The organism is Halorubrum miltondacostae (assembly GCF_041379815.1).
Classification (GTDB): Archaea; Halobacteriota; Halobacteria; order Halobacteriales; family Haloferacaceae; genus Halorubrum; species Halorubrum miltondacostae.
Genome location: NZ_JBEDNY010000001.1, coordinates 863,055 through 972,249, shown reverse-complemented (window position 1 = coordinate 972,249; position 109,195 = coordinate 863,055). Strand labels below are relative to the sequence as shown.

The window sequence follows — 109,195 nt, the reverse complement described above, 5'->3', positions numbered from 1 at the left end:
GACCGACCGGTCTCGGTGGTCGTCGGCGAGGACGCGCCGACGATAGCCGCCGCGGTCGAAGCGGCGCCGCCGAACACGACCGTCGTGGTCCCTCCCGGAACATACGAGGAGACGGTGACCGTGAACCGGTCCGTGACGATCGCCGGCAGCGCGGCCCGGGGAGCGGGGACCGGACCGGCCCGCGTCCGCGGGAACGGAAACGGCTCGGTGATCACGGTCCGCGCGCCGGACGTGGCGCTCACCGGGCTCCGGATCGGGGGGACCGGGAACCGGACGCGGGACCCGGACGCCGCCCGCGAGTCGCGCGACTCCGAGGGCGGCACGTGGGACACGAACATCCAGCTGGGGTACGGCTACGGCGACGCGGGGATCAAGGCGGTCGGCGCGCCGGGGTTGGTCGTCGACGACGTCGTCGTCGACACGAACGCGAGCGGCCTGCTGCTGCGCGAGGGGTCCGACGCGACCGTCACGGAGCTCCGCGTCGACGGGACCGACGAGTGGCAGGACGGGTTCATGGGCATCACTGGGATGGAGTCCCGCGTCACCGTCGCCGACAGCCGGTTCGAGGGCGGTCGCGACGGGATCTACCTCCACCGCGCGGACGGCTCCGTCGTGCGGAACTCGACGTTCGCGGACAACCGGTACGGGACGCACCTCATGTACACCGGCGACGCGCTGGTAGCCGACAACGCGTACCGGAACGAGCTGTTCGCCGGCATCACCGTGATGACCAGACCCGCCGGCAACGTGATCGTCGGCAACGACGTCCGGGACTCGAGCGCGGGGATCCAGGCGTCAGGGACGAAGACGTACCTCGGCTACAACACGCTGGTCGGCAACGAGCTGGGCTTCTCCACGAGCGCCCGCGGGTCGCTGTACGAGCACAACGTCGTCGTCGACAACGAGCTCGGCGCGCGCGCGACGACCGTGGTCCCGTCGAGCCGGGTCGTCGCGAACGACTTCGTCAGCAACGGGGACCACGCCGCCGCCGGTGCCGGCGCGCTGCGGGTGTGGGCCGACGGCGACCGCGGGAACTACTGGGAGGGCGCGAACGTCGAACCGCGCGACGCCGGGAGCCGCGCGTACCGCCCGACGTCGCCGGTCGACGCGGCGCTCCACCGCGAGGCGAGCGCGGTCACGGTGCGCGAGTCGCCCGCCGCCCGGCTCCTTGACCGCCTCCGCGGGACCGTCCCCGGCGCGCGGTCGGGGAGCATCGTCGACCCGGCGCCGGCGTCCGCCCCGTACCACCCCGAGCGAGTCGACGCCGCGACGGCCGACGGCGACGCGGACCGACCGATCCCGACAGATTGGCGGGCCGCACTCGGGGAGTCGGCGAACGCCACGGCGCTCCGCGGCCCGACGCCGCGGCCCCCTTCCGACCGGCTCGCGGCCGTGGGAGGCCGGCGATGACCGACGAGCCGTCCGCGACGCTCGACGGGGTCGCGCGCACGTACGGCGGCGTCCCCGTCCTCACCGACGTGTCGCTGTCCGTGGGAACGGGCGTCACCGCGGTCGTCGGCCCCAACGGCTCCGGCAAGTCGACGCTCCTCGGCGTCCTCGCCGGTGCCGTCGAGCCGACGGCCGGAACGGTCCGGTACCGGCACGGTGGCCCTCGCGAGGGCGGGGACAAGCGCGTCGGCTACCTCCCGCAGCGGGTCCCGTTCCGCGACGGCCTCACCGCCCGCGAGACGCTCGGGTTCTACGCGGCGCTCGTCGACGGCGACCCGGACGCCGCGCTGGCGGGAGTCGGGCTCGCCGACGCGGCCAGAAAGCGCATCGAGACGCTTTCGGGCGGGATGCGCCGGTTGCTCGGGATCGCGCAGGCGACGCTCGGCGACCCGGCGGTCGTCGTCCTCGACGAGCCGACCAGCGGGCTCGACCCCGAGATGCGCGAGCGGGCGTTCCGGGCGGCGGCTCGCGCGGGCGACGACGCGGCCGTCGTCGTCAGTTCGCACGACCTCGACCTCGTCGACGCGCACGCGGACGCCGTCGTCGTCCTCCGCCGCGGGTCCGTCGCCGCGGGGGGACCCCGAGAGCGACTGCTCGCCGAGCACGACGCCGCCGACGTCCGCGAGCTGTACCGCGCCGTGGTCGGGGGCTCGCCGGACGGACCGGGATCCGGCGATGAGGCGAGCGACGGCGACGCCGATGGTGAGCGCGACGCCGAGTCAGTTCACGTCGCGGGGGTGTCGGACCGATGACGAGCGCGGTCGCGGGCGTCTGGCTCGTCTTCCGCCGCGAGCTGGCGACGGTGCGCCGAACCCCGGGCTACGCCGTCCTCGCCGTCGGGCTGCTAGTCGTGCTCGGCGGGCTCGTCGCGGTCGGCGGCGGCGGCGCGACCGGGTTCGTCCCCGCGGTCGTCGACCTGCTGTTGCCGACCGAGGTGTTGGTGCCGCTGCTCGCGGTCGTGCTGGGCTACCGCGCGCTGTTCGCCGACGCCGCGAGCGGCGAGCTTGCCGTGATCCGGACGTATCCGGTGAGCGCGGCCGAGTACGCCCTCGGGGTACTGCTGGCGCGGACGACCGCGCTCGTGGCGATCGTCGGCGGGCCGTTCGCGCTCGTCGGCGCGTACGTCTGGTTCACCGCCGCCCCGGACACGGGCATCTTCGCCACCCACGCCGGCGTCGACTCGCCGGTGCTCTTCGTCCGGTTCCTCGCGTTCGTCGTTCTGTTCGGCGCAGCGTACCTGTCGCTGTCCGCGGCGGTGTCGGTGGTCGCGACGAGCCGGCGGAGCGCGGTGGCGCTCGCCGTCCTCGCGCTGCTCGCGGGGGTCGTAGGCGGCGACCTCGCGGTCCTCCGGTCGCTGTCGGCCGGCGGCTCGGCGAGCGGGGTCGCGGGGTCGATCGCGCTCACACCCAACGGGGCGTTCAGGGGGCTCGTCTTCGAGCACGTGATCGGCGTCGCCTTCGCGCCGGAGGGCGGGTTCGTCGCGAGCGGGCGGGCGGTCGCATCCCTCGTCGGCTGGACCGTCGGCGGGGGCGTCGCGGCCGCGTCGATCCTCGCGTTCCGGTCGCACGTCGACGTGGCGCTCGAGCGGACCCGAGAGCGGTTCCGGCAGTGAGCCGGCGGGAGTGGGGGACTCTCTCCGGGACATCCGACGCGCCCGCAGCGGCGCGTCACTCGGTCGCCGCGTCGTCGCCGACCGCCCCCGGCGCGTGCGCGTACACCGCGTAGAGGACGATGGCGGCGATCAGGAAGTCGAAGCTGTGCGCGAGGAGGTGGTGGACCGGCATCGGCACGACCCCGAGAACGGTCCCCGCGCCGACGACCGACCGGGCCAGGAGCGCGCCGACGGCGAGGGAGATCAGTCGGTACTGCGCCCGTCGACGCCGTCGGTACGCGGCGAGACTGACGGTGAAGAGAAGACCGGTCCCGAGTCCGGCGGCGACCACGACCGCCAGAATCGGGAGCGACCCCTCTACCGACCACCCGGCGAGCGCCGACACCGATCTCGATAGCGACCCCGTCATGCTCCCCCGTTCGACGGCGACAAATAAGAAGACACTCCCGGTCGCCGTTCTCAGACGAGGGGACCGCGCGAGCCCCTTTTATCCAGTCCGACGGTAGCGCGAACAGTCAGAAATGTCGGACACCAGAGCCCGGATCCGACGTCACGTCCGCGGCACGCCCGGCGTCCACTTCAACCGGATCAGCCGCGAGCTCGACATCGCGACGGGGCAGACCCAGTACCACCTCCGACGGCTCGTCCGCGACGGCGAGCTGGCTGTCGAGCGGATCGGCGGGCGTGCGCACTACTTCGACCCGGACACGGACGCGTGGGACCGACGGACGCTCGCGTTCCTCAGGCGCGAGACCGCGCGGGAGATCGTCGTCCGGCTCCACGCGTCGGGGCCGACCCGGCCGGTGGCGCTCGCGGACGACCTCGACCTCGCGAAGAGCACGGTGTCGTGGCACGTTTCGACGCTCGCCGACCACGGGATCGTCGAGAAGTCGCCCGACCGCCCGATGACGATCTCGCTGGCCCGCCCCGACCGGACGGCGGCGCTGCTCGACGAGGTGTCGCCCTCGCTGCCCGACCGGCTCGTCGACCGCTTCGTCCGGACCGTCGACTCCCTCCTCGACGCAGAGGGCTGACCCGTTCGCCGTTCGCACCGGATCGGTTAGCGCCACGGGACGCGTTCGTCCGACATGGGCATCCTCACTGGGACCGAGACACTCCGGGCGCTCGTCGCGGGCGTCGGGACGGCGACCTGCGAACCGAGCGGGTCCCTCTACGCGACCGACTCGCTCGGCCTCGGCGTCTTCCTCTTCGTCGGACTGTTCGGCGGCGCGCACTGTCTCGGGATGTGCGGGCCGCTCGTCACCACCTACGCCGACCGGATGCGGGCCGGCGAGGGGGGCGGCGAGCGCGACGACGACCTCACCGTGCGGCAGGTCCGTCAGCACGCGCTGTTCAACCTCGGTCGGACGGCGAGCTACGCGGTCCTCGGCGGCCTCTTCGGGCTCGCCGGGAGCCTCGCGTTCGTCACGGGGCGGACGGTCACCGCCGTCGCCGACGATGTCCACGCGCTCACCGGCATTCTCGTCGGCGCGGCGATCATCGCCGTCGGTGCGCGGTACGCGCTCCGACTGAAGCTGGAGTCAGTCCCAATACCGGGATTCGACCGGGCCGCGAGCGCGGTGAGCGACCGGATCGTCGCCCGCGTCGACGCGTGGGTCGGCGACTGGCGGATCGCCGGGCTTGGGGCAGCCCACGGATTTCTGCCGTGCCCGCTCCTCTACCCGGCCTTCCTGTACGCGTTCGTCCAGGGGAGCGCGCTCGGCGGGGTCGCGGCGCTGGGACTCCTCGGCCTCGGGACGGTGCCGTCGATGCTGCTGTTCGGCACCGTGTTCGGGTCGATCCGCCTCGAGACGCGGCTCCGGATCCACCGCGTGCTCGGCGTCGCGTTCGTCGCGCTCGGGTACGTCCCGCTCCAGCACGGGCTTGCGACGCTCGGCGTCCCGCTCCCGCACCCGCCGATCCCGTACTACGCGCCCTTCTGAGCGGTTCGGCGGTGGAGCGGGGCGGCGCCCCCTCGCCGCCGCGGGGTCGGCGGGTGCGCCGGCCGAGCGCGTTCGTCGATCGCACCAGACGCGTTATGCGCCGCTCGCCTGATCCGTCGAACATGAAGCGCCGAACGCTGCTCGCCGGCGTCGGGACGGCGACCGCCGGGTCCGTCGCGGGCTGTACCTCGCGCCTGTTCGGCGGGAGCCCGGACGGCGTCGTGCTCGACCCGCAGGAGGACCAGCTCGCGGACAGCGAGGACCTCGCGTACCCGGCGTACGGCCAGCCGCTCCCGTCGTTCGAGCTGCCGGCCCCGCTCGCGAACGAGACGTTCGACAGCGACGCGCTCGACCGCACCGCCCTCGTGACCGGCGTGTTCACCTTCTGTCCCGTCGAGTGTTCGATCCTGCTCCGCCAGTGGGTGATGGTCCAGCGCCGCGTCGCGGAGGCGGGACTGACCGACGACGTGTACTTCCTCCCGATCACCTTCGACCCCGAGCGCGACGACGCGGCGGCGCTCCGCGAGAACGCCGAGACGATCGGCGTCGACCGCGACGCGGGCAACTGGCGCTACCTCCGCCCCGAGACGCCGGCCCGCGCGAAGACCGTGGTCGAGGACCGGCTGGGGATCGGGTTCGAGCGGACGACGGAGAGCGACCGCCTCCCGGGGTACGACTTCACGCACCTTGTCGTCACGCTGCTCGTCAACCCGGACGGCGTCGTCGAGCGAGCCTACCGCGGCGAGCGCGTCGACCCGGAGCGCGTCGCCGCGGACGTCGAACGAGTCGTGGCCGCGTTCGCGGACCAGTGACGCGGCGCGGCGACTGGCTCGCGGGGTCGTGTCTCGGCGTCGCTTCGCGTCGCGCCTCGACGTTTCGGCGGGGACGCCTCCGCCGGAGGGGAACGCACAAGCCGCCCGCCGCCTTTCAGACCGGTGTGAACGTCGACGTTCTGGTGTACGACGGGTTCGACGAACTGGACGGGATCGGCCCGTACGAGGTGTTCGACTACGCGCTCGGCTTCGCCGCTGAGGGCGACGAGCGCGACGACGCCGAGAGTATGGGGCGCGTCCGGTACGTCACCCTCGACGACCGCGACCGAGTGACCGCGAGCCACGGGACCCGCGTCGGAGTCGACGGGACGCTCCCGGAGGCGGACGCCGACGACGCCCCCGACCTGCTCGTGGTCCCTGGCGGGGGCTGGAGCGCGCGCAACGAGGAGGCGAGCGCGTGGGCCGAGGCGCAGAAGGGCGACGTGCCGCGCGCGCTCGCCGCGCACCACGCGGTGGGCACCCGGATCGCCTCGGTGTGTACCGGGTCGATGCTGCTCGCGGAAGCGGGCGTCACCGACGGTCGCCGGGCCGTCACGCACGCCGCCGCGGTCGATGAGCTCCGGGAGTCCGGCGCGGAGGTCGTCGACGCGCGCGTCGTCGACGACGGCGACCTCCTCTCGGCGGGCGGGGTCACCTCCGGCATCGACCTTGCGCTGTACGTCGTCGAGCGCGAGTTCGGGGGCGACGTCGCCGACCGCGTGGCGACGGTCATCGAGTACGAGCGGCAGTACGAGGTCGCGGAGTAGGCCGACGGCGTCAGTCGTCGCCGTCGTTCGGGAGGGGAACGTCGTCGTCGCCGTCTCCCCCCTCGCCCGTGGTCTCGCCGTCGGCATCGACAGTGATCACGGTACAGTCGAGCTGGCTGCGGAGGAACTCGTCGATGTCGGGGTCGGAGAGCAGCTTCTGGACCATCCGGCGCCAGCGTCCGGCCTGCTTCGAGCCGATGACGACGACGTCGGCCCCCTCTGCCACGATCTCCTCGAGGATCGTCTCCTCGACGAGGAACCCGCGGCGGACGACGTAGCGGGCGCGGTCGAGCCGGCCGATCCGTTCCTCGACCGCGCGCTTGAGGTCGCTGCGGGAGACGCCGCCGGAACGCTGGAACAGGTCGACGTGGAGCACCGTGAGGTCGGCGTCGCGCTCCTCGGCGACGCGGACCGCTTCTCGGAGCGTCGCCGCCGAGTGCGACGAGGGAGGGAATCGAACCGGGACCACGACGAGGGTCATGTCGAATCGGTCGCGCTCGTAAGGTAAATACACTGTCGGTGTGGCGGCTCCCCGGGGTCTGCGACGCGCGCGAGTCACTCCGCGATCGGCGCGTTCCATCCCGAGTTTGGCGGCCGACGAACCACTGGTTGCCCACCACTACGGGGGTCAGTCGTGGCCGTCGATCGGGACCGGCTCGTACGGCTCGGCCAGCCAGTCGAGGTCGGAGTCGGAGAGATCGATGTCGAGCGCCTCGACCGCGTCGACGACGTACTCGGGCTTCCGCGCGCCGACGATCGGCGCGTCGACCGCGTCCTGGTGGAGCAGCCACGCCAGCGCGATCTGCGCCATCTTCACCCCCTTCTCGGCCGCGAGCTCCTCGACGCGCTCGTTGATCTCCCGCCCGCCGCCGACCGCGTACGTCTCCAGTCGCTCGTGGAGGTACTGGTCCGTCTCGCCCCGGACGGTCGTCTCCAGCTCGTCGTGCGGGCGCGTCAGGAACCCGCGGGCGAGCGGGCTCCACGGGATCAGCCCGACGCCGCGCTTCTCGCAGAGCGGGACCATCTCGCGCTCCTCCTCGCGGTAGGCGAGGTTGTAGTGGTTCTGCATCGTGACGAACGGCTCCTGGCCGCCCCGCTCGGCCGCGTGGAGCGCCGCCGCGAACTGGTGGGCCCACATCGACGACGCCCCGAGGTGTCTGATGTCGCCGCGCCGGACGGCGTCGGTGAGCGTCCGCAGCGTCTCCTCGATCGGCGTGTCGTCGTCCCAGCGGTGGATCTGGTAGAGGTCGATCGCGTCCATTCCGAGCCGCTCCAGGGAGTTCGACAGCTCCTGTTCGATCGCCTTCCGCGAGAGCCCGCCCGAGTTCGGGTCGTCGTCCATCTGGAAATACACCTTCGTCGCGATCACCTGGCGGTCGCGGTCGTAGCCCTCCAGCGCCTCGCCTAACACGCGCTCGCTCTCGCCGGTGTTGTACGCGTTCGCGGTGTCGAAGAAGTTGACTCCGTGTTCGATCGCGGTGTCGACGACTTCCTGGGCCTCGTCGGCCGAGAGGTGCCATTCGGCGTCGCCGCCGAAGGTGTTTGTCCCGATCCCGATCCGGCTCACCTTCGTCCCCGAACGCCCGAGCGTGGTGTACTCCATACGACGGCCACGCGCGGCGGGTACGAATGCGTTCGGTTCGTGCTCATCGCCGCCGTCTTTTTGCCTGTGCCGCCGAAGCGGAACATGATGAGTCGGGTCAAAACGACGCGCTCGCGGGGGCGATAGCCGTGGACCAACTCCCTACCGACCGTCTCTCGCCGCTGGCGAGCCGCGTCGACGACGTCCTCGCCCTGTACGGCTACGAGATGCGACCGGCGATCGACGCCATCGACGACGCCGTCACCGGCTACGGCGGCCTGTTCGACCCGACGACGACCGACGCCGAGATCCGGACCGCGGTCGAGGCGGTCCTCGCCGCCGACCCGCCGCTGACGGGCGACGACCGGCGCGGGTCCGCCGACGAGGTCGTCCTCTACGTCGACGGGAGTTCGCGCGGCAACCCGGGGCCGGCCGGCGCGGGGGCCGTGCTGCTGGTCGACGACGACCCCCTCGGACAGCTGGGCCGACCCGTCGGGGGGCGCGCCGAGAACAACACCGCGGAGTACGCGGCCCTCCACCTCGGGCTGGAGGCGCTGGCCGCGCGCTGTCACCCGACCGCCGTCGAGGTCCGGATCGACTCGCGGACCGTCATCGACGACATCTGGGGCGACGGCGATGGGGTCGCGTCGGCCGCGCCGTACCGCCCCGCGATCCGGGACCGCATCGCCGCGCTGCCCGCCTGCGAGTGGACGCACCTGGTCGACAGTGACCCGAACCCGGCCGACGCCCGTGCCGCCGTCGGCGCGGACATCGCCGCGCTTGGTCCGTGACGAAGAGGCAGGAAGCGGGAGGTTTGCCAGCGCGCTACGATCGGTCCGCGTCGTCTCCGGGCGAGACGACCTCTGAGTCTCCCGACGGGGGTTCGAGGCGGACGGCGTGGCGCGTGTGTCGCGCGTGCGTCTCCGCCCAGCGACGGGCGGGCCGCTCCGCGAGGAACCGCTCGCCGGCCGGGCAGCGCTCGCAGCGGGCGGTCCACGGGCTCACGTCGTCCGGGTAGTGGCCGGTGTGTCGCTCGTGGTCGAGCGCGAACTGCTCGACCGCGTGGCCCCCGGGCGGGATCTCCTCGACCTCGCGGTCGAGGCGCCACTCGCGGCCGCACCGCTCGCAGGAGACGGTCGGTGCCTCCCGTTCGTCGTCGGGGAACGCGTCGTCGGTCACGGGGGCGCTTCGGTCCCCGGACACTTGAACGCCGACGCCGCGGCGTCCCGTCCCCGCCTCACAGCGCCGGCGGCTCGCCCCGCCCGATCACGATCTCCTGGCCCTCGACGTCCTCGAGGGCGGCGACACGGCCGCCGATCTCGACGCGGCCGTTCTCCGTCTCGACGACAAGCGACGCCACCTCCTCGGTCTCGACGATCGCGACGTCAACGACCTTCCCGCGGACCGTCACCTCCTCACCGGTCTCGATGTCGCGGCCCTCGACCGTCGCGTAGAACTCCTCGCCGTCGAACTCGCGGACATCCTTCACGGCGCGACGGATGGAGGCGTAGCGGCGCGGGAAGGGCCGCTCTTCCCCGTCGGCGGCGAGCGTCTCGGCGGTCGTCCACAGGACCGTCCCGAAGAAGCCCGAGACGAGGAAGCCGAGCGCGGAGCGGTTGAAGATGACGCCGTAGCGCTCGCGGTCGTCCCGGAGCGCGTCCTGGGTGGCGTACACCGAGTACTCGCCGTCGCCGACGGCGAGGACCGGCGTGGTGATGCCGCGGCGGGCGCGGGCGATGGTCGCGACTTCAAGGTAATCGAACTCCGCCGGGTCGGGCGCGTTCGACGCCGGGGTGACGAGCAGTTCGACGCTGACGCCGGCGGCGACCTTCGCGGCGAGCTCGTCGCGGAACCGTCGGAGGAGCCCGGGCGTGAGCGACAGCGCAAGCTCGTACTCCGCGTTCGCGATGACCTCTTCGAGGTACCGGAGGATCGTCGAGCGCGACTTGACCAGCGACACCGCCTCCGTCTCCCGGGTCGGCGCGGTGTACCGGGCCTCCAGCTCGTCGACCATCTCGGTGAACGACGAGCGCAGTTCGCCGAAGGCGTCCTCGGGGTCGACGGCGACGATCTTCATCGGCCGCGACTCGCGCAGCTCGACGAGCCCACGGTCGGAGAGGCTCCGGACGGTGTCGTACACCCGCGGCTGCGGGATGTCGGTCCGGTCCGCGATGTCGCTCGCCGTCAGTTCCCCGTGTTCCAACACCGCGAGGTAGGCGTCGATCTCGTACTCGCCGAGATTGAACCGGTCCCCGACGCGATCGAGCGTGTCCCGGAGATCGTCTGTCATACCGTGAAAAGGGGGGCGGGGATTATAACTTCTTACTATGAGCCGAGTTGTACGCGTTTTCGGAGCCTCCTCCTCCGCGCGGCGCGTCCCGTTCCCAGTCGTCGGTTCTTCCGCCCACGGTCGTTCGCGTGGAGAAATGCTTTTTCGGGTGGCCCACGCCGAATCGGCATGGTCTTTCGGGACGGGACGGCAGTTGTGGCGGTCATCTCGCGGGCCGCCGAGGTCGCGGCTCGGCTCGCGGACCTCCCGGGAGCCGACCTGCTGACCGTCGTCGCGTCGCTCGCGGTCGGCGTCGTCCTCGCCAACTTCCTCGTCCGGCTGATCGGTCGGCCGGTGGCGCGCCGCGTGTCGCGGCAGAGCGTCGCGCAGACCATCGTCCGCGGCGTCCGGGCGGGGACGATCGGGGCCGCGCTCCTCGTCGGTCTCGGGGCCGCCGGCTTCCGGTTCTCCGACCTCCTCCTCGGGACGGCGGTGTTCTCGGCGGTCATCGGTATCATCCTCGCCCCGATCGTCGGGAACTTCATCAACGGCGTGTTCGTCCTCGCCGACCAGCCGTTCGAGATCGGCGACATGATCGAGTTAGAGGACGGGACCGCGGGGTTCGTCGAGGACATCACGATCCGGTACACGAAGATATTCACGGTCGACAACACCTTCCTCGTCGTTCCGAACGGGACGATGCGCGAGCGCGACGTGACGAACCTCTCCGCCGAGGACGAGCGGACGCGGCGGTCGATCGACGTCCTCGTCACCTACGAGAGCGACGTCCCCGAGGCGCGTCGGACCATCGAGCGCGCCGCGCGGGACTGCGACGCCGTCATCGGCGGCGGACCCGACATCCGGATCGGTGTGGCGCGGTACATGGCCGGCCCCGACTGTCGCCTCCACGAGTTCGGCGACGACGGGATCCTCCTCCGGCTCCGCTACTGGGTGAAGAAGCCATACAAGCTGTCGAAAGTCCAGTCGGACGTCAACACCCGGATCCGGGAGCGACTGGCCGACGCTGACGTGGAGATGGCGTACCCGCACCGCCACCTCGTCTTCGACGACACCTCGGGCGTCGCCCGGGTCAACGCCGAGGCCGACGCCCGGACCGGTCCGGACTCCGACGCGCTGCGCCAGCATGGGGACCTCGACGGCGACGCCGCGGGGGACGGTGGCACCGCCGTCGACGAGGTCTCCGCCGACGCCAAGGGCGACGAGCGCGGCGACGGCGGAGCGGGCCTGTGACCGGATCGGAAGCCTGATAGAGAGCGCCCGTCGTTCTAACCCAGTGAGCGACGAGCCCGCTGCTGACCCGGACGACCCCTCCGACGGTGCGGCCGGCGACCCCGACGACGGCCCCCTCGACGGCGGGTCGATCACCGAGGGGAGCCTCCTCCGACCGCTGTTCCGCCTGGCGTGGCCGATCGTCGTCATCCAACTGTTACAGGTCACGTACAACATCGTCGACACCCTCTACCTCGGCCGCTTCTCGGCGGAGGCCGTCGGCGCGATCAGCCTCGCGTTCCCCCTGATCTTCCTGCTGATCGCGGTCGCCGGCGGCTTCACAACGGCGGGCGCGATCCTCGTCGCGCAGTACACCGGAGCCGACGGCGACGGCTCCGCGGGGCTCGTGGCGGGACAGACGATATTCACCGTCTCCGTGCTCTCCGTGCTGATCGGGATCGGCGGTTACTTCTACACCCGGCCCGCCCTCAGGATCCTCCCGAGCGACGCGGAGACCGCGGTGACGGTGATCCCGCTCGCGGCCGACTACATGGAGGTCATCTTCGCCGGCATCCCGCTGATGTTCGGGTTCTTCGTCTTCTCGGCGCTGATGCGCGGCTACGGCGACACGCGGACGCCGATGGCGGTCATGTTCGTCTCCGTCCTGCTGAACGTCCTCCTCGACCCGTTCTTCATCTTCGGCTTCGAGGGGAACCCGCTGTTCGCGTGGCTCGCCGCGGTGCCCGGCCTCGCGGCGCTCGACCCGGTCGCGCTGGAGGCGACCCTGCTCTCGATGACGGGGATCACCGGTATCGGGATCCGGGGGGCCGCGCTCGCGACGATCCTCTCGCGCGGCGTGGCGACCGCCATCGGGCTCTGGGTCCTGTTCGGGACCGGGTACGGGCCCGACGTGACGCTCGGGCACCTCGTCCCCGACCTCGACTTCATCCGCGACATCTTCCGGCTCGGGCTCCCCTCCAGCGTCGAGCAGACGACGAGCGCGCTCGCGATGATCACGCTCACCGCGATGATCGTCACGTTCTCGCCGCCGGTCGTCGCCGCCTACGGGCTCGGCAACCGGCTCATCTCGCTCGTCTTCCTGCCCGCGATGGGGCTCGGCCGCGCCATCGACACGATGGTCGGGCAGAACCTCGGCGCGAACCGCGCCGACCGCGCGGGCAAGGCGGTGAAGTTCGCCGCCACGACCGGCGCGGGCGTGATGTTCCTCGTCGCGGTCGTCGCCGTGACGTTCACCGAGCCCATCGTCGGGGCCTTCCTCGGCGACGTGCCGGACGCGCCGGCGACGATCGGCTACGCGGTCGAGTACGTACAGATCCGCTCGGTGGAGTTCGCCTTCATCGGCGTCTCGCAGGTGATCCTCGGCGCGTTCCGCGGGGCCGGCAACACGAAGACGGCGATGGTGATCTCGATCGTCACGCTCTGGGTCGGGCGGGTCGCGAGCGTGGCCTACCTCGTGTTCGTGGCCGGCTGGGGCGAGACCGGGGTCTGGGTCGGCATGGCCCTCGGGAACGTCCTCGGGGCCATCCTCGGCGTCGCGTGGTTCTCGCGCGGCACGTGGACCGAGCGGTACATCGACGATCCCGAGCCCGGCGTCGACCCCGTCGGAGACGACTGAGTCCCCCTCGAACTCAGTGCCGGAAGAGGTACACCGCGTCCTCGTCGCGGAGGAGACAGAACCGCGCGCCGTCGTTCTCCGGAAACGTCGTCCCCGTCTGCCTCGTGACGAATAGCCGCGAGAAGACACCCTCGCACACCGGACAGGCCATCTCCTCGCGGTTCTCCCAGAGGCTCGTCGCGCCGGAGTCGCGGAGCTGTTTCAGTTCGTGGCGGTGGTCATGGACGTCGAAGCCGCTCATGTGCGGGAGTTCGTCGGCGGGGTGTTGAACGTGTCCTCGCGAGTCTCAGTTCGGAGAACGCGGCCTCAGTTCTCCAGCCGCATCGGCTGGGCCTCTCCGTAAGTGAGCGTCCGCCACACCCACTCGACGGGGCCGAACCGGAAGTACCGCAGCCAGAGCACCGAGAGCGGGACTTGGACCGCCCAGATCGCCACGACGATCGCCATCGCCTCAACGCGGCTGACGGAGCCGAACAGTCCGAGCCCGTGGCCGTAGAATATCGTCGTCGCGACGACCGTCTGGAGGAGGTAGTTCGTGAACGCGGTGCGGCCGACCGCGGCGAGCGCGCGGGTCGCGAGTCCCTCCCCGCGCCACCGGACGAACAGGGTGACGAGGCCGACGTAGCCGCCGGCGACGAGGAGGCTCCCGACGTAGTTGAACTGCCGCCAGTAGAGGGCGGCCCCGGCGCTCCAGTCGTTCGCCTCGACGTACGCGACGCCCGCGACGACGATGCCGACGCCGACGACCCCGGCGGCGACGAGCCGGCGGTAGAACGCCGTCGAGCGCTCGCCGGTCAGCACGCCCTCCTTGTACAGCGCCATCCCGAGCAGCATCACGCCGCCGACGCGCCAGAAGCTCTGTCCGATGAACCCGGACGTCTGTCGCTGGAACGACGAGGAGACGCGGTGGCTCATCTGGTCGATCCAGCCGCCGCGGTAGGCGGCCACCTGCTCTCGGATCGCGGCCTCCGCGGGCTGCCACTGGGCGGCGATCGCCTCGCCACCGACCGACACCGCGGCGAACAGTTCGATGGCGGGGACGAACAGCAGGAACACCCCAGCGAGCGTGGTGAGCCGGCGCGCGTCGAGGTCGCGGACGAACAGCAGGAAGATGCCGGTGAGCCCGTAGGTGACGAGGATGTCGCCGTACCACAGCAGGTACGCGTGGAGAAGCCCGATGGCGATCAACACCGCGGTCCGGCGGAGGTGGAGGCGGGCGGCGTCTTGGCCCTTCTCCTCCTTACTCTCGACGAACAGCAGGACGCCGGCGCCGAACAGCGCCGAGAACACCGTGATGAACTTCGACTGCGCGAACACGTGGCCGGCGAACCAGGTCCAGTAGTTGAGCCCGGTGAAGTCGCCGTAGACGGTGGGGTTGAGCAGGGTCTGCTCCGGCATCGAGAAGACGCGGATGTTGATGACGAGGATGCCGAGCAGCGCGAAGCCGCGGAGCGCGTCGAGGCTGGTGATCCGTTCGGAGGGCGGCGTCGGGCCGGGATCGCGGGTCACGAGTTGTCACCGGAAACGCCGCCCAGCATCGAATAGGTTCCCATCGCTGCTGGCTCAGTCCAGCCGGACCGCCGCGCCGGTCTCCGCCGAGCGATAGATCGCGTTGACGACCCGCTGGACGCGCAGCCCTTCCTCGACGGTGTTGATCGACGGCGGCTCGTCCGCGGCGGCCGCCTCGAGGAACGTCGCCTGTTCGGCGGCGTGCGCGTCGCCGTCGCGCGTCTCCACGGTCGCGTCCGCGAGGTGGTGGCCGCCGCCGACGCCGGCCTCGTGGACGGTGAGGTCGTCGCTGCCGCGGTCGAACGTCGCGCCCGCCTCGGTGCCGCGGACGACGAACTCGTCGGTCGTCGGCCGGTTCGTCGCCCACGCGACCTCCAGGGAGACGGTGCTGCCGTCGGCGGCGCGGATGAACGCCGACGCAGAGTCGTCGACGTCGAACCCCTCCGGCCCGACGTCGTCACCCCACATGTGGACGTACGCGTAATCGTCGCGGCCGCCGAACTCCGACCGCGTCTCCCCAGTGACCTCGACGACCTCCGGGTGATCGAGGAAGTAGAGCGCCAGGTCGATCGCGTGGACGCCGATGTCGATGAGCGCGCCGCCGCCGGCGACGTCCGCCGACGTGAACCACGAACCTCGTCCGGGCACGCCGCGCCGCCGGACGTAGTTCGCCTCGACGTGAGTGGTCTCGCCGAACCGCCCCTCGTCTTGGTAGTGTTTGATCACCTGGACCGGCTCCGCGAACCGGTTGTTGAACCCGACCATACAGAACCCGTCGGCGTCGCGGGCGGCCTGAGCGATACGCTCGGCGCTGTCGAGCGTGTGTGCCAGCGGCTTCTCTAGGAGAACGTCGAGGCCGGCGGACAGCGCCGACGTCGCGTACTCCTCGTGGAACCGGTTCGGTGTGGTGACGAACACAGCGTCGCAGTCCTCGTAGAGGTCGCCCTCGTCCTCGTAGGCGGGGACGCTGAACTCCTCGTGGAACCGAGTGCGGGCGTCGGCGTCGACGTCCATCCCGCCGACGAGGTTCGCGCCGCGCTCGGCGAGCTTCGTCGCGTGGTGGGACCCGATGCCGCCGAGGCCGACGATGCCGACCGCGACGTCGTCCGGACGTGTCATAGGCGGCGTTCACCACGAGCGTTGTTAAGGCTCACGTCCAGGCGAACGCGAGGAGGAATGACGCGGGCGAGCGCCGACGATCGGGACGCCTCGGGGAGTCGTCGCGGTCACGCGACGGCGACGAGCAGCGCTAGCGCGACGTCGACCGCCGAGAGAGCGCTCCCGACTACCGCTGCCGCGCCGTCGGCCACCGCTGCGGCGTCGACCGTCGCTGGCGACATCGAGTCGACAACGTCGAGGAGCTCGCCGATCGACCCCGCGTTCCCGGCGAGTGCGTCGCGCGCGTCGAGGAGGGCGCGGAACCGCTCCGGCTCGCGGGCGACGACGAACCGACCGACGGTCCCGCCCGTCGCGAGGAACGCGACCGCTGCGAGTACCCGCGATATCGAGATCAGCTTCAACAGGAGCGGGAGCGCGAGCGCTAGGGCCAGCGCGGCGACGACGCCCGTGACGACCTCGCCAAGCGACCCGCCGGCCGCGAGGTCGACGACGCCCGCGCCGGACAGCAGGACGAATCCGCCGACCGAGAGGGCCAGCGTCCCCCACATGAACGCCGCGAGGAGACGGACCGGTCCGTCGTATCCGCTCCCGGCGTCGTCCGGGACGTCGTCGTGGACCCAGGGATTGCGCATATCCGAGGTCGCGGGGCGACGAACATATAGATCGCTTCAGATCTCAGAAACGCTCGGCCTGAAACCGAGCGGGCGGCAAAATCGGCCGGACACCGGTCTCGCGCGGGCCGCCGAGACCGGATCAGTCGCTCGGATGCGGCCCGGTCATCCACTCGCTCGCCTGCGGTTCGTCCGGATCGGTGACGACCTCGACGAGCGCCGGACCGTCACGGGCGCGGGCGCGCTCGACGGCGTCGCCGACCGCGTCGCGCTCGCGGACGCGCTCCGCGGGCAGGCCCATCCCGGACGCGACCGCGACGAGGTCGAGGCCGGTCTCCGCCCAGCCGTAGCTCTGGTCCGGGAAGTCGTACGACCGCGACGCCTCCTCGCTGATGATCGCGTAGTCGTCGTTGTTGAGCGCGACGACCGTGACGTCGATCCCCTCGCTCGCGAGCGTGTGGAGCTCGTGGACGCACATCATGAGCCCGCCGTCGCCGGTGAGCGCGACGACGTCGCGGTCCGGGTTCGCCAGCTTGGCGCCGAGCGCCGACGGGAGCCCGGTGCCCATCGTCGCCCACGAGCCGGGGTTGACGTACGACTGCGGCCCCGAGGCCGGGAACGAGACGAGCGTCCACAGCCGGAACCCGCCCGCGTCGGCGGCGACGACCGCGTCTTTCGGGACCGCGTCGCGCACGGCCGAGAGCACGTCGACGGAGCGGAGGGGCCGGTTGTCGGCCGACTGCTCGCCCACATCGTTCTCCGTCGACTCCGACAGCGCCGCGAAGCGTCCGCGGTCGGCCGCGCGGACCGACTCGGCGCGTTCGGCGCCGTCGTCGCCGCGCGTCGACGCCGCTCCCTCGTCGAGACGATCGCCGAGCGCGCGGAGGAATCGGTCCGCGTCGGCGACGACGCCGAGGTCCGCGTCGTAGCCGAAGCCGACGTCGTCGCCGTCGAGCGTGACGTGGATCAGCGTCTCCGGCATCGCGACGGACCATGAGGCGGTCGCGACCGCGTCGAGGTCGGACCCGACGACGAGGCCGACGTCCGCGTCCGCGAGGAGGCCCCGGAGCTCCGTGCTGGCCCCCCCGCAGAGCACCCCCGCCGACAGCGGGTGCGTCTCGGGAAGCGTCCCCTTCCCCTTGTACGTCGTCACGACCGGCGCGTCGAGCCCCTTGGCCACCGACCGGAGCGCGTCGGTCGCGTCCGCGCGCCTGACGCCGCCGCCGGCGAGCACGACGGGCGCTGTGGCGTCACAGAGTCGGTCTACAGCCTCGCGCACCGCCACCGCGGGCGGTGCCGGCGGCGGCGAGGGGTCGCGCTCGCCGACCGCGGGCTGTGGGGTCCGCCCCGCGAGGAAGTCCTTCGGGATCCCCACGCGGACCGGTCCCTGCGGGTGTTCGCGGGCGGTCCGGATCGCCTCGACGACGGCCGGCACCGCGCCCGCGGGCGAGTCGACGAGGACGTTGTCCTTGACGACGGTGTCGTACGTCTCCGGCGGCGTCTCGTGGATCCCGTCGCCGCCGCGGACCGACCGCTCGGTCTCGACAGCGAGGTGGAGCATGGGGACGCAGTCGTTCAGCGCGTTCTTCAGCCCGTTCATCGCGTTGGTGTCGCCCGGGCCGGGGACGACGCAGGTGGCCGCCATCGCGCCCGGCTCGCTCGTCTCGGCGTACCCCCACGCCTGGTGCGGCACGGCGGTCTCGTGGCGGGCGACGACGAAGCGCGCGTCGCGGTCGGCGAGCGCGCGGTTCAGCGGGAGGGTCTGCTTCCCGGGGATTCCGAAGACGGTGTCGACACCGCGGTCCAGCATGGCGTCGACGACCGCCTCGGCGACGGTTGGCGAGTCGTCGTCCCTGTCGGCGGCGGGCGAGGGCTGGTCAGCGTCCATGTCGCGAAGTCGCCGGAGCGTGTGTTGAAAGCTTCGCCCGCCGACAGACCCGCGGGCGGGAATTGGACGCAGCGTGGCGGGGGCGAGGAACGCGTCGGAGAGGCGGCGACGCCACGCGTTACACACGTACACTTATCCTCGCGTGCGCTGTCATGTGGAACGTATGCGCTTACCAGAGACGCGCGACCTGTTCGCGAGGAAACTGCAGTTTCCGGCGGCCCGAACCGAGGTGCTGGAGACGGTCGGCGACACGGAACTGTCGCCGCCGGACGGCGAGTCCACGACGATCCGAGCGGTCATCGAGCGGTCTGACGTCGAGACGTTCGACTCGGCCGACGACCTCTACGACACGCTGATGATGCTCGTCGGCGCGCAGTTCATCGGCCGCCGGTACTACGACGACCGCGGCGGAATGCCTGGGGACGAGGAGAACGAGGTGAGCTTCTGATGTCCGTCACGCTCGTGTCGGGGGTCAACGGCGTCGGCCTCTCCAGCGTCTGTCAGGCGGTCAGACGTGGACTCGGAGAGGGGTACAAGCTGATCAACTTCGGCGACGTGATGCTCGAACAGGCGGCGGCGATGGGGCTCGCGACCGAGCGGGCCAAGCTCGGCACGCTCTCGCAGCCCGAGACGCGTCGGCTCCAGCGCCGCGCGGGCGAGTTCGTCGCGAAGGAGGCGGAGACGACGAACGTGATCCTCTCGACGCACCTCGCGGTCGAGACGCTGACCGGCTACGTCCAGGGGCTCCCCGTCGAAGTGCTCGAAGACGTCTCGCCGGACGCGTTCGTCCTCGTAGAGGCGGAACCCGCGACGATCCTCGAGCGCAGGCGGGCGAGCGACCGCGATCTCGACGGGGTCACCGAACGCCAGATCGACTTCGAGCAGGACCTCAACCGGTCCGCGGCGCTCCAGTACGCTCGCGACCAGAACGCGCCCGTCCGGTTCGTCGAGAACGAGGGAGAGATCGAGGAGGCGGCAGAGCGCCTGGCGGACGCGATCTGAGCGGGCGACCCGATTCGACCCGCGTGCGGTAAGACGGCGTCGGGCGCGGGCTACTCCGCGACGTTCGTCTCGCGGACGCGGACGCCCTTCCGCCCGAGGTGCCGCATCTGCCGCTGCGCGAACTCCTCCTCGCTCGACCCGCGCGTCGCGAGGACGTAGACGAGCGCGGAGCCGGTCGGGCGCATCGTCCGCCCCGCGCGCTGTGACCCCTGTCGTCGGGAACCGCCGAGCCCGCTCGCGACGACCGCGAGTTCGGCGTTCGGGAGGTCGATCCCCTCGTCGCCCACGCGAGAGACGACGAGGACGTCGAGGTCGTCGTCGGTCGCACTGCCGTCGCCCGAACTCCCCGCTTCGCCGTCCGCCCGGAACCGGCGGAACAGCTCTGCGCGCTCGTGGTGCGGCGTCTCGCCGCTGATGAAGGGGACGCCGAGCGCGTCGGCGATCGCCGCCCCCTGGTCGAGATACTCGACGAAGACGAGCGCCTTCTTGTCGCGGTGGGCCGCGAGCAGGTACCGGATCTCCTCGACCTTCGCGGGGTTCTCGGCCGCGAGCCGTCTGCGCTCCCGGCCGTCCGCGGCGGCGTACTCGTTGCGCGCCATCTCCTCGCGCCACGGGACGTACCGGATCTCGACCTCGGGCTCTTGGACGAAGCCGGCCTCGAACAGCGCGTCCCAGTCCGCGCCGATGGGCTGGCCGATCAGGGTGTAGATCTCCTCTTCGCTGCCGGTCTCGCTGACCGGGGTCGCCGAGAGACCCAGCCGGTGTTTCGCCTGTAGCTCCGCCGATCTGGAGAAGACCGGGGCGGTGATGTGGTGACAGTTGTGCGTTAAGTAGCCGTCTGCGACGAACGTATGATCCCGTGTCTCAAAGTCATATACGGTCTCGACACCCTCCTTTGTGACCGAAGTGACCTCGACGATCTGTAAGTTTTCAAGCTGCTCTAGCCGGTCTGCGTGCTGAGACGCTTTTGTACGACGGTTCTGTTCGCGCTCAGTAATCACTTGTTGTGTGCGTTCATCTCCCCGGGACGCCAAGGTATACGCATGACTGGTTGAGACGTCCAGTTCGTCCCCGATCTCTGCGTATGTGACTCCGCTATCCTCACGCATCGAATTAACTGAGATCAGATCTGTTCGTGCGTACTTTCGAAGCTCCTCGGCGAGAGAACTCAGATGGCGCTGGCCCAGACGATTCTCTCCACGAATAACATCACCGACTGTCTGTCGAGCGACACCGATCATATCCGCGATCTGCTCGTTCGACAGTTCCACGTCGTCTTTGATCTGTTCGAGGTATGTGCCAACAGGGACTCCCGTCGCTGGAGTCTTGCCGAGCGAGATTCGCCCTGATTTGTGTCCTAGCCTGAATCCGACTTTCTCAGCGAACAGCACACCATATCGCGACGGTATCAATACCCGGTACAGATCACTATGAGTACCTTCTCTGTCTATCTGAAGATGACTCGACGGGATTCCAAGGTGCTGTAGAAGCAGGACAACGTCTTTTGTGAGACGCTCTGAGACCGTGTTGAGTTGTATTCGTCCCTCCTTATCAACGGAGCCCTCAGCGTCAAACAACCCCCTCAACAACGCACCGATTTGGTCCGGACGCCATCCGTATGCTTCCGGAGGGACAGTCACTCTCCGTGCCTTACTCCCGGACAGGAGATCCCAAGGGAGCCGGTCCGCAAAGCCTTCCGACCACAATGTGAGGTCCCCCCTTCCGTTCTCGAAGACCGAGTAGTCGAGTTCGACCCGTTCACACAGATCTTCGAGAATGTCTATCTGTTCCCGCTTATTCCGTGCGAACGAGAATTTCACGTGTCCGTGACGATCCCTGTGGCCGTCCCCGATAAACCAGCCGAGCAGTTCAGCCGGTGCGGAACTGGATTCATGGGTACCGGTATAACTCCTCGGCTCCGTTTGCGGTCTAACAAGGAATTCACCCTCTGAGACGCCTTTTTGTTCCGCGATCTCCCCAGTCTCGGGGTCGAAGACGAGGTGAGTGTGTCCCTCCGTCGCCGTTATCGGGTATCCCTGGCGTGTTTCGATCCGTTCGACCGGTGCCGAGGATTTGTAAATGCCCGTAACGGTAGTGAATCGGTAGCTCCCCCGTTCGCGATCGAACGTGCGGACCGAGAGATCGATATCCGTCGTCCACCCGTCTTCCAGCCCGTATCTCTCATCAAGCTCGTGGAATGTCGTGCTTCCGGAAGGTGTTTCGACGATAGTGTCTCCGGTCAGACACTCGTCGAAACAGATCAGCCCCCACTCGCGGGAGTCGAAGAGGCTCCGGTGGCGGTCCATCCCGGCGATCTGGTAGGTCGCGATCGTGACGGGGCGGATCTCCTTGGTCCCCCCGTGGTACAGCCCGATATCGGCGGGGTTGACCGTGGAGTGCTCCAGCAGCTCCTCGCGCCACTGGTCGGCGAGTTCACGGGAGGGGACCAGGATCAGCGTCTCGCCGCCGACCGCGGCGATCGTCGCGATCCCGGCGACGGTCTTACCGGATCCGGGCGGGCCGACGTACACGCCCGACTTGCGGTCGAGGAACGTCTCGACCCACGTCTCCTGGTAGTCGCGGAGGTCGGTTGTGAGGTCGATCTCGACCGGATCGCCGGTCTCGAGGTCGCGGTCGTCCTCGACCGGGTAGCCGGCGTCGTAGAGCGCGCGCTTGACCGCGGCGACCGCCGTCTCGTTCACCCACGCCTCGGTGTCCGAGATTGGCGCGCGGAGGTGATCGTCGTCGAGGTGCTGGTCGGCGACGTTCCCCATGAGGTTCTCGGAGGCGGCCTCGAGGACGACGTACCCGTCCGCGTGGGTGTACAGGCGGAAGCGGTGGGCCCGGCGCCACTGGTCGCGCACCCACGCTTCGAGGTGTTCGTACCGGCGCGGCAGGACCGACCGAAGCGCGCCCACGAGCGCGTCGGCGTCGTCGAACGGCGCGGCCCACACGTCTTCCCGCCGGATCCGGTAGAGGTACCCGCGGGTCCCGGGCTCGGTGCCGGTGGTGTCGACGAGGTTCGCGAACTGCGAGAGCCGCGCCCGGGTGTACTGCGTGGGGCGGTCGACGACGATCTCGCGGCGCTTCGGGAAGGTCACCACGCGCTCGCGGCTCGCTAACGCACCCCAGTCGCGCGGGTAGAAGACGATGGGATCGGCCTCGACGTCGAGCCGGTCCACGTCGCCGCGGTCGACGAGCGCTTCAAGTGCGTCGCGCGCGGCCGCCTGCGACGTTCCGATCCGGCGGGCGACCTCGCTCGCGGTCGCGACCGGGCGCTCCTCGGCTTCGAGCGCCTCGTGGAAGCGGTCCACGGAGAGGTCCTCGACTGCGGTGGCGTCGTCGCTGGGATCGCCGCCGGCGTCGTCGCCGGTGTCGTCGGTCATCACCGCCGCTTCGGCCGCGACGCTGAAATGGATAGCGTCAGCGGACGGGACGCGTCGGTGACATTACGCAGGCCACACCGGATCGGTGCCGAGCGATCGACCGCCAACACCTCCAAATCCCCAGTCGCGAGGCGGGCGCACGCTCGTTGCGCTCCTCGTCACTCGCTGCGCTTGTTCCTGCGGTGCTTACGTCTCCTGCGCCCGCCTCGCGACTGCCCCTTTGAGTCCCGCCCCACCCCGCACCGCAGCCTCACGCCTCCCCAGCCTCGTCAGTCGACCGCCGCTACGCTCTGGCCGACTGACTCCCTCGCACGCGCTCCTCGCGGCCGCTGGTGCGGCCGCTCGGAGGCGCGCGCCACCGCACGGCTAGGCAGTGGTGATTCGCAGGAATACGGAGGGTTCGCCCGGAGGGAAACGTCGCCGACTAGCGGCCCGGCGACCGCTGCCGACACCGCCGCGAGGTGATTCCCTCCTTCGAGCGGAACCGACAGCCGCAGTCGGTACAGCGCACGAACGGCTCGCCCGGCTCGGTCTCGAGGCGGTGTTCGCCCACCTCGAACGGGCGGGTTACGGTCCGAGGTCGGATCCGGTCGGGGATCGGCGTGGAAGCGGACTCGCTCAGCGCGGCCCGCACGGCGATGGTGTCGACGTCGACGCCGTCCCACCGCGGGGCCTCCAGCGCGTCTTCGCGGTCCGCGACCTCGGTCCAGCCGGTGACGACGACCGGGGAGTTCGTCTCCGTGTCGCTCACGACCACGACGAACCGGACGCCGCCCTCGACGAGGGCGAACCGCCAGCCGTCGGTGTTGTTCCACCGGAGCTGTCCCTCGCGGATCGCGTCGCTCACCGTGCGCGTGGACACGTAGCGACCGGGCTGTTCCAGCCGTTCGCGGAAGTGATCGGTGAGCGCGTACAGAGTCGGATCGCGCACCGGCGGGTCCTCCGGCGTTCGGGCGGCGGCCGTCCCGCCGTGGGGCGACTCGACCGACCGATACTCGCCGGTTCGACCGGTTGAGTCAGCGCGACCGGCTCGAGCGCGGCGGCGCGCGGGCGACTCCGGCGGCGACCGGGGCCGTCCGTCTGCCCGCCGGCTCGCGGCGGCGGTCGTGGAAGCGGTCCGACGCTCCGTCGATCCGGGCCCGAGGGGCTCCGCGTCCCCCGACCCGCCCTGTCGGGATGCCACTACGGTATCGTTCCGAGCGCGCTCTTAAGTGTGTTACGCCGACACAGGGGCGGACCGCGTCGCGAGCCGCCGTGAACCCCGGAATCCATTTCTCCGACCGGCCCGTTCGGAGCGGTATGACGCGCGCAGCCGCGCGGGCCGGGTTCGAGACGTTCCTGGGCGACGCCGTGAGCGCGACGCGACGCGAGTTCAGCGTCGAGCGTGCCCTCCGAGACGTCGGTCTGGGACCGGCGGGCGCGGTCGTCGACCGGCTCCGCGAGAACGCCGACGCGCTGGAGCGGCGAGTCGTCGAGCCGGAGCTCGCCGCCTACCGGGACGACGCGCTCGCGCAGTTCGACGTCGTCCTCGAATACGCGAGCGGCGACGACCCGATCGACGCCTACGCCGACGAGCTGGTGGCGCGGGACGGGTTTCACGACGCGCTCGCCGCCGACGCCGAGGACCGCACCGCAGCCGCGGTCGAGGCGGCGATCGTCGAGCGGTCGCGGCGGCTCGGCGACGGGGTCCGCCCGATCGTCGAACGGCCCGAGGAGGCGTTCTGGCCGGCGACCACCGCCGCCTTCGACCGGGAGGCGGCGACGGCGCTGGTCGAGGAGGCGTTCCCATTCACGGGCGTGTTGCGCGAGTTCCCGTCCGCGTTCGTCTTCGAGGCGCGGATCGATCCCGAGGAGGTCGTGGGCGGTCCGTTCGCCGCTGCGCTGCCGAGCGTCTCCGTCGAGTACACCGACGAGGCGACGCGGGCGATGCGGCGCGCGGAGCGGCGGATCATCGAGGAGACGAAACGCGAGGTCGCGACCCGGTTCGACGCGAACTGAGGTGTCGTCGCTCGCGCGGCCGTGCTTACAGACGGGGCTCGACCGCGGCGGCCTCGTCGAAGCCCCAGAGCCCGACACCGCGCTCCCGCGCGTCGGCCTCGGCCGCGGCGTACGCGTCGCGCTTCGCGAACTCGGTGTCGTACAGCCGGGCGTACCCCCCGCTCAGCAGGCGCTCGTTGAACTCCTCGCCGTCGACGTACAGCACCGCCAGCAGCCGCCCGTAGCCGCCGCGGCGGTCGCCGCCGGTCACGACGGTCACCTCCTCGCCGGCGAGTTCAGACTCGGCGAACGCCGAGGCCTCGATGCCCCACGCCCGGAGATGGACTCGTCCGGCATCCGTCTCCGGGATGCCCTCGAACTCGGCAGGCGATGTCGACTCAACGTTCGTCTCGGGCGCGTCGACGCCGAGGAGTCTGACCGTGTCCACCTCGCCGTTCGGGAACTCGACCTCCATCGTGTCGCCGTCGACGACGCGCACGACAGTGCCGGTCCACGCCGTGTCGGCCGGGTCGTTCGGGTCGACACCGTCGGGGTCGTCGGGCGGCGAGTCGAGGTCGCCGGTCGGCGGGCCACTGTCGGTGACGGGGACCCCGGCGCAGCCGGCCAGCACGAGGAGCGCGACGACGGCGAGGACCGGGAGATATCTCCGGCGGGAGCGCATGAGGGTCGTGTTACGGCGACTTCGTTATAACTACGCAGGGGTTGACTCGTCCGAGCGACCGCCAGTCGTCTTCGCCGACCGCCTTCCAGAAGCTCCGCGGCGGGCGGGAGAGCGTCTCCCGGACCCCGTCGTAGCTGAGGAGGTTCTCGCCGTCGAGCACGAGTTCGAACCGCTCGTGGTCCGTCTCGGGGTCCTCGCGGTACATCCGCCGCGTGTATCGGTTGGGGTAATTGAATATCAGGCGGCCGCCCGGCTCGACGCGGTCGTACAGCGCGCGGAGCGCCGCCCGCGGTTCCGCGACGTAATGGAGCGTCGCGAGACAGGTGACGCACTCGAAGCGCCGATTGACCTCGAACATCGGGAGCCACGCCGTCTCGAACGTCAGCGCGTCCAGCCCGCGCTCAGCGGCGAGCGAGCGGTTCCGCCGGACGACCGAGTCGGCGGCGTCGTACCCGTATAGGTCGACTTCGGGATGTCGGCGGGCGAACTCGAACAGCATGAACGCCGGGCCGCACCCCACGTCGGCGAGCGACGCCGGAAGCGACTCGTAAAGCCGCTCCAGTCGGTCGATCGTCCGCTCGCCGGCGGCGCGCATCTCGCTCAGTTCCTCTCGGTCCGTCGTCTTCCAGTGGTCGTCCCAGTCGATCGTCGACGGAAACGACATCGGAACGATCTACGGAGCGTCAAAGGAAATGCGTTTACGAGGCATGCGAGTAGGTACCACGCGTTCGACGGTGCGACCACTCCGGCACCGCAAAGGGAAGGTCGTCGCCTCCCTCGCGGGGAGGCGGCCGCGCCGGATCTGGCCTCGAACGACCAGACATCGGATCGGATGCGAGAGACGCCAGAGCACCTCTCGGCACGAAAAACATATCAGCCGCGCCTCGAAGATGCCGAGGCATGGACCCCGCGCTCGCCTTCCTCCTCCTCGTGTTCGGGATTCCGTTAGCTGTCTGGCCGTACAGAGTCGCCCTGTTCGGAGAACAGGCGGACTCTATCGGGAGCAAGCGGTCGTGGTCCGAGGTCGAACCCACGGAGTCGAAGGTGAAACTCACCCGAATAATGGGTGTCGTGATGACGGTCGTCGGAGCCGTCTTGCTGCTCACTGTCTGACCCGTCCCGTTCGATGTACTCGTCACACGGAGTGGTTCGACGCAATCTTCCCCGAACTGATTTCTCTCAGAGGTGAAGCTCTCGGCCACTGGCTGTGGCTCACGAGTGTAGAAATCTAGTCCGCCCTCCCCGAATTGAACGGGGGACAAGTCGATCTACAGTCGACTGCTCTACCAGGCTGAGCTAAGGGCGGTTATGGTATTCTAGCCGCCGGATTCAACTTAAGCGTTCCCTTTCAAATCCGGTGTGATCCGCCGTACCGCAGCGAGGGGCGGCCGCCTCGCGACCCACCCCGACCGCGCTCGCCGCGGGGCTGTTAAGTCGCTCGCGGCGGGAGCGGAGATATGGCCGACGGCGACGACAGACAGGCGACGTTCGGGGCCGACGGGAGCCTCGAAACCGAGACGACGCCGGACGCGACGGGCGAGAACGACTTCGGCGAGGAGAAGGACGCCAATGAGACGGACGGCGGGTACAGCCGCTACGTCGTCTCCAGCCTCCTCCAGAAGGCGGTCCGGCGCTCCGACGAGGAGGTCGCCGCGTGGGCCGCGTGGGAGCTCGCGCGCTCCGGGTACGCGTGGAACCTCTGGGACCGGCTCAACCTCTACGTCGTCGAGGATCTCCGCGCGGGCGACGAGGTCGCGCTCACCGTCGAGCGATACGAGGAACTCGCCACCGAGCGCTGGGAGCCCGACGCGTGGAAGGGCCGACTCTGCGCGATCCACGCCGCACTCGCGGCCGCCCGAGCCCACTCGACGCGCGAGGCGTCGAACGCGGACGCCTACTTCGGCGCGGTCGCCGATATCCGGGCCGAGGCCCGCGAGCGCGGCGAGGAGCCGGCGCACGACTTCCCGGTCGGCGACCTCGAACCGGACGGCGAGTTCGACGCCGTCTTCGACGGGCACACCGGCGAAGGGTCCAAGCGCGGGCGCGGCACCCGATTCTTCAAGACACACGGGGCGCGCGTCGGCCCGGAAGGCGAAGACGAACAGAGCGCGCGGTGGCAGCGGCTCGCGATGTTGCTCGACGAGGAGATCGAGTACGACGAAGCCGAACTCGACCGCGCCGTCGAACCGGTCGACGCGGACCACCCGTGGAGCGACTCGGACGCGAACACCGGCGCTGACGGGAGCGGTTCGGGGTCGACCGACGCCGCCGCCAACGACGACGACGCGGACGACGAGACCGGATCGCTCACCGACTTCACGGAGTAACGCGCCGCTCTAATCGGCGCTGCGGCGGCCCCCGCTCCGATCCCCGCTTCCGTCAACGCTTATCAGCGGGGCGCGAGTATTGCGACCATGACACACGTTGCGATCGTCGGCGGTGGACCGGCGGGACTGAGCGCGGGACTGTTCGCGGGCAAGAACGGACTCGACACCGTCCTCTTCGACACCGACGACACGTGGATGCACAAGGCGCACCTGTTCAACTACCTCGGCGTGGGCTCGGTCGGCGGGAGCGAGTTCCTCTCGACCGCGCGCCAGCAGGTCGACGACTTCGGCGTCGATCGCCACCAGGGCGAGGCGGTCACCGGCGTCGAATCGGTCGACGACGGGTTCAGCGTGACGACCGAGGACGGTGAGTACGACGCCGACTACGTCGTGCTCGCGACGGGCGCGAACCGCGACCTCGCGGAGGAGCTCGGCTGCGAGTTCGGCGGCGACGACACCGTCAGCGTCGACGTCTCGATGGAAACTAGCGTCGAGGGCGTCTACGCCACCGGCGCGATGGCCCGCGCCGAGGAGTGGCAGGCGGTCATCTCCGCCGGGGACGGGGCCGCGGCGGCGCTGAACATCCTCTCGAACGAGAAGGGCGAGCACTACCACGACTTCGACGTCCCCGACACCGCGACGTCGGTGTTCGGCGACCTGATCGACGACGGGGACTGACTCCTCCCTCGGCGCGGTCGGTCGCGCGTTCTCGACTCACTCGCTCGTTCAGCGGCGCGACAAGCGACGGCGGACCGCGTCGACGCCCCGGCGCGCCCGTCGGCCGACGCGCATCGCGGCGAAGGCGCCCCGGACGAACCAGTCGGTTGGGATCCGGTCCGGGAACGTCAGCGGGCCGACCCGCGAGACGCCGACGGTCCGGGTCTCCGTGTACCGCCGGATCCCCTCCGACCCGTGTCGCCGACCCAGGCCGGAGTCGCCGAACCCCCCCATCGGCGCGTCGACCGCGCCCCACGTCGCGAGGAAGGCGTCGTTGACGTTCACCGTGCCGCAGTCGATCCCTCTGGCGAGTTCCGCACCGCGCTCGTGGTCGCCGGTCCAGACGCTCGCGTTGAGGCCGTACGACGAGTCGTTCGCGGCCGCGACCGCCGCCGCCGCGTCCGGCACGGGCGTCACCGCGGCGACGGGCCCGAACGTCTCCTCGCAGGCGACCGTCGAGTCGGGTTCGACTCCGGTCAGCACGGTCGGCTCGTAGCAGTACGGCGCGACGTCCGGACGGGCGCGCCCCCCGGTCTCGACCGTCGCGCCCCGCTCGCGCGCGTCGTCGACGTGCGACTCGACGCGGGTCAGCTGGTCGGCGTCGACGAGCGAGCCGAGGTCGGCGTCGTAGTCGTAGCCGGTCCCGAGCGTCAGCGATTCCGTCTCGCGGACGAACGCGTCGAGGAACTCGTCGTAGACGGACTCGACGACGTACACCCGCTCGGCGGAGAGACAGAGCTGGCCGACGTTCGAGAAGCAGGCCTGGACCGCGCCGCGGGCGGCCTCGTCGACGTCGACGTCATCACAGACGACGAGAGGATTGTTGCCACCGAGCTCCAGCGAGCAGCCGATCAGGTTCCGGCCCGCGCGCTCCGCGATGGTCCGGCCGGTCGCCGTGCTGCCGGTGAACGCCACGTAGTCGACCGCGTCTATCAGCGGCGGCCCGATCGTCGGCCCCTCACCGGTGACGACCTGGAAGAGGTCATCCGGGAGCCCGGCGACCTCCAGCAGCTCGGCGAGGAGTAGCGCCCCGTACGGCGTCTTCTCGTCCGGTTTGATCACGACCGCGTTGCCCGCGGCCAGCGCGGGGATCGCGTCGGCCATCGACAGGGTGAGCGGGTAGTTCCACGGCGAGATGACGCCGACGACGCCGACCGGCTCCCGCGTGACCGTCGCGGTCGTGACGCCGGGCGCGACCCCGCGCCGGCGCTCTTCGGCGAGCTCGCCGGGGGCCTCGCTCGCGACGTACGAACAGCCGGTCGGCACGTCGAACAGCTCCTCGACCGCGGTGCGTCGGGACTTGCCGGTCTCCAGCTGAAGGACGTCCAGCAGCTCCTCGCGGTTCTTCGAGACGAGGTCGCCGAACCGGTCGACGACCCGGGCGCGCTCCGTCGCCGGCGTCTCGGCCCACGCCGCCTGTGCGTCCCGAGCGCGCTCGACTGCGGCCGCCACGTCGTCGGCGTCGCAGGCCGGGACGCTCCCGATACGTTCGTCGGTCGCCGGGGCGAACACGTCGAGAGCCGGCGAGTCGTCGCCGTCGACCGCGGGCCGCGAGCGGAAGGCGCGGTCGCCGAGCCCGTCCAGACGCCGCGCCGTGAGGGTCGGGGCGTCGCCGACCGCAGTCGGTGGATCCGTCGAGGACATCAACTATCGAACAGAGGGTCGCCCGATGGAAAGCCGTGCCGGTGGCGTTCGGGGACGAGGGTCACCGCGTCGAGTCCGCGTCGCCGTCGAGCGAGTCCGTCGAGTCGCCGCCGGCTGTGCTCGTCGAGTCGCCGGCAGTCGCGTCCGTCGGGCCGCCGTGCTCGGAGAGCAGGTCGATCGACTCGAGCAGCAGCGAGACCGCGAGCGGGCCGACGATCACGCCGACGGCCCCGAGCGTGAGGATGCCGCCAACGAACCCGACGAAGTAGAGTCCGGGCGAGATCTTCCCGGTCCACCCGGCGAGTCGGGTACGGATCACCGCGTCGGGCACGAAGGCGACGACGACGAGGCCGAGCACCAGCACGGCGACCGCCCGCCCCGTCTCGCCGACGAGGAAGTCCATGGCGCCGAGCGCGACGACGAGGACGCTCGGGCCGACGACCGGGATGAACTGGAGGATGCCCGCGATGACGGCGAGGAGGATCGGCGAGCCGTAACCCAGGGTCCAGAACACCGCGACCGCGAGGACGAACGTCGCGGCGGCCGTCGCGGCCTGGAGGACGTAGATCGAGTACAGCGTCTGTCGCGTCCGCTCGTGGAGCCGGGTGGGGATGTCGTGGTACTCGGGCGGTACGACGCCGAGGACGGCGGTCTCGACCGCGTCGGGGCGATAGAGGATCCCGTATACGAGAAACGTGAACACGACGACCTCCAAGACGAGCACCGGCGCCGCGCTCGCGACCGCGATCGCGACGCCGCGGATCCACGTCTCCGCGGCCGCGACGTACGGCGCGACCTCGACGACCGTCTCGAACCCACCGACGCTGATCGGAACGAAGTCGGGGATCCCCCCGAGGAGCGCGATCAGGTCCGACCGCCGCCGGTACAGCGCGTACAGCAGCGGCGCCACAAGGAGCGTCGCCCCGACGAACGCGACCCCGGTCGCGACGGCGCACGAGAGCCGCCGCGAGAGGCCGTGGCCGACGAGCCGCCGACGGAGGGGGTACAGGACGTACGCGACGGTGACCGCGAACACGACGGTCCGCAGCACCTCCGCCAGCGCGACAGCCGTGAGCGCCGCCAGCGCGACGAACAGCGCGCCCAACAGCCGCTGCCGGTTGAGAACCATGGCGACCTCTCGCGATCCCCGACGAAAGGCGTTGCGGTGGTGACGGGCGATGCGGGCGGTGCGGCCGCGCCGGCCGTCGGACGCCGTCGATCCGGCCAGAGACGCCGCCCACAACCACAGCACATAACCTCGCGCCCGCCCGAATACGGGTATGCGCATCGACCCGTTCGGCCTCGAACGCTGGTTCGCGGAGTACGAACACGAGGCCGACATCATGCTGGCCGAAAGCGGCATCCGGTCGCTCGACGCGAGTCGGTTCGACCTCGACCCGGGGACGCTCGGCTACGTCATCCCGACGAACGGCGACCCCGAGTTCCGGGCGGCCGTCGGCGACCGCTACGACCGGTCCGCCGACGAAGTGCTGTTCACCTGCGGGACCCAAGAGGCGAACTTCCTCACCTTCCTCTCGCTGCTCGGCGACGAGGCCGCCGTCGACGGCGGCGGAGGCGCCGCGTCGCCCGAGGGCGTCGGCTCCGGCACGCACGCCGTCGTCGTCACCCCGACGTACCAAGCGCTCCACGCCGTCCCGGACGCGTTCGGCGACGTGACCCGCGTCGAGCTGGAGCCGCCCGAGTGGGAGCTGGACCCCGAAGCCGTCGCCGACGCGGTCCGCGACGACACGGCTGTCATCGTCGTGAACAACCCGAACAACCCCACCGGGCAGTACCACGACGAGGCCGCGATGCGCGCGGTGTACGAGGTCGCCGTCGAGCGCGACGCCTACCTGCTCTGCGACGAGGTGTACCGGCTGCTGGCCGAGGAGCCGCAGCCGCCCGTGGCGAGCTACGGCGCGCACGGTATCTCGACGACCAGCCTTACGAAGGCGTACGGGCTCGCCGGGCTCCGGTTCGGCTGGATCGCCGGGCCGGAGCCGGTCGTCGAGCGCGCGTGGCGCTGGAAGGACTACACGACCATCTCGCCGAGCCTGTTCGGCCAGCACGTCGCGAAGCAGGCGCTGGGCCCGCAGGAGGACGATATCCTGACGGCGAACCGCGAGCTGGCGGCCGCCCACCGCGAGACGGTCGCGGAGTGGGTCGACGACCACGACCTCGACTGGCTCGACCCGGTCGGCGTCAACGCGTTCGTGACGGTCCCCGACGGCTTCGCCGACGCGGAAGCGTTCTGCCGGACGGTCGTCGAGGAGGCGAGCGTCGTCCTCGCCCCCGGCCACCTGTTCGGCTTCCCGGACCGCTTCCGGATCGGCTTCGGGCTGCCGACCGACGAGCTGGAGGAGGGGCTCGACCGCGTCAGCGGCGTGATCGCCGAGCACGCGCCGCCGACCGACTCGGCCGCGACGACCGGAGGTGACGCCTGATGGGGTTCTTCGGCGATCTCAAGGACGATGTGGTCGAGTTCGTCCGCAACCCGACGGACGAGCAGAAGATACTGGTCGTCGCGGCGCTCGCCATCGCGGTCGCGGACCGCGGGCTCTACTTCGTCGACTTCCCGTTCGTCGTGCGGACGACGGCCGCGGTCGGGGTCGGCTTCATCGTCATGTTCGTCGTCAGCTACCTGTACACGGGGCAGCTCGTCCCGCCGGACGGGAACGTCGGCAACGACGACGAGCCGGAAGAGTACGTCGACGAGCTCGACCCGTAGGAAGTTTCTCCGGACGCTACGTCGCCGCGGTCGTCGCCGCCGCGCCGGCCGCCGCCGAGCCGTCGCCGGTCCCGTAGTTCAGCGCCTCTCCCCAGTCGACGGGCGGCACGCCGGGGTCGCCGTCGTCGCCGGCCGCCACGTCGGCGCGGAGGTCGCGGTGGTCGTAACCGGGGTCGCGGAGGCGCTCGGCGAGTTCCGGCGTGACCGCGACACGTTTCACCGTCCGGCCCACGCCGCCGAGCGAGCTGTCGTCGAGGCCGAACTCCACGTCGTACCCGCGGACGTGCGCGTCGTCGAACTCCTCGTGGAGCGCCGCGGCCGCGTCGGCGGTGTGGCGGTACACGCCGTCGATCCCGGGGTCGTCTGTCGCGAGCGGAACCCGGATTACCGGAACGTAGACCGGGTCGCCGTCCGCGTCCGTCGCGACCTCGTGGAGGTGCGCGGCGGTCGGAACGTCGGCGTCCTCGCGTATCGGCGCGTCGGTGGGGGCTGGGAGTTCGCCACCGAGCGCGTCGGCGACGCGGTCGACCCGTTCGTCCGACGAGCGATAGACGTACGCGACGATGCCGCCGAGGATCGCGAGGCCGGCTCCCGTGACCGCGACGACGACCGCGAACTCGCCGGCGGTCAGGGGTGCTCCGGCCGCGCCGGACTGCGACGGGATGGCGGCGACGGTCCGAATCGTTTCGTCGATCGGAGTGGGAACGGTCGGGGACACGCCCGGCGATCCTCACGGGTCTCAATTGAGCGTTTCTCATCGCCGCGGTCGGTGCCGACCGACCGCGCCGCGGGCCGTCCACGCGGTTGGACGCCGTCTCGGGCCGGATAGCGGCGGCGTTCCAAACCGTTTATACACGCGCCGGCGGAATTAGCGCCTATGCCGCGAGAGCAGAAGCAGGTTCGCGAACTCCAGGAGGGAAGCTACGTGATGATGGACGACGCGCCCTGTAAGATCAACCATTACAGCACCGCCAAACCCGGCAAACACGGCAGCGCGAAGGCCCGCGTCGAGGGGAAGGGCGTCTTCGACGACAAGAAGCGCTCGCTCTCGCAGCCGGTCGACGCGAAGGTGTGGGTCCCAATTATCCAGCGCAAGCAGGGACAGGTCGTCAACGTCAGCGGCGACGAGGTCCAGGTGATGGACTTGGACACCTACGACACGTTCACCATGCGCATCCCCGAGGGCGAGGACTTCGCCTCGGACGACAACATCGAGTACCTCGACTACGAGGGCCAGCGGAAGATCATCGGGTAATCGGCGATGTTCCCCGGGGCGACGACCGACCGCGAAGCTGCTTCCTACGTGGTCGTCGGCGCTCCGCTCGACGCCACGACCACGTTTCAACCGGGCACCCGGTTCGGACCGGACCGGGTCCGGCGATTCGCCGAGACGTACGACGACTACGACCATCGCACCGAGAGCGACTTCTCCGCGCTAGGCGTCCACGACGCCGGTGACGTGCGCCCGTGGGACGACGTGCCGGCGTACCTCGACCACCTCGCCGCCGAGCTGCGGAGCGTCGTCTACGACGGCGCGGTCCCCGCGCTCGTCGGCGGCGAGCACACGGTCACATACGCCGGCGCGAAGGCGGTCGACCCCGATACGCTCGTCGTCTGTGACGCGCACCTCGACCTCAGAGACGAGTACGACGGCAACCCGTGGAACCACGCCTGCGTCACCCGCCGGTGCCTCGACGACCTCGGGGTCGACCGCGCCGTGATCGTCGGCGCGCGGACCGGATCCGAGGCCGAGTGGGACCGAGCGGCCGACGCCGGCGTCGAGGTCATCGCGCCGGAGGACGCCCGCGAGTGGATCGACGCCCTCGACGCGGACGATGCGTTCGCGGGGCAGTCCGTCTACTGTTCCGTCGACATCGACGGGCTCGACCCCGCGTACGCCCCCGGGACGGGGACGATGGAACCGTTCGGACTGGAGCCGCGGACGGTCCGCGACCTCGTCCGCGCGGTCGCGCCGCGCGCCGACGGGTTCGACGTCGTCGAGGTGAACGACCGCGACGACGGGCAGGCGGCGGCGCTGGCCGCGAAGCTCCTGCGGGAGTTCGCGTACTCGCACGCGGCCGCGGCGACCGAGTAGCCGCGCTCGACGGCCGGTTACGACACCTCGGAGAGCCGCCGCCGCGCCGCGGTCACCGCCTCCATCGAGTCGATCCACTCGCGGGGGTCGGTACACCAGATGCGGTCGCCCTCGACACTGACGCAGAAGACGGAGTCGGTGGAGGGCGACAGCGTGACGCGGTCGACGTCGGGCCGGTCGCCGAGGTACGCGTCGATGAGCCGTCGGGCGGTCTCTGCCTCGGAACGGAGGCGGTTCCCCGCGGCGTACTCGATGGCTATCTCTGCCATGCGCCCTGCTTAGAACTACACAATTAATAGTTATCGTTTTCTGGCAGCGATTGCGGATATCGGCGTCGCGGCTCGTCCCCGTTCCGCGCGTTATCGTTCCGCCGGTGCCGTCGCCTACCGCCCGTCGAACACGACGTCGCCGTCGACGACCGTCAGCGCGACATCGATCTCGTCGATTGCGTCGGATCGCTCCCACGGCGACACGTCGAGAGCGACGAGGTCGGCGCGCTTCCCGACCTCGACCGTCCCAAGCCGGTCCTCGTCGAAGCCCGCGTACGCAGCGCCGCTCGTGTACGCGCGCAGCGCCTCGGTGACGGTGAGCCACTGGGCCTCGGCCGGCGCGTTGACCGCGTGGTGAACGCCGAACAGCGGGTCCATCGGCATCCCGTCGGAGCCGAACGCGAGCCGGACGCCCGCGTCGAGCATGTCGCGGTACCGGTTCGTCTCGGCCGTGCGCTCGGGGCCCAGTCGCTCCTCGTAGAGTCCGCCCGCCTGCGCCCACTTCAGGAAGTTCGGCTGGACGCTCGCGACCGCGCCCGTCTCCGCGAACCGCTCGATCGCCTCGTCGTCGGCCAGCTCGGCGTGCTCGACGCGGTGGCGCGCCTCGCCGGCGTCGGTCCGCGAGGCGTCCTCGTAGGCGTCCAACACGGCGTCGACCGCCTCGTCGCCGATGGCGTGGGCGGTGAACTGGAACCCCGCCTCGGTCGCGGCCGCCACCGTCTCGTTCAGCTCGTCGGGGTCGACGACCCACTGGCCCGTCTCGTCGGGCGCGTCCGCGTACGACTCCGAGAGGCGCGCGGTCCGACCGCCGAAGCTCCCGTCCGTGTACGACTTGATCGCGCCGGTCTCGACCATCTCGCTCCCGGAGTTCGTCGCGAGACCGACCTCGCTGGCCGCGTCGAGGTGGTCGCTCCAGTAGTTGATCCGGACGCGGGCGGTGAGCTCCCCCGCGGCGTCAAGGTCGCGGTACACCCGGGGGGCGTGCGAGTCGCGGACCATGTCGTGGAACCCGGTGATCCCGCGGGCGGCGCAGCCGTCGAGCGCGGCCTCGACGACCACGCGCGTCTCGCTCGGTCCCGGTTCGACTGCCCGGTAGACCGGGTCGATCGCGGCTTCGAGCAGGACGCCGGTCGGCTCGCCGTCGTCGTCCGTCGGCACGGTCTCGTCGGGCGCGTCGGCGAGCGCGTCCGCGAACCGGTCGAGCGCGACGCCGTTGACCGCCGCGACATGCATGTCCTCGCGGAACGCCGCCACCGGGCGCTCGGTCGAGACGTGGTCGAGGTCCGCGCGGGTCAGGTAGCGCGACTCCGCCCACGTCGACTCGTCGTAGCCGTAGCCGAGCACCCAGTCGCCGGATTCAGCGTCGTCGTCAGCGCCCGCGTCGCCGTCGCTCTCGGCGCGTTCCACTTCCGCCGCGCGCTCGGCGAGCAGGTCGACGGCCTCGCCCGGCGCGTCGGCCGCGGAGAGGTCTGCGTGGACGAGGTAGCGCCCCACGGTTGTCAGGTGGGTGTGCGCGTCGACGAACCCGGGGAGGAGCACGCGTCCGTCGAGGTCGATCACGTCCGTGTCGACGCCCGCGAGCAGTTCCACGTCGTGCGTGCGTCCGGTCCGGACGATCTCGCCGTCCCGCACGGCGACGGCCTCACGGACCGCGTCGCCGCCGTCGTCCGGGTCCGCGAGCGTGTGTACCTCCCCGTTCACGAAGATCCGGTCCGCAGCCTCGGTCATGGAGGTTCGGCGGGCGCACAGCGTGTTAACCGTTCGGGAAACGGCGACCGATTTATTCGGACTCCCGGCGAACCGTCGCGTATGTATGACAACGTCCTCCTACCCACCGACGGAAGCGTCGGCGTCGACCGCGCGACAGACCACGCGATTGACGCCGCCGACCGGTACGACGCGACGCTCCACGTCCTCTACGTCGTCGACAGCGACGTGATAAACGCCTACTCCGGCGACGAGTTCGTCGACGGCGCGGAGGGGGCCGAGGAGACGCTCGAAGAGACCGGCCGCGAGGCGCTCGACGCCGTGGCACAGCGCGCCCGCGACGCCGGCGTGGAGACGGTCACCGCCCTCCGCTACGGCGTCCCGCACGAGGAGATCCTCCGGTACGTCGACGAGGAGGACGTGGACCTCACGGTGATGGGGTCGAAGACGCGTTCCGGGGACTACCGCCGGATGCTCGGCTCGGTCACCGAGCGCGTCTCGCGGCAGTCGACTGGCCCGGTGAGCATCGTCAAGACGACCGTCGAAGCCTGAGTCTCAGCGGCCTCACCCCTCCAGTTCGGCGCCGCACTCCGGACACTCGAGGTCGAACCCGTCGTCGCTTGGGACGGCGCGCATGTCCTCGTGTCCGCACTCCGGACACTCCTGCGGGATCCGCACGTCCTCGCTGTCGCGGGGCGCGCCCAGCGCGAACGCGACGACCGCCTCGTCGCCGTCGTTCTTGCCCGACTGGAACTCGCCGGGCGCGAACCGGATCGCCTCGCCCGCGCCGACGCGCACGTCCCCGTCCAGCGTCTCGAAGGTCGCCTCGCCGTCGACGACGACGAATATCTCCTCCTGGTCCATGTGGGCGTGGAGCCCGCCGGAGAACCGCTCCCCCGGATCGAGTCGATAGCGGTTGAGCGCCACGTCGGTCGCCCCGAGCGGGTCCGACAGCCCGCGGCGGTCGACGTCGCTTCCGAGGGCGCTCGGCTCGACCTCGTCGATGGAGATCCGTTCCATACGCGTCGGGTCGGCCTCGCGGGGCTTATAGCTTCGACCTCACCGCACGCAGCGGTCTCCGCCCGGCGAGCGCGTCACCGTTGAGTGGGTGTTTCGCGCGCCGCTCACAGCCGCTCTCGCGCGTCGGCCGCGACGGCGGCCAGCGCGGTCTCCGCGGTCGCCACCCTGTCCGCGAGGCTACAGAATCCGTGCGCCATCGCCGGGTAGTGGCGGTGCTCGACCGGAGTCCCCTCGCGCTCGAACCGGTCCGCGAGCGCGACGCCATCGTCCCGCAGGGGGTCGAAGCCAGCGGTGACGACCGTCGCGGGCGGGAGGCCACCCAGGTCCGCCGCCTCTAGCGGGACCGCGTACGGGTTCGCTCCGTCGACCGGGCTCCGCAGGTACCGCTCGTAGAACCAGCGCATGTCCTCGCGCGTGAGCAGCGGGCCGTCCGCGTTCTCCCGGTACGAGTCCGTCTCGAAATCGCGACCGGCGATCGGGTAGAGCAGGAACTGCCCGGCGGGCGTCGGCGGATCGCCGAACTCCCGGGCGCGGAGCGACGCCGCGACCGCGAGCGCCCCACCGGCGCTGGTGCCCGAGACGCCGATCCGGTCGGGGTCGACGCCGAGCGCGCCCGCCGTCTCGGCGACCCACTCCAGCGTCGCGGCCGCCTCGTCGACCGCGACTGGGAACGGGTGTTCCGGCGCGAGCCGGTAATCGACGGAAACGACGACCGCGTCCGCGCGGACCGCGAGCTCGCGGCAGATCCCGTCGACCGAGTCGAGCGTGCCGAGCGTCCAGCCGCCGCCGTGGAGGTGGACGAGGGCGCGGGCCGCCTGGTCGCCTTCTCCGCCCGTCGCTTCCGTCGCTCCTCCCGGGCGGTGCACCCGGACCGGCACCTCGCCGTGCGGGCCGTTGAACGCGAGGTCGCGCACGTCGTCGACGGGCGGTTCGGACGGGCCCGAGAACAGGTCGTCTTCGAGGCGGCGGGCGGCGTCGACCGAGAGGTCGCTCCACGCCGGCAGCCCCAGCGACTCGATCTCGGCGATCGCCGCGGCGAGGTCCGGATCGAGTTCGTCCGCGCGCATGGGGGACCGAGGCGGTGGGCCTTTGTAAGTCGGTCGGCAACTCCGGGCGATGGACGTCCGGCTGACCTACGAGGACGGGACGGTCCGGGTCGACGCGGACGCCGACCTCGGGCCCGACGCGCTGCCGCCGCTCCCCGGCGTCGAGACCGACCCGCGGACGGGGACGGGCCGCGCCCCGGCGCATCGGTACGCCGAGCTTCGGCGCGCGCTCCGAGTGGCGGGCGTCTCCGTCGGCGATCGGGTCCTCGACGCGAGCGAGCGCGCCGCGAGCGAGGCCGGACTGCCGGACGCGCTCGCCACCGACTACGACCTCCGCGAGTATCAGCGAGCGGCGCTCGACGCCTGGCACGACGCGGGCGACCGCGGCGTGCTCGAGCTCCCGACCGGGGCCGGCAAGACCGTGATCGCGATCCGCGCGATGGTCGACCTCGGCGTCCCGACGCTCGTCGTGGTCCCCACGGTCGACCTGCTCGACCAGTGGCAGCGCGAGATGGAGCGCGAGTTCGACGCCCCGATCGGCCGGTTCGGCGGCGGCGAGCAGCGACGGGAGGCGATCACGGTGTCGACGTACGACTCCGCGTACCTGAAGGCGGACGGCGTCGGCGACGCCTTCGAGTTCGTCGTCTTCGACGAGGTCCACCACCTCGGCGGCGAGGGGTTCCGCGACGCCGCGCGCCTCCTCACCGCGCCCGCGCGGCTCGGCCTCACGGCCACCTTCGAGCGTCCGGACGGCGCGCACGAGGCGGTCGCGGCGCTGGTCGGCGACCGCGTCTACGCGCTCGACGTCGACGACCTCGCTGGCGACCACCTCGCACCCTACGACATCCGCCGGATCGAGGTCGAACTCACCGACGCGGAGCGCGAGCGCTACGAGGCGAAGCAGGGCACCTTCGTCGAGTACGTCCGCGACGCCGGGATCACGTTCACCAGCGGGAGCGACTACCAAGAGCTCGTCAAGCGCTCCGGCAACGACCCGGCCGCCCGCGAGGCGCTCCTCGCGAAGCAGGACGCCCGCGAGATCATGATGAACGCCGAGCGGAAGGTCGAGCGGCTCGGCGAGATCCTCGACCGCCACCGCGACGACCGCGTCATCGTGTTCACCGCCCACACCGACCTCGTCTACCGGCTCTCCGAGCGCTTCCTGCTCCCCGCGATCACCGCCGAGACCGGGGCGAAAGAGCGCCGCGAAATCCTGGAGCGGTTCCGCGACGGCACTTACGCGCGGGTCGTCGCCGCCAACGTCTTAGACGAGGGGGTCGACGTGCCCGACGCCAACGTCGCGGTCCTGCTCTCCGGCTCGGGCAGCGAACGGGAGTTCACCCAGCGGCTCGGTCGCGTCCTCCGGCCGAAGGAGGACGGCGGTCGGGCGACGCTGTACGAACTCGTGAGCGCCGAGACTGCCGAGGAGCGCGTGGCGAGCCGGCGCCGGTAGCCGACCGTCGCCGACGAGTCACTCCGTGTCGCGGTCCCGCCGGAGCTCCCTGACGCCCAACAGTGCGTACGCCGCGCTGACGAGCCGGAGGAACGTATCGAACCCCGGTTTCCACTCGACCGCGTCTGGGTCCTCGTAGAGGATCCGCCCCGCGATCGCACGGTACGCCGGCGGAACGACGAGGAGGACGGTTCCGAAGGCGCCGGTGACGTACATCGCCAGGGCGTAGACCCGCCCGCCGATCAGGGCGAGCGCGACGACGGCCGCGCCTTCGGCCCGAAGCGTTGGGCGCGTCCCCCGTCTCGGTTCGACGTCGTCTAGATTCTCGACGGCGACGCGTTCGAAGGCGGCGACGATGCGGTCCGGGGCCAGCACTGTGAGCTCGCCGAGCGCGCCGACAACTGCTCGGATCATAGTCGGAAATACGCGACGGGGCTAATTAGTCGCCCCCGCGGTTCTCTCGCTTTGAGAAGGTCGGCTCAGTCGTCGCCGTCCATGTCGAGCGAGCGCTTCTCGCCCAGCTCCGATTCGAGGCTGCCGCGCTCCCAGCTCCTGACCGCGTCGCCCTCGACTTCGGCTCGCAGCTTCTCTTCGAGGAGGTTCACCGCGACGCTGTTAGCGCCCTCCGGGATGATCACGTCGGCGTGTTTCTTCGATGGCTCGATGAACTGCTCGTGCATCGGCTTCACCGTCGAGAGGTACTGGTCGATGACGCCCTCCAGGTCGCGGCCGCGGTCGATCACGTCCCGGCGGATCCGGCGCAGGATCCGCACGTCGGCGTCGGTCTCGACGAAGAGCCGCAGGTCCATCATGTCGTTTATCTCCTCGTCGTACAGCGCCAAGATTCCCTCCAAGACGATGACGTCGGTCGGCTCGACGGTGACGCGCTCCTCTTTCCGGTTGTGGATCTCGAAGTCGTACTGGGGCATCTCGACGGACTGGCCCTCCAGGAGGGCCTCGAGGTGTTCCCGGAGGAGCTCCCACTCGAACGCCGAGGGGTGGTCGTAGTTGACCTCTTGGCGCTCCTCGAACGCGAGGTGCGAGAGGTCCTCGTAGTAGTTGTCCAGCGGGATCCGGGTGACGCTGTCGCCGAGGTCGCGGGTGACGAGCCGGGAGACCGTCGTCTTCCCCGCGCCCGTCCCCCCCGCGATCCCGATCACGAACGAGGGAATAGCCATATTGGCGTTCGAACGCCGGAGGGTTTGAACACTCTCCTTTCATCCTCGCGTGCGGCCGCCGATCGCGCCGTACGCGCCTCTGACGCCGGATGACATGCGAACCGATCGCATACGTACGAGCGGCGCGGATAAAACGCTACCGGGGGCATCTTTTAGCCGATAAGAGCGGATCCGAGTCGTATGCGAACAGATACCACGGTCCGAGACGTGATGCATCGCGAGTTCCTCGGCGTCAGCGAGTCGGACTCGCTCCCGGAGGCGGCCGCGCTGCTGGTCGACGAGGAGACGAACTGCTTGGTCGTCGTGCGCGGCGGCGAGCCGGTGGGGCGGTTGGAGTCTCGTGACGCGCTCGACGCGCTGCTCGACGCGACCGGCGTCGCCGCCGCGTCGGAGGCAGAGACGGATCCCGCCGACCTCACTGTCGGAGACGCCATGGGCCCGCCGCTGCCGGCGGTGTCGCCGGACGACTCGCTGGCGGCGGTCGAAGAGCGCCTCGTCGCGGAGGGCGCGGACCGGGTAGTCGCGGTCGACGACGGTGCGGCGGTCGGGATCGTGACGGACGGCGACGCGCTCGCCGCGGGCGCGCCGCGAACCGGGGCCGGCGCCGACGGGATCGGCGGCGAGGCGGCCCCGGGCGAGCCGCGAGCGGACGGGGCGGCCCTGTCCCCCGCGGCGGATTCCGGCGCGGAGCGCGGCGCGGCCGCGACGATGGACCCGGAGGCGACGACGGACCGCGGCGCGGCCGGTTCTGGAGACGGCCCGGCCGGGAGCGACGGCAGCGGCGATCCGGTCGCAGAGGCCGCGAGCGGGACCTCGACGCAGGGGGTCTGCGAGAACTGCGGCGCGCTGGTCCCCGACCTCGTCACCGCGAACGGGCAGGCGGTCTGCCCGAACTGCCGCGAGATCTGAACCGACTCCGAAGCGACCGACACGACGGTCGGCAGCCTCAACACGCCGCGAGCCGAAGGTGGGCGCATGACCGACACCGACGTCCGGGTCGAGCCGGCGACCGCCGACGACGCCGACGCGGTCACCGACATGTGGGTGGCGCTCGCCGCGGGCCAGCGCGAACACGGGGCCACGCTCCGGGCGGAGGCGAACCGGGCGACCGTCCGCGAGTGGGCGGCGCAGTCCGCCGTCACTGGCGATCTGCTCGTTGCCCGGGACCCGGCGGCGGCGACACCGGACGGGGGCGACGGGACCGACCTCGTGGGCTTCGTCGGCTTCTCGCTCGAACGCGGCGACTACGAGCGCGACGCCGCCCGCGGGACCGTCAGCAACCTCTTCGTGGTGCCCGACCGGCGGGGCGAGGGGATCGGCGCGGCGCTGCTCGACGCGGCCGAACACACGCTCGCCGAGCGCGGCGCGGACCGCGTGGCGCTGGAGGCGCTCGCCGACAACGACCGCGCCCGGGCGTTCTACGCGGACCGGGGCTACGACCGCCACCGCGTCGAGCTGACGAAGTCGCTGGGCGACGGGGACCCGGACGATGAAGGGGGCGGAGCGACGGGAGAAAGCGACTGACGCCGGCCGGGTTCGCGGAAAGCGACACGCACTCATAGGAGGACCGAGTACGGCCGCACGCGCCAGGGGAGCATGGGTGGTTCATGCACTCGACTTGTAATCGAGACTTCCGGGGTTCAAATCCCTGCCCTGGCTCTATCAACTTTCTGAACAATCCCACGCGGATCCGCACCCCGGTGGGGTTGTGCGTCCTGTCGAGAGTCAGGTAGTTACACCACATGCCGCGATAGCGGATGCTGCGGCGACGTCCGGAACGGAGGTGTGCGCGTGATGGCGGTCGTCTACGCGGCGCAGATTCAGACGGCGATTAAGCAGGCCATCTACCGGTCCGACAACGCCGTCACCCGCGGTGAGCTCATCGAGGGCGTCACGCTCGAACTCGGGATCGAAGACGAGCGCGTCATCGAGCAACTCGACAAGCTTGACCGGCGCGGTGAGGTGTATCACGTCGGTGACGGCGGTGACGCAGAGGTGCGTGTCCCGTGACGGGGATTATTGACCGTGATGAGCCCTGCCCGCGCTGTGGTGCTGTCGCTGGTCGCGAGCTTAATGACGGCTCGATTGAGTGCGTCACCTGCGGTCACGTAGCTGTGGACCCGTTCATCGTCGCGAAGCGGTCGCTGGGGGTGCGTTCGCAATGAACGACGCTTCGGAGGCGCTCGACCACGCCGCGTTCCGCCAGCTCGTCTGGGGGCTTGTCGACGGCGACTCGTCAGAGTACGACACTATCGTCGAGGCCGTCCACGAGATCGTCGAGGAGAACCAACAGCTCCGCGAGCGCGTTGCTGAGCTCGAGGGACTTGTCGATCCTGATCCAGGTGCGACCGACTACCAGCAGCTGACGAAGCCACAGAAAGTCAGCCGCGTTCGGTCAGCACTCGTTGAGGAGGCTGAGAAGCGTGGCGGTCGCGCTGCGCTCCAGTACGACGACGTGAAGTGGCTCTTCGACGGGTACCCCTCGGCCGGTCACTGTTACGACCTGATGGAGCGTGCCGCCGACCTAGACGGCTTCGCGTACGACCGGCCGAGCGGTGATGGCGGTCAGAAACGAGTTCGCGTGAATCTCGACGGTGTGAACGATCTCGAACGCTTTCACGCCGTGAATAACGGCTCAGCCGAGGAGGATCGCTGAGATGCCGCTCTACCACTCCACTATCCCACCGCCGTTGATTTAGATCCTACTTACGTTGTGATGGAGTATGTAAATAAAGAAGCGTTAGCGACGGGTACGATGAGAGTGGAACGGGTCGGAGCGGGCTGAAGGCGGCCGAACCCGTTATTCACGGCGTGAAAGCACCCTCGTCTCGTGCCGGTCGCTGACACCGAGATCATAACACGATGTCAGATACGGACGATACGACTGAGGAAGCGACCACTGACGACTACTCAGACGATGTCGGGCTCGCCGGGACGGCGGTCGGGGTTACTCGACTCGACGGCACGGAGACGCCAGGGATTATCCGCGGTACCGAGGACATCGAGGTTAGCGGCCGGACGCTCGCGACGCGTGTGGTCGTCGAGGTTGAGGACGCTGATCTACCTGTTAACACTGCCGCCGACCGCGTGGAGGTGATATAACATGTCGTCGTCGCTGTCGGCAGCTGAGATCGAAGAGCGGATCGAGAAGGACAGCGGGCCACTTAACGAGAAAGTAATAGTGAAACGGTCGACAGCCGGGACTCGGACAGTCTATCACAACGCCGATGATCCGTGCTACAACGTCGACGCCACCGGGTACCGCGCTGGCCCGGAGAGGATCACCCGGAAAGAAGCTCAAGAGCGTGGGCTCGCCCCCTGTCGCGGGTGTATCATCGGCCGAGAAATTCCAGAAACCAAAGACAACGAGCTGTACGAGCGGGCGAAGCACTTCGACCCGGACGTCCATGACAGCCTTGCTGACGTCGACCTTGGGGGTACAGACTGATGCCGGCGACTGGACAGCACAACGAACAGTCGACCCATACACCAGATCCGTCGCTCGAGCTCTCGGCCGAACACGGTGAGAACCCGGCGCGATTCCTCGATGTCGAGATCCACGTCGACAGTGGTTCTGGAACATCCGGCGAGCTCATGTTCGCGCGTATCCGTGGGATTCAGACAATTGCCCTCGTCCGCTACTGGGTCGCGATGGAGCGCCGCCTAGCGTCAATAAGAGATCGCGATCCGCGTGAGCGAGTACTTCAGGCGCTCGCACAGCGTGAGCGCTACCTCGACGAGCACGGCGAAGGGCTTCCGCAGACCGGGATGACGCCGTCAGAGCGCCGCGAGGTGGCCGCCGAGCGTGACGCCGAGAGCGTGGCAGTGCTCCTCGACAAGGACGGCGAGGCGGTCTCGTGGAGCAGACAGGAGGGCGCGACCGTGGAGGCGAGCCGATGAGGTCGAAAGTCCCATCTGAAGAGTTGAAGCAAGAGGTCGGAGACGTCCCGATCAGTGCTCACACACTCCAGTCGCCGCAGACGTACAGCATCGGGCTCAACGGCCTCGACGCGCAGACAGGGTACGAGGCCCGCGCGACCGCCGACGCGGTGAACGACGACGCGACCGACGCCGGTTCGATCCTCTCGTTCACGACCGACGCGCCGTCCGGTCTCGAGGAGGAGTTCGACAACTTCAACCAGTGGAACTTTCAGGGCATCAGCAGCAGCGGTGCGCCGATCTCCTCAGCGCGCGTCGCGCCGAACAGCACGAACGGCACGGCGATGTACGCCACCGAGGACATAGGTCACGGACAGGAAGTTTCGGAGTTCAACAAGGCGATGACGTGGAATTTCGACGTTAACCAGCAGTACTCGCGGGTCGTGTGGCACTACAACGAGAACAGTGGCGGGCAGGGCGGCGTCGGTATGTGAGGCCTCGACGGGAGCAACAACCGCGTCTTCGCCGTCGGCACGTCGAACCCCGACCCGGTGTTCTTCAAGAACGGCGACACGAACACGTTCAACGCGACCAGCGCGGACTACGGCAATTGGTACAAGTGGCAAATCGACATCGACTGGGGCAACAACCAGTACTCGGTCGACTGGAACAACGGCGAGGTGGTAAACAGCAACAACAGCTTCGACGGCAGCCCCAACAACCTCGCCAAGCTTGCGTGGGGCGCATTCGGCAGCAACATGAACGGCTCGTTCGACCACTACCAAGACGACTACCGGGTGAGGCTCTGACCCATGCCCGTCCAGTTCACCACCGACCTGCCCGACGAGGACCAGCCCGCCCTCGGCAACGGCGTCGAGGATGAGGTCGCCATCGACCGCGAGAGCGCGACGACGAACAACGGCGAGACACGGCTCCAGATCCGCGAAACCGGCGCCCAGTCGTGGGCGCCGTCGGCGACCGGGTTCGCGGAACAGACGGTCGCGTTCGGCACGCTCACGACCCAGTTTACCGGCCGCGAAGACGGCGAGGAGTATGAGGTGCGGGCGCGCTCGGAGACGCAAGACGTCACGGGCGAGTGGACGGCACCCGTCTCGATCGTCACGAAGTTCCCCGGCGCGGTCAACCTCACGGCGACGGCGATCGACGAGACGACCGTCGAGCTCACCTGGACGGACCAGGACGACAACGAGATCGGCCAGGAGGTGATCCGAGAACGACTCGGGCCGGACGGCGACTGGTGGCCTCAGCGCGTTGTCGCCGACGCCGGAGCGAACACGGAGGCCTTCGTCGACGACACGGCGCAACCGGACGAGGAGTTCCGCTATCGTATCCGGGCGTTTACTGACGACACAGCAGCGACGTCGGACACGGATACGGCGGCGACGAGCGGGATCGGGCTCTCGCGCCGCCGCATCCCGGCGAGCGGGTGGTACGTCGAGATCGAGACGGACGCCGGCGAGGTGCTCCGGCCGTCAAGCATCCTCGACAGTTCGCGCCCCGACCCGCGCGTCAACGACGTGCCACGTGTCCGGGTTGACGTCCCGGCTGCGGACCGGTGGCGACGACCGGAGATCGAGCGGGCGACCATGCGCGTCTGGAAGGACGGCGACCGCCTGCCGATCGACCGCGTCGACGAGGTTGAGCAGTCGCCCGAGACGGTGAAGCTCGTCGGGCGTGGCGGGACGGCGCTCGACGAAGTCGTCTCCTACGACGTCGATGAGCTCACCGACACCGACGACTTCATCCGGACGATCCTCTCGGACGCGGGCATCCCGCACGACGTCGACGATCCCGCCTCGGACGTGCGTGACGATGTCTCCGTCTTGACCGCCCCTGGTATCAGTGAGCTCGTCGATGCGTTCACCAACGTCGACGGAACGACGGGCAACACGATCCCGATCCAGGCGAACGCCGACGCCGGCGCGCTTGAAGTTCAGCAGACAGTATGGACGCGCTCGGCGCGGTTCGCGAGTACAATTAACGCGCCGATCGACGACGCTGACCCGCCGTCGGGGACGTACTGGCAGGACCGCGCCTTCCGGCTGGAGTCGCCGGGCGACCGCATCGCGTGGACGTTCGAGTCGACCTGGAAGTGGGACGCGGCCGACCTCGCCGCCTACATCCGCGCGCACACGCCGACAGGCGAACATCCCGAGTTCGAGGTCCGTGTCGACGGGACGACAGTGGATGTCTTCTTCGAGAACGCGATACCCTCAGCGTCCGACCCCAGCTGGATTGACTTCCCGCCGAACGGGCCGCAGTTTGACGGCGTCACAATCGAGGGGTTAACCACGGTCGAGATTGAGGTGACGAGCAGCGGGTCGGGTGCGCTCCTCGTCGACGGTGGCGGGCTTGACTCGCAGTTCGAGTCGGTCGGGTGGGGCTCATCTGTCGACAGCGACGGCAACATCAGCGGCCCGCCGCGCTACCCGAGCGCGGTCGACCTCGTCACGAAGGACGTCGGCACGATCGAGCAGGTCGTCGGTGGGTCGCTTGACGTTGAGCTCAACTACACGGTGAACGGCCAGGCCCTCGCCGTTTCGAACGACGGCGGCGACAGCTATCAGACCGCGAGCAACACCGAGTCGCTGACGGCACCATTCGCGTCAGGCTCGACGCAACTCCGGGCGCGTGTGACACTCTCGCGTTACGACGATGGCGGAGAGAACCCCTTGACTGGGAACGCCGGGCAGTCTATCTCGAACCTGTCACTCGCCGCATCGGTCGACGACACGCCGTTTATCGAGTCGGAGGCGTTCGAGGACACGATCGCGAACCTGCTCATGACGTTCGCGGAGCGACAGCGGTTCATCTGGGAACAGCAACCGTCGCCCCCTGGCGGCGACGTCGACGCGCCCGGGACGGTGGTCGTTTCGCAGGTCGGCCACCGCGAGGCGACGACAGACGAGGCGGTCTCGGACTTCACCGTCGCGACCGACGTGAGCGAGCTGGTCGAAACCGTCATCGTGTACGGCCCGTCGCGACAGGTGCGGGATAACCGCGTGGTCCTGAGCGGCCTCAGCTACGTCGGCGTTGGCGACGGCTACCTCAAGCCCGGCTCCGTCCGCGTGTACCAACCGGTCAGTGATGGGGCGGACACCGTCTACGAGGAAGGTAGCGACTACACTGTCCTGCCGAACGAGGGCGCCATCCGCCGTGTCTCGGGGTCAGCCATCGCGGACGGTGAAGAGGTCGCGCTCGACTACGAGACGAAGCGACGCTCGGAGTACACGGTCCCCGACGCCGACGGCACCGGCGACACGATCCGCGAGACGGCGACGAACGCCGTTACGCAGCAGGCGCTTGACCAAGCGGCACTGTTCGCCGCGAAAGAGTTGAGCGACCCGCAGTACGAGGCCGAAGTCGAGCTCGTGACGACCGACATCGGTTTCAACCTTGTCGACGCGCTCGGCACGGTGGATGTTCCAACCGACCAGACGCTGGAGGTCAAAGATGTGACCGTCAATGACACGTCGATCACGGTGACGCTCGGCGCTGGTGAGACCACGCGGGGCGTGTTCCAGAGCATCAACCGTCGCTTCTCCGGCCTCGCCGAGCGGCTCTAACGCGACGACCGATGACTGCCCGCCGGGCGCGCAGGGCGTGAGGCTCCACCGTCGCGCCCGTACTCATGCTCCAACCAGCCACCGATACCCTGAGACGCATCGCTACCGGCCCGGTCGCGACCGCCGACCTCTGGGGCCCGGTCGTCGCCCCGCTCGTCGCGCTCGTGCTCTTTTTGCTCGCTCGCCGACACCTCGGTGGGTGGTCCGACCTGTGGCGCGCACGGCGCCTCGTGCTGCCCGTGGTCGCGCGTCTCGCCGGCGGCGAGTACGACGACGTCGTCGACACCGTGGATGACCGCACGGCCGTCGACGTCGAGGCCGCCGTCGACGAGCTCCCTGAGAAGACCGGGTTGCCGCTCCAGGCGCGTGAGTACGTCGGCACGATCGACGCGCCGCCCGCACAGGTGCGCGCGGAGCTCCGGTCGATGGAACGTGTCTACCCGAACACGCTCGCTTCCATCCAGTTCGACGTCGTCGACGGGCGTCGTGTCTGGGAGGTCGGCAGCTACGCCTACCGGCCGCAAGGTTTCCTCGCCGTGTGGCAGTACCACGTCCGCCTGACGCCCGCGCCGGACGGCGGGACACGTCTCTGGGCGCACTACGAACGGTCGGCACTACGGCAGCCTGTCCGGCACTACAACGGCGAGGGCTGGGACGACGACCGCGGCGTCAGGGAGATCGCGTCACTGTTCGCGAGTGACGACCGATTCAGGCCGAGCGACCGTGCTATCGACCTCGTCGATCGCGACGCGCTCATCGCTTGACCGAACACTCATACGCCCCACAGATCTTCTCTTCAGCCATGCCACGATACTCCGACGCCGACCTCCTCGAGGAGATTCGGCGCGTCGCCGACGTCGCCGACACCGACAGCGCGCCCTCCCTTCAGAACTTTCGCGACCACAGCGACATCGCCGACACGACCGTCCTCCGTCGCTTCGACTCGTGGAACGCCGCCGTCGTCAAAGCGGGGTTCGAGCCGAACGATCCTCAACAGCGCATCCCCACCGAGGACCTCATCGCCGAACTCCAGCGCCTTCGCGAGGCAGTGGGTCACGCCCCGACGATCGACGAGATGATCGAGCAGGGCAACCACTGGCCCTCAACCTATAAACGGCGGTTCGGCTCGTGGGCCGAGGCGCTCGATGCCGCCTTCGACGACATCAATGGCGAGGCCGTCTTCGAGTCGCGAGCTGAGACCGAGCCTGACGATCCGGGAACGCCCGGTCCGCACGTCTCAGGTGAAACGCTCCTTGAGGACCTCCGAGCGCTTGCGGACGAGCTCGGCGAGCCACCACGGTTCAAAGAGATGGTCGAACACGGGGACCATCGCGCACGCACGCACACGAAGCGATACGGGTCGTGGGCCGAGGCACTCGAAGCGGCTGGGCTTGACCCGGACGCGCGCTCGGGTGGCACTCAACAGGTGTCGACTGATCAGCTGCTCGCCGATCTCCGCCGACTCCGTGATGAACTCGGTCGGGTGCCGACCGCGACCGACGTCGTCGAGGAGGGGACCCACGGGATCGCCACCTACCAGCGGCGCTTCGGCTCGTGGAGTGACGCGGTCGAGGAGGCGTTCGAGGAGTCGGACGCGTGAAAGCCGGTGGAGACGCCGGCGGTGGGAGGACGGGTCAGAGGAGTTGCCAGCGCCACCGGGTTGGGCGTCGAATCGCAGACGACGAGGACAGCCCCTACCAAGAACTAGTTCCAAGTCGCCTGAAGGGCGGAAGGCCCACTCTATATTGGTCGTAATGCTCCGTTAGGCGTTTCGATCGCGGGTCGTCGGTTACGCTCGGCCGCTGTGTCTCTCCCCCGCATCAATTTTGAAAACAGCCGTCTCAGTCCTTCTACCGCGTGTGATAAGCGTTATCACACATTTCAACACCCCACAAAGCATTTATACCGAACGAATGAAATACCGTTCGCAGCCCTACCCGCAGGCAGAATGCGATACCAACTGTGAGTAATCCAAGTCAAGTCTGGTCGCACTACGACGATGATGCCGGCGATGATGAGCGGGCGACCGAGATGCGGACAAAGCACAGGTGTCGCGACGCAGACTACAACAACACACAATGACAAACGACAATAAGACACGCAAGAAGGCTAATTCAGTCTTCTTTGCGGCGGTTATGGTCGTGTCCATGTTCGCTGCCGGCTTTGCAGCTGCTCCGGCGGCTGCGGCCGTTACAGGCGTGGGCACGGCTCCCGGTGACATCACTGTCGGTGCCTCCAATGCGAGTCACACGATTGGTGGTGTCAACGTAGACAGTGCTAGTACAAATGTCGAAATCAACATTTCCGAAGCTGGCCTGAATGGCGTTGATCTTAGTGGTGTCAATAGTAGCACCATCTCGGTCAACCCGCTAGGCAGCTCGGGCGCAACGTTAAACAACTACTACTCCGGCAATAACACTGCCGAGGTTTCGATCAGTAGCACGGCAGCCAGCAGCGGCGCGGAATTCGACCTGACGGTTGGTGGGCTTGACGCTACTGATGCTTCACCGACAAGCACGGTCAATTACGATGTTTCGCAGGGTGGATCCTCCACTCAGACATCGTTCAGCCTTGTTGGTGTTGAAGACGTGGTTGTTCCGCAGCCGGTAACCGAGAACAACAACGGCGCGATCAACGTATCCGTCGAGCATCCCACCACCGACCCGGCCAACATCACGTACTTCGCTACGGACAGTGACGGGAATACAACGACTGGTACGATCACAGTCGCCGCTGGTGGTCCGAGCAATGCGACCATCGACCTCAGTGGCTTCGCGTCCGCGGATGACGATATTACCATCCACGTTGTCGGGCCGGCTACCACAGGCGCTAATGACCTTAGCGCCTCCAGTTCGGTCTTCCAGGCACGCACCACGTTCACCGTCAGCGAGGACGGTGACGTCTCGACTACCGAGACCAATCTCGACGGTAGCCTCTACTGGATCGGCCAGGAGGTTGAGGTTAACCTCACCGGAACTGGCGTTGTTCCTGGTGAAACCATCGACATTCGGAGCGTCGAATCGCGCAACAGCGGGAACCCGTCCACAACGGGTCAGGCCCGCTCGGTGAAGGTCGGTGCCGGTCAGACTATCGTCATCGACACTGACCGCCTCCGCGGAGAGGGCTTCTACGTCCTCCGTGCGCCGAACGGTAGTTTCCTCGGCCCGAACGGCGGCGCATTCGGTACCTCTACTGGCAGCGCGATGACCGAGTTCGAGGTCCTGACGCAGGACCTCACCACGGACTTCGCCGAGGACGAGGCTAACGACAACGAGAAGATCGACGTTGACGTTTCCTCGCTCCGCTCTCAGTTCAACGTTGAGGTCTCCGGTACCCTCAACGGGAACGACCTCGACGAAGAGGAACTCGAGAACATCTTCGACGATGCCGGCGCGACCGGCCTTGGCGACGGTGACGACGACACGGCGCTCATCACCGGCGTTGAGGACGGCGACGCCTCGTTCGTCGGTAACTTCACCGATGTCGACGGCGGCGACTACAGCTTCGACTTCGCTGTCGAAGACAGCACCGCCGAAGACTCCGCCTCGATCAACGTGAGCGAGCTCGGTGACGGCGAACTCTCGCTCGACCAGAACGTCTACACCGAACAGCAGGGCGACGTCGCCAACATCACCGTCCAGTTCGAGGGCGACTCTGATGGTGGCTCCCTCATCATCGGTGACGAGGACGACGTTGGCTACCAGGCGAACGTCTCCATCGACGCCGACGGTGAGGACGAGGTCGCCATCCTGTTCAACACGTACGCGGCTGGCTCGTCGGGTAACGGCTCCGTGGTTCGCCTCGCGAACCCGAGCCAGACCGACGCGTCGATCAGCCTCAGCGACCAGACGACCATCAGCGACGTCCTCGCTGACGGCGACTACTCACTGTCCGTGAGCAGTTCCAGCAGCTTCTCGGACACGCTGGACAGCCCGGACACGCTCGGCACGCTCGTCATCGAGCAGCGTAGCGAGCCCACCCAGCAGCTCTGGACGGCCTCTGACAGCACGGTCGACGACATCGTCTCCGCGGCCAACGACGATGACGAAGACGTGTTCGCAGAGCTGACCAGCCAGATCGAAGACAACAACGTCACCCAGACCGGCACGGTCGCCGAGGGTGACCAGGTTATCCACCAGATTGGCGCTGACGGCCTCTCTGGTCTCCTCGACAAGGAGGATACGGATGACGCGACGGCCGCGCTCCGTGGTGCACTTAACAACAGCACTGGTATCGGTGGCGGAATCAGCGGTGACACCTCGCTGAACCTTCGCGTTCAGCAGACCGACGATTCGACGACCGCCAACCAGGACCCTGTTGAGCTTCAGGACAACATCACGGGCAACATGACGGTCTTCGCGAACGCGACGACCGACAACATCTACGTTGTCTACGACATCGACGACACCGTCGCGGCCGACGGTGACGAGTTCGATGCGCGCTTCCGGGTTCAGGACCAGCGGCTCCTCAGCCCCTCGGACAGCGACCGCGAGGAGCTCTCGAACAGCGAACTCCGTAACGAGTACTACCAGAGCGTGACCTCCACGTTCAGCGTGGAAGAGCGTGACTTCGAGTTCGACCAGGACCCGTTCAACGTCTCGAACGCTGAGGGTCAGGTCGTCTCGGGTACGTCGAACGTCGCGCCCGGTACCGAAGTGAACGTCAACATCCGCTCGGACTCGGGCACGAGCCCGTCGTTCGTCAAGACGGTCGAGAGCGTGCGCGTCACGACTGACGGCACGTGGGAGGCCGAGTTCGACTTCAGCGACACGAATGTCAACGACGAGTACACGGTCACGGTCCGGCAGTCGGGCCTGAGCGACAACCCGTCCGTTGACGGCACGGTCGTTGATGCGGTCGAAGAGTCCGCGAACTTCGCGGTCTCCGAGCTGAACCCGCAGGACGTGACCGCGACGGTCGGCGACGCGCTGACCATCACGGCCACGGTCGAGAACACCGGTGACGCCGAGGCCACCCAGACTGTCGAGTTCCGCGTCGGCGGTGACGCGGTCGCCAGTCAGGACGTGACCCTCGGTGCCGGTAACAGCACCACCGTCGAGTTCGCGGACGTCGACACGTCCGGTCTCGAGGCTGGTGACTACGAGCACGGCGTCTTCACGGACGACGACGAGGAGACGGCCACGCTCACCCTCGAAGCCGCGGACGACGGTTCCGACGGTTCCGACGGTAGCGACGGTTCCGACGGCAGTGACGGTTCCGACGGCTCCGATGGCTCTGACGGCTCCGACGGTTCCGACGGTAGTGACGGATCCGACGGCTCCGACGGCGAGACCGAGGACGGCACGCCCGGCTTCGGTGCGCTCGTCGCACTCGTCGCGCTCATCGCCGCTGCGCTGCTCGCGACCCGCCGCAACGAGTAACATCGCTGCCTACGGTCGCGACTCGTAGCTTCCAACCATCGGCCCTCGCGGGTCGACCCACACGCGGTATTTCTTTATCTGACTCACCCCAACTAGCGACGGCGCTAGTGGGTAGTCTGCTTCGATATTACTGACACAATATCCAGTCTGGCCGGTGTGTTTTTACTCTATTAAACAGACGAGTGTGTACCGGCCCGAACAGGCCATGTCGCTAATCGGCGTGACATTCGATTCGGGTGACACACCTTGCTTCGGGCTGGCTCACTCTGCCGGCTCGCTGGCCGACGCTGCGTATTGTCGACCTATATCGGCCTGCCCGGTGAGAAACCGCAAGCAGCGGCGCTTACGGTGGAGAACCGGTGTTTTGAACAGACGTACAAAACGCTACGTGTTGGTGACGCCGGCCACGTCGGTACACTTGCGTGTCGCTCAACTCAACAGCGCGTCCCGCGCCTGCTTTAATTCGCTCACGTCGTACTATTCGTTACCGCCCTGGTCGCCGTGGCCTTCCTTCACGAGTTCGCGGAACGCGCCCTTTACCACCGGCTCGGGCGCGTCCGGTGCGACGCCGAGGACCTCGTGCGGCTCCTGGTCGGGCTCGGGCTCGACCGCGATCACGTCCGGGCCCGACTCGTCTCCCAGCGGTAACCAGGCGGTTTTGATCGTGTTTGATTTTTATTATTGAAGACACACTATGGAGCGACATGACACAAACGGAAATCACGGAGTATCTTCGCAATCGTGGAATCGAGTACAGCTTGTTGGAGCACGATAGCGATGCGTTAACCTCTGAGAAGGCAGCTGAACTACGCGACGTGGCCCTCGTTGAAATGATTAAATCGATGGTGTTTTTGGACGACCAGCGGGACGTAATCGTTGCGATTGTTCCAGCCGAGATGAAAGTTGATCTTGGTGCCCTCAGAGACACAGCAAATATTAGCAGTCTAAAATTCGCTGACGAGGAAGTCATAGAAGGAGAACTCGGGTATACTATCGGAGCAATACCACCGTTCTTCCCTGATAACGACTGTCCGATTTACGTAGACTCCGAAATATTCCAGAACAACAAGGTCAATTTTAGCAGTGGCCGTCCGGACGCGGGTGTTGAGGTCGAGCTATCTGAATTTGAGCGGATTTTAGAGGACTTCAATACAGAGAGAGCATCGATCGGCGATCCTCAGGAGTAAAAGAAACGCTAGGATGTCAACTGTTCTGTTACATTCACAGAAGACGAACGGGTGAGGGCTAGGCGTCCCCCTGTTCGTACTCTTCTGCGAGATTTCGCGTCTCCTCGATGACCGACTGCTCGACTTCAGCCTCGGGCACCTCGATCGCGGCTTCAATTGTCGGTACGGTCACCTTGGGCACCTCAACGTCGATCGAGTACGGAATCGCGAGCTGGTGTGGCGCCAGATCATCGGGCTCGGTCTTCCGCTGACGCTGTTCACCCGATCGCCAGTCGAGTACGAGGTACCCCTCAAACGTCTCCGTCTCCCCGTCACTCATTGTCGAGCACCTCACAGGCTGCGCGGACGTGTCGCCGGAGCGCGTCGACGTTCTGGTCCTCGATCGCCCTGCCCGCGGCGCGGACGTGTCCCTTCAGCTCCTCGACGTCGTCGTCATCGGCGAGGTCGTCGCGAGGATCGTCGACGAGCTCGTAGAGACCTGGCGCAATCTTCTCGACGTGGTTGTGTTCGACGAGTCGTTTCAGACGCTCGCTCGCGTAGGTCCGGGAGACGCCCATCTGGTCCGCCGCGTACTGTGGGGTGACGCGCCCCTCTCGGAGGACGTCGAGAGCGAGACGATCTACGTCTCAGATGACTCGATCATCACCGAGACGGAAGAAGCGACAGAGCATGTCTACTGCGAGTGGATCGCCGACCTCACCGAGGGCTGGCTCGGCGGCAACCGCTCGGACGGCGACTGGCTGTTCGAGGCGCTCGGCGGTGCGAAAGGCACGCTGTTCCACCGCGCCCAGATCGACGTCGACGGCTTCGCGGCGTACCTGAGCGATTACCCGAACGCGGACGCGTGGAACGTCACGCAGACGCGGAGCTTCGACGCTGACGACGATGCCGAGGAGTCGGTGATCGCGTACCACGACGCCGCCCACCTCGCGGACACGGGGGGGAGTCGCGACACGGTGATGCTCGGCTTCGAGTACCACTGGAATGAGGGCTACACGCGTGGCGTCGTCTCCGAGAGCGGCTACGTCGCGCTCTTTGATGGTGGCGACCGGGCGGGCACGTACGCGGCGTTCATCAACTCGGAGATATTACCGTTCGCGAGCCTCCCCGAGGAGTACCAGGGCGCGCTCACGGACGTTCGCGAGGACACGGAGGGCGAAGCATGAATCTCGACATCCCCGGCGAGTACGAGGACTGGCCGTTCGAGGCGCCGGCGTTCGTTCTCGCCGAAGCGAACACGGCCGCCGACCTCCGTCAAGAGATCGACTCGCTGGCCGGGATGAAACACGACACGGAGATGGACACCCACCAGCGGTTCACGAACGACGAGCTCGTACAACTGGTGATTGCGCTTGGTGGGCCGCAGGAGAGTGATCGTCCATGAGCGAAGCCGATGCGCGCGATGAGGTACGCACTGTCATTCAACGGCACGCCGCTGAGCTAGACGCAGAGGATCTTCGTGACATCGCTACTGATCTTGAATCAACTGCTGAGAAGTGGGGCGGCATCGATGTGTAGTGCGCAACTACTGCCGCAGATTCACGGCTCACGGGCGGCTAAACCTGCGGACACTGCGGAGTCACGCTTTGTCATTACCCAATGCGATGCGGAGTGCCTCTGCCGGCTTGCCATCGTTCAACAACTCTCGAACCGTGTCTTGGCGTTCGCACGGAACCAAGTCATGAGCCAGCAGATCACGGGTAACGTCAGCACACTCTTGTCGAAACGGACCTCTTCTGTCAGTATCATGTGCGGTGTTGTCTACCATGGAGGGCGGTATAAAACAACACTACACCGGAGATATAATAAAACTTCAGTGCTAGGACAATTAAGGAGTCATTCTAGCTGCCACTTTTGCTATATTATACACGTCAGGAGTTGCTCCCGTGATGTTACCAGCGGGGTGAGTCGATGAGCTGGTCGTTCCAATTTGCGACCCGAGGGGTGACTCCCGAACTCGTGATCGTACTTGGCGTCATCATCATAATTGAGGTGATGGTGTGAGCATCGAGCCTGTCGAGTGCGTCACCCCGCACTGTGCTGGGCGTATGCGCGACCGGACGAGCGGTGAGCTCGTTTCGGCGGCGGTGGCCTACGAGCGGGGCGTCACTGTGACGATCCCAGCCGTTGCGCCTGTGCCGCCGCACGACGAGGCCGTCTTCGACGAGCTGACCGACACGGTCGTCTTCCGTCGCGACCAGGCGCTCGTGACGGTGTACGGCCTCTCCCCGGCACACCTGTCCAACATCCACGGCATCGCCGTCGCGGCCGCCGTCGACGAGCAGTGTGGCACGGAGTACTGCGCGCAGATCGACCCGCGGAATCTGGAGGCAGCCCGATGAGCACGACAACCGCTGACAACGCCGACGAACTGTCCCCGGACGATGCGCCGATCGAGGCGATCCGCGAGCTTCAGCCCGAGCTCGAGCGCCTCGCCGAGACGGACCTCCCGATTGCACCGCACGCGCAGAACGCACTCGACCGGCTCGAGGAGGTCGAGACCGATGCCTGAGTCACTCGTCGTCGGCCATCAAGTGCTTGACCGGCGCCGTGATCCGCCGGTTGACCGTCCAGAGGTCCTCAGCGACCTGCGGGTCATCAGTCTCGACACCGGACTCGAACATCGCTTCGTCGACCTCTTCGACACGCTCAGCCGCCTCGGGCGAGAGAGCTTGGTGACACCAGACGCACCAGTCGTTGTCGCGGGGTGTCTCCCGGTCACACCGCGGGCACGTGAGGGGCACGTGGTCATCGGCGTCGGGGTCTTCCTCGACGTCGAGCCCGTGCATCGACGCGTAGGCCCGTTCGTTCGACTCCTCGCCGAACCGGGCCATGTACCGCTGGGTGGCCTCGGAGCCACGCTTCCGTCCCTGTCGGTCCTCGATGCGCGACTGGCTCATGCCTTGGAGGACGAGCCACCGCGTGTTCGACCGGCGGAAGTTGGTCGGCGTGACGTCCTTCGCGAGGTCGATCCGCTTCGCCGGCTCCTTGAAGTTGCTCAGGTAGCTGGTGTAGCTCTGTGCCTTCGGCTTGGAGAGGTGCGACCAGAGCGGCGCGTCGGGATCGTCGCCGGTGGGATGGTCGGTGAGCCACTTGTTGATGTACGGGACGGAGACGACCAGGTGGACGACGCGCTCGCCCTCCTTGCCGTCAACGTGAACGGCGAGGGCGTGTTCGCCGTCGACGACATCGCCGACGGTGAGCGACTGGAGCTCACCGCCACGGAGGCCGGCCTCGAACTGGAGCATGATACAGGCCGCGTCTCGAGCGTTCCGACAGGCGTCGACCATCGGCTTGACGTCTTCCTCGAAGAGGAGCAAGTCGCGCTCGCTCGGCGTCGGGTCGTAGGTGCTCGAGGTCCCGGTCGGGATCCAGGCGACGCTCTCGGGCGACTCGTCGAGGCGGCGGACGCGCTTCGCGAAGACGCGGATGGCGCTTCGGTAGTCCCGATTCGTCTCCTCGTTTTCGTACTCCCGGTTGATCCAGCGGACGACAGCCTCGGCGGCGTCGCGATCGTGAGCGGCCTCGGCGAGCTGCTCGGTCGCCTCAGCCATCCGCGTACAGTGCCGGAGGAGCTTGAGGTGCCGGTAGTTCGAGTACTCGCTCTTCATCAGGTCCATCTGGTCGGAGAAGGTGAGCAGCGCCTCCGCATCGTCGTCGGTGACATCGCGCTCGCGCTCACGAATCCGGTCGCGGAGGGCCTCAACCGCCTCGCGAGGATCTCGAGTGGACATACACGTTGGTGGACCAGAGGGATTGTAAACATAATTTCCACATCCCTGCCCTGGCTTAATGCTCTTCGTCCGGTTCTCTCGGTAGAGGCGGCTATCGTTCGCTATGCGGGGTTTACGCGATATCGACTCCTCACGGCGGTCGAACCGCGTTCTCTCGCGGCTCCGCTCGCGGCGCCGCGCCCGGCGGTCGCGACCACCGATGGGTCTAGACCCGCTCGGTCCCAATGCGTCGTGTGAACGACCACCGAGATTACCGCGCCGGACTCCGCACGCAACGCGAGGAGGTCGACGACGCGAGACTGCCCGTCAGCGGGGCGTTTCCGGACTGGCTGTCCGGCGACCTGATCGGCAACGGCCCGGGACAGTTCGAGGCCGGGGACACGGAGCTCCGCCACTGGTTCGACCCGTTCGCCATGCTCCGCCGCTTCCGGATCGACGACGGCGAGGTCAGGTACGCGAACCGGTTCGTCCGGAGCCGCGACTACGCGTACGCGCAAGAGAACGGCGGCGTTCGGACGCCATTCCCGGGGACGCCGCCCGACCGCTCGCTCCCGACGCGGCTCCGACAGGTCCTCGACGGGACGTTCCCGGACAACCCCGTCATCGGCGTCCAGCGGTTCGGCGACGAGTACGCGGCGATCACTGAGTCGCCGACCGCGCTGACCTTCAACCCCGACACGCTCGAGACGACCGGCCGGATCGATCTCACGGCGGGGTTGGACTGCGACCTGACTCTCGCGCACGTCCACTACGATCCCGACGCGGAGGCGTTCCTCAACCTGGGCGTCTCGTACGGTCGCGACACCGTGTACACGCTGTTCGAGCGCCCGAGAGACGGGGGTGAGCCGACCGCGCTGACCCGGCTTCAGTTCGACGAAGCGCCCTACATCCACTCGTTCGCCGTGACCGGCCGGCACGTCGTCGTCACCGTGAACGCGTACGGGTTAGACACCGCTCGCCTGCTCAAGGGCGCGGTGACGAAGGAGACGTTCCTCGACGCGTTCCGACCGCTCTCGGCGCCCCTCCGATTCGTCGTCCTCGATCGGTCGACCGGCGAGCACGTGGCGACCGCGTCGGCGCCGCCGGCGTTCGTCTACCACCACGCGAACGCGTTCGAGCGCGACGGCGAGATTCTCGTCGACCTCGTCGCGTTCGACGACGACCGCGCGGTCACCGGACTCGCGCTGTCGAACCTCCGAAGCGACGAACCGGATCTCCCGCGAGGCGACCTGTGTCGGTACACGGTTCCCCTGTCCGGCGGTGAGGCCGCTCGGACGACACTCCACCGCGGGCCGGTCGAGTTCCCGGTGATCAACTACCGCGCGGTCAACGGCGAGCCCCACCGGTACGTCTACCTCGCCGAAACCGACGGCAAGTCGAGCCTGCCGACGGACGTCACGAAGGTGGACGTGGAGACCGGCACCGTTCGGCGCTGGCGCGAGTCGGGGACGCACCCGGGGGAGCCGCTGTTCGTCCCCGCCCCCGACGCGGCCGGCGAGGACGACGGAGTCCTGCTCTCAGTTGTGTTGGACCCCGAGGCGGACCGCTCGCGGTTGGTCTGTCTCGACGCCGCGACCCTCGATGAGCGCGGCCGAGCCGAGCTCCCGCACCGCCTCCCCTTCGGCTTCCACGGGCAGTTCTACGGGCCGTCAACTCCGGGACGCAGCATGGCGTGACGCAGCCCGTCCCGCTGATCGACACGCGACTCCGGCCGAAGAAGCGACGACGGCTCCCCGCGCGGCCATCGCTTAAGTGCGCCCGACGCGCACGTCGGGTATGGACTCGTCGGACCGAGCGCTGCTCGGCGCGGCCGGGATCGTGGGGGCGCTCGTGGTGGCCGTCGCGTTCGCCGGCGGGGCGCTCTTCGGCTTCGAAGAGTCGGCCGCGCGGCCGCTGCGACTCCTCGCGGTGGAGCCGCTCACGTGGATCGTGATCGCGGCGCTGCTCGTCGCCGTCGTCGGGAACGCCTACATCGAGTAGCGACGCGGGACCCCGCGCCGCCGAACTGGCACCCGACTCACCGCACGACCGTCACCGGCACCGGCGAGCGCCGGAACACCGCCTTCTCCACGTCGCCGACGAGCAGCCGGTCTGCGAGCGACCCGCTGTGGGTGCCCAACACGACGACGTCGGACTCCGCGGCGCGGTCGAGGATCCCCCGCGCGGGCTTGCCCACCTCCACGACCGTGTCGACAGTCGCGTCGGACTCCGCGGCGATCTCGCGGGCCCGGTCGAAGACGGGCTCGGCGGCCTCAAGGATCCCGTCCGCGCCGGTCTCCGACAAGGCGATCCCTGCGGCCGCACCCATTATCGGTGACGCGCCGACGACGACGACGTGTATCACGCTCACCTCGGCACCCGGGTGAGCGTCGAGGGCGTACCGAAGCGCGCGCTCCGAGAGGTCCGAACCGTCCACCGCCAGGAGCACGCGCGAAATCACACCAGTGAGACGCGCCGCGAGCCGATAAACGCAGGTAGTGACCTGCGGCCGAAGAACCGGGTGAACAACCGCTCAGGCGTCGACGTCATCGATCGCTTCGACGAGCGCGTCGAGCGCGCGCTCGACTGCGCCACGTTTCACCGCGTCGCGGTCGCCGTCGAGGACGACCCGCTCGGTGCGGACGAACGACTCGCCGGTGCCCCACGGCGCGGCGTGCGCGACGCCGACGTAGACGAGCCCGACCGGCTTCTCGTCGGTTCCGCCGGACGGCCCCGCGATACCCGTGGTCGCGACCGCCCAGTCGGCGTCCGCTCGGTCGCGCGCACCGGCCGCCATCTCGCGGACCACGGGCTCGCTCACGGCCCCGTGCGCGTCGAGCGACTCGCGGGAGACGCCGAGCAGCTCCCGCTTGGCGTCGTAGGTGTACGTCACGAACCCGCGGTCGAAGTAGGCGCTCGCGCCGGGCACGTCGGTCACCCGCGACCCGACCAGCCCGCCCGTGAGCGACTCCGCGGTCGCGAGCGTCTCGTCTCGGTCGGCGAGGAGCGCGTTCAGGCGTTCGGCCGGGGGCGTCGTGTCCTCCATACCGCCGCTCCGGGCGAGACGCCCCTGAGGTTTACGCCCCGTCCCGTCGAAGGGCGACCGTGACCGACTCCGACTGGGACGAGCGGTTCGCGTCGGGCGAGTACCCGCGCGCCCCCGAGCCGTCCCCCGTGCTCCGCGCATACGAGCCGTCGCTGCCCGACGGGCGCGCGCTCGACGCCGCCGCGGGGACCGGCCGCAACGCCGTCTACCTCGCCGACCGCGGCTACGACGTGGACGCGCTCGACGCGTCGGCGGAGGGGCTCCGCATCGTCCGCGAGCGCGCCGCCGAACGCGGGACCGCCGACCGGGTCGAGGCGATCCGCGGCGACGTGTCGACGTACGGCTTCCCGGCGGAGACGTACGCGGTGATCACGATGAGCTACTTCCACGCGCTCGACCGGTTCGCCGACCTGATCGCCGCGCTCGAACCGGGCGGCTACCTCTACGTCGAGGGGCACCTGCGGTCGGCGGAGCCGTCGCCGTGGGGCCCGAGCGACGACAGCTACCGCTTCGCGGCGAACGAACTGCTCTACGCGGGGCTGGGGCTGAGCGTGCGCTACTGCGACGAGACGACGACCGAGCGACCGGGCGACCGCCGGCGCGCCGCGGCGCGGCTGCTCGCGCAGAAGTCGACGGGCGTGCGGCAGTCGTACCCCCCGCGCCCAGACGCCACTGATCAATGGGCGGGAGACGCGTGAGCGACGACGCTTCCGCGTCGCCCGCGACGGTCCTCCGGACGCTGGTGGCGCGCGCGGTCGACGCCGACCCGGCGAGCCTCGCCGACCGGGTCGAGGTCGTCGAGCGCAGTGGCGAACCGGAAGTCGACGACGGAGGCGAACGCGACTCCCGCACGCCGGTGGCGCGCCTCGCCCGACTGATCGCCGAGGCCGACGGCGTCGTGGCCGTCGTCCCGCGGTTCGACGCCGTCCTCGCCCGTCGGCTGAACGACGCATTGGCGGCGGTCCCGCGGGCGGTCCGCGTCGTGTTCACCGACGCCGCAGCCGACCGCCTCGCCGGCGCGACGGGGGCGATCGTCCGGCGCGCGCTGACCGAACGCGGCGTCGACGCGTACCGGCACGACGGGGAGTCGCCGGTGGCGGTGGTCCTCGCCGACGACCGCGCCGCAGTCGGGCTGATCGACGGGAGCGGCGTCGCGGCGCTGTTGACGACAGACGACCCGGCGGTCAGGGAGTGGGCGGCCGCCACCTGTCGACGCTACCTCGACGCCGCCGAACCGGTGACTGAGGGGTGACCGAGGCGGAACCCGGGTCGACGACGAGCAACCCGACTCGGCGACGGAGGGCCCGGACCGCTTTTGAGGGTTCGCGTCGAACGGCGCGTATGAAAGCGCTACTGCTGTTGGTGGCCGGGATCGGCGGACTGCTCGAGGCCGTCGCGCCGCGGCGCGCCGTCGCGCTCTGGACGCGCGCGTTCTACCGGAACGCCGGCGACGCGGAACCGCGCGACTGGGTGTACGCGGCCGCGAAGGTCGAGGGGACCCTGGTTGCGGCCGGCGCGCTCGTCGGCCTGTACCGGCTCGCGACGGCGGACGGAGCGGCTGAGGGCGACGACGAAACGGACGCGGCCGAGGGCGACGTGGACGCGGAGTTCGACGCCGACGCGGCGTGAGGCGATAGACGGTCCGAAGCGTCGGGTGCGGTGACCCGAACGTATATCAACGAGGTCGCGGTACGAGTTGACATGTCGGGGCCTCCCGAAGCGCCCAGATCGGCGGATTCGTCGACGGTTCGGGTCCTCCACGTCGACGACGATCCCGCGTTCCTCGACCTGACGGAGACCTACTTAGAGCGGATCGACGAGTCGTTCGAGGTCAGGTCAGAGACGGACGTCGACGACGCGCTCGACGCGCTGACGACGGGGCGGATAGACTGCGTCGTCTCCGACTACGACATGCCCGAGACGAACGGGCTGGCGTTCCTCCAGCTGGTCCGCGACCGCGGCATCGAGATCCCGTTCGTACTGTTCACCGGGAAGGGGAGCGAGGAGATCGCGAGCGAGGCGATCTCGGCGGGCGCGACCGACTACCTCCAGAAGCAGCGCGGCAACGACCAGTACGAGGTGCTCGCCAACCGCGTGCGAAACGCCGTCGACCAACACCGGTCGCGGGTCGGGCTCGCCGCTAGCGAGGAGCGGCTCTCGCGGTTCATCGACCAGTCGCCGCTGGGGACGATCGAGTACGACGACGCGTTCCGGATCGTCCGGGTGAACCCCGCCGCGGAGGAGATCCTCGACTTCGACGAGTCGGAGCTGCTCGGCGGGACGTGGCTCCCGTTCGTCCCCGAGCCCGAGCACCGACACGTGGCGGCGCTCGAACGCGACCTGCTCTCGAACAAGGGCGGGTTCCAGAGCGTCAATGAGAACGTCCGCAGCGACGGGACGCGGATCCGGTGCGCGTGGCACAACCAGGTCGTGACCGACGCCGACGGGGACGTGATCGGCGTCTTCTCGCAGTTCGAGGACGTGACCGAGGAGGTCGCGCGCAAGCGCCAGATCGAGCGGTCGAACGCCGTGCTGTCGACCGCGCTCGACGCGCTCCCCGTGGGGATGCTCGTCGAGGACGCCGACCGGCGGGTGCTCCGGGTGAACGAGCGACTCTACGAGCTGTTCGACATCGGCGGCGACCCGTCGGCCGCGACCGGGCGCGACTGTGAGCGACTCGCCGCCGAACTGAGCGAGCGGTTTGACGACCCCGAGGGGTTCGTCGCGCGGATCGAGGGGATCGTCGACGAGCCACGCCCGGTCGACGACGAGCGGCTGGCGCTCGCGGACGGGAGCGCGCTGATTCGGACGTACCGGCCGATCGACCTACCGGACGGAGAGGGCCACTTGTGGGCCTACCGGCGGACGCCGCAGGTAGAGTGAGCCGTCGGACACGCTAGTCGGGCGGACCGCCGAGCGCGCTCGGGCGCCTCACTGCCGGCTGGCGCTCAGTCGTTCGCGGGGTCCGCTTCGGCGCCGTCGAATGGTCGCTCCTCCTCCGGTCGGTTACCGGTCAACAGGACGTGACAGTCACGGCACCGAGCCTCGTACGACTCCTCGGCGCCGACGAGGATCGTCGGGTCGTCTGTGTGCGCGGGCTCGCCCTCGATGAGCCGCTGGTTCCGCGAGGCCGGCTCGCCGCAGACCGAGCAGATGGCTTGGAGCTTGTCGACGTACTCGGCGGTCGCCATGAGCCGCGGGAGGGGGTCGAACGGCTCGCCGCGAAACGTCTGGTCGGTGCCCGAGACGATCACCCGGCTGCCGCGGTCCGCGAGGGTGTTACACACCTCGACGAGCGCCTCGGAGAAGAAGTTCGCCTCGTCGATCGCGACGACCTCGGCGGGGTCGTCGTCGAGGATGTCGAGCGGGCCGTCCCCCTCGTTGTCGACGACGGTGGCATCCCACTGCCGCCCCGTGTGGCTCCCGATCGTCGTCTCGCCGTAGCGGTCGTCGACCGCCGGCTTGTACACCGCGACCGACTGCCCGGCGATCTCGGAGCGGCGGAGCCGGCGGAGTAGCTCCTCCGTCTTGCCCGAGAACATCGACCCTGAGATGACCTCGATCCAGCCGGATCGAGTGATGGCGTGCATACCCGATCGGGCCGGAGCCAGCGACTAAACCGTTTCTCTCCGCGCGGACGGGCGGGGGCGGCGCGCCAGTTTCATCGCGGGGTCAGATCCCGGTCGCGACCGCCACGACGACAGCGGCGACGGCGACGTACGCGGCCGCGGAGACGGCCCAGTCACGGCGTATCGGACCGAGCCGCTGGCGGGGGAGGCCGGGGGCGCGCGGCAGCGGGACGAGCGCGAAGAAGCCGACCATCAGCGCGAGCTGGACGGCCCCCGCCGCGACGACCGTGACGGCCGTGCCGACTCCGAGGGTCCGGCCGGTCGCGGCGACGAGGCCGACGAACAGCAGCCCCGAGCCCGCGCCGGCGACGTAGTGGACCCACGTCGCCAGCCGCTCCGGCGCGTCGTCGACGGGGGTATCAGTGAGCACGCCCGCCGCGACCTTCGGCGCGGTCGCTCCCTCGGGGAGCCGCGCCATCACTACGTCCATCGCGAGCGTCGCGACGAGTCCGACGACCGGCCCCAAGGCGAGGCCGGCGAGCAGCGAGAGCGTCGTCATGGATCCGCCCACGGACGGCAGCGGCTTCACTCCGTCGGCGGGCGACCCTCGCGAGCGGATCGGGGGACTCGCGGGCGTCGGCCGCGCCGAACGCGGCTCAGTCGTCGCGCGGAACGACGGGCTCGCCGCCGATCACGACCCGCGAGACGTCGGCCTGGCCGGCGCGCCTGACGACCGCGCGGACGAGGTCTCGCGCGCCGGCGAGGTTGTCGGAGTCGCCGTCGAGGACGAGCAGGTCCGCGTCGGCCCCGGGCTCGATCACGCCGCCGTTCACCCCGGCGATCGCGGCGCCGTTGACCGTCGCCATCCGCAGGATCTCTCTGGCCGGGAGGTCGGCGAGCTTCGCCGCGAACTCCATCTCGCGGAACATCGACGGTGAGTCGGTCATCACGTTGTCGGTCCCGAGCGCGACCGTCGTCCGCTCGGCCAGCTCGCTGATCGGCGGGACGCCGACGTTCGTCACGAGGTTCGACCGCGGGCAGACGACGACCGGCGTGCCGCGGTCGGCGAGCCGCTCCAAGTGGATCCGCCCGGCGTGGACCATGTGGACGAGGAAGTCGGGTTCGAGGTCCATCGCGGCGTTGACGTCGTCGGCGTCGCGCTCGCCGGCGTGGATCCCGAACAGCTTGCCGGCGTCGCGGGTCTCCGTCCGGACCGCGTCGAAGTCGGCGTCGCGGGCGCCGGAGGCGCCGTACCCGTCCGCGACGGAGAGCACGTCGGGGTCGTCGCGACCGAGGACGACCGCGTCGATCGCGCGCTCGTCGAAGTCGACGCCCTCGCCCGCGAGCGCGTCGCGGAGCGCGGTGACGCCGTCGACGCCGCCCTCGCGGAACTCGAGGAACGTCCCCGTGCCGGTCGACTCCATGTACCGTAGCGTGTGGGCCATCGCGGCCACCAACGCCTCCCGGTCGGCCGCACGGAGGAGCCGGTGTTTCAGCCCGTCCGGCGGCGCGACAAGCTCGTCGAGCGAGAGCCCCGCGCCCGCCTCCTTGGCAATCGAGTCGCCGACGTGAGTGTGCGCGTTGACGAACGCCGGGAGGATCACGTCGTCGCTGCCGACCGACGCCTCCTCGACCTCGACGATCTCGCCGTCCGCGACGACGACCCGGCCCTCGACCGGCTCGAAGTCGGGACCGACGAGGACCGTTCCTTCGAGGTACATACCGGAGGTTCGTCGCGCCGCGGGTAAAACGTCGGGGGAGAGCCTCACCGAGGGGCGGAGTCGCCGAAACGCGCCGTCACTCCGCGTCGAGCCGCGCCCAGAACCCGAGGGTGTCGGGGAGGAGCGCCCGGGAGTCGGCGGTCGCCGCGGCGTCGCCCTCGCTCGTCGTCTCGCCGCCCGCCGGCTCCGGCTCGACGATGCGCTCGACATCGAACCCCGCGTCCGTGAGGGCACGGTGGAGCTTGGAGACGGACCGGTCGAAGGCGACGAGGTCCGCGTCGTACGACTCGTCGATCTCGATCTCTCGCCGTGGCGGCGCGTGGTACCCCTCCCGGACGCTACCGGTCTCCGGGTCGATCAGCTCCCGGAACGGGTGCATCACCGACAGGTAAAACACGCCGCCCGGCCGGAGGACGCGACGCGCCTCGCGCACCGCGGCGTCGAGGTCCGCGACCAGCTGGAACGCGGCCTCGGAGAACGCCGCGTCGAACGCGTCGTCGGCGAGCGGGACCCGGGTCACGTCGCCCTGGAGGAACCGGGCGTTGACGCCGTAGTAGTCGCGGAGCCGCCGCGCGTGGTCGAGTTGTTCCTCCGCGATGTCGACGCCGACCACGCAGTCGGCACCCGCCAGCGCGGTGCCGACGCTCCCCTGACCGCCGCCGCAGCCGAGTTCGACGACGTCAGCACCCGCCACCGGCGGCGGGAATTCGGCGCCGACCGCCGCGTGGCTGTCAGGGTCGAACGGCGTCGGCACGGGCGGCACCCCGGACTCGTCTGTGTCGGCGTTCCACAGCGCCTGGAAGGCGTCGCTCCAATCGTTCCAGAGGCGACGGTTCTCGCGGTGATCGTCGGTCACGGCGACGGATCGGACGGGAGCGACATAAGCGTCACTCGAACTCGTCGAGCGTCGTCGGCATCGCCCCCCGCACCTCGGTGACGAGCCCATCCGGGTCGATCCCGAGCACGGCCGCGGCCGCGCGACCGACCCGGTCCGTCGCCGAATCGGGGGCGTACACCCCGAGCCGCCACTGGTTCCGCTGCGCGGTCCGGAGCGCGGACACCAGCGGCGACTGGCGTTCGAGCCGTCGGATGTCGCCGTTGACCGTGACACGCGCGGTCGACTCGCGCATCTCCGGCTCGGGCGGCACGTCGAGGATCACGTGGTCGCGGGCGACGCCGGCTTCCTCGGCGATCTCGCGTTCGAGCGCGGCCTCGGCCTGGTGGTCGGCCGCGTGGACGCGCTCGGGGACGTCGTCGTACTCCGCCCACACCGCCAGCTTGTAGAGGTCCCGCTCGTCGTAGCGCCGCGAGAGCTCCGCGGTCGCCCGGCAGTCGCGGATCGCGGCGAGAAAGCCGTGGTCGTCCATCCGGCGCAGCTCGGCGGCCGTGGTCGCGGTCGCGTCGAGCAGCTCGCTCGCGGCGCGGCGCAGCATCGCCTTCGAGATGCGCGCGACGTGGTGGGTGTAGACGACCGGATTCATCAGCGCGCGGGCGAGCAGGAGGCTCTCCGCGGTCTGGACGTTCCCCTCGTCCAAGACGAGCTCGGGGTCGTCGCGGCTCGCGGCATCGGTCTCGGCCTCGCCGCCGCGCTCGACGAACGTCAGCTCGCGGACGAACCGCTCCGTGTCGATGGTGCCGTACGGGACGCCCGTGTGGTAAGCGTCGCGCACGAGGTAATCCATGCGGTCGACGTCGAGCTCCCCGGAGACGAGCCCCGCGTACCGGCCCTCGCCCGCGACGATCCCGGCGATCCGGCCTGGGTCGAGGTCGTGGTCGCGCAGCACCTCGCCGACCGCGCCGGTCGCGAGCATCTCGTCGACGTCGTCGTGGTACTTGCCGGTCCGGCGGTGGGTGAGCGACTCAAGGTTGTGGCTGAACGGGCCGTGTCCCACGTCGTGGAGCATCGCCGCCGCCTCGATCCGGTCGGCCCGCTTCCCGCCGATGCCGAGGTGGTCGAGCGCGCGGCTCGCGAGGTGGTAGACGCCGAGGCTGTGCTCGAACCGCGTGTGGTTCGCGGATGGGTAGACGAGCTGGACCGTCCCGAGCTGTTTGACGTGGCGGAGCCGCTGGACGGCGGGCGTGTCGACGAGGTCCGCGGCGACACCGCCGATCTCGATGTGGTCGTGGACGGTGTCCTTGACCGTGATCATACGTCCGTCTTCGGCGGCACGAAATAAAAGGCTGGGAGTGTCGGGCGAGGGTCGGCGCGCGCTCGGCGGGGCGGCGTCGGTCGAGCGCCCGTCGACGCCGCGCGGAAATCTCGGTGCGATTTATAACCCGCCTCGCCGAACGCCGAGACATGTACCACGTGTTGCTCGGCGTCGCGCTCGAGGACGAGCCGCGGGCGATCGCACAGGCGAAGGCGGTGGCCGACCTGCCGGCGGCTCCGGACGAAGTGACCGCGCACCTCTGCCACGTCTTCCAAGACAACCCGGAGGGCGCATCGGTCCACCAGCTCGGGACGGTTCGACGCGCCCGGGAGGTGCTTGAGGCGGCCGGCGTGAGTTGCGCGCACCACGAGGCCAGCGGCGACCCCGGCGAGGAGCTCGTCGCGGCCGCCGACGCCATCGACGCCGACCTCATCTGCGTCTCTGGCCGGAAGCGGAGTCCGGCGGGGAAGGCCGTCTTCGGCAGCACCACGCAGACGGTCGTGCTGAACGCCGACCGGCCCGTCCTGACCGTGCCGGTCGCCGACGAATGAGCCGGAGAGAGTGCGGCGCGGGCCGGCGGGACCCGTAGTCGACCGCTCAGGCGGGGGGTCGCCCGGTCGCGCGGAGGCCGAGGACCTCCCGCGCCGCCGTGCCGACCGCGTCGACGTGTTCCGCCGGACAGTAGACCCCGAGCGTCCAGCGACGGCGCTCGGCGGCGCGGAGGCCGGCGACGAGCTCCGAGGCGTCCTCCAACCGCTGCGGGACGCCGTCGACGACGACCGCGGAGCCGGACTCCTTGAGCGCCGGCCGCGAGGGGATGTCGACGATCACCGCGTCGCGGTCGATCCCGACGGCGTCCGCGATCTCGCGCTCGGCCGCCCGCTCCTCCGGGCGGCCGGCGTCGACCGTCCCGGTCGGTACCTCGTCGAGCTCGGCCCAGACCGCGCGCTTGTAGAGGTCGCGCCGCTCGATGCGCTCGCCGAGCGCCGGCACGCGGTCGCGGAGCTCGACGAGGAGGTCGTGGTCGGCCATCCGCCGGAACGACTCGGCGTCGGTGTCCGTGCGATCGAGGTAGCGCTCGCAGGCGCGCTCCAGCATCGCCCCCGCGACCCGGGAGACGTGGTGGCGGTAGACGACGGCGTTCATCAGCGAGCGCGCGACGAGGAGGCTTTCTGCGGTGGCGACGTTCCCCTCGTCCAAGACGAGGTCGGCCGACGCTCCCGCCCCGTCGTCGCCGATCAGCCGGAGCTCGGTGACGAGCCGACCGGTGTCGACGGTGCCGTACGGGACGCCCGTGTGGTGGGCGTCGCGCACGAGGTAGTCCATGCGGTCGACGTCGAGCTCCCCCGAGACGAGGGGGCCGAGCGCGCCCGCGCCGTCGATCAGGGCGGCGACGCGCTCCGGATCGAGCCCGTTGCGTTCGAGGACCTGACAGACCTCGCGGTCGGCGTCGGTGAGGAGCCACCGCACGTCGTCGTGGTCGCGGCCGGTCTCCCGTCGGATGATCCCCTCGGTCTGGTGGCCGTACGGGCCGTGCCCCACGTCGTGGAGCATAGCCGCGGCGCGGACGTGGGCCGCGGTGTCGTCGTCGACGCCGAGCCCGTCGACCGCGCGGCCGGCGAGGTGGTAGACGCCGAGGCTGTGCTCGAACCGCGTGTGGTTCGCGGAGGGGTAGACGAGCCGGACCGTGGAGAGCTGCTTGATGTGGCGCAGCCGCTGGAACGCGGGAGTGTCGACCAGCTCGGCGGCGAGGTCACCGAGCCGGACGTGGCCGTGGACGCTGTCTTTGATCGCCTTCATCCGCTCGCCTCGGTTCGGGTCACTCGTCGACGACGTCGATCCCGAACCGTTCTTCGAGCGCACGGACGACAGATCCGCCGACGCTGGCGGTCGCGGCCCGGCCGTCCTCGACCGCGAGGAGGTCGTCCTCGTCGACCTCCAACTCGTCGGCGACCTCCTCGACGGTCAGCCCGGCGTCCTGCCGCGCCTCGGTGACGACGTCGCCGTAGCCGGAGACGAGGTACGGGAGGCGGTCGGACTCGTAGCTCGTCCCCTCCTCCTCCCAGCGCTTCGAGTCGCCGGTCGCGGAGTCGTACATCTTCGCCTGCTTCCGGGCGAGCTCCTTGTTCCGGCTCTCGGTCGGCTGCGAGCCGGACCCGGCACCGCCGGGGCTTCCCCCGGAACTCCCACCGCTCGACCCGCCCCGGTCGCTCGGGGCGTTGCCGGCGTCGTCGTGGGGGCGGCAGTTCGAGCACACGAGCAGCTTCGCGCCGGCGACCGTCGCCTTGCGGAGGTCCGTGGTCTCGCGGCCGCAGAGCTCACACGCGTCCCCGTCGTCGCCGCCGCCGCCGCCGCCCGTCGAATACTTCGGCATACCCCGAGTAGTGGAGCCGGACCGTTAAAAACTCGTGGAGGGCGTCGCTCGTCCCCGCCGCGACCTCGGTCCCGGAGCGCGTCGGCGCCGCCGGACGACCCCGCGCCGACCGCGATGGTTGAAACGTTAACGCCCGGGTTGATGACGGACCGCGTCGTCGATCCGGGTATGCCAAGCGTGACACGGGACGGCGTGACGATCGACTACGCCGTCGACGGGGACCCCGACGCGCCGACCGTGCTGCTGCTCGAGGGACTCGGGTACGGCCGGTGGATGTGGCGGTGGCTCGCCGAGGCGTTAGCCGACGACTACGAGGTGCTCCGGCCGGACAACCGCGGGACCGGCGACTCCGACGCGCCGGAGGGGCCGTACACCGCGGCCGAGATGGCGGCTGACGCGGCGGCCGTCCTCGACGACCGCGACGCGGACGCGGCCCACGTCTGCGGCGCGTCGATGGGCGGGATGATTGCGCAGGAGCTGGCGCTCGCGGACGACCGGGTCGCCTCGCTGACGCTGCTGTGTACCTCGCCCGGGGGCGACGACGCGACCCCGACGCCGCCGGACGTCCAGGAGCACATCTTCTCCGCGCCCGAGGACGCGGACCCGCGCGAGCGGATCCGTTACCTGATGGAGCCCGCGGTCTCCGACGGGTTCTACGAGCGCGAGCCGGAGCTCGTCGACCGGATCGTCGACTGGCGGCTGGCGGGCGACGCGACCCCCACCGGCCGCGAGGCGCAGGCGGCCGCGGTGGCGGCGTTCGACGCGAGCGACCGCCTCAACGCGGTCGACTCGCCGACGCTGATCCTCCACGGGACGGCGGACAGAGTGCTCCCCGCGGAGAACGCCGAGCTGCTCGCTGGGCTCATCCCGCACGCGGACATCGACCTGTTCGACGGCGGGCCGCACCTCTTCTTCGTCGAGGAGCGCGAGCGCGTCAACGACCGGATCCGAAGCTTCCTCGGCGAGGTCGCCTGAGATGGCGACGGAGAACGATCCGCGGGATGACGACGAGACGCGAGGCGAGTCCGACGGGGCGGCCGACCCGCGACCGCACCCGCACGGCGACCGGGCCTACGAGTGGGTCGGGTCGCTGTCCGCCCGCCGCGCGCGGCTCTCGCCGGACCGCGTCGCGGTCACCGACACGGCCGCGAACGCCGAGTACACCTACGCGGAGCTGGACGAGCGCGCCAACCGCACCGCGCGCTTCCTCCGCGACACCGGCGTCGAGGCGGGCGACCGCGTCGCCGTCGTCTCGCGGAACCGCGTCGAGCTCGTCGACCTGTTCTTCGCGACCGGGAAGACCGGATCCGTGCTGGCCCCGCTGTCGCATCGGCTCGCCGAGCGCGACCTCGCCGCCGTATTGGGCACCGTCGACCCCGAACTGCTCCTCGTCGAGGCCCCCTTCGGCGGCGATGTCATCGACGCGTTAGAGCGGGCGGACGTCGAGCCCGCGGTCCGCTCGATCCCGACCGACGGCGACGGCGCCTGGCGGCCGTACACCCGCGACCTGCCGGCGGACGGCTCCCCCGTCGAGACCGCCGACGTGTCGCTCGCGGACCCGCACCTGTTCTTACACACCGGCGGGTCGACGGGGACGCCGAAGGAGACGGTGATCAGCCACGGCGCGATCCGCTGGAACGCGTTCAACACCATCACTGCGTGGGGGCTCCGCGAGGACGACGTGACGCCGATGGTGTTCCCGATGTTCCACACCGGCGGGTGGAACGTGCTCACCGTCCCGTTCTTCCAGATGGGGGGCCGGATCCTGCTGAGCCCCGAGGTCGACCCTGGGCGTGTCCTGCGCGACGTCGAACGCGAGTCGGCGACGACGCTGGTCGCGGTCCCCGCGGTGTTGCGGATGATGGCCCAGCACGACGAGTGGGACGACACCGACCTCTCCTCGCTCCGGTTCGTGAAGAGCGGCGGTGGCCCCTGCCGCGAGAGCGTCATCGCGGCGTGGCGCGACCGTGGGGTCGAGATATCGCAGGGGTACGGCCTCACCGAGTGCGGGCCGAACAACTTCGCGATGCCCGACGGCTTCCCCCGAGAGAAGACCGGCAGCGTCGGCGTCCCGGCGCTCGCGGTCGACGCGCGCGTCGTCGACGAAGACGGGCCGGTCCCGGACGGGACGGTCGGCGAGCTCGAACTCGCCGGGCCCGCGGCGGCCGATCGCTACTGGGAGGAACCTGACGAGACCGCCGAGACGTTCGGGGACTGGGTGTCGACCGGCGACCTCGCGCGCGTCGACGAGGACGGCTACTACCACATCGAGGGGCGCAAGAAGAACATGTTCGTCTCCGGCGGCGAGAACGTCTACCCGCCCCGGGTCGAGGACGCGCTCACCGACCACCCGGACGTCGAGGAGGCGGTCGTGATCGGCATCCCGAGCGATCGGTGGGGGACGGTCGGCAAGGCGATCCTCGTCGGCGACGAGTCGCTGTCTCTCGACGACGTGGAGTCGCACCTCGCCTCGCGCGTCGCCCGCTACGCGGTGCCGAAGGAGCTGGCGTTCGTCGACGAGATGCCGACCTCCGGTCCCTCGAAGATCGACCGCGCGGCGCTGAAAGATCGGTTCGGCGAGTAGGCGAGGTCGCGCTCGGACGGGTAGTCGCCGGCCCCCTCTTCCGACCGGACGAGGTTCGGCGGAGCGGCGCATCCCGCAGGAACAACCATTATATATGCGGGAGATAAGGAGAGGGCATGCTTGACGTCACGATGGATATGGAGCAGTTCGACTGCCCGTTCATCGACACCTCCGCCGATCACGACGTCTCCTTCTCCGCCATGCACTGGCAGCTGGACACGGCGGCGGAGCAGCTGGAGACCCGGCTGCTCGTCGAGTCGCCGGACCGGTACGAGCTCGGCGACGGGCTCACCGCGCTCCGCGACCACGAGAACATGGCCGAGTACCGGCTGTTCTCGAAGCAGGACGGGACGGCGATCATCCGAACCGTCATCGAGGAGACGAACGCGATGTCGACGATCACGGACCACGGCGGCTATATCACCGGGCCGTTCCTGATCGAGGACGGCTCCGAGCGCTGGCAGGTCGGGTTCGACGACGAGGCGACGACGGAGGCGGCGCTCCACGACTTGGAGAAGGGCAACGAGTTCGTCGTCGAGGATCGCTCCGAACTCTCGATGGAGGCGCTGTTCGACACGATGCGGAACGCGAACGCGGCCTCGACGATGCTGGACGCATGCCGCGACCTGACGGACGTCGAGCGGGAGACCATCGAGTCCGCGGCCGACGCCGGCTACTTCGAATCGCCGCGCGAGGCGACACTGTCGACGCTCGCCGACGAGTTCGACGTCTCCACCGCGGCCGTCTCGAAGAACATGCGCCGCGGCGAAAAGAAGCTGCTCCGCAGCGTCGTCGCCGCGCTCGACGACTTGGACTGACCGGCGCGGCGTTGGGTGAACGGGGGCGGCGGCGCGACGCGCGAAATCGCACTTTCGGCGGCGGAGTCGCACGAAATTCGCTGAATTCGCGTAGGCTGTTAACATCTTAACTCGGCCCTTGATGATGGTGTCCGTCGTCGAACAGTGTATGCGAGACGAACACACACGGCGAGCGTATCTGCGAGGAACCGGGGCCGCGGTCGGCGCGGCGGGACTCACCGGACTGGCCGGCTGTTCGGGCGGGGGGGACGGCTCGGACGGCGGCGACGGGATGGACGGGAGTGACGGCTCTGACGGCTCCGACGGGAGCGGCGGCTCCGACGGTGGCGACCTCTCCGGGGAGACGGTGCGAATCGGGGCGCTCCAGCCGACCTCGGGCGACCTCCAGTACTACGGACAGATCAGCCTCCGCGGGTTCTACTCCGGGCTGGCGTACAAACACGACCTCGACCCGATCGAGGAGGCCACGCCGGGGACGTACACGGTCGAGCCCGAGGGCGGTCCGACCTACGAGATCATCGTCGAGGACACCGGCTTCAGCCCCGACACGGCCCAGAGCGTCGCGACGGACCTCGTTTTGGACGAGGAGGTCGACGTCCTGTTCGGGGGGACCTCCTCGGACAGCGCGCGCCGGCTCATCAACACCGTCGTCGACGAGACCGACGTACCCTACCTCATCGGTCCCGCGGCCGACGCCGGGATCACGGTGAGCGACGAGTTCTGTCACCCCCTCGCGTTCCGCGCGAGCGAACACACCGCGATGGACGCGCGGGCGGGCGGCACGTACGTCGCCGAGAACTTCGACATCGACACGGTCGCGGTGTTCGCATCCGACAACGCGTTCGGACAGAGCGTCGCGGACAACTACACGCAGGTCTTGGAGAACAACGGGGTCGAGGTCCTCGAGCCGCGGTTCGTCGAGGTCGGCTACTCCGAGTTCGACGGGCTCTTCGAGCAGGCGATGTCGGACGGGGCGACCGGCGTCGTCGGCGGCTTCACGGCGTCGACGCTGCCGCAGTTCCTCACCTCGGCCATCTCCTTCGACGTCCAGGTGTTCGGCGGGTTCGCCGCCCTGCTGACGACGAAGCTCATCGGCGGCACCATCGAGTCGGCGCTGGGCGAGGGGTTCACCGAGCAGGACATCAAGGACGCCGGGCTCGGTCCGTTCACCAGCCGGTACCACTGGAACCAGTACGAGAACCCGATCAACGAGGAGTTCCGGCAGATGCACATCGACGCGTACGGGATCGTCCCCGACCTGTTCAGTTCCGGAACGTTCACCGCCGCCTCGGCGCTCTCACAGGCCGTCTCGGAGGCCGGCTCCACCGACGGCGCGGACATCGCGGACGCGCTCCGCGGCATGACCGTCGCCGATACCCCGAAGGGCGCGGACGGGTACACGTTCCAAGAGCACAACAACCAGGCGGCCTCGCAGATGACGGTCGCGTGGCCGGTCCCGACGAGCGACGAGTACGCCGACACGTGGGACGCGCCGATCATGCCCGGTCAGCCCCTTGAACGTCTCGACGCCGAGGACGTGATGGTCCCCGAAGAGGACGCGAGCTGCTCGCTGTAATGCTGCTGGAGACCGAGGGACTCACGAAGCGTTTCGGCGGTATCACCGCCGTCGACGGCGTCGACTTCGCGTTGGAGGCCGGCGAGCTCTGCTCGATCATCGGCCCGAACGGCGCGGGGAAGACGACGTTCTTCAACCTGCTCACGGGCGTGCTGGAGCCCTCCGAGGGGAGCATCCGGTTCGCCCCGTCGAGCGGCGGCGCGGGGTCGGCCGTGGACATCACCGCGGCCTCGCCGAACGAGACGGCGCTCGCGGGGATCCACCGGTCGTACCAGATCACGAACCTGTTCCCGACGCTGTCGGTGCTGGAGAACGTCCGGGTGGCCGCGCAGGCGAGTCGCGGGAGCGACTCGTGGAAACTGTGGCGCAACGTCGCCGACTTCGAGGACCACTACGCCGAGGCGACCGCGATCCTCGAACGGATCGGGCTCGCGGACGAGGCGGAGACGGTCACGGAGAACCTGAGCCACGGCGAGAAGCGCAGCCTCGAGATTGGCGTCGCGCTCGCCGGCGACCCGGACCTGCTCCTGCTCGACGAGCCGACCGCCGGCGTGTCGAGCGAGGGCGTCGACGAGGTCGTCGCGCTGATCGAGGACGTGGCCGCCGACCACTCGGTGATGCTCATCGAGCACAACGTGGAGATGGTGATGGACGTCTCGGATCGGATCGCCGTCCTCCACCGCGGCGAGGTGATCGCCGACGGCCCGCCGGAAGACGTGCGCGGCGACGAGGCCGTCCAAGAGGCGTACCTCGGCGGCTACGGCCGCGAGGAGTCGGCGGGAGGCGGAGAGCCCTCCGACGGGGAGGCGGCGGCCGACGGCGGTCGTCGCGCGAGCGCCGGAGGTGGGCCGCCGTGACGACCCTCGAACTCGACGGGGTCCACACCTACTACGGCGAGAGCCACATCCTCCAGGGCCTGTCGCTGTCGGTCGAGGAGGGCGAGATCGTCGCCCTCGTCGGGCGGAACGGGGTCGGGAAGACGACGACGCTCCGGACCGCGCTCGGGCTGACGCCGCCCCGGGAGGGGACGGTCCGGTTCGACGGCACGGACGTGACGGGGATAGAACCCCACGAGATCGCCGCCCGCGGGATGGGGTGGGTGCCCGAAGAGCGGCGCGTGTTCTCGCACCTCACGGTCGCGGAGAACCTGCGCGTCGCCGCCCACTCCGCGGCCGACTCGGACGGGCGGATCGCGGAGGCGTACGAGCTGTTCCCGGCGCTCGACCGCTTCAGCGACAAGGAGGCGGGCGACCTGAGCGGCGGCCAACAGCAGATGCTCGCGATCGCCCGGGGGATGGTCGGCGACAACGACCTCCTGCTCGTCGACGAGCCGAGCGAGGGGCTCGCGCCCCAGATCGTCGATGACGTCGTCGAGGCGCTGCGCGCGGCCTCGGCCGACACGACGATGGTCCTCGTCGAGCAGAACTTCCGCCTGGCGATGGACCTCGCCGACCGCTTCTACCTCGTCGACCACGGCGTCGTCGTCGAGGAGGGCGAGACCGCGGGCGTCACGAGTGAAGACGAGCGAATCCGGAGGTACCTGACCGCATGAGCCTCGCACCGCTCGCGGGGGCCGCCGCACAGGCCGCCCCGCTCGTCGATCCGGGGACGCTGCTCGCGACCAGCGGCGCGGTCGACGGGCTCCAGACGGCCGCCCGCGTCCTCGCCGAGGGTGTCGGCAAGGCCGCGGTGTACTTCACCATCGCGGTCGGGCTGACGCTCGTCTTCGGCCTGATGGGCGTGCTCAACTTCGCGCACGGCGCGGTCGCGATGGTCGGCGCGTACCTCGGCGGACTGGTGCTCGTCCTCTTTGTCGGCGCGAACACGGGGACGCTCGCGACGATACTCGTCTTTTTCGTCGCGTTGGCGCTCGTGTTCGCGGTGACGACCGCCGCCGGCAGCGCGATGGAGGTGGCGCTCATCAGACCGATCTACGACCGGACGCCCACCTACCAGATCCTGCTGACGTTCGGCGTCTCGCTCATCATCGAAGAGGTCGCCCGGATCGTCTTAACGCTCCGCGGCATCCAGCCGAACCCGCAGTGGCAGGCGCCGATGGGCACCGCGCCCGACGTGCTGCTCGGGCGCACCGAGCTGCTCGGCGTCGGCGTCAGGCGGCTGTACCTCTTCGAGGTCGCGATCGGCGCGCTCGTGGCGGTCGCGGTCTGGGCGTTCCTGACGAAGACGCTGTACGGGCTCTACATCCGCGCCGGCAGCGAGGACACCGAGATGGTCCAGGCGCTCGGCATCGACGTGCGGCAGGCGTTCACGGTCGTGTTCGGCGTCGGGACCGGCCTCGCCGCGGTCGGCGGCGTCCTGCTGATGTGGGACCCGATCTGGGGGCCCAGCGTGCTGCTGAGCATCGACGTGCTGCTGTACGCGTTCGTCGTCGTCATCATCGGCGGCCTCGGGAGCTTCACCGGGACGCTCGTCGCGGCGGGCATCGTCGGGATCGCCGACTCGGTGACGACGTGGCTGTTCACCACCGGGATCGTCACCTTCCCCGGCCTCTCCGAGGTGACCATCTTCCTCCTGCTCGTGGTGATGCTGATCATCCGCCCGCAGGGGCTCTACGGTGTCGAGGAGGTGGGGGGCCATTAGCGACCCCGACTCCGCCGCCGACGCGGACGCCGCGACCGAGGTGGACGCGCCGGCCGACGATCCGGACCCGCCCGTGGACGAGGCGGACCCGCTCCCGCCCTCGACCGCGACCAGCGGACTCCGCGAGTACCTCCGGGACCACGCCGTCCACGCGGCCGTGATCGTCGGGTTCCTCCTCTACCCGCTCGTCTACGAGGCGCTGCTGGCGACGCCCGCAGCGCCGTTCGCGGAGGCGTTCCTCCCCGCGATCACGTTCATGGTCGTGGTGCTGTACATGGGGCTGTTCGCGATGAGCTTCGACTTCATCAGCGGCTACACCGGCTACCTCTCGTTCGGCCACGCCGCGTTCTACGGCACCGGCGCGTACTTCGTCGTCCTGGCCGCGAACGGGCAGACCCCGGGGATCCCGGGCGGGACGCCGTTCATGATCACGCTCCTGCTCGGCGCGGTGGTGGCCGGCCTGCTCGCGCTCGTTATCGGGTCAGTGTCGTTCCGGCTCACGGGCGTCTACTTCGCGATGATCACGCTCGGGTTCGCGCAGGTGATCTACGAGCTGATCCGCTCGTGGGGGTACGTCTCGACGAACCCGACCGAGGGCGCGACGGTGAGCGGCGACGCGCTCGCGATCGGCGTCCCCTTCGTCGACGCGCTCAGCCTCGACGTGGGGCGGCTCACCGGCGAGAGCGTCGAGAACCTGCTCGGGCTGGGGATCGACTTATCGACGACGGTGGTCTCGTACTACGCGCTCGGGATCGTCGTCGTCGGCTGCTACTTCGCGATGCAGCGGATCCTTCACTCGCCGTTCGGGCGCGTGATGATCGCGATCCGCGAGAACGAGGAGCGCGCCCGCGCGGTTGGCTACCCGACCTACCGGTTCAAGCTGGCCGCGTTCGCCATCAGCGGCTTCTTCGGGGCGATCGCCGGCGGCGTCTTCGCCGCCTACTCGCGCTCGGTCGCGCCCGACGGGACGTTCTACTTCCTCGTCACCGCCGACGCGCTGATCACGACGATCATCGGCGGGTTCGGCACCCTCGCGGGGCCGGTGTTCGGGACCCTGTTCACGCAGGGGTTAGAGGACGTCCTCTCGACCGAGAGCGGCGGCGTGGCGACCCTGCTGCGAGAGGGGCTCCCAGCGAGCGTCCTCCAGGCCGACCTCTTCGGGATCAGCCTGGAGCTGTTCGTCAACACCGCGGTCGACGGGCGCGCCCCGCTGTACCTCGGGATCATCTTCGTGCTGTTCGTGCTGTTCGTCCCGAACGGCATCCTCGGGACGCTGCGCGACCGGCTCGGCGGCACCGTCGGGAAGCGGCTCCCGGACCACCTGCGGCGCTACCTCCGGTAGGGCCGCGGGCCCGCGGCTCCGCGGTCCCCGTCGCGCGCCGCGACGGGCCGCAACGCTAACAGACGAGACATGACCGATACCACCGGACACATGACCGACATCACGCAACACGGCACGGCGAACCGAACGCGACACGGAGGAGACGGATGACCGTCGGGATCACCGGACTTGGGACCTACGTCCCGGACGAGACGGTTACGGGCGAGGCCATCTCGGCTGAGAGCGGGATCCCTGAGGAGGTCGTCGTCGAAAAGATGGGCGTCCGAGAGAAGCACGTCTGCCCGCCTGATGGCGACCACGCGACCGACATGTCGGTGACGGCCGCCGAGCGCGCGCTCGCGGACGCCGATGTCGACCCGACCGACCTCGACGTGGTCCTCTACCACGGCTCCGAGTACAAGGACCACGTCGTCTGGTCGGCCGCGGCCGCGATCACCGACCGGCTCGGCGCGACGAACGCGTACGCGACCGAGAGCTACACGCTGTGTGCGGGCGCGCCGATCGCGCTCCGGCAGGTGACCGCGCAGCTGGAGACCGAACCGATCGACACCGCGCTGCTCGTTGCCGCGAGCCGCGAGGAGGACCTCGTCGACTACGGCAACGAGGACAGTTCGTTCATGTTCAACTTCGGTAGCGGCGCGAGCGCGTTCGTCGTCGAGGCGGCGGACGGGGACGGCGACGCGGAGAGAGATGCGGCGGACGACGCCCCCTTCGACGGTCGCGCCCGGGCCGTCGTCCGCGCCAGCGCGGCCGAGACCGACGGCTCGTTCGCCGACGACGTGGTGATGCCGGCGGGCGGGTCGAAGCGCCCGCCGAGCGAGGCGACCGTCCGCGAGGGGCTCCACACGCTCGACGTCCCCGACCCGGACGGGATGAAAGAGCGGCTCGGCCCCGTCTCGCTGCCCGCGTACCTCTCGGTCGCCGACACCGCGCTGGAGCGGTCCGGGTTCGACCGCGACGACCTCGACTTCGTCGCGCTCACGCACATGAAGCGGTCGTTCCACGAGCGCGTCCTCGACGAGCTGGGCCTCGACCCGGGCAGCGACGGCTACTATCTCGACGAATACGGCCATGTCCAGAGCGTCGACCAGGCGCTCGCGCTGGAGCGGGGCGTCGAGACGGACCGCCTCGAACCGGGCGACCTCGGCTGCCTGCTCGCGGCCGGGACTGGCTACACGTGGTCCGCGACCGTGATCCGGTGGCAGGGGTAGCGCGTCGCCGAGAGCGCTCAGCGATCCCTACGCGGACTCGTGCGGCAGCGAAAGTACCGTCGCTTCGCCGGAGAGGACGCGCTCGTCGCGTTCGGGGACGGTCGCGGTCGTCTCGACCACGACTCGGTCGCCGCCGAGGTCGTCGATGACGCTGACGCTCGCTTCGACCGTCTCGCCCGGGTACACCGGCTTCTCGAACGACATCTCCTGAGAGAGATAGACGATATCGCCGGAGAGCCGCGCGAGCGCCGCGGAGACGACCGCGGCCGAGAGGATCCCGTGCGCGACGCGCCCGTCGAACATCGTCTCGGCGGCGTACTCGTCGTCGAGGTGGATCGGGTTCTCGTCGCCCGAGAGCGACGCGAACGCCTCGATGGTCTCTTCGGTGATCGTTACTTCGTGGGTCGCCGTCTCGCCGACCGTCGCGACTGGCATACCGACGAGACGCGCGCCGGCCGCCTCAACCCCGTGGTTCAGCCTCGAACCCGCGGCACGGCGCGCTCGGAGCGCGTCGAGGGGGCGACGCGCCCGAATCGCCTCGCGAGGGGGACGCGCCCCGATCAGTCGTCCGCCGGCGCGTCGACCACGTCGGCGTCGGTGGGGTTCGCGCCGCCGTACGCCTCGACGAGCTCGTCCAGCCGCGCCGGGTCGTCGGCGTGGGCCAGCGGCTCGGTCGCCGTCTCGCAGGCGGCGTCGACGCCGAGGCGGTCGCAGACCTCGTCGACGGTCGTCTCGGCCATCTGGCGGTACGTGGTGAGCTTGCCGCCCACGACGCTGTACAGCCCGGCCGCGTCGTCGCGCTCGTGGTCGAGCAGCGTGAACCCGCGCGAGATCCCACGGCGGTCCGACCCGGCCTCGTCGGGCGAGTACAGGGGGCGGACGCCCCACCACGTCCGGACGGTCGGCGCGTCCGCGACCGCGGGTAGCATCGCGGCGCACTCCTCGACCGATCGCTCGACCTCCCAGTCCTCCGTCTCGTAGTCGTCGGGGTCGGAGACCGGCACGCTCGTCGTCCCCAGCACGACCTCGCCCTCGTGGGGCACGACGATGTCGCCGTCGTCGGGGTCGCGACACCGGTTCAGCACGGGTGGCGCTCCGTCGTACTCCACGGAGACCATCACGCCCCGACTCGGGGCCATCCCGACCGTGACGTCGGCCATCTCGGCGATCGAGTCGGCCCACGCGCCGGTGGCGTTGACGACGACCTCGGCCGAGAGCGTGTCGTCGACCGCGCCGCCGACGCGGACCGTCTCGACTGCGCCGTCGCGGACCGTCACGTCCTCGACCGGCGCGTGCGGGTGGACGGTCGCGCCGTGGCGCTCTGCGTCCGCGGCGTTTGCCGCGACCAGTCGAGACGGGTAGATGACGCCGTCCGGGACGCGGAACGCCTCCGCGACCTCGTCGGCGAGGCCCGGCACCGCCTCGCGGGTGGCGTCGCGGTCGAGTCGTTCGGTCTCGATGCCGATCGCCTCGCAGGCCACGATCTTCTCCTCGAAGTAGTCGGGGTCGTCGCCGTCGAGCCGGACGAATAGTCCCCCGGTCTCCCGGACGCACGCGCCGGCGATGTCGCGGAGCGTCTGGTTCTCGACGATACACTCCTCGGCCCCCTCGGCGTCTGCCTCGGCGTAGCGGGCCCCGCTGTGGAGGAGACCGTGCGACCGCCCGGAGGTGCCGCCGCCGAGGCCGCCGCGGTCAACGAGCGTTACGTCGACGCCGCGCATGGCGAGGTCGCGGGCGATCCCGGTCCCCGTCGCACCGCCGCCGATCACGAGGACGGTCGGGTCGTCGCTCACGCGCTGGTCACCCGGATTGGCGCGGGAGCGAGCTCCGCTGCGAGACGCCGTCGATTCGGATCACTGTCGATCATGGTATACATATACATTCTGCGCACTTGAGACTGCCGTCGAACGAGGGAGAAAACCGGTTTCGAAAGGGTGTTACCGGCCGAATTCCGGATCCGGCCGCGACGGCGGCTCAGCGCGATCCGCCGGCGTCGGCGGGGCAGGTGTCGACGCCGAGCACGGAGTAAAGGCCGCAGGTCCCTGTCGCGGCGGTCGCGAGCATCGCGAGGGCGACGACACCGAGCACCGGGGCCGCGATCGCGGGGAGGGGCGCGGAACCCGCGAGCGTGGCTAACGAGACGGCACCGGCGACGGCACCGACCGCTGTCCTGACGCGCTTGTCCATCGCACCGACGTTTTGGTTCATACATCACAATACGGCGCACAACCGTATGAAGCTTTCCACTGCCGTTTCGCCTCGTCGCGTCGCATTCACCCGAACTCGTCGAGGCCGGTCTGCGAGGTCGTGTCGGCGCCGTCAGCGTGCGTCTCTGCCGGCTCGCCGTGGTCGGCCGCGATCGACCGCGCGGCCCTGAGACCTTCCGACAGCGACGCGCGATGGGCGATCGCCTCGTCGCCGAGCCGCGCCGCGGCCGCACCGTGAACCGCCCCGTAACGCTCGCGGAACTCCAACCGCGCCCGCTCGTAGTCGACGACCGGGTACGGGTAGTCCTCGCCGATGCGAACCCCGACCTCGCGCTGGACCGCGAGCGGCGCCTTCTCGGGGGCATCGAGGTGCGCGGCGGGGAGCGGGTCGAACTCCGGCACCCACCGCCCGACAAACTCGCCGTCCGGGTCCTGATCGCGGATCTGCTTGCGGGGATCGTACAAGCGCAGTCTCGGGCGGCCGACCAGTCCGCACTGCGACTGCCACTGGGTGTAGTTGATCGCGGGGTCGCCGTCGATCAGGTGCTCGTAGAAGTGGTCGGCACCGATCCGCCACGGCTACTGGAGGATGTGGAAGTAGACGCTCGCGCACAGCGCCCGCATCCGGGAGTTCAGCCATCCCGTCTCGCGCAGGCACCGCATGCTCGCGTCGACCATCGGGAACCCCGTCTCGCCGCGCTTCCACGCCGCGACGAGGTGCGGCTCGTGCTGGTCGCGGTTGAACTCCTCGTACACCGGGTTCACCGCGCGGTCGAGCCACCCCGGCCAGTCGAGCAACTTCTGCGTGTATGGGGTTCCAGAACAGCCGGGAGACGTACATCGACTTCCCGCGCCCGTCCGGCGCTCGCTCGTCGACGTGGCGGTGGACCTCGCGGACCGACAGGCAGCCGAACCGCAGGTACGCCGAGAGGCCGCTCGTCTCCTCGCGGGCGTCGAGCGGCGTCACCACGTTCAACACCGTCACCCGACAGTCGAAGCGATCGAGCGCCTCGTCGAGCGCGGCGGCGGCCAGCGGCGACCCGTCGAGCGGGACGAGCACGTGAGACATTGCCATGGCTGTTCTTGCGTCCCAGCACACATATCGACGGTGATCGCGCGCGGAACGGTCGCGATGCGCGCGACCGCGTCGGTCGCTTACTCGCCCGTCTCGATCGGCGCGCCGACGAGGTTGCCCCACTCGGTCCACGAGCCGTCGTAGTTGCGGACATCGTCGTAGCCGAGCAGCTCGTGGAGGAGGAACCACTCGATCGACGAGCGCTCGCCGACGCGGCAGTAGGTGATCGTCGACTCCTCGCCGTCGACGCCGGCGTCACTGTACAGCTCGCGGAGCTCGTCCGCGCTCTTGAACGTCCCGTCCTCGTTCAGCGTCGTGCCGATCGGGACGCTGCTCGCGCCGGGGATGTGACCGCCGCGCTGGGCGGTCTCGTTGAGCCCCTCGGGCGCGATGACCTCGCCGGAGAACTCCTCGGGCGAGCGGACGTCGACCATCGGGATCCCCTCCTCGATCGCCTTGTCGATGTCGTCTTTGTACGCGCGGACGCTCTCGAAGGGACCGCGGGCCGCGTACTCGCGGGGCGTGAAGTCGGGCTCCTCCGTGGAGAGCGGGTAGTCGTTCTCGACCCAGTATCCCTTCCCGCCGTCGATCACGCGGATGTCGTCGTGACCGTAGTACTTGTAGATCCAGTAGCCGAACAGCGCGAACCAGTTCGGCACGCGGCCGCCGCCGTACACAACGATGGTCGTGTCGGCGTCGATGCCGCCCTCGCCGTTTCGCTCGGCGAACGCCTCCTTCGAGACGATGTCGCGCTCCGTCTCGTCGGTGAACACCGCGTCCCACTCGAAGTTCAGCGCGCCGGGGATGTGGCCCTCCTCGTAGGGCGTGTACTCCGACTCGTCGGTGACGGTCGGGTTGTTGATCTCGACGAGCCGGTGATCGGAGTCGTCGTCCTGAAACGCGTCGAGGCGCTCTTCGACCCAGTCCGCGGTAACGAGTACGTCTTCAGACATCGTCCATGCTACGGCCCAACGCCGTTTTGAACGTCCGATAATGGCGGTTCTTTCCGGCGCCTGTGACGGGACGGCAAACGGGAGAACCCGTCGAAAACGACCGTTTTGAGGCCTGGAAGTCGTTTATTTACGCTGACAACTACCGGATCACCGTCACGGGAACGTCGGCCTTGTCGACGACGCTCTTCGCGACGCTGCCGACGACCTGCTCGCGCTCCTCGGAGAGCCCGCGGTGCCCGACGTAGATGGCGTCGACCGCCGCCTCTGTGGCGTACTCCGTGAGCGCGTCGGCCGGTCGCCCGGTGAGCAGCTGCGTCTCGACGGTGATCGGTTCGTCGACCGCCTCCTCGGCGATGGTGCGGGCGTTCGCTAAGACTCCCTGTCCGGCCTCGACGGCCGCGTCCTCGCCCGGGAGGATGATTGTCCCGTCGACGAGTTCCGAGTCCGGTGTGAGCACGTGGGCGATCTCCAGCGTCTCGTAGAACGCGACCGCCTGACGCGCCGCGTACCGGACCGCCTCGTCCCCCTCCGTCGATCCGTCGGTCGCAACGAGGTAGCTCATGCGCGGAGATGGGTCCGAGAGACACATAATTCCTGTCGGGCGTTCCCGGCCCGCGACTCCGCGGCGAGTTACCGTCCGCCGGCGTCGACTCCCGGTCGAACCGAGTCGCCCTCGGAGGCGTGAATCGCGTCGAGAACTTCCTGAACGCGCGTCGCCTCGGCGAAGGAGACGAGGTCGCCCCCGTCACCGTCGACCGCGTCGGCGAACTCGGTGAGGAGCGTCCGCACGGTGTCGCCGCGCTCGTCGACAAGTGTCGCCTCGCCCTCGCGGCCGCGGTCGCGCACGAGTCGGTACCACTCCGTCAGCGACAGCGACGCCTCGTCGCCGACGACCGTGACGCTGTTCTCCTCCTCCCCCTCGTGGTCGCACAGCAGGTCGACCGTCCCGCGGACCCCGTCGGCCCGGAACGTCCCGACCACGTCGTCCTCGTAGCGCTCGGGCCCCGAGTATCCGACGTCCGCGGAGACGGTCTCGATCGGGCCGAACAGCTCCTGGACGCCGAAGAGGAAGTGCGTCCCCACCTCGCGCAGGGGGCCGCCCTGGTCGCGCGACTCCAGCCACGACACGTCCTGCCACTCGCGGGGCCACTGCGGGAAGCGGAACCGGAGCTCCACGCGGCGCGGGTCACCGACCTCCCCCGCCTCGACCATCTCACGGAGCCGGACGAACCCGGGCGTGTAGCGGAACGGGAGGTTCACCGCCGTGACGCGGTCGGTCTCCTCGGCGAGCGCGACGAGTTCGCGGCCCGTCTCCGCGTCCGCCGCGATGGGCTTCTCGCAGATGACGTGCCTGTCGGCCGCGAGCGCGTCGGCGACCACGTCGCGGTGCGCGAGCGGCGGGACGCCGACGTAGACGGCGTCGAGGCCGTCGGTCGCGACGAGTGCCTCGTGGTCGGTCGTCGTCACGGTGCGCTCGGTACCGTGGTCGGCCGCGAGCGACGCGGCCCGGTCGGCGTCGAGGTCGCAGGCGGCCACCAGTTCGAACCGGTCGTGGTCTGCTATCGCAGCCGCGAGGCGGTTCCCGATCACGCCGCAGCCGACGATGCCGATCTGTATCACGGCAGAAGGAAGCGGACGGACGCGCTTGTAGCTTCGGGACTCGGAACGGGTCCGGGCCGCCGCAGTCCACCGCGAAACGACCGGCTCAGGCCTCGTCCAGTGGTCGCGCAACCATCTCGCCCCACGACTCGAACCCGTGGCGGTCGTAGAACGCCCTCGCGCGCTCGTTCGCGGGGTCGACGTCCAACACCAGCCGGTCGAGCGGGAGGTCCTGGTCGGCCGCGAGGTCGAGCGCGGCGCCGATCAGGTCGTCGGCGACGCCGGTGCCGCGGTGGTCGGGCGCGACGTACAGCTCGTTCAACACCGCCGCGTCCCAGATCATCGCCAGCCGCTCCGGGAGGACGAAGGCGTAGCCGACGACAGAGCCGCCGGCCGGCGCCCCCGCTCCGTCTCCATCTCCGTCTCTGTCCGTGCTCTCGTCGACCGCGACGGTCACGCATCGAGGGTCGTCGGCGACGCAGCGGTCGACCCAGTCGAGCCACCGCTCGCGGTACTCGTCGGTGAGCTTGCCCTCGTAGGCGGCCGCCTTCCCGTCGCCGCCGGTGTTCTCACCGAGGCCGCGTTCGAACGCGATCTTCGCGGCGTAGAGACCGTCGGCGTCGCGCTCCCGCTCGTAGGGGCGGAGTTCGACGGTCACGCGTCGCCCCCCGTGGAATCTCCGGGCCCGTCGGCCGTGGCGTCGTCGTCCTCTAGCACGAACTCCGCGAGCGTCGGGACGAACGTGCCGATGTCGGTGACCATCCCGATCGCCTGCGCCGAGCCGCGATCGAGGAGCTGGGTGACGGTGGCTGGGTTGATGTCGACGCAGACGGTCTTGGTCGTCGACGGGAGGCAGTTCCCGACCGCGACGGAGTGGAGCAGCGTGGCGAGCATGATCACGATGTCGGCGTCGTGGGCCTGCTCGCGGATCGCGTTCTGAGCCGCGACCGCGTCGGTGATTGTGTCCGGGAGCGGGCCGTCGTCGCGGATCGACCCCGCGAGGACCGTGTCGACATCGTGTTCGACGCACTCGTACATGACGCCCTCCGTGATGATCCCGTCCTCGACGGCGGCCCCGATCCCGCCGGCGCGGATGATCTCCGAGATGGTCCAGATGTGGTGTTTGTGCCCCTTCCGGGGGTGTTCGAGCGTCTCGACGTCCATTCCGAGCGAGGTGCCGTAGATGGAGCGCTCTAAATCGTGCGTGGCGAAGCCGTTGCCCGCGGAGAGCGCGTCGACGTAGCCCCCCGCGACGAGGTCTGCGAGCGCGTCGCCGGCGCCGGAGTGGATCACCGCGGGCCCGGCGACGATCATCACGTTGCCGCCGTCCGCCTTCACCGCGCGCAGCTCCTCGGCCACCTCGCGGATCGTCGACTCGGAGGGGCGCTCGGCGGAGACGCCGCCCTGCATGAACCCGAACGCACCGCCGCCGCTCCGCGGGCGCTCCGGCGGGTTCACCCGGATCCCGGACTGGTCGGTCGCGACGAGGTCGCCCTCCTCGATCGCGTTGAGCGTCTTCGTGTAGGCGCGTGGGGAGTTATCCGGGTCCGAGGCGTCCGCTCGGTTCCCCTCGCCGGCGTCCGCTGCCGGCTCGGGTTCAACGACCAGCGCGCAGTCCATCTCGATCCGCTCGACCTCGATCCACTCGCCGTCGTACAACACCTCGGTCGGGTGGTTCGTGGTCGAGTAGAAGTCCGGTGGGACCACCTTGTCGGCGGGCGCGGCGACGAGCTCAACCTCAGAGGGGTCTTCGAGCACCGCGCCGTTCTGGTGGAGCTCGTGGAGGATCCCCCGCAGCGTCTCGGGGTCGTCGGCGGAGACGGTCAACCGGCAGTACGACTCCTCGGTCTCGTGTTTCCCGACGTCGAACCGCTCGACGTCGAAGGAGCCGCCGAGGTCCATCACCGCGCCGAAACAGCGCTGCATCGTCCCGCTGTCGATGATGTGGCCCTCGAGTTCGACGGTCCGCGAGTGGGTCATACGGACGCGTCACGTCCGCCGGGGAAACGCGTTTCCCTCGGGGTCGCCCGGCGCTCGGACGGTCCCCGCGGCCGCAACGCGCGCTACGCCGCTCAGATCAGCCCGAGCGCGGTGAGGATCTGGTTGCCGAAGATCATCGCGATCAGCCCCGCGAGCATCACCAACCCAGAGGAGACCGTGATCGTCCGCACCGCCGCGTGCCGGTCGCTGACCGGGACCCGGCTGATCACCGCCTCGGCGGCCATCCGGAGGATGCGCCCGCCGTCGAGCGGGAACGCGGGCAGGCAGTTGAACAGCGCCAGCTGGATGTTGATCCACCCGGACCAGAAGAGGAGGTTCGCGAGCAGGAACGTCCCGCCGCCCAGCGCCGCGAGCGGTCCCTCGATCACGAAGAAGTTGGTCACCTCGCCGGTGAACCCCGCGAAGTTGAACGGGAGGCCGAAGAGGCTGCCGAGCGGGAGGATGAGCGCGACGAAGACGAGCCCGAGCGGCGACTCGGTGATCCCGCCGAGGGGGACCCCGTCCGTCGCGCCCTGTCCGCCGTCGCCGCCGAGCAGTTCGAGGTACGCGCCGGCGGGGTACTCGGTGACGCCCACGTCGTCGAGCGCGAGCCCGCTCGTGCCGGGGAAGACGCTGACGCCGATGAACCCGCCGTCGCGGTTCGGGTGCGGGTCGAGCTCCACGTCGTAGGTGTCCCGCTCGCCGTCCGCGTCGTACACCGTCACGGGGACGGTCTCGCCCGCCTCGCGCTCGCCGAGGACGGCCGAGAGCGCGTCGTTGTCGACGACGCGCTCGCCGTCGACGGAGACGATCGTCAGCGGCTCGCCGAGCGCCGCGCCCGCGTCGTGGATCGGCCCGTCCTCTTGGACGCCGACGACGTACGCGCCGATCGGCACGTCCGGGACGGTGACGGCGCCCTCGTCCGCCGTGGTCTCGACGTCGGTGGCTGTCTCGGCCCCCGGCGCGTCGCGGACCTGGTCGATGACGGTCTCGTTGCCGGTCACCGTCACCGTCGCGCGCTCGTCGCCGCCCACCGCGGCGAAGAGGTCGGACTCGGTCGCGACCGACTCGCCGTTCACGCTCGCGATCGTCACCGGCTCTGTCTCGATCATCACGCCGAGGGGGTTCCCGCCGGCGGAGCCGACCACCTGTAGCTCGCGGTCGACCGTCACCGTCTCCCTGGCGTCGCCGTCGTCGACGGTGAGCGCGACGGAGTCGCCCGCGTCGGCGAGCGCGGACTCGAACTCGCCGGCGGTCTCGATCGGCGTCCCGGCGACCTCGACGACCCGGTCGCCCTGCGAGATGTCGGCGGCGGCCGCCGGCGATCCGGGGTTCACCTCGCCGACCGCGTACCCGGCGGCGGGCGAGATTGCCCCCGCGACGGGGCCGAAGAGGAGCGCGAAGACGACGATCGTCAGCAGCGTGTTCGCGGTGACGCCGGCCGCGAACATCCGGGCGCGCGCGCCGCGGGACGCCTCTTGGGTCGCCTCCTCGTCCGGTTCGACGAACGCGCCGACCGGGAGCAGCGTGAAGAAGACGAGTCCCATCGAGTCGATGTCGATGTCCTCGACCCGGCAGAGGAGGCCGTGCGCCCCCTCGTGGATCACCATCGCGGCGGCGAGGCCGGCGACGATCTCGGGCGCGACGGACAGGGGGAGGAAGTCGTTGACCCCGGGGATGATGAGGAAGTTCTGCGGCTGCTGGATCGCGGAGGGCTGCGCATTCGTGAACGCCGACGACGCGGACGAGATGATGAGCGCGAACGACGCCACCATCGCCACTAGGGCCCCCCCGAGCCCGAGGTTGGCGACGGCGCGCCAGAACCGCTTCGGCGCCGCGAGCCGGCTCAAGAAGGCGCGCCCGCGGAGCGTCCGGAGGGTCAGTACCGGGCCGGAGACCCCGACTCCGTCCGGGAGGATCCCCCTGTTCCGCAGTCCCATCGCGACCGCGGAGTACGCGAGGACCCCCGTGAGTACCCAGAACAACGTGTTCATTGCGATGCCGTAGGGCTCGCCCGCTCGTAAGGGGTTCGATTCCGGGGACCTCGGTCGTCACCGCGGCGGGCGTCGGGACGGCTCTCGGGCGCCGAACGCCGAGGACTCATACTCCCCCCGCCCGTGTGGCGAGACATGACAGACAGAGGCCGAACCGGATCGACCAACCCGGAGAATGACGAGGCCGGCGGCTCCGACCGGTCGCTCGCGCCGCTCATGGGCGCGGTGTACGTCGTCGCCGGGACCGCTCACTTCCTCGTCCCGCAACGGTTCGCGGAGGCGGTGCCGCCGGCGTTCCCGCGCCCGGTCGGGCTCGTCTACCTCTCGGGGATCGCGGAGATCATCCTCGGGTTCGGCGTCGCAATCCCGCGGACGCGCCGCCCGTCGGCGTGGGGGATCGCCGCCCTGCTCGTGGCCGTGTTCCCGGCGAACGTCCACCTCGCCCGCCGCGAGGTGCTGGCCGACCTCGTGCCTGACCAGCTCGTCGGGCTGGCGCGGCTCGCGGCGCTGATCCGGCTCCCGTTCCAGGGCGTCCTGATCGGGTGGGCGCTGCGGTACGCGCGGGCCGACGACGCGCCGGCGGCCGATCCGGAGGCGTAGCCGCGGAGCGGGCGCGGCCCCGCCGCGAACTCAACACCCAAGTACCCCCCGGTACAAGCGTTGCTTATGATGGCGCTCATCGACTTCGTCTCGCGGCTGGTCGGCGACGTCGGCCGGTTCGTCGACATCTTCCTGAACGACCTCATCCTCGGCGCCGGCGACCCCCTGTCGGCGCTGCTCGTCCTCGTCGGACAGGTCCTGATCGTCGCGTCCGTGGCCGCGCTGGGCTACGCCGCCGTCGGCGCGCTGCTCTCCGAAATCGGCGTTGACCTCCCCGCGCTCGGCGGCCGCGGACGCTCCGAGTAACCCGCGGCGTCGACGTCGTCGGCCGCGCTCGGTCGTCCTCCCCACTCAGTCGTCGTCCGCGCCGGTCGCCGACCGCGCCCCGGCAGCAGTCCCCGGGCCGCCGACGGCGCTCGCGCTCCCGCCGTCCCGGTCCGGCACCTCGAACTCCTCCAGCCGCGCCAACAGCTCGTCGGACTGGTCGGAGAGCGTGTGAACCCGCCCCGTCACCTCCGAGACCGTCGTCGTCTGCTGATCGGCCGCGGCCGCGACCGTCTCCGCCTCGGTGGCGGTCTGCCTGCTCACGGACGCGACGCCGTCGACCATGTCGACAACCTCCTGCGTCGTGCGCGCCTGGTCGTCGGTCGCGTCGCTGATCTCTTGGACGGTCTCGTCGACCGTCGTCACGTCCTCGACGACCCCCTCGAACTCCCGCAGCGTCGACTCGATCGTCTCGACGCCGTCGGCGACCTGCGCCTCCATCGCCTCGGCGTCGGCCGCGGTCGACGCGGACGCCTCTTGGACGGCCTCGATCCGCCCGGAGATCTCCGCCGCGGACTCACGCGTCTCCTCGGCGAGCGACTTCACCTCGTCGGCGACGACGGCGAACCCGTCGCCGGAGCCGTCGGCGCGCGCCGCCTCGATCGAGGCGTTCAGCGCGAGCAGGTTGGTCTCCTCGGCGATCTCGTCGATCACGGCCGCGATCTCGTCGATCTCGCCCACGCGTTCCGCGAGGTCGGTGACCGCGTCTGCCGTCTCGCCGATCCGCGCTTCGAGCGACTCCAGCTCCGCGATCGCCTCGGCGGCCTCCTCGCGGCCGGAGCGACCGCGCTCGGCCGCGTCGCGGGCCGTCTCGGCGGCGTCGTCGGCCGAGGCGGCGATCTCCTCGACGGTCGCCGACAGCGTGTTCATCTCGCCGGCGATAGCCTCCAGCTCGTCCGTCTGCTCGGCCGCGCCGTCGGAGATCTCCTGGACCGAGCCGGCGACCTCGCCGCTCGCGTCGTCGACCTCGTCCATGCCCGCGCGCACGTCGTCCGCGGTGCCGGCCACGTCCGCGGTGAACGCGCCGACGTCGCCGAGCGTCTCGCCCAGCGTCGCGACTAGGCGATTGTAGTTGTCGACGAGCTCGGCGTACCGCCGCTCGTCGGTCGCCAGCGCGTCCTCGTCGATCGTCGCCGTGAGGTCGCCGTCTTGTGCCCGCTCCGCGGCGTCGCCGAACGCGTCGACGAGCGACTCCAGCTCGGTGGTGTAGGCCGCGAGGTTCTCGGCCATCTCGTCGAGCGACTCGCCGAAGGCGCCCGGGACCTCCTCGTCGAGCACCGGGTCGTCGAACTCCTGGGCCGCGAGCGCCTCCGACTGCGCGGAGACGGTCGTGAGGTAGCCGTGGACTTCGGCGAACCGGCCGACGAGGCTGCCGATCTCGTCGGGCTGGGTCGGGTCGAGCGCCGCCGCGGCGTCGTCTGCCGACTGGCCGTCTGCGCGGACGTCGCTCGCAGCGTCGACATCGCCCGCGGCGATCGCCTCCGCCTGCCGCTCCAGCGCCCGAATCGGACCGGCGAAGTCGCGTCGAACGATCAGTAGAGTGTTGTAGATGGCGACGACCGAGCCGAGGAACAGGACCCCGGAGACGACGTACGCCGCCGTCCCCGGGATCAGGAACTGCGTGAGGAAGATACCGACCGTGACGAGAAACTGGATACCGACCGCCGCGACGACCTTTCGTTCTATCGACTCCGAGACGCCGAGCGCGTCCATCGTCCGCCACAGGAGGGCCTCGTACCGCCCGCGGACCCCCGGGCGGCGCTGTCGTGTCGTGGACATGCCCCGACTTCGACGAGACCGGGTTATGAACCCCTCGCCGGCGTTATCAGGACCGATTCTCGATTGTCACCGGGCGAGAATCCGCAGACCGCGGGCGTGTGGGAACCGCGGGTCCGTCAACGGGCCTCAGAACAGCCCGTCGACCGCCTCGGCTGCGAGGTCGACGGCGGCCTCGAGGTCCGCCCCGAGCGGCGAGCCGACGACGAGGCCGTCGGCGTGCTCGGCGACGGCGGCGGCGCGCTCGCGGACGGTCTCGGGGGTGCCCGCCATACAGAACGCGTCGACCATCTCGGGCGTCACGCGCTCGAAGGCGGCGGAGAACTCGCCGGCCGAGACGCGGTCGCCGATCTCGCTCGCGGCCTCCGGGTCGATCCCGTGGCGCTTCAGGACCGGCGGGGCCGCGCCCGCGGCGATGAACGCGACCGGCGGCCGGGCGGCCTCGCGGGCGGCGGCCTCGTCCTCGGCGACCGACACCGCGGCGTAGGCGATCAGGTCGAACTCGCCTCGGCCGTCGGGCCGGTCGCCGAGGCCGTCGTCGACCTGTTCGCGGGCCCACGCGAGGTCCTTCGGGTGCGAGCCGTTGTACAGGAGACCGTCGGCGTGCTTCGCGGCCATCCGGCACATGTGCGGCCCCTCGCCGCCGACGTGGACCGGGATGTCCGCCCCCTGCGGCGGCTCGTAGTTGAGCCCGGCGTCCGACGCGTCGAAGGTGCCGTCGTGGTCGACGCGCTCGCCGGCCCAGAGCTGCTGCGCGGTCTTGAACGCCTCCAACACCGGCCGGAGACCGCGCTCGTCTTCGAGCCCGAGGTTCGCGAGCGTCGAGGGGTCGCCGGGGCCGAGCCCGAAGACCGCGCGACCCTCGGAGGTCTCGTCGACCGTGGCGACCTTCGAGGCGAGCGTGACGGGGTGGGTCTCGTAGGGGTTAGCGACGCCCGGGCCAAGCCGGACCGAGTCGGTGGCGGCCGCGAGCCGCGAGAGGAACGCCCACGGATCGCGATTGTTGTAGTGACACGTCGAGTAGACGACGTCGTAGCCGGCGTCCTCGGCGCGGACGCCGAGGTCGACGAGGCGAGACAGCTCGTGTTCTGGGGTGAGTTCGATTCCGAGCATGGTTACTCCTGAAAGCGCCACTCCCGCAGGGCCTGCCGGACGAAGTCGCCCTCGACCTCGCGGAAGTGATTGTCCGATCCGCCGTGGTCGCCGAACGCCCAGTCCTGGACGACGACGACCGGGGTGCCGCCCGCGCCCTCGCCGGCGACGAGGTTGGCGGCCGCGGCGAGCTCGTCGATCACGTTCTGGACGGTGACTCCCATCTCGCGGCCGTCGCGGTCGCGCTCGCCGCGCCAGTCACGGCTGGCGGGCATCCCGGCCCAGCCGATCGCGACCCCGCGCTGGCCGTGGCGGAAGGGGCGACCGCAGGTGTCGCTGACAACGACGCGGTCGGCTGCGAGCCCCTCCCGGATGCGCTGCGCGCTCTCGGAAGGGCGCTCCGGGAGCAGCAGCAGGTCGCCGTCCGGGACGTTCGAGCGGTCGATGCCGGCGTTGACGCCGACGTGCCCGAAGCGCGTCGCGGTGAGGAGGAAGGGGGCCTCCATGACCAGCTCCGTCGACTCCTCGATGACCGCCTGCGCGAAGCGGGGGTCTTTTTCCTCGCCCGCAATCTCGGCGAGCCGGTCGGCGACCTCGCGGGCCCGGGGGCTGGCCGGGAAGTCGTCGAGGTCGAAGACACGCCCCTCGGCCTTCGAGACGACCGTGCTGGCGACGACGACCACGTCGTCCTCGCGGAGGTCGACGCGCTCGTCGATCATGGCCGCGAGGTCGTCTCCCTTCCGGATCTCCGGGAGGTCCGGAACCGCGAACAGCTCCATGGATCACCCACCGGGGCGACGAGGAAAAACCCCGCCGGTACCGGGCCGGTTTGACGGTATCGGGACGGAGCGACGGAGTCGGGTTCGCGGCGGACTCCCGAATACGCAGTGCGTTCAATCAGGCATCAAAAGAGCATTTCATAAAACATTCGTCGATACAAATCACAACGATCATGAGAATACAAGGTAAGAGGGTGAGTAATAGGTATTTCAGCAAAGATTTTTTCCGTGACGAGTAAATTCTACAATATGCGATGAACGAACCGACAACCGAAGGCGAATCGGCTCCGATCAAGACGCAGACGCGCGTTTCGTCCGAGGAGGACGAACCCGACCCGATGGTGACGCAGACCCGCGCCCCGTGAGCGAGCGCGGCCGACGACCCGCCATTTTTTCTCGGCTCCGTCCGCACCGCTTATATCCGGCTCGGACAACCTCGTAGCGTGGACCTCCACGTCCGGTACGAGGGCGACGACGACCCCGACAAATGTACGGCCCGGAAGCTCTCGCGCTTCGACCTCGCGGCGCTCCACCGCTCGGACCGGGCCACGCCGTACGGGGTCGTCCTCAACCCCCACGCCGAGCGCGCACTCTCGCCCGCCGACGCCGAGCGGGCCGCCGAGACCGCGCTCGTCGCGCTCGACTGCTCGTGGGAGTCGGCCGGCGAGAAGATGTTCTCGCTCCCCGGCGACCACCGCGCGCTCCCGTACCTCGTCGCCGCCAACCCCGTGAACTTCGGCCGCCCGATGCGGCTCACGACCGTCGAGGCGTTCGCCGCGGCGCTGGTCATCCTCGGCGAGCGTGATCACGCAGAGCGCGTGCTGTCGAAGTTCACCTGGGGGGAGACGTTCCTCGAACTCAACGCGGAGCCGCTCCGGCGGTACGCCGACTGCGAGGACTCCGGCGAGGTCGTCGATATCCAGCAGGAGTACATCGACCGAGAGTAGTCGGCCGACGGTTCGGCCCGAGGCGGCGCCGAACCGATACCGGCACCGAACGGGGGCGCGACAAGCCTTTTGCGTGAATCGGTCGTATCGGAAGGCGATGGTATCCACAGGCGACGACGCACCCACGTTCACCGCGACGGTCGGCACGAGCGACCACGAGCCGTTCGACCTCGGCGAGGAGATCGGCGACGGCCCGGTCGTGCTCGCGTTCTTCCCCGGCGCGTTCACGCCGCCGTGTACGAACGAGATGGTCGCCTTCCAAGGGCGCGCCGACGCCTTCGCGGAAGCCGGCGCGACGCTGTTTGGGGTCAGCGCCGACTCGCCGTTCTCACAGGGCGCGTTCCGCGAGGAGCACGAGATCGAGTTCGACCTCGTGAGCGACATGGCCGGCGACGCGATCCGGGCGTACGACCTCGAGATCGACATCGCCGAGCTCGGCCTCCATGGCATCGCGAACCGCGCCGTGTTCGTGATCGACGACGACGGGGGGGTCGTCTTCGACTGGGTCGCCGACGATCCGACGAACGAGCCGGACTACGACGCGGTCCTCGACGCCGTCGAGAGCGCGTAAGAAGCGGCCGACCGCGGGGTAGTCCGTTCCGCCGCGTTCCCGATCTTCGTTGTATACTACGGCACGGAACCCACAGCGACGGTGTCCTTCGACCTCGGTCGCGCTACCCGAGCACGCCGCCGATCGCACCCGCGAGCGCCGAGTCGACCGCGAAGAAGAGCGTGAGGAACAGCCCGACAACGAGCACGCCGGCGCCGCCGAGCAGGCTCCCGAGCGGGCCGCCGGCCAGTCCGACGAGGCCGCCGAACGCGGCGAGCAGGAGCGTGACGACCACGCCGCTGACGGACCCCGCCAGCAGCCCGTGCCAGAAGCCGGAGAGCAGGCCGCCGCCGGCGACGTAGCCGGCGACGAACCCGCCGATGAGCCCCGCGCCGACGTGGCCCACGACGGGGACGAACGTCGCCAGCAGTCCGGCGATCAGCATCACGACAAAGCCGTAGCCGACGGCGCGCCAATCTGTCATACTCGCGGGTAGCCGGCTCGGAAATAAATACTTCCTCGTAGAGTTGTGTATTCGTGACTTCGATTTAATAATTATTCATAAATTTGCCCCGTTAAATGGTAGCTGGATTAATAACGCTCCGGGAGCGACGTTCAGTCAATGAACGAATCGAACCCGACGGCCGACCCCGACGAGTCGGACGGCACTGCGCCGACGGGGGCGCAGCTTCGCCTCGCGGTGCCCGACATGGACTGCTCGTCGTGTGCGGGGAAAGTCGAGGGGGCGCTCGACCGCGAGGGCGTCCGCTCGGTCGACACCCGGCCCACAACGGGCGTCGTGGTCCTCACGTACGACCCGGACGCGACGGACGTGGAGTCGCTGACGGCCGCCGTCGAGGGCGCGGGGTACGCGGTCGCGGACGCGGAGTCCGATGGCGTCGCCGACGACCTGTTCACGAGCCCCCGCGCGATCGCCACCGCGGTCGGCGGCGTCTTCCTCGCAGTCGGGCTCGCGCTAGAGTGGCTGCTCCCCGGGCTCGACCCGACGTTCGCAACGATCGGCGGCGTCGGCTTCCTCGGGCCCTGGGCGGTCACGGGCGCGTCCGTCGCGTACCTGCTGGCGGTCGCGGTCGCCGGGCCGCCGATCCTTCGGAACGGCGTCTACTCGCTGCGCGGGCTGAGCCTCGACATCGACCTGCTAATGAGCGTCGGCGTCGTCGCCGCGCTGCTCGTCGACCTCCCGTTCGAGGCGGCGACGCTCGCGGTGCTGTTCTCCGTCGCGGAGCTGCTCGAACGCTACTCGATCGACCGGGCGCGCACCTCGCTGCGCGAGCTGATGGAGCTGTCCCCCGACGAGGCGGTCGTGATCCGCGACGGGACTGAGGAGACCGTCCCCGCCGAGCGCGTCGCCACGGGCGAGCGACTGGCGGTGCGGCCCGGCGAGCGCGTCCCGCTCGACGGGGTGGTCCGCGAGGGCTCCAGCGCGGTCGACGAGTCGCCGATCACCGGCGAGTCCGTCCCGGCCGAGAAGGAGCCCGGCGACGAGGTGTACGCGGGCTCGATCAACGAGGCCGGCTACCTCGAGGTCGAGGCCACCGCGCCCGCGTCCGAGTCGACCATCTCGCGGGTCGTCGAGCTGGTCGAGGCGGCCAACGGCGAGGAGACGCGCGCCGAGCGGTTCGTCGACCGCTTCGCGGCCGTCTACACGCCGATCGTCGTGGTCGGCGCGGTCGCGACCGCCGCGCTCGGCCCGGTCCTCGTCGGCGGGGGCGCGGAGACGTGGTTCGTCCGCGGGCTCACGCTCCTCGTCGTCGCGTGCCCGTGCGCGTTCGTCATCTCGACGCCCGTCAGCGTCGTCTCCGGCGTCACCGCGGCCGCCCGGAACGGCGTCCTGATCAAGAGCGGCGAACACTTGGAGGCCGCCGGCGACGTCGACGCCGTCGCGCTCGACAAGACGGGGACGCTCACGCGCGGCGAGCTGTCGGTGACCGACGTCGTCCCCCTCGGCGACCGCGACCCGGCGGACGTGCTGGCGTGCGCGGCCGCCATCGAGCGCCGCAGCGAACACCCCGTCGCCGAGGCCATCGTCGCGCGCGACGCCGAGACGCGGGGCTCGGCGGCGGCAGACGACGGGTCTGACGAAACCGCCGTCACCGACTTCGAGGCGCTGACCGGCGAGGGCGTCCGCGCCGACCTCGACGGCGAGACACACTACGCCGGCAAGCCCTCGCTGTTCGCGGACCTCGGCTTCGACCTGAGCCACGCGCACGTCCGGCCGGACGGCGGCGTGGTCCGGGACCCCGAGGCAGCGGAAGGAAGCCGGTCCGGGGACACCGAGGTCACCGCGGCGGCCGAGTCCTGCGAGCACGGGCAGTACCTCGACCTGACGAGCGAGACGATCCCCCGGCTCCAGGCCGAGGGGAAGACGGTCGTCCTCGTGGGGACCGAGACGGAGCTTGAGGGCGTCGTCGCGGTCGCGGACACGGTCCGGCCGGAGGCGGCGTGGGTCGTCGACCGGCTCCACGAACTCGGGATCGACCGCGTCGCGATGCTCACCGGGGACAACGAGCGGACCGCGCGGGCTATCGGCGAGCGCGTCGGCGTCGACGAGGTCCGGGCCGAGCTGCTCCCCGACGAGAAGGTCGCGGCCGTGCGCGAGCTCGCCGCCGAGACTGAGGGGGGCGTCGCAATGATCGGCGACGGGATCAACGACGCGCCCGCCCTCGCGGCCGCGGACGTCGGGATCGCGATGGGAGCCGCCGGCACCGACACCGCCATCGAGACCGCGGACGTGGCGCTGATGGCCGACGACCTGACCCGGCTCCCGTACGTCGTCGACCTCGCCTCGCGCGCGAGTTCGACGATCCGGACGAACATCGGGGCCTCCCTCGCGGTGAAGGCGCTGCTCGCCGCCGGGGCTCCCCTCGGCTACGTGAGCGTCGCGATGGCCGTCGTCGTCGGCGACATGGGCATGAGCCTCGGCGTCACCGGGAACGCGCTCCGGCTCGGCAACGTCGAACCGACGGAGCCGCCCGAGGCGTCGACGGACGCCGACAAGCCCAGCGCGGACGCCGCCGCGTCGGATCCGTAGCCGGTCCGCCGGCGCCGGCTCCGAGCCGGCCTCACGATTTTTATCACAGCGGCAGTAACTCCGCCCGTATGCCCTCCAAGCGCGGGACTTCCTCCACTCCCGAGGAGGCGACGGAGCTCGTCGAAACCGATGAGACACCGGCCGAGCCACACGGCGACCACGGCGCTTCCGAGACCGCCCCGGAACGCGACCCGATCGAGTGGGGCCCGGTCCGCCACGAGCGACTGCGCTCGCTCACAGCCGGGGCCTCCGTCGGGATCGTCGCCGGGGTCCTCCTCGTCTTCGCCGGCGTCGCCGCCGGGGTGCTTGCGGGCCTCGCCTCGGGTGACGTCGCGATCCCGAGCGTCGGTGCCGAGGGGGTCGTCGTCGGGATGGGGCTCCTGATCGCGCTCGGGATCGCGACCGTCCCGTCGTTGTACGTCCCGTACCGCGAGGCCGCCGGGGAGTTCTCGGTCGTCCGACTTCGCGAGGCCGCGGGCACGCTCCGGCCCGGCTGGACGCTGGCCGGGCTCGGCGCGGTCGTCGCGGCCGCGGTGGCCCTTCCGGCAGACTTCCTCCCAGCCCTCTGGCCGCTGTTCTGGCTCGCCTGGCTCGTGCCGGCGGTCGCGGAGTCGTCGGGGGTCGTCGTCCGGGTCGACCCAGACGAGCGGACGGTGGCGCGGACGTACCCGTCGCGCGATCGGACCCGGAGCGACGACCTCGGGGCCGTCGTCAGGACGCGGCGGATCGACCTCCCGTGGACCACGGTGTTCCTGCTCGCGTACCGTGGGAACGACTGGTTCCGGTCGACGCCGTGGCTGTTCGTCCCCCGCGACCGGGCGGACGAGGTCCAGTCCGCGCTCGACGCGGTACTCGCGGAGAGCGACGGGCCGGACCGCGCGAGCGTCCCGGAGCGGCTCACCCTCGCGGTGCTGGGGTCGTTCTCGCTCGTCGTCGGTCTCCTCATGGCCGTCGCGGCCGGCGAGGGGGCGGGCGGGGTCGCGCTGGCGCTGCTGACCGCGCCGTTCTCGCTGCTGTTCCTCGCGCTTGCCGCGCGGTTATGACGGGGTCGCGTCACCGGACGTGCCACCCCCTACCACGCGACTCATATACCCGCGGGACCAAGGTCAGGTATGGACAGAAAGCGTCTGGAACGCGCACTCGAAGACGAGTTCGGCGGGACCGAGGCCGAGCGGCGGGCGGTCTCGCGGTCGGCCCGCGACCTCGTCGACTCCGGGCGGCCCTCCGAGGACCGCGGCCACGGACTGACGGTGTCGGGGGTGATCGGACACTTGGAGGACGCCCCGGATGGCTCGTCGATCGTCGAACGGTGGAACTGGTGGATGGGCGCGCTCGACGCCGCCTACGGCGGATACGACTACTTCAGGGTGCGCTTCGTCGAGGGCGACGAGGCGAAAGGCCTCCGTCGGTAGGACGGCGGCCGACGACCGTCCGACCCTCGCTGGGCGGCCGCAGCGATCCGGATTCCGCGCGAGCGACGCGGAACCGTCCACTTTCACTTTCACTCCGCGGATGGCTCGGTTATAGGGGCGTTCCAGACTGATCTGGTGATATGAGCGCAGCCACCGCCGACCGACCCCGATACGCGACGCCGACCCGCGTGGACGTCACCGACTGTCGAACCGACCGCCTCCCGGACCGCATTCGCGCGAACCGCGTCGACGGGAGCGAGGTCCACGTTGAACGCCGAGGCGGGCGCACGTTCCTCGTCACGCGACCGAGCGAGTGACCGTCGTTTCCGAACGGTAGCGACCGAAAAGAGCGCGACTGCGGTCCTCAGTCGTCCGCCGCCAACTCCGTCCGCGCCGGCCCGTCGTCTCCGAGTCGGCTCTCGAGACCCACGCCGAGCGTCTCGTTCGTCCGGGCCACCGACTCGGCCGCGTCGACGTCGGTCGTCATCGCGCGGATCGCGTCGACGTTCTCCGGGACCACGTCGGCCTCTTGATGGACGTTCTGGAAGAGGTAGAGGTCCCGGCCGGTGACGCTGATCGACTCCTCCCAGACGCAGTTCTCCCAGAGGTCGCCGCGGGGCCGCCCCGCGTCGGCGGCGTACTCCTTTAGCGCGCCGGCGCCGTCGATTCCCGCTGCTTCCGGGACGAGGAAGATCCGGTCCTCGTCGGCGAGGAGGTCGCGGACGGCCGTCGAGTCGGGCTCGGTCTCCAGCGTGACGTTGACGCTGTGGGTGTGCATCCCCGTGACCGGCGCCTTCAGCGCCGCGGTGTCGACAGGCACGTCGGGGAGGATCTCGTTCACGTCCGGACCGTGATGGGAGGGAACCGTGGCGGGGTCGGGGACGATGTCGTTTATCGGCCCGCGGTTCGTCTCGCTCGGGTCGCCACCGCGGCGCACGAGCGTGACGCGCGCCTTCTCGACGCCGTAGGTCTCGTCGAGCGGCGCGAGCAGCCGCGAGAGCGCGGTCGTGTTACAGGAAACGACGCGGACCGCGTCCGCGCCGCGGGCCGCCTCGAACCGGCCGCGAGCGTTGAACGAGGTCTCGGCGACGGCGGCGTCCTCGCCGCCCTGAAAGATTGCCGGTGTGTCGTGCGCCTCGTAGACGGGCGCGTTGCGTTCACCGACGCCGGAGGGCGCGCAGTCGACGACGACGTCGACGGCCTCAAGCAGGTCGCCGAGCGTCCCGGCGAGGTCGACCCCGGCGGCCGCGAAGGCCTCGGCGCCGTCGTCGACCGCCGCGTACAGGTCGTATCCACGCCGCGCCGCGGCCTCGACGCCGTAGTCGGGCGACGCCTTCGTCACGCCGACGAGCTTCATATCCGGCTGGGCCGCGACGGCGTCCGCGACCCGCTTCCCGATCGTCCCGTAGCCGTTGACGCCCACGCGTATCATGTCTGCCTCTCGCTCGGGAATCGGTATAATCTTTTCGAGGCCGCCAAAATGAAATTAACTACCCCACGAGTAATCGATCGGTTAATTCGACGCCGATCGACACCGGACGTAAATAATTCAATTACGGAATTGAGTAAACACGACGATGACAAGGCCTAACGCCCAGCCGAACGGAGACAGTAGTATGGCAGCCGACCTCTCCGACGCCGCGGCGACCGCGGTCGAACAGTGTCTGAACGTCGCGCCCGACGAGTCGGTCGCGGTCGTCACTGACGACGAACGTGAGCCGATCGGCGAGGCGCTCTACGCGGCCGCGACCGACGCCACCGACGACGCGACACTCCTCCGGTACCCGCCGGCCGAGCAGCACGGGACGGAGCCGCCGGCCCCGGTCGCGGCCGCGATGGCGGAGGCCGACGTCTTCCTCGCGCCGACGACGAAGAGCCTGAGCCACACCCGGGCCCGCGGCGCGGCCTGCGACGCCGGCGCGCGCGGCGCGACGTTGCCGGGGATCACCGAGGACGTGTTCACGACCGGCCTTGACGCAGACTACGCCGCCATCGAGGCCGCCTGCGACGACGTGCTCGGTCAGATCGGCGACGCCGACGAGGTCCGCGTCACCGCGCCCGCCGGGACGGACATCACCTTCGAGATCGGTGACCGCGAGTGGCTCGCCGACACCGGGATAGTGCGCGAGCCCGGCGACTTCTCGAACCTCCCCGCCGGCGAGGTGTTCGTCGCGCCCGCGAGCGCGACCGGGACCTTCGTCGTGGACGGGACGATGATGCCCCACGGGCTGCTCGACGACGGGCAGGAGCTCGCGTTCGAAGTGGAGGACGGGTTCGTGACTGAGATCACCGACGACGCGATCCGCGCCGACGTCGAGGCCGCGGCCGACGAGGTCGGGGACGCGGCGTACAACCTCGCGGAGCTCGGCATCGGGACGAACGGCGGCGTCGAGGAGCTCGTCGGCTCGGTCCTCCTCGACGAGAAGGCGGGCGGCACCGTCCACATCGCGATCGGTGACAACGCCGGGATCGGCGGCGAGACGGACGCGCCGCTCCACCTCGACGGGATCGTCCGGGATCCGACCGTCTACGCCGACGGCGACGAGATCGACCTGCCGAGCGCCGCATAGACAGCGATCCCGACGGCGCCCGCGACGAGGACCTACTCCCGTCTCATCGCTACCCCTCGGTTGCGGTCTCCTCGGATGCCGGCGCCGGACGCTCCCGGTGGGAGACGGAAGCGACCCCGGCGGTGTACCCCAGCGTGGTGAACCCGAGCACCAGGAGCGTGAGCGCCGCGTGGACGTCGGGCGAGAGGGCGACCTCGGAGAGGTTGAGCGCGACGCTGAACAACAGGGAGCCGGCGATCACGGCGCCCCACGGCCCATCGTCTCCCCAGTCGGGACGCGAGGCGAAAACGTAGAGCGATGCCGCCGTCGCGGCCGCCCAGACGACGCTCACGGCCGCTATCAGGACGCCCATGCCGTCCAGAAACCCCTCTGCCCACCACAGTCCTCCCGCGGAGACCACGCCGACTGCCGTTCCGGCCACGCCACTACGGAGTGCGGTACGCTGCTCCATCGTCGGCCCGGAGTAGCACGTCCCGTCTCATTACCGCTTTGGCTGGCCGCGGACTCGGGAACTACGGACCGACGCCTCGATTCGACGGTCGCCCGGTCGATTGACCCTCAACCTATTCCACGACCGCGAGCGCCACGCCCGCCGCGTCCCGAACGCCGACCACCTGGTGTCGCCACCCGTCGCCGGCGTCGACGCAGAGCGTGCCCGCGTCGGTGACCACGACCGAAATACCTGGTCCGTAGCCGAGCGCGACGGCCGTCTCATCGACGGGCAGGTCCGCGACCGCCCACGTCTCCTCGCCCCACTCGCCGCCCGCGCCCGCGTGGACGAGCAGGTCGCTGTCGACGACCGCCATCGCGTGCCCGTCGCCGTCGGCCGCGACCGCGTCCGTGGCGGCCTCCCGGACCGTCATCCAGCCGTTGCCGAGCCAGTAGAACCCCGCACCGATCGCCGCCAACGGCATTCCCGACCCGGCCACGTCGCGGGCGTCGTCGAGACCGACGTCCGTGACCCCGTTCTCGCCGACCCGGTACACTCCCTCCGCGCTCGCGACGAGGCCGCCGTCGACCGCCCGGGGTTCCGCGACGGACCCGATCTGCGTGGTCGACGCGATCGCGGTCTTTCCCGCCTCGAACACGACGCGTTCGATCGCGCCACCCTCGCGGGCGACGACGAGCGTCCCGTTACGGGCTCTCCTCCCGCCGACCGCGACCGTCGGCTCGTCGTCGACCGGCTCGAACGCGGGGTCGTCGCCGACCGCGCCGACCGAGAGCCCGTCGGCCGTGGCCGCGACGACGAGGTCTGCCCCCTCGTCTCGCGCGCAGACGGCGACGTCGCGGGCGGGGTCACGGGCGACCATGTCGAACGCGCCGATCTTGTCGGCCGACAGCGAGACGCGGACGATCCCCGTTCCCGTCGCGACGTAGGCGTCGGTGCGGCCGGCGCTGCCCGCGTACACGCGCTTTTCGTCGATCGAGATGTCGTCCTCGGCGGGAGCCATCGGGAGGTCGTTCCCCGCGGCGGACCATAAGCCCCGCGCGGCGGCGCGCGTTCCGACGCTCCGGGAACGCCAGCCCGTTCCGACGGCCATTTGAGCGCCCCTCGCGTACGCCGATTCGTGCAATCGGTCGCCGCCGAGCTCTCGACGCTGCTCGCGGAGGTGGTCCCCCGGCTGGCCCGGATCACGGCGTTCATCGCGGGGGGCGTCTTCGCCGCCAACGTCGCCGTCGCGTTCGGGCTGGTCCGGTACGTCGCCGGGCTCGCGGGGTGGCTGACGCGGCCCGCGAACCTCCCGGACGAGGTCGGCACGGCGATCCTCACGACCGCGGCGTCGACGACCGCGGGCTATGCGACGCTCGCGGAGTTCCGCGAGTCGGGCCTGCTCGACGACCGAGCGACGCTCGTCGCGGTGACGATGAACACGTTCTTCGGCTTCGTTCAGCACGTGTTCACATACTACATCCCGGTGTTGATCCCGATTCTCGGCGTCACCACCGGAGCCGTCTACGTCGGCGCGCGCGCCGGCATCGCGCTACTGATCACCGTCACCGGCGTCGTCGCGGGCGGGTTCCTCCTCTCCGAGGCGAACGTCGACCGCGCCGCGCTCGCCGGCGTCGAGGCGACCGGGCCCGAGGACGACGACCGCACCGGCCGGGAGCGCGTGCGCGACGCGGCCGGGAGGTCGTGGCGGACCCTCCAGCGGATTGTCCCGCGGCTCGCGGTCGTGTACACGCTGGTCATCTGGCTCGTCGCGACCTACGACGTGACCGCGCTGACGAGCGTGGCGGAGCCGATCACGAGCGTGCTGGGCCTGCCGGGTGCCGCGGTGCCGGTCATCGCGGTGTTCACGCTCGACACGACCGCGGGCGCGGCGACGCTCGCCGGGACCGAGGCCGGGATTTTCACCACGCGGACCGCGGTCGCGTCGCTGCTCATCGGGAGCATCCTCTCGTTCGCCGTCTCCACGTTCCGGCGCTCGATCCCGTTCCAGTACGGGATCTGGGGGCCGTCGTTCGGGACGAAGGTGATCGTCGTCAACACCGCGCTCAAGCTCGTCTTCATCTCGGCGACGGTCGCGCTGCTGCTCGCGCCGGTGTGGTGAGCGGTCGAAACCCGAATCAGTAGGTTCAACACCGGCCCGGATCGATCGGCGCACATGGCGCTCGAAAAGGACGTGGACTGTCCCGCGTGCGGCGAGACCCGTTCGTTCTACCGGACCGCGGCGATGACCCTCCACCTCGGCGAGAAGACGAAGTGGCGCTGTCCAGACTGTGGCTACGGCTTCGTCGAGATCGGCGGCATCGACACGCTCCCGGCCTGAGACGGCCGCTTCTCCGTTTCTCTCCCGTCCGACGCACCCCAACACTCAGTAGCCCGGCGGCTGAGTCGGATCGCATGAACCGGACACGGCGGCGGTCCGCGGAGGCGAGAGCGCGTGGTCGGTGAGGCGCGCGACCCCGAGAGCGACGTCGGGCCGCTGGACGGGCTCACCGTGTTGGATCTCTCCCGGGTCCTCGTCGGCCCGTTCTGCACGATGCAGCTCGGCGACCTCGGCGCGGGGGTGATCAAGGTCGAGCGGCCCGGGCGGGGCGACCAGACCCGGACGTGGGTCCCGCCCGCGTTCAGTGCGGACGACGGAGGGGCCGAGACCGACGACGAGGACGACGCGAGCGCCTACTACGTCAGCGTCAACCGCAACAAGCGGTCGATCCAGCTGGACCTGACCACCGAGTCGGGGCGCGCGGTCGTCCGCGACCTCGCCCGCGAGGCGGACGTGCTCGTCGAGAACTTCCGCGTCGGGAAGACCGCCGACTGGGGCCTCGACTACGGCGACCTCGTCGAGGAGAACCCCGGGCTCGTCTACTGCGCCATCTCCGGCTACGGCGAGTGGGGCCCCGACCGCGACAAGCCCGCCTACGACATCATGATGCAGGCCCGCGGCGGCTTCATGTCGTTCACCGGCGTCGAGGGCGGACCGCCGGTCCGGATCGGCGTCGCGCTCGCCGACGTCGGGGCGGGGATGTACGCGACGCAGGCGATCCTCGCGGCGCTCCTCGAACGCGAGCTCGGCGACGGCCGCGGGCAGAAGATCGACGTGAGCCTGTTAGACGGGCAGGCCGCCTGGACCAGCTACATGGCGACGAACTACTTCGCCAGCGGCGACCCGCCGGAGCGGATGGGGAGCAAACACCCAAACATCGTCCCGTACCAGGCGTTCGAGACGAGCGACGGGTACGTCGTCGTCGCCTGCTCGTCGGACCGGTTCTGGCCGCCGCTGTGCGAGGCAGTCGACCGCCCCGACCTGCTCGCCGACGAGCGACTGGAGACGAACGAGGGCCGCGTTCGGAACCGCGAGTTCGTCGACCGAGAGCTGGGGGAGACGTTCTCGGCGATGTCGACGGCGGAGGCGGTCGAGCGGCTCGAAGCGCACGACGTGC

At 69.9% G+C, this 109,195-nt stretch carries 121 protein-coding genes, 2 tRNA genes and 1 pseudogene (2 of these 124 only partly in view); 71 read left to right on the top strand and 53 right to left on the bottom strand.

Features of this window, described 5'->3' with window-relative positions; genetic code table 11:
• The 3 genes in view from ABNG04_RS05420 to ABNG04_RS05410 are tightly spaced (each overlapping or abutting the next) and all read left to right on the top strand, a layout consistent with a single transcriptional unit that may run on beyond the window.
• Window positions 1–1,410 carry the 3' portion of a NosD domain-containing protein gene (locus ABNG04_RS05420; RefSeq protein WP_371160704.1) on the top strand. Its footprint begins 657 nt before the window's first position, so the window shows 1,410 of its 2,067 coding nt (coding positions 658–2,067); its start codon lies beyond the left edge, outside the window; its stop codon occupies window positions 1,408–1,410.
• Window positions 1,407–2,201, top strand: a complete 795-nt coding sequence (locus ABNG04_RS05415; protein WP_371160702.1) for an ABC transporter ATP-binding protein — start codon at window positions 1,407–1,409, stop codon at window positions 2,199–2,201. Before ABNG04_RS05420 ends, ABNG04_RS05415 begins: the two co-directional genes overlap by 4 nt.
• Window positions 2,198–3,061, top strand: a complete 864-nt coding sequence (locus tag ABNG04_RS05410) for a copper ABC transporter permease (protein WP_371160700.1) — start codon at window positions 2,198–2,200, stop codon at window positions 3,059–3,061. The genes ABNG04_RS05415 and ABNG04_RS05410 overlap by 4 nt, the downstream gene beginning before the upstream one ends.
• A 55-nt stretch (window positions 3,062–3,116) precedes the next feature.
• On the opposite strand, the gene ABNG04_RS05405 is transcribed toward ABNG04_RS05410, so the two are convergent.
• Window positions 3,117–3,470 carry a DUF7471 family protein gene (locus ABNG04_RS05405; protein WP_371160698.1) on the bottom strand — a complete coding sequence of 118 codons (354 nt, stop codon included), beginning with the start codon at window positions 3,468–3,470 and terminating at the stop codon, window positions 3,117–3,119.
• A gap of 112 nt (window positions 3,471–3,582) precedes the next feature.
• Between ABNG04_RS05405 and ABNG04_RS05400 the strand changes: the two genes are divergently transcribed.
• The 4 genes from ABNG04_RS05400 (at window position 3,583) to ABNG04_RS05385 (ending at window position 6,583) form a co-directional block, all read left to right on the top strand.
• Window positions 3,583–4,095: a winged helix-turn-helix transcriptional regulator gene (locus ABNG04_RS05400; RefSeq protein WP_371160696.1), complete on the top strand. Its 513-nt coding sequence runs from the start codon at window positions 3,583–3,585 to the stop codon at window positions 4,093–4,095.
• Between the two features lie 54 nt (window positions 4,096–4,149).
• Window positions 4,150–5,004 carry a sulfite exporter TauE/SafE family protein gene (locus tag ABNG04_RS05395; RefSeq protein WP_371160694.1) on the top strand — a complete coding sequence of 285 codons (855 nt, stop codon included), beginning with the start codon at window positions 4,150–4,152 and terminating at the stop codon, window positions 5,002–5,004.
• A 122-nt stretch (window positions 5,005–5,126) separates the two neighbouring features.
• Window positions 5,127–5,816, top strand: a complete 690-nt coding sequence (locus tag ABNG04_RS05390) for an SCO family protein (protein ID WP_371160692.1) — start codon at window positions 5,127–5,129, stop codon at window positions 5,814–5,816.
• Between the two features lie 125 nt (window positions 5,817–5,941).
• On the top strand, window positions 5,942–6,583 hold the full coding sequence (locus tag ABNG04_RS05385) for a DJ-1/PfpI family protein (RefSeq protein WP_371160691.1): 642 nt from the start codon (window positions 5,942–5,944) through the stop codon (window positions 6,581–6,583).
• Window positions 6,584–6,593: 10 nt separating this feature from the next.
• Here ABNG04_RS05385 and ABNG04_RS05380 read toward each other — a convergent pair whose 3' ends face one another.
• Window positions 6,594–7,064, bottom strand: a complete 471-nt coding sequence (locus tag ABNG04_RS05380; RefSeq protein WP_371160689.1) for a universal stress protein — start codon at window positions 7,062–7,064, stop codon at window positions 6,594–6,596.
• Window positions 7,065–7,211: 147 nt separating this feature from the next.
• The gene (locus ABNG04_RS05375; RefSeq protein ID WP_371160688.1) at window positions 7,212–8,186 is read right to left on the bottom strand and encodes an aldo/keto reductase; all 975 of its coding nucleotides are present in this window, start codon (window positions 8,184–8,186) and stop codon (window positions 7,212–7,214) included.
• Between the two features lie 128 nt (window positions 8,187–8,314).
• On the opposite strand from ABNG04_RS05375, the gene ABNG04_RS05370 reads away from it, so the two are divergent.
• Window positions 8,315–8,956 (top strand): ribonuclease HI family protein, encoded by a 642-nt coding sequence (locus tag ABNG04_RS05370; protein ID WP_371160686.1) that lies wholly within the window; start codon window positions 8,315–8,317, stop codon window positions 8,954–8,956.
• 34 nt (window positions 8,957–8,990) lie between these two features.
• Here ABNG04_RS05370 and ABNG04_RS05365 read toward each other — a convergent pair whose 3' ends face one another.
• Window positions 8,991–9,344, bottom strand: coding sequence for a DUF8062 family protein (locus tag ABNG04_RS05365; RefSeq protein WP_371160684.1), 354 nt, complete (start codon window positions 9,342–9,344; stop codon window positions 8,991–8,993).
• A 58-nt stretch (window positions 9,345–9,402) separates the two neighbouring features.
• On the bottom strand, window positions 9,403–10,455 hold the full coding sequence (trmB, locus tag ABNG04_RS05360; protein ID WP_371160683.1) for an HTH-type sugar sensing transcriptional regulator TrmB: 1,053 nt from the start codon (window positions 10,453–10,455) through the stop codon (window positions 9,403–9,405).
• Window positions 10,456–10,623: 168 nt separating this feature from the next.
• Between trmB and ABNG04_RS05355 the strand changes: the two genes are divergently transcribed.
• Both ABNG04_RS05355 and ABNG04_RS05350 read left to right on the top strand, forming a co-directional pair.
• Complete coding sequence (locus ABNG04_RS05355) at window positions 10,624–11,685, top strand: mechanosensitive ion channel family protein (RefSeq protein WP_371160681.1); 1,062 nt, start codon at window positions 10,624–10,626, stop codon at window positions 11,683–11,685.
• A gap of 43 nt (window positions 11,686–11,728) precedes the next feature.
• Window positions 11,729–13,300 carry an MATE family efflux transporter gene (locus ABNG04_RS05350; RefSeq protein ID WP_371160679.1) on the top strand — a complete coding sequence of 524 codons (1,572 nt, stop codon included), beginning with the start codon at window positions 11,729–11,731 and terminating at the stop codon, window positions 13,298–13,300.
• A gap of 13 nt (window positions 13,301–13,313) precedes the next feature.
• Here ABNG04_RS05350 and ABNG04_RS05345 read toward each other — a convergent pair whose 3' ends face one another.
• The 5 genes from ABNG04_RS05345 to ABNG04_RS05325 all read right to left on the bottom strand — a co-directional run bounded on the left by ABNG04_RS05345 (window position 13,314) and on the right by ABNG04_RS05325 (window position 18,427).
• A complete protein-coding gene (locus tag ABNG04_RS05345) occupies window positions 13,314–13,541 on the bottom strand; it encodes a DUF7385 family protein (RefSeq protein ID WP_371160678.1) in 228 nt (75 codons plus the stop codon).
• A gap of 65 nt (window positions 13,542–13,606) precedes the next feature.
• Entirely contained in the window at window positions 13,607–14,809 is a 1,203-nt protein-coding gene (locus tag ABNG04_RS05340; RefSeq protein ID WP_371160676.1) for a DUF418 domain-containing protein, read from the bottom strand.
• Between the two features lie 54 nt (window positions 14,810–14,863).
• Window positions 14,864–15,928 carry a Gfo/Idh/MocA family protein gene (locus tag ABNG04_RS05335; protein ID WP_371160674.1) on the bottom strand — a complete coding sequence of 355 codons (1,065 nt, stop codon included), beginning with the start codon at window positions 15,926–15,928 and terminating at the stop codon, window positions 14,864–14,866.
• A 107-nt stretch (window positions 15,929–16,035) separates the two neighbouring features.
• Window positions 16,036–16,560, bottom strand: a complete 525-nt coding sequence (locus ABNG04_RS05330; protein WP_371160672.1) for a hypothetical protein — start codon at window positions 16,558–16,560, stop codon at window positions 16,036–16,038.
• Between the two features lie 121 nt (window positions 16,561–16,681).
• Window positions 16,682–18,427 (bottom strand): thiamine pyrophosphate-binding protein, encoded by a 1,746-nt coding sequence (locus ABNG04_RS05325; protein WP_371160670.1) that lies wholly within the window; start codon window positions 18,425–18,427, stop codon window positions 16,682–16,684.
• Window positions 18,428–18,590: 163 nt separating this feature from the next.
• Between ABNG04_RS05325 and ABNG04_RS05320 the strand changes: the two genes are divergently transcribed.
• Window positions 18,591–18,875, top strand: a complete 285-nt coding sequence (locus tag ABNG04_RS05320) for a DUF5789 family protein (RefSeq protein ID WP_371160668.1) — start codon at window positions 18,591–18,593, stop codon at window positions 18,873–18,875.
• On the top strand, window positions 18,875–19,429 hold the full coding sequence (locus tag ABNG04_RS05315) for an adenylate kinase (protein ID WP_371160666.1): 555 nt from the start codon (window positions 18,875–18,877) through the stop codon (window positions 19,427–19,429). Before ABNG04_RS05320 ends, ABNG04_RS05315 begins: the two co-directional genes overlap by 1 nt.
• Window positions 19,430–19,479: 50 nt before the next feature.
• Here ABNG04_RS05315 and ABNG04_RS05310 read toward each other — a convergent pair whose 3' ends face one another.
• Window positions 19,480–22,815, bottom strand: coding sequence for an LAGLIDADG family homing endonuclease (locus ABNG04_RS05310; RefSeq protein WP_371160664.1), 3,336 nt, complete (start codon window positions 22,813–22,815; stop codon window positions 19,480–19,482).
• A 424-nt stretch (window positions 22,816–23,239) separates the two neighbouring features.
• On the bottom strand, window positions 23,240–23,998 hold the full coding sequence (locus tag ABNG04_RS05305) for a hypothetical protein (RefSeq protein ID WP_371160662.1): 759 nt from the start codon (window positions 23,996–23,998) through the stop codon (window positions 23,240–23,242).
• A gap of 116 nt (window positions 23,999–24,114) precedes the next feature.
• Between ABNG04_RS05305 and ABNG04_RS05300 the strand changes: the two genes are divergently transcribed.
• Entirely contained in the window at window positions 24,115–24,813 is a 699-nt protein-coding gene (locus tag ABNG04_RS05300) for a hypothetical protein (protein ID WP_371160660.1), read from the top strand.
• 25 nt (window positions 24,814–24,838) lie between these two features.
• Here ABNG04_RS05300 and ABNG04_RS05295 read toward each other — a convergent pair whose 3' ends face one another.
• Window positions 24,839–25,474, bottom strand: a complete 636-nt coding sequence (locus ABNG04_RS05295; protein WP_371160658.1) for a thermonuclease family protein — start codon at window positions 25,472–25,474, stop codon at window positions 24,839–24,841.
• A gap of 10 nt (window positions 25,475–25,484) precedes the next feature.
• A complete protein-coding gene (locus ABNG04_RS05290) occupies window positions 25,485–26,138 on the bottom strand; it encodes a class I SAM-dependent methyltransferase (protein ID WP_371160656.1) in 654 nt (217 codons plus the stop codon).
• 236 nt (window positions 26,139–26,374) lie between these two features.
• Between ABNG04_RS05290 and ABNG04_RS05285 the strand changes: the two genes are divergently transcribed.
• Window positions 26,375–26,587 (top strand): DUF6199 family natural product biosynthesis protein, encoded by a 213-nt coding sequence (locus tag ABNG04_RS05285; protein ID WP_371160654.1) that lies wholly within the window; start codon window positions 26,375–26,377, stop codon window positions 26,585–26,587.
• Window positions 26,588–26,706: 119 nt separating this feature from the next.
• Here the strand turns inward: ABNG04_RS05285 and ABNG04_RS05280 are convergent.
• Window positions 26,707–26,780 (bottom strand) — tRNA-Tyr (locus tag ABNG04_RS05280).
• A 151-nt stretch (window positions 26,781–26,931) separates the two neighbouring features.
• On the opposite strand from ABNG04_RS05280, the gene ABNG04_RS05275 reads away from it, so the two are divergent.
• On the top strand, window positions 26,932–27,801 hold the full coding sequence (locus tag ABNG04_RS05275) for a hypothetical protein (protein WP_371160653.1): 870 nt from the start codon (window positions 26,932–26,934) through the stop codon (window positions 27,799–27,801).
• Between the two features lie 87 nt (window positions 27,802–27,888).
• Complete coding sequence (locus ABNG04_RS05270; RefSeq protein WP_371160651.1) at window positions 27,889–28,479, top strand: NAD(P)/FAD-dependent oxidoreductase; 591 nt, start codon at window positions 27,889–27,891, stop codon at window positions 28,477–28,479.
• A 48-nt stretch (window positions 28,480–28,527) separates the two neighbouring features.
• Here ABNG04_RS05270 and ABNG04_RS05265 read toward each other — a convergent pair whose 3' ends face one another.
• Window positions 28,528–30,162, bottom strand: coding sequence for a succinic semialdehyde dehydrogenase (locus ABNG04_RS05265; RefSeq protein ID WP_371160649.1), 1,635 nt, complete (start codon window positions 30,160–30,162; stop codon window positions 28,528–28,530).
• A 61-nt stretch (window positions 30,163–30,223) separates the two neighbouring features.
• A complete protein-coding gene (locus ABNG04_RS05260) occupies window positions 30,224–31,291 on the bottom strand; it encodes an AI-2E family transporter (protein WP_371160647.1) in 1,068 nt (355 codons plus the stop codon).
• Between the two features lie 151 nt (window positions 31,292–31,442).
• Between ABNG04_RS05260 and ABNG04_RS05255 the strand changes: the two genes are divergently transcribed.
• Both ABNG04_RS05255 and ABNG04_RS05250 read left to right on the top strand, forming a co-directional pair.
• Complete coding sequence (locus ABNG04_RS05255) at window positions 31,443–32,606, top strand: aminotransferase class I/II-fold pyridoxal phosphate-dependent enzyme (RefSeq protein WP_371160645.1); 1,164 nt, start codon at window positions 31,443–31,445, stop codon at window positions 32,604–32,606.
• Window positions 32,606–32,890: a hypothetical protein gene (locus ABNG04_RS05250; RefSeq protein ID WP_371160643.1), complete on the top strand. Its 285-nt coding sequence runs from the start codon at window positions 32,606–32,608 to the stop codon at window positions 32,888–32,890. Before ABNG04_RS05255 ends, ABNG04_RS05250 begins: the two co-directional genes overlap by 1 nt.
• Before the next feature lie 16 nt (window positions 32,891–32,906).
• Here the strand turns inward: ABNG04_RS05250 and ABNG04_RS05245 are convergent, their stop codons facing one another.
• Window positions 32,907–33,608 carry a hypothetical protein gene (locus tag ABNG04_RS05245; RefSeq protein WP_371160641.1) on the bottom strand — a complete coding sequence of 234 codons (702 nt, stop codon included), beginning with the start codon at window positions 33,606–33,608 and terminating at the stop codon, window positions 32,907–32,909.
• Between the two features lie 159 nt (window positions 33,609–33,767).
• Between ABNG04_RS05245 and ABNG04_RS05240 the strand changes: the two genes are divergently transcribed.
• Complete coding sequence (locus ABNG04_RS05240) at window positions 33,768–34,145, top strand: translation initiation factor IF-5A (protein WP_006112069.1); 378 nt, start codon at window positions 33,768–33,770, stop codon at window positions 34,143–34,145.
• A gap of 6 nt (window positions 34,146–34,151) precedes the next feature.
• Window positions 34,152–34,985, top strand: a complete 834-nt coding sequence (gene speB, locus ABNG04_RS05235) for an agmatinase (RefSeq protein ID WP_371160639.1) — start codon at window positions 34,152–34,154, stop codon at window positions 34,983–34,985.
• 17 nt (window positions 34,986–35,002) lie between these two features.
• Here the strand turns inward: speB and ABNG04_RS05230 are convergent, their stop codons facing one another.
• Window positions 35,003–35,254 carry a SelT/SelW/SelH family protein gene (locus tag ABNG04_RS05230; RefSeq protein ID WP_371160637.1) on the bottom strand — a complete coding sequence of 84 codons (252 nt, stop codon included), beginning with the start codon at window positions 35,252–35,254 and terminating at the stop codon, window positions 35,003–35,005.
• Between the two features lie 114 nt (window positions 35,255–35,368).
• Window positions 35,369–36,982 carry an amidohydrolase gene (locus ABNG04_RS05225; RefSeq protein ID WP_371160635.1) on the bottom strand — a complete coding sequence of 538 codons (1,614 nt, stop codon included), beginning with the start codon at window positions 36,980–36,982 and terminating at the stop codon, window positions 35,369–35,371.
• Between the two features lie 81 nt (window positions 36,983–37,063).
• On the opposite strand from ABNG04_RS05225, the gene ABNG04_RS05220 reads away from it, so the two are divergent.
• Window positions 37,064–37,513, top strand: a complete 450-nt coding sequence (locus ABNG04_RS05220; protein WP_371160633.1) for a universal stress protein — start codon at window positions 37,064–37,066, stop codon at window positions 37,511–37,513.
• A 12-nt stretch (window positions 37,514–37,525) separates the two neighbouring features.
• On the opposite strand, the gene ABNG04_RS05215 is transcribed toward ABNG04_RS05220, so the two are convergent.
• Together ABNG04_RS05215 and lipP1 are read right to left on the bottom strand one after the other, a co-directional pair.
• Entirely contained in the window at window positions 37,526–37,981 is a 456-nt protein-coding gene (locus ABNG04_RS05215) for a cupin domain-containing protein (RefSeq protein ID WP_371160631.1), read from the bottom strand.
• A gap of 104 nt (window positions 37,982–38,085) precedes the next feature.
• A complete protein-coding gene (gene lipP1 / locus ABNG04_RS05210; protein WP_371160629.1) occupies window positions 38,086–39,048 on the bottom strand; it encodes a LipP1 family hormone-sensitive lipase in 963 nt (320 codons plus the stop codon).
• Between the two features lie 49 nt (window positions 39,049–39,097).
• Between lipP1 and ABNG04_RS05205 the strand changes: the two genes are divergently transcribed.
• Entirely contained in the window at window positions 39,098–40,480 is a 1,383-nt protein-coding gene (locus ABNG04_RS05205; RefSeq protein ID WP_371160627.1) for a DEAD/DEAH box helicase family protein, read from the top strand.
• A gap of 18 nt (window positions 40,481–40,498) precedes the next feature.
• Here the strand turns inward: ABNG04_RS05205 and ABNG04_RS05200 are convergent, their stop codons facing one another.
• Complete coding sequence (locus ABNG04_RS05200) at window positions 40,499–40,894, bottom strand: hypothetical protein (RefSeq protein ID WP_371160625.1); 396 nt, start codon at window positions 40,892–40,894, stop codon at window positions 40,499–40,501.
• A 65-nt stretch (window positions 40,895–40,959) separates the two neighbouring features.
• The gene (gene udk, locus ABNG04_RS05195) at window positions 40,960–41,658 is read right to left on the bottom strand and encodes a uridine kinase (RefSeq protein WP_371160623.1); all 699 of its coding nucleotides are present in this window, start codon (window positions 41,656–41,658) and stop codon (window positions 40,960–40,962) included.
• 180 nt (window positions 41,659–41,838) lie between these two features.
• Between udk and ABNG04_RS05190 the strand changes: the two genes are divergently transcribed.
• The 16 genes from ABNG04_RS05190 to ABNG04_RS05115 all read left to right on the top strand — a co-directional run bounded on the left by ABNG04_RS05190 (window position 41,839) and on the right by ABNG04_RS05115 (window position 55,692).
• Window positions 41,839–42,567: a CBS domain-containing protein gene (locus ABNG04_RS05190; protein WP_371160622.1), complete on the top strand. Its 729-nt coding sequence runs from the start codon at window positions 41,839–41,841 to the stop codon at window positions 42,565–42,567.
• Window positions 42,568–42,633: 66 nt separating this feature from the next.
• On the top strand, window positions 42,634–43,182 hold the full coding sequence (locus tag ABNG04_RS05185) for a GNAT family N-acetyltransferase (RefSeq protein ID WP_371160620.1): 549 nt from the start codon (window positions 42,634–42,636) through the stop codon (window positions 43,180–43,182).
• A gap of 61 nt (window positions 43,183–43,243) precedes the next feature.
• A tRNA-Thr gene (locus tag ABNG04_RS05180) sits at window positions 43,244–43,317 on the top strand.
• 135 nt (window positions 43,318–43,452) lie between these two features.
• The gene (locus ABNG04_RS05175; protein ID WP_371160618.1) at window positions 43,453–43,668 is read left to right on the top strand and encodes a hypothetical protein; all 216 of its coding nucleotides are present in this window, start codon (window positions 43,453–43,455) and stop codon (window positions 43,666–43,668) included.
• A 151-nt stretch (window positions 43,669–43,819) separates the two neighbouring features.
• Complete coding sequence (locus ABNG04_RS05170) at window positions 43,820–44,314, top strand: hypothetical protein (protein ID WP_371160616.1); 495 nt, start codon at window positions 43,820–43,822, stop codon at window positions 44,312–44,314.
• Window positions 44,315–44,520: 206 nt separating this feature from the next.
• Complete coding sequence (locus ABNG04_RS05165; RefSeq protein WP_371160614.1) at window positions 44,521–44,760, top strand: hypothetical protein; 240 nt, start codon at window positions 44,521–44,523, stop codon at window positions 44,758–44,760.
• 1 nt (window position 44,761) lies between these two features.
• Complete coding sequence (locus ABNG04_RS05160; protein ID WP_371160613.1) at window positions 44,762–45,106, top strand: hypothetical protein; 345 nt, start codon at window positions 44,762–44,764, stop codon at window positions 45,104–45,106.
• Window positions 45,106–45,558, top strand: coding sequence for a DUF8129 domain-containing protein (locus ABNG04_RS05155; RefSeq protein ID WP_371160611.1), 453 nt, complete (start codon window positions 45,106–45,108; stop codon window positions 45,556–45,558). Before ABNG04_RS05160 ends, ABNG04_RS05155 begins: the two co-directional genes overlap by 1 nt.
• Window positions 45,555–46,031: a hypothetical protein gene (locus tag ABNG04_RS05150; RefSeq protein ID WP_371160609.1), complete on the top strand. Its 477-nt coding sequence runs from the start codon at window positions 45,555–45,557 to the stop codon at window positions 46,029–46,031. Before ABNG04_RS05155 ends, ABNG04_RS05150 begins: the two co-directional genes overlap by 4 nt.
• Before the next feature lie 57 nt (window positions 46,032–46,088).
• Window positions 46,089–46,346, top strand: coding sequence for a hypothetical protein (locus ABNG04_RS05145; RefSeq protein WP_371160608.1), 258 nt, complete (start codon window positions 46,089–46,091; stop codon window positions 46,344–46,346).
• A 3-nt stretch (window positions 46,347–46,349) separates the two neighbouring features.
• A complete protein-coding gene (locus ABNG04_RS05140; RefSeq protein WP_371160606.1) occupies window positions 46,350–49,124 on the top strand; it encodes a hypothetical protein in 2,775 nt (924 codons plus the stop codon).
• 65 nt (window positions 49,125–49,189) lie between these two features.
• Complete coding sequence (locus ABNG04_RS05135) at window positions 49,190–49,888, top strand: hypothetical protein (protein ID WP_371160604.1); 699 nt, start codon at window positions 49,190–49,192, stop codon at window positions 49,886–49,888.
• 38 nt (window positions 49,889–49,926) lie between these two features.
• On the top strand, window positions 49,927–50,724 hold the full coding sequence (locus ABNG04_RS05130; RefSeq protein ID WP_371160602.1) for a homing endonuclease associated repeat-containing protein: 798 nt from the start codon (window positions 49,927–49,929) through the stop codon (window positions 50,722–50,724).
• A gap of 988 nt (window positions 50,725–51,712) precedes the next feature.
• Window positions 51,713–54,505 carry a BGTF surface domain-containing protein gene (locus tag ABNG04_RS05125; protein ID WP_371160600.1) on the top strand — a complete coding sequence of 931 codons (2,793 nt, stop codon included), beginning with the start codon at window positions 51,713–51,715 and terminating at the stop codon, window positions 54,503–54,505.
• Window positions 54,506–55,006: 501 nt separating this feature from the next.
• Entirely contained in the window at window positions 55,007–55,153 is a 147-nt protein-coding gene (locus tag ABNG04_RS05120) for a hypothetical protein (RefSeq protein ID WP_371160598.1), read from the top strand.
• A 56-nt stretch (window positions 55,154–55,209) separates the two neighbouring features.
• Entirely contained in the window at window positions 55,210–55,692 is a 483-nt protein-coding gene (locus tag ABNG04_RS05115) for an aminoacyl-tRNA deacylase (protein WP_371160597.1), read from the top strand.
• Window positions 55,693–55,750: 58 nt separating this feature from the next.
• On the opposite strand, the gene ABNG04_RS05110 is transcribed toward ABNG04_RS05115, so the two are convergent.
• Together ABNG04_RS05110 and ABNG04_RS05105 are read right to left on the bottom strand one after the other, a co-directional pair.
• Window positions 55,751–56,011, bottom strand: coding sequence for a hypothetical protein (locus tag ABNG04_RS05110; RefSeq protein ID WP_371160595.1), 261 nt, complete (start codon window positions 56,009–56,011; stop codon window positions 55,751–55,753).
• Window positions 56,004–56,249 (bottom strand): hypothetical protein, encoded by a 246-nt coding sequence (locus ABNG04_RS05105; RefSeq protein WP_371160594.1) that lies wholly within the window; start codon window positions 56,247–56,249, stop codon window positions 56,004–56,006. Before ABNG04_RS05105 ends, ABNG04_RS05110 begins: the two co-directional genes overlap by 8 nt.
• Here ABNG04_RS05105 and ABNG04_RS05100 point away from each other — a divergent pair.
• The 5 genes from ABNG04_RS05100 to ABNG04_RS05080 all read left to right on the top strand — a co-directional run bounded on the left by ABNG04_RS05100 (window position 56,190) and on the right by ABNG04_RS05080 (window position 58,204).
• Window positions 56,190–56,858, top strand: a complete 669-nt coding sequence (locus ABNG04_RS05100; protein WP_371160592.1) for a hypothetical protein — start codon at window positions 56,190–56,192, stop codon at window positions 56,856–56,858. The two genes, ABNG04_RS05105 and ABNG04_RS05100, sit on opposite strands and share 60 nt — an antisense overlap.
• Window positions 56,855–57,076, top strand: coding sequence for a hypothetical protein (locus ABNG04_RS05095; RefSeq protein ID WP_371160591.1), 222 nt, complete (start codon window positions 56,855–56,857; stop codon window positions 57,074–57,076). The genes ABNG04_RS05100 and ABNG04_RS05095 overlap by 4 nt, the downstream gene beginning before the upstream one ends.
• Window positions 57,073–57,210 carry a hypothetical protein gene (locus ABNG04_RS05090; protein ID WP_371160589.1) on the top strand — a complete coding sequence of 46 codons (138 nt, stop codon included), beginning with the start codon at window positions 57,073–57,075 and terminating at the stop codon, window positions 57,208–57,210. Before ABNG04_RS05095 ends, ABNG04_RS05090 begins: the two co-directional genes overlap by 4 nt.
• 482 nt (window positions 57,211–57,692) lie before the next feature.
• Window positions 57,693–58,034, top strand: coding sequence for a hypothetical protein (locus tag ABNG04_RS05085; protein WP_371160587.1), 342 nt, complete (start codon window positions 57,693–57,695; stop codon window positions 58,032–58,034).
• Complete coding sequence (locus ABNG04_RS05080) at window positions 58,031–58,204, top strand: hypothetical protein (protein ID WP_371160585.1); 174 nt, start codon at window positions 58,031–58,033, stop codon at window positions 58,202–58,204. Before ABNG04_RS05085 ends, ABNG04_RS05080 begins: the two co-directional genes overlap by 4 nt.
• 1 nt (window position 58,205) lies before the next feature.
• On the opposite strand, the gene ABNG04_RS05075 is transcribed toward ABNG04_RS05080, so the two are convergent.
• Window positions 58,206–59,426, bottom strand: coding sequence for a tyrosine-type recombinase/integrase (locus ABNG04_RS05075; protein ID WP_371160583.1), 1,221 nt, complete (start codon window positions 59,424–59,426; stop codon window positions 58,206–58,208).
• Between the two features lie 233 nt (window positions 59,427–59,659).
• Here ABNG04_RS05075 and ABNG04_RS05070 point away from each other — a divergent pair, with 233 nt between their 5' ends.
• Window positions 59,660–61,102, top strand: coding sequence for a carotenoid oxygenase family protein (locus ABNG04_RS05070; RefSeq protein ID WP_371160581.1), 1,443 nt, complete (start codon window positions 59,660–59,662; stop codon window positions 61,100–61,102).
• A 100-nt stretch (window positions 61,103–61,202) separates the two neighbouring features.
• Entirely contained in the window at window positions 61,203–61,406 is a 204-nt protein-coding gene (locus ABNG04_RS05065) for a hypothetical protein (RefSeq protein ID WP_371160579.1), read from the top strand.
• A gap of 37 nt (window positions 61,407–61,443) precedes the next feature.
• Here the strand turns inward: ABNG04_RS05065 and ABNG04_RS05060 are convergent, their stop codons facing one another.
• Window positions 61,444–61,866, bottom strand: a complete 423-nt coding sequence (locus tag ABNG04_RS05060) for a universal stress protein (RefSeq protein WP_371160577.1) — start codon at window positions 61,864–61,866, stop codon at window positions 61,444–61,446.
• Between the two features lie 72 nt (window positions 61,867–61,938).
• Window positions 61,939–62,451: a CinA family protein gene (locus ABNG04_RS05055; RefSeq protein ID WP_371160575.1), complete on the bottom strand. Its 513-nt coding sequence runs from the start codon at window positions 62,449–62,451 to the stop codon at window positions 61,939–61,941.
• 59 nt (window positions 62,452–62,510) lie between these two features.
• Here ABNG04_RS05055 and ABNG04_RS05050 point away from each other — a divergent pair, with 59 nt between their 5' ends.
• From ABNG04_RS05050 to ABNG04_RS05035, 4 genes are all read left to right on the top strand, one after another.
• Window positions 62,511–63,149: a class I SAM-dependent methyltransferase gene (locus ABNG04_RS05050; RefSeq protein WP_371160573.1), complete on the top strand. Its 639-nt coding sequence runs from the start codon at window positions 62,511–62,513 to the stop codon at window positions 63,147–63,149.
• Window positions 63,146–63,703, top strand: coding sequence for a transcriptional regulator FilR1 domain-containing protein (locus tag ABNG04_RS05045; RefSeq protein ID WP_371160571.1), 558 nt, complete (start codon window positions 63,146–63,148; stop codon window positions 63,701–63,703). The genes ABNG04_RS05050 and ABNG04_RS05045 overlap by 4 nt, the downstream gene beginning before the upstream one ends.
• 89 nt (window positions 63,704–63,792) lie before the next feature.
• Window positions 63,793–64,080 (top strand): hypothetical protein, encoded by a 288-nt coding sequence (locus ABNG04_RS05040; RefSeq protein WP_371160569.1) that lies wholly within the window; start codon window positions 63,793–63,795, stop codon window positions 64,078–64,080.
• Window positions 64,081–64,152: 72 nt separating this feature from the next.
• Window positions 64,153–65,334 (top strand): PAS domain-containing response regulator, encoded by a 1,182-nt coding sequence (locus ABNG04_RS05035; RefSeq protein ID WP_371160568.1) that lies wholly within the window; start codon window positions 64,153–64,155, stop codon window positions 65,332–65,334.
• 65 nt (window positions 65,335–65,399) lie between these two features.
• Here ABNG04_RS05035 and ABNG04_RS05030 read toward each other — a convergent pair whose 3' ends face one another.
• The 5 genes from ABNG04_RS05030 to ABNG04_RS05010 form a co-directional block, all read right to left on the bottom strand.
• Complete coding sequence (locus ABNG04_RS05030) at window positions 65,400–66,041, bottom strand: thymidine kinase (protein WP_371160566.1); 642 nt, start codon at window positions 66,039–66,041, stop codon at window positions 65,400–65,402.
• Window positions 66,042–66,123: 82 nt separating this feature from the next.
• Entirely contained in the window at window positions 66,124–66,579 is a 456-nt protein-coding gene (locus ABNG04_RS05025) for a hypothetical protein (protein ID WP_371160564.1), read from the bottom strand.
• A 97-nt stretch (window positions 66,580–66,676) separates the two neighbouring features.
• Window positions 66,677–67,741 carry an amidohydrolase family protein gene (locus ABNG04_RS05020; RefSeq protein ID WP_371160562.1) on the bottom strand — a complete coding sequence of 355 codons (1,065 nt, stop codon included), beginning with the start codon at window positions 67,739–67,741 and terminating at the stop codon, window positions 66,677–66,679.
• A 76-nt stretch (window positions 67,742–67,817) separates the two neighbouring features.
• Entirely contained in the window at window positions 67,818–68,597 is a 780-nt protein-coding gene (locus ABNG04_RS05015; protein WP_371160560.1) for a class I SAM-dependent methyltransferase, read from the bottom strand.
• A gap of 31 nt (window positions 68,598–68,628) precedes the next feature.
• Window positions 68,629–69,891 (bottom strand): HD domain-containing protein, encoded by a 1,263-nt coding sequence (locus tag ABNG04_RS05010; protein ID WP_371160558.1) that lies wholly within the window; start codon window positions 69,889–69,891, stop codon window positions 68,629–68,631.
• Between the two features lie 149 nt (window positions 69,892–70,040).
• Between ABNG04_RS05010 and ABNG04_RS05005 the strand changes: the two genes are divergently transcribed.
• Window positions 70,041–70,442: a universal stress protein gene (locus tag ABNG04_RS05005; RefSeq protein WP_371160556.1), complete on the top strand. Its 402-nt coding sequence runs from the start codon at window positions 70,041–70,043 to the stop codon at window positions 70,440–70,442.
• A gap of 46 nt (window positions 70,443–70,488) precedes the next feature.
• Here the strand turns inward: ABNG04_RS05005 and ABNG04_RS05000 are convergent, their stop codons facing one another.
• A complete protein-coding gene (locus ABNG04_RS05000; protein WP_371160555.1) occupies window positions 70,489–71,691 on the bottom strand; it encodes an HD domain-containing protein in 1,203 nt (400 codons plus the stop codon).
• Window positions 71,692–71,710: 19 nt separating this feature from the next.
• Window positions 71,711–72,265 (bottom strand): multiprotein-bridging factor 1 family protein, encoded by a 555-nt coding sequence (locus tag ABNG04_RS04995; protein WP_371160553.1) that lies wholly within the window; start codon window positions 72,263–72,265, stop codon window positions 71,711–71,713.
• Between the two features lie 168 nt (window positions 72,266–72,433).
• Here ABNG04_RS04995 and ABNG04_RS04990 point away from each other — a divergent pair, with 168 nt between their 5' ends.
• The 9 genes from ABNG04_RS04990 to ABNG04_RS04950 all read left to right on the top strand — a co-directional run bounded on the left by ABNG04_RS04990 (window position 72,434) and on the right by ABNG04_RS04950 (window position 82,397).
• A complete protein-coding gene (locus ABNG04_RS04990) occupies window positions 72,434–73,240 on the top strand; it encodes an alpha/beta fold hydrolase (RefSeq protein WP_371160552.1) in 807 nt (268 codons plus the stop codon).
• A 1-nt stretch (window position 73,241) separates the two neighbouring features.
• Window positions 73,242–74,849 (top strand): AMP-binding protein, encoded by a 1,608-nt coding sequence (locus ABNG04_RS04985; protein WP_371160550.1) that lies wholly within the window; start codon window positions 73,242–73,244, stop codon window positions 74,847–74,849.
• 116 nt (window positions 74,850–74,965) lie between these two features.
• On the top strand, window positions 74,966–75,667 hold the full coding sequence (locus ABNG04_RS04980) for a helix-turn-helix domain-containing protein (protein ID WP_371160548.1): 702 nt from the start codon (window positions 74,966–74,968) through the stop codon (window positions 75,665–75,667).
• Window positions 75,668–75,815: 148 nt separating this feature from the next.
• Window positions 75,816–77,243 carry an ABC transporter substrate-binding protein gene (locus tag ABNG04_RS04975; RefSeq protein ID WP_371160546.1) on the top strand — a complete coding sequence of 476 codons (1,428 nt, stop codon included), beginning with the start codon at window positions 75,816–75,818 and terminating at the stop codon, window positions 77,241–77,243.
• Complete coding sequence (locus ABNG04_RS04970) at window positions 77,243–78,100, top strand: ABC transporter ATP-binding protein (RefSeq protein ID WP_371160544.1); 858 nt, start codon at window positions 77,243–77,245, stop codon at window positions 78,098–78,100. Before ABNG04_RS04975 ends, ABNG04_RS04970 begins: the two co-directional genes overlap by 1 nt.
• The gene (locus ABNG04_RS04965) at window positions 78,097–78,795 is read left to right on the top strand and encodes an ABC transporter ATP-binding protein (RefSeq protein WP_371160542.1); all 699 of its coding nucleotides are present in this window, start codon (window positions 78,097–78,099) and stop codon (window positions 78,793–78,795) included. Before ABNG04_RS04970 ends, ABNG04_RS04965 begins: the two co-directional genes overlap by 4 nt.
• Window positions 78,792–79,844: a branched-chain amino acid ABC transporter permease gene (locus tag ABNG04_RS04960; RefSeq protein WP_371160540.1), complete on the top strand. Its 1,053-nt coding sequence runs from the start codon at window positions 78,792–78,794 to the stop codon at window positions 79,842–79,844. The genes ABNG04_RS04965 and ABNG04_RS04960 overlap by 4 nt, the downstream gene beginning before the upstream one ends.
• Window positions 79,845–80,001: 157 nt before the next feature.
• Window positions 80,002–81,186: a branched-chain amino acid ABC transporter permease gene (locus ABNG04_RS04955; RefSeq protein ID WP_371160765.1), complete on the top strand. Its 1,185-nt coding sequence runs from the start codon at window positions 80,002–80,004 to the stop codon at window positions 81,184–81,186.
• Window positions 81,187–81,332: 146 nt separating this feature from the next.
• Window positions 81,333–82,397, top strand: coding sequence for a 3-oxoacyl-ACP synthase (locus ABNG04_RS04950; RefSeq protein ID WP_371160538.1), 1,065 nt, complete (start codon window positions 81,333–81,335; stop codon window positions 82,395–82,397).
• Between the two features lie 27 nt (window positions 82,398–82,424).
• Here the strand turns inward: ABNG04_RS04950 and ABNG04_RS04945 are convergent, their stop codons facing one another.
• The 10 genes and pseudogenes from ABNG04_RS04945 to ABNG04_RS04900 all read right to left on the bottom strand — a co-directional run bounded on the left by ABNG04_RS04945 (window position 82,425) and on the right by ABNG04_RS04900 (window position 92,205).
• Window positions 82,425–82,832 (bottom strand): MaoC family dehydratase, encoded by a 408-nt coding sequence (locus ABNG04_RS04945; RefSeq protein WP_371160536.1) that lies wholly within the window; start codon window positions 82,830–82,832, stop codon window positions 82,425–82,427.
• A gap of 125 nt (window positions 82,833–82,957) precedes the next feature.
• Entirely contained in the window at window positions 82,958–84,190 is a 1,233-nt protein-coding gene (locus ABNG04_RS04940) for an FAD-dependent oxidoreductase (protein WP_371160534.1), read from the bottom strand.
• A 181-nt stretch (window positions 84,191–84,371) separates the two neighbouring features.
• On the bottom strand, window positions 84,372–84,605 hold the full coding sequence (locus ABNG04_RS04935) for a YgaP family membrane protein (RefSeq protein WP_371160532.1): 234 nt from the start codon (window positions 84,603–84,605) through the stop codon (window positions 84,372–84,374).
• 65 nt (window positions 84,606–84,670) lie between these two features.
• Window positions 84,671–85,565 (bottom strand): annotated as a pseudogene (locus tag ABNG04_RS04930) (FAD-binding domain-containing protein); the annotation flags it as partial.
• 194 nt (window positions 85,566–85,759) lie between these two features.
• The gene (locus ABNG04_RS04925) at window positions 85,760–86,632 is read right to left on the bottom strand and encodes a sulfurtransferase (protein WP_371160530.1); all 873 of its coding nucleotides are present in this window, start codon (window positions 86,630–86,632) and stop codon (window positions 85,760–85,762) included.
• Between the two features lie 139 nt (window positions 86,633–86,771).
• Window positions 86,772–87,194 carry a universal stress protein gene (locus ABNG04_RS04920; RefSeq protein WP_371160529.1) on the bottom strand — a complete coding sequence of 141 codons (423 nt, stop codon included), beginning with the start codon at window positions 87,192–87,194 and terminating at the stop codon, window positions 86,772–86,774.
• A 68-nt stretch (window positions 87,195–87,262) separates the two neighbouring features.
• Window positions 87,263–88,252 (bottom strand): Gfo/Idh/MocA family protein, encoded by a 990-nt coding sequence (locus tag ABNG04_RS04915; protein WP_371160527.1) that lies wholly within the window; start codon window positions 88,250–88,252, stop codon window positions 87,263–87,265.
• A gap of 85 nt (window positions 88,253–88,337) precedes the next feature.
• A complete protein-coding gene (locus ABNG04_RS04910; protein ID WP_371160526.1) occupies window positions 88,338–88,889 on the bottom strand; it encodes a GNAT family N-acetyltransferase in 552 nt (183 codons plus the stop codon).
• On the bottom strand, window positions 88,886–90,211 hold the full coding sequence (locus ABNG04_RS04905; protein WP_371160524.1) for an ornithine cyclodeaminase, nickel-pincer nucleotide-dependent: 1,326 nt from the start codon (window positions 90,209–90,211) through the stop codon (window positions 88,886–88,888). The genes ABNG04_RS04910 and ABNG04_RS04905 overlap by 4 nt, the downstream gene beginning before the upstream one ends.
• Window positions 90,212–90,303: 92 nt before the next feature.
• Window positions 90,304–92,205, bottom strand: coding sequence for a site-2 protease family protein (locus ABNG04_RS04900; RefSeq protein WP_371160522.1), 1,902 nt, complete (start codon window positions 92,203–92,205; stop codon window positions 90,304–90,306).
• A gap of 135 nt (window positions 92,206–92,340) precedes the next feature.
• Here ABNG04_RS04900 and ABNG04_RS04895 point away from each other — a divergent pair, with 135 nt between their 5' ends.
• Window positions 92,341–92,805, top strand: a complete 465-nt coding sequence (locus ABNG04_RS04895) for a DoxX family protein (RefSeq protein ID WP_371160520.1) — start codon at window positions 92,341–92,343, stop codon at window positions 92,803–92,805.
• A gap of 66 nt (window positions 92,806–92,871) precedes the next feature.
• A complete protein-coding gene (locus ABNG04_RS04890) occupies window positions 92,872–93,111 on the top strand; it encodes a DUF8024 family protein (protein ID WP_371160519.1) in 240 nt (79 codons plus the stop codon).
• A 45-nt stretch (window positions 93,112–93,156) separates the two neighbouring features.
• Here the strand turns inward: ABNG04_RS04890 and ABNG04_RS04885 are convergent, their stop codons facing one another.
• The 3 genes from ABNG04_RS04885 to ABNG04_RS04875 form a co-directional block, all read right to left on the bottom strand.
• Window positions 93,157–94,842, bottom strand: coding sequence for a methyl-accepting chemotaxis protein (locus ABNG04_RS04885; protein ID WP_371160764.1), 1,686 nt, complete (start codon window positions 94,840–94,842; stop codon window positions 93,157–93,159).
• 192 nt (window positions 94,843–95,034) lie between these two features.
• Complete coding sequence (locus ABNG04_RS04880) at window positions 95,035–96,018, bottom strand: 5,10-methylenetetrahydromethanopterin reductase (RefSeq protein WP_371160518.1); 984 nt, start codon at window positions 96,016–96,018, stop codon at window positions 95,035–95,037.
• Window positions 96,019–96,020: 2 nt separating this feature from the next.
• Window positions 96,021–96,776 carry a coenzyme F420-0:L-glutamate ligase gene (locus ABNG04_RS04875; protein ID WP_371160517.1) on the bottom strand — a complete coding sequence of 252 codons (756 nt, stop codon included), beginning with the start codon at window positions 96,774–96,776 and terminating at the stop codon, window positions 96,021–96,023.
• A 443-nt stretch (window positions 96,777–97,219) separates the two neighbouring features.
• Between ABNG04_RS04875 and ABNG04_RS04870 the strand changes: the two genes are divergently transcribed.
• Complete coding sequence (locus ABNG04_RS04870) at window positions 97,220–97,723, top strand: DUF367 family protein (protein ID WP_371160515.1); 504 nt, start codon at window positions 97,220–97,222, stop codon at window positions 97,721–97,723.
• A 97-nt stretch (window positions 97,724–97,820) separates the two neighbouring features.
• Window positions 97,821–98,294, top strand: a complete 474-nt coding sequence (locus ABNG04_RS04865; protein WP_371160513.1) for a redoxin domain-containing protein — start codon at window positions 97,821–97,823, stop codon at window positions 98,292–98,294.
• Between the two features lie 103 nt (window positions 98,295–98,397).
• Here the strand turns inward: ABNG04_RS04865 and ABNG04_RS04860 are convergent, their stop codons facing one another.
• Window positions 98,398–98,757, bottom strand: a complete 360-nt coding sequence (locus ABNG04_RS04860; RefSeq protein ID WP_371160511.1) for a DUF5518 domain-containing protein — start codon at window positions 98,755–98,757, stop codon at window positions 98,398–98,400.
• Between the two features lie 138 nt (window positions 98,758–98,895).
• On the opposite strand from ABNG04_RS04860, the gene ABNG04_RS04855 reads away from it, so the two are divergent.
• From ABNG04_RS04855 to ABNG04_RS04840, 4 genes are all read left to right on the top strand, one after another.
• Window positions 98,896–101,325, top strand: coding sequence for a heavy metal translocating P-type ATPase (locus ABNG04_RS04855; RefSeq protein ID WP_371160510.1), 2,430 nt, complete (start codon window positions 98,896–98,898; stop codon window positions 101,323–101,325).
• A 68-nt stretch (window positions 101,326–101,393) separates the two neighbouring features.
• Window positions 101,394–102,368, top strand: a complete 975-nt coding sequence (locus tag ABNG04_RS04850) for a hypothetical protein (RefSeq protein ID WP_371160509.1) — start codon at window positions 101,394–101,396, stop codon at window positions 102,366–102,368.
• Between the two features lie 69 nt (window positions 102,369–102,437).
• Window positions 102,438–102,737, top strand: coding sequence for a WNWW family protein (locus ABNG04_RS04845; RefSeq protein WP_371160507.1), 300 nt, complete (start codon window positions 102,438–102,440; stop codon window positions 102,735–102,737).
• Between the two features lie 140 nt (window positions 102,738–102,877).
• Window positions 102,878–103,054, top strand: coding sequence for a hypothetical protein (locus tag ABNG04_RS04840; RefSeq protein ID WP_371160505.1), 177 nt, complete (start codon window positions 102,878–102,880; stop codon window positions 103,052–103,054).
• A 47-nt stretch (window positions 103,055–103,101) separates the two neighbouring features.
• Here the strand turns inward: ABNG04_RS04840 and ABNG04_RS04835 are convergent, their stop codons facing one another.
• On the bottom strand, window positions 103,102–104,169 hold the full coding sequence (locus ABNG04_RS04835) for a type II glyceraldehyde-3-phosphate dehydrogenase (protein ID WP_371160503.1): 1,068 nt from the start codon (window positions 104,167–104,169) through the stop codon (window positions 103,102–103,104).
• Window positions 104,170–104,353: 184 nt separating this feature from the next.
• On the opposite strand from ABNG04_RS04835, the gene ABNG04_RS04830 reads away from it, so the two are divergent.
• The gene (locus tag ABNG04_RS04830; protein ID WP_371160501.1) at window positions 104,354–105,307 is read left to right on the top strand and encodes an aminopeptidase; all 954 of its coding nucleotides are present in this window, start codon (window positions 104,354–104,356) and stop codon (window positions 105,305–105,307) included.
• A gap of 49 nt (window positions 105,308–105,356) precedes the next feature.
• Here ABNG04_RS04830 and ABNG04_RS04825 read toward each other — a convergent pair whose 3' ends face one another.
• Window positions 105,357–105,758, bottom strand: a complete 402-nt coding sequence (locus ABNG04_RS04825) for a hypothetical protein (RefSeq protein ID WP_371160500.1) — start codon at window positions 105,756–105,758, stop codon at window positions 105,357–105,359.
• Between the two features lie 112 nt (window positions 105,759–105,870).
• On the bottom strand, window positions 105,871–106,758 hold the full coding sequence (locus tag ABNG04_RS04820) for an HVO_0234 family beta-propeller protein (RefSeq protein ID WP_371160498.1): 888 nt from the start codon (window positions 106,756–106,758) through the stop codon (window positions 105,871–105,873).
• A 117-nt stretch (window positions 106,759–106,875) separates the two neighbouring features.
• On the opposite strand from ABNG04_RS04820, the gene ABNG04_RS04815 reads away from it, so the two are divergent.
• The 3 genes from ABNG04_RS04815 to ABNG04_RS04805 all read left to right on the top strand — a co-directional run.
• Window positions 106,876–107,859 carry a nucleoside recognition protein gene (locus ABNG04_RS04815; RefSeq protein ID WP_371160496.1) on the top strand — a complete coding sequence of 328 codons (984 nt, stop codon included), beginning with the start codon at window positions 106,876–106,878 and terminating at the stop codon, window positions 107,857–107,859.
• A 54-nt stretch (window positions 107,860–107,913) separates the two neighbouring features.
• Entirely contained in the window at window positions 107,914–108,078 is a 165-nt protein-coding gene (locus tag ABNG04_RS04810; RefSeq protein ID WP_371160494.1) for a DUF7838 family putative zinc beta-ribbon protein, read from the top strand.
• Between the two features lie 114 nt (window positions 108,079–108,192).
• Window positions 108,193–109,195: the 5' portion of a CaiB/BaiF CoA transferase family protein gene (locus ABNG04_RS04805; RefSeq protein ID WP_371160492.1), read on the top strand. It continues 266 nt past the right edge of the window; only the first 1,003 of its 1,269 coding nucleotides appear in the window; the start codon lies at window positions 108,193–108,195; its stop codon lies off the right edge, out of view.

Coding starts and splice junctions, on each gene's coding strand:
- ABNG04_RS05415 (WP_371160702.1), top strand. CDS start 1,407: ATGACCGACGAGCCGTCCGCGACGCTCGACGGGGTCGCGCGCACGTAC.
- ABNG04_RS05410 (WP_371160700.1), top strand. CDS start 2,198: ATGACGAGCGCGGTCGCGGGCGTCTGGCTCGTCTTCCGCCGCGAGCTG.
- ABNG04_RS05405 (WP_371160698.1), bottom strand. CDS start 3,470: ATGACGGGGTCGCTATCGAGATCGGTGTCGGCGCTCGCCGGGTGGTCG.
- ABNG04_RS05400 (WP_371160696.1), top strand. CDS start 3,583: ATGTCGGACACCAGAGCCCGGATCCGACGTCACGTCCGCGGCACGCCC.
- ABNG04_RS05395 (WP_371160694.1), top strand. CDS start 4,150: ATGGGCATCCTCACTGGGACCGAGACACTCCGGGCGCTCGTCGCGGGC.
- ABNG04_RS05390 (WP_371160692.1), top strand. CDS start 5,127: ATGAAGCGCCGAACGCTGCTCGCCGGCGTCGGGACGGCGACCGCCGGG.
- ABNG04_RS05380 (WP_371160689.1), bottom strand. CDS start 7,064: ATGACCCTCGTCGTGGTCCCGGTTCGATTCCCTCCCTCGTCGCACTCG.
- ABNG04_RS05375 (WP_371160688.1), bottom strand. CDS start 8,186: ATGGAGTACACCACGCTCGGGCGTTCGGGGACGAAGGTGAGCCGGATC.
- trmB (WP_371160683.1), bottom strand. CDS start 10,455: ATGACAGACGATCTCCGGGACACGCTCGATCGCGTCGGGGACCGGTTC.
- ABNG04_RS05355 (WP_371160681.1), top strand. CDS start 10,624: ATGGTCTTTCGGGACGGGACGGCAGTTGTGGCGGTCATCTCGCGGGCC.
- ABNG04_RS05345 (WP_371160678.1), bottom strand. CDS start 13,541: ATGAGCGGCTTCGACGTCCATGACCACCGCCACGAACTGAAACAGCTC.
- ABNG04_RS05335 (WP_371160674.1), bottom strand. CDS start 15,928: ATGACACGTCCGGACGACGTCGCGGTCGGCATCGTCGGCCTCGGCGGC.
- ABNG04_RS05330 (WP_371160672.1), bottom strand. CDS start 16,560: ATGCGCAATCCCTGGGTCCACGACGACGTCCCGGACGACGCCGGGAGC.
- ABNG04_RS05325 (WP_371160670.1), bottom strand. CDS start 18,427: ATGGACGCTGACCAGCCCTCGCCCGCCGCCGACAGGGACGACGACTCG.
- ABNG04_RS05320 (WP_371160668.1), top strand. CDS start 18,591: ATGCGCTTACCAGAGACGCGCGACCTGTTCGCGAGGAAACTGCAGTTT.
- ABNG04_RS05315 (WP_371160666.1), top strand. CDS start 18,875: ATGTCCGTCACGCTCGTGTCGGGGGTCAACGGCGTCGGCCTCTCCAGC.
- ABNG04_RS05310 (WP_371160664.1), bottom strand. CDS start 22,815: ATGACCGACGACACCGGCGACGACGCCGGCGGCGATCCCAGCGACGAC.
- ABNG04_RS05300 (WP_371160660.1), top strand. CDS start 24,115: ATGACGCGCGCAGCCGCGCGGGCCGGGTTCGAGACGTTCCTGGGCGAC.
- ABNG04_RS05295 (WP_371160658.1), bottom strand. CDS start 25,474: ATGCGCTCCCGCCGGAGATATCTCCCGGTCCTCGCCGTCGTCGCGCTC.
- ABNG04_RS05290 (WP_371160656.1), bottom strand. CDS start 26,138: ATGTCGTTTCCGTCGACGATCGACTGGGACGACCACTGGAAGACGACG.
- ABNG04_RS05285 (WP_371160654.1), top strand. CDS start 26,375: ATGGACCCCGCGCTCGCCTTCCTCCTCCTCGTGTTCGGGATTCCGTTA.
- ABNG04_RS05275 (WP_371160653.1), top strand. CDS start 26,932: ATGGCCGACGGCGACGACAGACAGGCGACGTTCGGGGCCGACGGGAGC.
- ABNG04_RS05270 (WP_371160651.1), top strand. CDS start 27,889: ATGACACACGTTGCGATCGTCGGCGGTGGACCGGCGGGACTGAGCGCG.
- ABNG04_RS05265 (WP_371160649.1), bottom strand. CDS start 30,162: ATGTCCTCGACGGATCCACCGACTGCGGTCGGCGACGCCCCGACCCTC.
- ABNG04_RS05260 (WP_371160647.1), bottom strand. CDS start 31,291: ATGGTTCTCAACCGGCAGCGGCTGTTGGGCGCGCTGTTCGTCGCGCTG.
- ABNG04_RS05255 (WP_371160645.1), top strand. CDS start 31,443: ATGCGCATCGACCCGTTCGGCCTCGAACGCTGGTTCGCGGAGTACGAA.
- ABNG04_RS05250 (WP_371160643.1), top strand. CDS start 32,606: ATGGGGTTCTTCGGCGATCTCAAGGACGATGTGGTCGAGTTCGTCCGC.
- ABNG04_RS05240 (WP_006112069.1), top strand. CDS start 33,768: ATGCCGCGAGAGCAGAAGCAGGTTCGCGAACTCCAGGAGGGAAGCTAC.
- speB (WP_371160639.1), top strand. CDS start 34,152: ATGTTCCCCGGGGCGACGACCGACCGCGAAGCTGCTTCCTACGTGGTC.
- ABNG04_RS05230 (WP_371160637.1), bottom strand. CDS start 35,254: ATGGCAGAGATAGCCATCGAGTACGCCGCGGGGAACCGCCTCCGTTCC.
- ABNG04_RS05225 (WP_371160635.1), bottom strand. CDS start 36,982: ATGACCGAGGCTGCGGACCGGATCTTCGTGAACGGGGAGGTACACACG.
- ABNG04_RS05220 (WP_371160633.1), top strand. CDS start 37,064: ATGTATGACAACGTCCTCCTACCCACCGACGGAAGCGTCGGCGTCGAC.
- ABNG04_RS05215 (WP_371160631.1), bottom strand. CDS start 37,981: ATGGAACGGATCTCCATCGACGAGGTCGAGCCGAGCGCCCTCGGAAGC.
- lipP1 (WP_371160629.1), bottom strand. CDS start 39,048: ATGCGCGCGGACGAACTCGATCCGGACCTCGCCGCGGCGATCGCCGAG.
- ABNG04_RS05205 (WP_371160627.1), top strand. CDS start 39,098: ATGGACGTCCGGCTGACCTACGAGGACGGGACGGTCCGGGTCGACGCG.
- ABNG04_RS05200 (WP_371160625.1), bottom strand. CDS start 40,894: ATGATCCGAGCAGTTGTCGGCGCGCTCGGCGAGCTCACAGTGCTGGCC.
- udk (WP_371160623.1), bottom strand. CDS start 41,658: ATGGCTATTCCCTCGTTCGTGATCGGGATCGCGGGGGGGACGGGCGCG.
- ABNG04_RS05190 (WP_371160622.1), top strand. CDS start 41,839: ATGCGAACAGATACCACGGTCCGAGACGTGATGCATCGCGAGTTCCTC.
- ABNG04_RS05185 (WP_371160620.1), top strand. CDS start 42,634: ATGACCGACACCGACGTCCGGGTCGAGCCGGCGACCGCCGACGACGCC.
- ABNG04_RS05175 (WP_371160618.1), top strand. CDS start 43,453: ATGGCGGTCGTCTACGCGGCGCAGATTCAGACGGCGATTAAGCAGGCC.
- ABNG04_RS05170 (WP_371160616.1), top strand. CDS start 43,820: ATGAACGACGCTTCGGAGGCGCTCGACCACGCCGCGTTCCGCCAGCTC.
- ABNG04_RS05165 (WP_371160614.1), top strand. CDS start 44,521: ATGTCAGATACGGACGATACGACTGAGGAAGCGACCACTGACGACTAC.
- ABNG04_RS05160 (WP_371160613.1), top strand. CDS start 44,762: ATGTCGTCGTCGCTGTCGGCAGCTGAGATCGAAGAGCGGATCGAGAAG.
- ABNG04_RS05155 (WP_371160611.1), top strand. CDS start 45,106: ATGCCGGCGACTGGACAGCACAACGAACAGTCGACCCATACACCAGAT.
- ABNG04_RS05150 (WP_371160609.1), top strand. CDS start 45,555: ATGAGGTCGAAAGTCCCATCTGAAGAGTTGAAGCAAGAGGTCGGAGAC.
- ABNG04_RS05140 (WP_371160606.1), top strand. CDS start 46,350: ATGCCCGTCCAGTTCACCACCGACCTGCCCGACGAGGACCAGCCCGCC.
- ABNG04_RS05135 (WP_371160604.1), top strand. CDS start 49,190: ATGCTCCAACCAGCCACCGATACCCTGAGACGCATCGCTACCGGCCCG.
- ABNG04_RS05130 (WP_371160602.1), top strand. CDS start 49,927: ATGCCACGATACTCCGACGCCGACCTCCTCGAGGAGATTCGGCGCGTC.
- ABNG04_RS05115 (WP_371160597.1), top strand. CDS start 55,210: ATGACACAAACGGAAATCACGGAGTATCTTCGCAATCGTGGAATCGAG.
- ABNG04_RS05110 (WP_371160595.1), bottom strand. CDS start 56,011: ATGAGTGACGGGGAGACGGAGACGTTTGAGGGGTACCTCGTACTCGAC.
- ABNG04_RS05105 (WP_371160594.1), bottom strand. CDS start 56,249: ATGGGCGTCTCCCGGACCTACGCGAGCGAGCGTCTGAAACGACTCGTC.
- ABNG04_RS05095 (WP_371160591.1), top strand. CDS start 56,855: ATGAATCTCGACATCCCCGGCGAGTACGAGGACTGGCCGTTCGAGGCG.
- ABNG04_RS05090 (WP_371160589.1), top strand. CDS start 57,073: ATGAGCGAAGCCGATGCGCGCGATGAGGTACGCACTGTCATTCAACGG.
- ABNG04_RS05080 (WP_371160585.1), top strand. CDS start 58,031: ATGAGCACGACAACCGCTGACAACGCCGACGAACTGTCCCCGGACGAT.
- ABNG04_RS05075 (WP_371160583.1), bottom strand. CDS start 59,426: ATGTCCACTCGAGATCCTCGCGAGGCGGTTGAGGCCCTCCGCGACCGG.
- ABNG04_RS05065 (WP_371160579.1), top strand. CDS start 61,203: ATGGACTCGTCGGACCGAGCGCTGCTCGGCGCGGCCGGGATCGTGGGG.
- ABNG04_RS05055 (WP_371160575.1), bottom strand. CDS start 62,451: ATGGAGGACACGACGCCCCCGGCCGAACGCCTGAACGCGCTCCTCGCC.
- ABNG04_RS05040 (WP_371160569.1), top strand. CDS start 63,793: ATGAAAGCGCTACTGCTGTTGGTGGCCGGGATCGGCGGACTGCTCGAG.
- ABNG04_RS05035 (WP_371160568.1), top strand. CDS start 64,153: ATGTCGGGGCCTCCCGAAGCGCCCAGATCGGCGGATTCGTCGACGGTT.
- ABNG04_RS05030 (WP_371160566.1), bottom strand. CDS start 66,041: ATGCACGCCATCACTCGATCCGGCTGGATCGAGGTCATCTCAGGGTCG.
- ABNG04_RS05025 (WP_371160564.1), bottom strand. CDS start 66,579: ATGACGACGCTCTCGCTGCTCGCCGGCCTCGCCTTGGGGCCGGTCGTC.
- ABNG04_RS05020 (WP_371160562.1), bottom strand. CDS start 67,741: ATGTACCTCGAAGGAACGGTCCTCGTCGGTCCCGACTTCGAGCCGGTC.
- ABNG04_RS05010 (WP_371160558.1), bottom strand. CDS start 69,891: ATGATCACGGTCAAGGACACCGTCCACGACCACATCGAGATCGGCGGT.
- ABNG04_RS05005 (WP_371160556.1), top strand. CDS start 70,041: ATGTACCACGTGTTGCTCGGCGTCGCGCTCGAGGACGAGCCGCGGGCG.
- ABNG04_RS05000 (WP_371160555.1), bottom strand. CDS start 71,691: ATGAAGGCGATCAAAGACAGCGTCCACGGCCACGTCCGGCTCGGTGAC.
- ABNG04_RS04995 (WP_371160553.1), bottom strand. CDS start 72,265: ATGCCGAAGTATTCGACGGGCGGCGGCGGCGGCGGCGACGACGGGGAC.
- ABNG04_RS04990 (WP_371160552.1), top strand. CDS start 72,434: ATGCCAAGCGTGACACGGGACGGCGTGACGATCGACTACGCCGTCGAC.
- ABNG04_RS04985 (WP_371160550.1), top strand. CDS start 73,242: ATGGCGACGGAGAACGATCCGCGGGATGACGACGAGACGCGAGGCGAG.
- ABNG04_RS04980 (WP_371160548.1), top strand. CDS start 74,966: ATGCTTGACGTCACGATGGATATGGAGCAGTTCGACTGCCCGTTCATC.
- ABNG04_RS04975 (WP_371160546.1), top strand. CDS start 75,816: ATGCGAGACGAACACACACGGCGAGCGTATCTGCGAGGAACCGGGGCC.
- ABNG04_RS04970 (WP_371160544.1), top strand. CDS start 77,243: ATGCTGCTGGAGACCGAGGGACTCACGAAGCGTTTCGGCGGTATCACC.
- ABNG04_RS04960 (WP_371160540.1), top strand. CDS start 78,792: ATGAGCCTCGCACCGCTCGCGGGGGCCGCCGCACAGGCCGCCCCGCTC.
- ABNG04_RS04950 (WP_371160538.1), top strand. CDS start 81,333: ATGACCGTCGGGATCACCGGACTTGGGACCTACGTCCCGGACGAGACG.
- ABNG04_RS04945 (WP_371160536.1), bottom strand. CDS start 82,832: ATGCCAGTCGCGACGGTCGGCGAGACGGCGACCCACGAAGTAACGATC.
- ABNG04_RS04935 (WP_371160532.1), bottom strand. CDS start 84,605: ATGAACCAAAACGTCGGTGCGATGGACAAGCGCGTCAGGACAGCGGTC.
- ABNG04_RS04925 (WP_371160530.1), bottom strand. CDS start 86,632: ATGTCTGAAGACGTACTCGTTACCGCGGACTGGGTCGAAGAGCGCCTC.
- ABNG04_RS04920 (WP_371160529.1), bottom strand. CDS start 87,194: ATGAGCTACCTCGTTGCGACCGACGGATCGACGGAGGGGGACGAGGCG.
- ABNG04_RS04905 (WP_371160524.1), bottom strand. CDS start 90,211: ATGACCCACTCGCGGACCGTCGAACTCGAGGGCCACATCATCGACAGC.
- ABNG04_RS04900 (WP_371160522.1), bottom strand. CDS start 92,205: ATGAACACGTTGTTCTGGGTACTCACGGGGGTCCTCGCGTACTCCGCG.
- ABNG04_RS04895 (WP_371160520.1), top strand. CDS start 92,341: ATGACAGACAGAGGCCGAACCGGATCGACCAACCCGGAGAATGACGAG.
- ABNG04_RS04890 (WP_371160519.1), top strand. CDS start 92,872: ATGATGGCGCTCATCGACTTCGTCTCGCGGCTGGTCGGCGACGTCGGC.
- ABNG04_RS04885 (WP_371160764.1), bottom strand. CDS start 94,842: ATGGACGCGCTCGGCGTCTCGGAGTCGATAGAACGAAAGGTCGTCGCG.
- ABNG04_RS04880 (WP_371160518.1), bottom strand. CDS start 96,018: ATGCTCGGAATCGAACTCACCCCAGAACACGAGCTGTCTCGCCTCGTC.
- ABNG04_RS04875 (WP_371160517.1), bottom strand. CDS start 96,776: ATGGAGCTGTTCGCGGTTCCGGACCTCCCGGAGATCCGGAAGGGAGAC.
- ABNG04_RS04865 (WP_371160513.1), top strand. CDS start 97,821: ATGGTATCCACAGGCGACGACGCACCCACGTTCACCGCGACGGTCGGC.
- ABNG04_RS04860 (WP_371160511.1), bottom strand. CDS start 98,757: ATGACAGATTGGCGCGCCGTCGGCTACGGCTTTGTCGTGATGCTGATC.
- ABNG04_RS04855 (WP_371160510.1), top strand. CDS start 98,896: ATGAACGAATCGAACCCGACGGCCGACCCCGACGAGTCGGACGGCACT.
- ABNG04_RS04850 (WP_371160509.1), top strand. CDS start 101,394: ATGCCCTCCAAGCGCGGGACTTCCTCCACTCCCGAGGAGGCGACGGAG.
- ABNG04_RS04845 (WP_371160507.1), top strand. CDS start 102,438: ATGGACAGAAAGCGTCTGGAACGCGCACTCGAAGACGAGTTCGGCGGG.
- ABNG04_RS04840 (WP_371160505.1), top strand. CDS start 102,878: ATGAGCGCAGCCACCGCCGACCGACCCCGATACGCGACGCCGACCCGC.
- ABNG04_RS04835 (WP_371160503.1), bottom strand. CDS start 104,169: ATGATACGCGTGGGCGTCAACGGCTACGGGACGATCGGGAAGCGGGTC.
- ABNG04_RS04830 (WP_371160501.1), top strand. CDS start 104,354: ATGGCAGCCGACCTCTCCGACGCCGCGGCGACCGCGGTCGAACAGTGT.
- ABNG04_RS04825 (WP_371160500.1), bottom strand. CDS start 105,758: ATGGAGCAGCGTACCGCACTCCGTAGTGGCGTGGCCGGAACGGCAGTC.
- ABNG04_RS04820 (WP_371160498.1), bottom strand. CDS start 106,758: ATGGCTCCCGCCGAGGACGACATCTCGATCGACGAAAAGCGCGTGTAC.
- ABNG04_RS04810 (WP_371160494.1), top strand. CDS start 107,914: ATGGCGCTCGAAAAGGACGTGGACTGTCCCGCGTGCGGCGAGACCCGT.